101 protein-coding genes and 2 pseudogenes (1 of these 103 only partly in view) are annotated in these 112,855 nt (G+C 72.7%); 49 read left to right on the forward strand and 54 right to left on the reverse strand.

The genetic code is table 11. The features are described 5' to 3' along the window. Window positions 1-153: 153 nt before the first annotated feature. On the reverse strand, window positions 154-1,605 hold the full coding sequence (locus AB0I79_RS44980) for a Gfo/Idh/MocA family oxidoreductase (protein ID WP_357886911.1): 1,452 nt from the start codon (window positions 1,603-1,605) through the stop codon (window positions 154-156). A 235-nt stretch (window positions 1,606-1,840) separates the two neighbouring features. Here AB0I79_RS44980 and AB0I79_RS44985 point away from each other — a divergent pair, with 235 nt between their 5' ends. After that, window positions 1,841-2,857, forward strand: a complete 1,017-nt coding sequence (locus AB0I79_RS44985; RefSeq protein ID WP_357886913.1) for a LacI family DNA-binding transcriptional regulator — start codon at window positions 1,841-1,843, stop codon at window positions 2,855-2,857. A 15-nt stretch (window positions 2,858-2,872) separates the two neighbouring features. On the opposite strand, the gene AB0I79_RS44990 is transcribed toward AB0I79_RS44985, so the two are convergent. The 13 genes and pseudogenes from AB0I79_RS44990 to AB0I79_RS45050 form a co-directional block, all read right to left on the reverse strand. Next, window positions 2,873-3,934 carry a hypothetical protein gene (locus AB0I79_RS44990; protein WP_357886916.1) on the reverse strand — a complete coding sequence of 354 codons (1,062 nt, stop codon included), beginning with the start codon at window positions 3,932-3,934 and terminating at the stop codon, window positions 2,873-2,875. A gap of 142 nt (window positions 3,935-4,076) precedes the next feature. Beyond that, window positions 4,077-4,124, reverse strand: a pseudogene (locus AB0I79_RS44995) (carboxymuconolactone decarboxylase family protein); the annotation flags it as partial. Between the two features lie 275 nt (window positions 4,125-4,399). Continuing rightward, window positions 4,400-4,870 (reverse strand): DoxX family protein, encoded by a 471-nt coding sequence (locus AB0I79_RS45000; protein ID WP_357886919.1) that lies wholly within the window; start codon window positions 4,868-4,870, stop codon window positions 4,400-4,402. A gap of 208 nt (window positions 4,871-5,078) precedes the next feature. Continuing rightward, window positions 5,079-6,524: a glycoside hydrolase family 28 protein gene (locus AB0I79_RS45005; RefSeq protein WP_357886922.1), complete on the reverse strand. Its 1,446-nt coding sequence runs from the start codon at window positions 6,522-6,524 to the stop codon at window positions 5,079-5,081. 289 nt (window positions 6,525-6,813) lie between these two features. Next, the gene (locus AB0I79_RS45010; RefSeq protein ID WP_357886925.1) at window positions 6,814-7,380 is read right to left on the reverse strand and encodes an alkylhydroperoxidase domain protein; all 567 of its coding nucleotides are present in this window, start codon (window positions 7,378-7,380) and stop codon (window positions 6,814-6,816) included. A gap of 67 nt (window positions 7,381-7,447) precedes the next feature. Continuing rightward, on the reverse strand, window positions 7,448-8,035 hold the full coding sequence (locus AB0I79_RS45015) for a CMD domain protein (protein WP_357886928.1): 588 nt from the start codon (window positions 8,033-8,035) through the stop codon (window positions 7,448-7,450). Further along, window positions 8,032-9,036: a putative FMN-dependent luciferase-like monooxygenase gene (locus AB0I79_RS45020; RefSeq protein ID WP_357886931.1), complete on the reverse strand. Its 1,005-nt coding sequence runs from the start codon at window positions 9,034-9,036 to the stop codon at window positions 8,032-8,034. The genes AB0I79_RS45015 and AB0I79_RS45020 overlap by 4 nt, the downstream gene beginning before the upstream one ends. Further along, a complete protein-coding gene (locus AB0I79_RS45025; RefSeq protein ID WP_357886934.1) occupies window positions 9,033-10,580 on the reverse strand; it encodes an ABC transporter ATP-binding protein in 1,548 nt (515 codons plus the stop codon). The genes AB0I79_RS45020 and AB0I79_RS45025 overlap by 4 nt, the downstream gene beginning before the upstream one ends. Further along, window positions 10,577-11,470, reverse strand: a complete 894-nt coding sequence (locus AB0I79_RS45030) for an ABC transporter permease (RefSeq protein WP_357886937.1) — start codon at window positions 11,468-11,470, stop codon at window positions 10,577-10,579. The genes AB0I79_RS45025 and AB0I79_RS45030 overlap by 4 nt, the downstream gene beginning before the upstream one ends. Further along, the gene (locus AB0I79_RS45035) at window positions 11,467-12,399 is read right to left on the reverse strand and encodes an ABC transporter permease (RefSeq protein ID WP_357886940.1); all 933 of its coding nucleotides are present in this window, start codon (window positions 12,397-12,399) and stop codon (window positions 11,467-11,469) included. Before AB0I79_RS45035 ends, AB0I79_RS45030 begins: the two co-directional genes overlap by 4 nt. Then, window positions 12,396-14,015 carry a TIGR04028 family ABC transporter substrate-binding protein gene (locus tag AB0I79_RS45040; RefSeq protein WP_357886943.1) on the reverse strand — a complete coding sequence of 540 codons (1,620 nt, stop codon included), beginning with the start codon at window positions 14,013-14,015 and terminating at the stop codon, window positions 12,396-12,398. Before AB0I79_RS45040 ends, AB0I79_RS45035 begins: the two co-directional genes overlap by 4 nt. A 103-nt stretch (window positions 14,016-14,118) precedes the next feature. Continuing rightward, a complete protein-coding gene (locus AB0I79_RS45045) occupies window positions 14,119-14,949 on the reverse strand; it encodes an alpha/beta hydrolase (RefSeq protein WP_357886945.1) in 831 nt (276 codons plus the stop codon). Beyond that, entirely contained in the window at window positions 14,946-15,542 is a 597-nt protein-coding gene (locus AB0I79_RS45050) for a WHG domain-containing protein (RefSeq protein WP_357886948.1), read from the reverse strand. Before AB0I79_RS45050 ends, AB0I79_RS45045 begins: the two co-directional genes overlap by 4 nt. Before the next feature lie 299 nt (window positions 15,543-15,841). Between AB0I79_RS45050 and AB0I79_RS45055 the strand changes: the two genes are divergently transcribed. After that, a complete protein-coding gene (locus AB0I79_RS45055; RefSeq protein ID WP_357886950.1) occupies window positions 15,842-16,840 on the forward strand; it encodes a glycoside hydrolase family 11 protein in 999 nt (332 codons plus the stop codon). Between the two features lie 437 nt (window positions 16,841-17,277). Here the strand turns inward: AB0I79_RS45055 and AB0I79_RS45060 are convergent, their stop codons facing one another. Beyond that, a complete protein-coding gene (locus AB0I79_RS45060; protein ID WP_357886953.1) occupies window positions 17,278-18,075 on the reverse strand; it encodes a class I SAM-dependent methyltransferase in 798 nt (265 codons plus the stop codon). 149 nt (window positions 18,076-18,224) lie between these two features. Here AB0I79_RS45060 and AB0I79_RS45065 point away from each other — a divergent pair, with 149 nt between their 5' ends. Continuing rightward, window positions 18,225-19,421 carry a cytochrome P450 gene (locus tag AB0I79_RS45065; RefSeq protein WP_357886956.1) on the forward strand — a complete coding sequence of 399 codons (1,197 nt, stop codon included), beginning with the start codon at window positions 18,225-18,227 and terminating at the stop codon, window positions 19,419-19,421. Here AB0I79_RS45065 and AB0I79_RS45070 read toward each other — a convergent pair. Then, a complete protein-coding gene (locus tag AB0I79_RS45070; protein WP_357886959.1) occupies window positions 19,388-20,020 on the reverse strand; it encodes a TetR/AcrR family transcriptional regulator in 633 nt (210 codons plus the stop codon). The two genes, AB0I79_RS45065 and AB0I79_RS45070, sit on opposite strands and share 34 nt — an antisense overlap. Before the next feature lie 86 nt (window positions 20,021-20,106). Here AB0I79_RS45070 and AB0I79_RS45075 point away from each other — a divergent pair, with 86 nt between their 5' ends. The 3 genes from AB0I79_RS45075 to AB0I79_RS45085 all read left to right on the forward strand — a co-directional run bounded on the left by AB0I79_RS45075 (window position 20,107) and on the right by AB0I79_RS45085 (window position 22,154). Next, entirely contained in the window at window positions 20,107-21,204 is a 1,098-nt protein-coding gene (locus tag AB0I79_RS45075) for an aldo/keto reductase (protein ID WP_357886962.1), read from the forward strand. Window positions 21,205-21,413: 209 nt separating this feature from the next. Next, window positions 21,414-21,641, forward strand: a complete 228-nt coding sequence (locus AB0I79_RS45080; RefSeq protein ID WP_357886965.1) for a hypothetical protein — start codon at window positions 21,414-21,416, stop codon at window positions 21,639-21,641. A gap of 171 nt (window positions 21,642-21,812) precedes the next feature. Further along, a complete protein-coding gene (locus AB0I79_RS45085) occupies window positions 21,813-22,154 on the forward strand; it encodes a TraR/DksA C4-type zinc finger protein (protein WP_357886968.1) in 342 nt (113 codons plus the stop codon). A gap of 3 nt (window positions 22,155-22,157) precedes the next feature. Here AB0I79_RS45085 and AB0I79_RS45090 read toward each other — a convergent pair whose 3' ends face one another. After that, the gene (locus tag AB0I79_RS45090; protein WP_357886971.1) at window positions 22,158-22,586 is read right to left on the reverse strand and encodes a MerR family transcriptional regulator; all 429 of its coding nucleotides are present in this window, start codon (window positions 22,584-22,586) and stop codon (window positions 22,158-22,160) included. 57 nt (window positions 22,587-22,643) lie between these two features. Next, window positions 22,644-23,447, reverse strand: coding sequence for a class I SAM-dependent methyltransferase (locus AB0I79_RS45095; protein WP_357886974.1), 804 nt, complete (start codon window positions 23,445-23,447; stop codon window positions 22,644-22,646). A 293-nt stretch (window positions 23,448-23,740) separates the two neighbouring features. On the opposite strand from AB0I79_RS45095, the gene AB0I79_RS45100 reads away from it, so the two are divergent. From AB0I79_RS45100 to AB0I79_RS45110, 3 genes are read left to right on the forward strand one after another with little or no spacing between them, the layout of a single operon-like run. Further along, complete coding sequence (locus tag AB0I79_RS45100) at window positions 23,741-24,847, forward strand: beta-eliminating lyase-related protein (RefSeq protein ID WP_357886977.1); 1,107 nt, start codon at window positions 23,741-23,743, stop codon at window positions 24,845-24,847. 10 nt (window positions 24,848-24,857) lie between these two features. Then, window positions 24,858-25,733, forward strand: a complete 876-nt coding sequence (gene sigJ, locus AB0I79_RS45105) for an RNA polymerase sigma factor SigJ (protein ID WP_357886980.1) — start codon at window positions 24,858-24,860, stop codon at window positions 25,731-25,733. A gap of 57 nt (window positions 25,734-25,790) precedes the next feature. Beyond that, the gene (locus tag AB0I79_RS45110) at window positions 25,791-26,915 is read left to right on the forward strand and encodes an FAD-dependent oxidoreductase (protein WP_357886983.1); all 1,125 of its coding nucleotides are present in this window, start codon (window positions 25,791-25,793) and stop codon (window positions 26,913-26,915) included. 299 nt (window positions 26,916-27,214) lie between these two features. Here the strand turns inward: AB0I79_RS45110 and AB0I79_RS45115 are convergent, their stop codons facing one another. After that, window positions 27,215-27,721, reverse strand: coding sequence for an Lrp/AsnC family transcriptional regulator (locus AB0I79_RS45115; RefSeq protein ID WP_357886986.1), 507 nt, complete (start codon window positions 27,719-27,721; stop codon window positions 27,215-27,217). 116 nt (window positions 27,722-27,837) lie between these two features. On the opposite strand from AB0I79_RS45115, the gene AB0I79_RS45120 reads away from it, so the two are divergent. The 4 genes from AB0I79_RS45120 to AB0I79_RS45135 are packed head-to-tail and all read left to right on the forward strand — an operon-like array spanning window position 27,838 to window position 32,672. Next, window positions 27,838-28,896 (forward strand): histidinol-phosphate transaminase, encoded by a 1,059-nt coding sequence (locus AB0I79_RS45120; RefSeq protein ID WP_357886989.1) that lies wholly within the window; start codon window positions 27,838-27,840, stop codon window positions 28,894-28,896. 8 nt (window positions 28,897-28,904) lie between these two features. Further along, window positions 28,905-30,011 (forward strand): pyruvate dehydrogenase (acetyl-transferring) E1 component subunit alpha, encoded by a 1,107-nt coding sequence (gene pdhA / locus AB0I79_RS45125; RefSeq protein WP_357886992.1) that lies wholly within the window; start codon window positions 28,905-28,907, stop codon window positions 30,009-30,011. 1 nt (window position 30,012) lies between these two features. After that, window positions 30,013-31,029, forward strand: a complete 1,017-nt coding sequence (locus AB0I79_RS45130) for an alpha-ketoacid dehydrogenase subunit beta (RefSeq protein WP_357886995.1) — start codon at window positions 30,013-30,015, stop codon at window positions 31,027-31,029. Next, a complete protein-coding gene (locus tag AB0I79_RS45135; protein WP_357886998.1) occupies window positions 31,026-32,672 on the forward strand; it encodes a dihydrolipoamide acetyltransferase family protein in 1,647 nt (548 codons plus the stop codon). The genes AB0I79_RS45130 and AB0I79_RS45135 overlap by 4 nt, the downstream gene beginning before the upstream one ends. Window positions 32,673-32,683: 11 nt before the next feature. On the opposite strand, the gene AB0I79_RS45140 is transcribed toward AB0I79_RS45135, so the two are convergent. Beyond that, window positions 32,684-33,052, reverse strand: coding sequence for a VOC family protein (locus tag AB0I79_RS45140; RefSeq protein ID WP_357887001.1), 369 nt, complete (start codon window positions 33,050-33,052; stop codon window positions 32,684-32,686). Between the two features lie 212 nt (window positions 33,053-33,264). Here AB0I79_RS45140 and AB0I79_RS45145 point away from each other — a divergent pair, with 212 nt between their 5' ends. Together AB0I79_RS45145 and AB0I79_RS45150 are read left to right on the forward strand one after the other, a co-directional pair. Continuing rightward, window positions 33,265-34,887 (forward strand): ABC-F family ATP-binding cassette domain-containing protein, encoded by a 1,623-nt coding sequence (locus AB0I79_RS45145; protein ID WP_357887004.1) that lies wholly within the window; start codon window positions 33,265-33,267, stop codon window positions 34,885-34,887. Between the two features lie 153 nt (window positions 34,888-35,040). Next, window positions 35,041-36,000: a magnesium and cobalt transport protein CorA gene (locus tag AB0I79_RS45150; protein ID WP_357887007.1), complete on the forward strand. Its 960-nt coding sequence runs from the start codon at window positions 35,041-35,043 to the stop codon at window positions 35,998-36,000. A 10-nt stretch (window positions 36,001-36,010) separates the two neighbouring features. Here the strand turns inward: AB0I79_RS45150 and AB0I79_RS45155 are convergent, their stop codons facing one another. The 3 genes from AB0I79_RS45155 to AB0I79_RS45165 form a co-directional block, all read right to left on the reverse strand. Then, window positions 36,011-37,156, reverse strand: coding sequence for a histidine kinase (locus AB0I79_RS45155; RefSeq protein ID WP_357887010.1), 1,146 nt, complete (start codon window positions 37,154-37,156; stop codon window positions 36,011-36,013). A gap of 243 nt (window positions 37,157-37,399) precedes the next feature. Then, window positions 37,400-38,698 carry a hypothetical protein gene (locus AB0I79_RS45160; protein WP_357887013.1) on the reverse strand — a complete coding sequence of 433 codons (1,299 nt, stop codon included), beginning with the start codon at window positions 38,696-38,698 and terminating at the stop codon, window positions 37,400-37,402. Between the two features lie 152 nt (window positions 38,699-38,850). Then, the gene (locus AB0I79_RS45165) at window positions 38,851-40,713 is read right to left on the reverse strand and encodes a glycoside hydrolase family 35 protein (protein ID WP_357887016.1); all 1,863 of its coding nucleotides are present in this window, start codon (window positions 40,711-40,713) and stop codon (window positions 38,851-38,853) included. Window positions 40,714-40,787: 74 nt separating this feature from the next. Here AB0I79_RS45165 and AB0I79_RS45170 point away from each other — a divergent pair, with 74 nt between their 5' ends. The 8 genes from AB0I79_RS45170 to AB0I79_RS45205 all read left to right on the forward strand — a co-directional run bounded on the left by AB0I79_RS45170 (window position 40,788) and on the right by AB0I79_RS45205 (window position 50,099). Beyond that, on the forward strand, window positions 40,788-41,804 hold the full coding sequence (locus AB0I79_RS45170) for a LacI family DNA-binding transcriptional regulator (RefSeq protein WP_357887019.1): 1,017 nt from the start codon (window positions 40,788-40,790) through the stop codon (window positions 41,802-41,804). Between the two features lie 110 nt (window positions 41,805-41,914). Then, window positions 41,915-43,240: a carbohydrate ABC transporter substrate-binding protein gene (locus tag AB0I79_RS45175; RefSeq protein WP_357887022.1), complete on the forward strand. Its 1,326-nt coding sequence runs from the start codon at window positions 41,915-41,917 to the stop codon at window positions 43,238-43,240. Window positions 43,241-43,243: 3 nt separating this feature from the next. Beyond that, the gene (locus AB0I79_RS45180; protein WP_357887025.1) at window positions 43,244-44,149 is read left to right on the forward strand and encodes a sugar ABC transporter permease; all 906 of its coding nucleotides are present in this window, start codon (window positions 43,244-43,246) and stop codon (window positions 44,147-44,149) included. A 10-nt stretch (window positions 44,150-44,159) separates the two neighbouring features. After that, entirely contained in the window at window positions 44,160-45,026 is an 867-nt protein-coding gene (locus AB0I79_RS45185) for a carbohydrate ABC transporter permease (RefSeq protein WP_357887028.1), read from the forward strand. A gap of 6 nt (window positions 45,027-45,032) precedes the next feature. Beyond that, window positions 45,033-45,212: a hypothetical protein gene (locus AB0I79_RS45190; protein WP_357887031.1), complete on the forward strand. Its 180-nt coding sequence runs from the start codon at window positions 45,033-45,035 to the stop codon at window positions 45,210-45,212. Continuing rightward, window positions 45,209-46,627, forward strand: coding sequence for an alpha-L-fucosidase (locus AB0I79_RS45195; RefSeq protein WP_357887034.1), 1,419 nt, complete (start codon window positions 45,209-45,211; stop codon window positions 46,625-46,627). Before AB0I79_RS45190 ends, AB0I79_RS45195 begins: the two co-directional genes overlap by 4 nt. 182 nt (window positions 46,628-46,809) lie before the next feature. After that, window positions 46,810-47,796, forward strand: coding sequence for a hypothetical protein (locus AB0I79_RS45200; RefSeq protein ID WP_357887037.1), 987 nt, complete (start codon window positions 46,810-46,812; stop codon window positions 47,794-47,796). Beyond that, window positions 47,793-50,099 (forward strand): discoidin domain-containing protein, encoded by a 2,307-nt coding sequence (locus AB0I79_RS45205; protein ID WP_357887039.1) that lies wholly within the window; start codon window positions 47,793-47,795, stop codon window positions 50,097-50,099. Before AB0I79_RS45200 ends, AB0I79_RS45205 begins: the two co-directional genes overlap by 4 nt. A gap of 222 nt (window positions 50,100-50,321) precedes the next feature. On the opposite strand, the gene AB0I79_RS45210 is transcribed toward AB0I79_RS45205, so the two are convergent. Further along, the gene (locus AB0I79_RS45210) at window positions 50,322-50,936 is read right to left on the reverse strand and encodes a TetR/AcrR family transcriptional regulator (protein WP_357887042.1); all 615 of its coding nucleotides are present in this window, start codon (window positions 50,934-50,936) and stop codon (window positions 50,322-50,324) included. 89 nt (window positions 50,937-51,025) lie between these two features. Here AB0I79_RS45210 and AB0I79_RS45215 point away from each other — a divergent pair, with 89 nt between their 5' ends. The 3 genes from AB0I79_RS45215 (at window position 51,026) to AB0I79_RS45225 (ending at window position 53,989) form a co-directional block, all read left to right on the forward strand. After that, entirely contained in the window at window positions 51,026-52,231 is a 1,206-nt protein-coding gene (locus AB0I79_RS45215; protein ID WP_357887045.1) for a cytochrome P450, read from the forward strand. A 167-nt stretch (window positions 52,232-52,398) separates the two neighbouring features. Continuing rightward, a complete protein-coding gene (locus tag AB0I79_RS45220) occupies window positions 52,399-52,977 on the forward strand; it encodes an RNA polymerase sigma factor (RefSeq protein ID WP_357887048.1) in 579 nt (192 codons plus the stop codon). Then, window positions 52,970-53,989, forward strand: coding sequence for a CU044_5270 family protein (locus tag AB0I79_RS45225; RefSeq protein WP_357887051.1), 1,020 nt, complete (start codon window positions 52,970-52,972; stop codon window positions 53,987-53,989). Before AB0I79_RS45220 ends, AB0I79_RS45225 begins: the two co-directional genes overlap by 8 nt. 141 nt (window positions 53,990-54,130) lie before the next feature. On the opposite strand, the pseudogene AB0I79_RS45230 reads toward AB0I79_RS45225, so the two are convergent. Then, window positions 54,131-54,484, reverse strand: a pseudogene (locus AB0I79_RS45230) (pyridoxamine 5'-phosphate oxidase family protein); the annotation flags it as partial. 184 nt (window positions 54,485-54,668) lie between these two features. Here AB0I79_RS45230 and AB0I79_RS45235 point away from each other — a divergent pair. Beyond that, window positions 54,669-56,912, forward strand: coding sequence for an arylsulfatase (locus tag AB0I79_RS45235; protein ID WP_357887054.1), 2,244 nt, complete (start codon window positions 54,669-54,671; stop codon window positions 56,910-56,912). 80 nt (window positions 56,913-56,992) lie between these two features. Here the strand turns inward: AB0I79_RS45235 and AB0I79_RS45240 are convergent, their stop codons facing one another. From AB0I79_RS45240 to AB0I79_RS45255, 4 genes are all read right to left on the reverse strand, one after another. Continuing rightward, window positions 56,993-57,934: a ThuA domain-containing protein gene (locus AB0I79_RS45240; RefSeq protein WP_357887057.1), complete on the reverse strand. Its 942-nt coding sequence runs from the start codon at window positions 57,932-57,934 to the stop codon at window positions 56,993-56,995. 143 nt (window positions 57,935-58,077) lie between these two features. Continuing rightward, window positions 58,078-58,824 (reverse strand): citryl-CoA lyase, encoded by a 747-nt coding sequence (locus AB0I79_RS45245; RefSeq protein WP_357887060.1) that lies wholly within the window; start codon window positions 58,822-58,824, stop codon window positions 58,078-58,080. Continuing rightward, window positions 58,821-59,978 carry a CoA transferase gene (locus AB0I79_RS45250; RefSeq protein WP_357887063.1) on the reverse strand — a complete coding sequence of 386 codons (1,158 nt, stop codon included), beginning with the start codon at window positions 59,976-59,978 and terminating at the stop codon, window positions 58,821-58,823. The genes AB0I79_RS45245 and AB0I79_RS45250 overlap by 4 nt, the downstream gene beginning before the upstream one ends. Window positions 59,979-59,993: 15 nt before the next feature. Then, window positions 59,994-60,767: an IclR family transcriptional regulator gene (locus AB0I79_RS45255; protein WP_357887066.1), complete on the reverse strand. Its 774-nt coding sequence runs from the start codon at window positions 60,765-60,767 to the stop codon at window positions 59,994-59,996. A 154-nt stretch (window positions 60,768-60,921) separates the two neighbouring features. Between AB0I79_RS45255 and AB0I79_RS45260 the strand changes: the two genes are divergently transcribed. The 7 genes from AB0I79_RS45260 to AB0I79_RS45290 all read left to right on the forward strand — a co-directional run bounded on the left by AB0I79_RS45260 (window position 60,922) and on the right by AB0I79_RS45290 (window position 70,788). Continuing rightward, window positions 60,922-62,370 carry an aldehyde dehydrogenase family protein gene (locus tag AB0I79_RS45260; protein WP_357887069.1) on the forward strand — a complete coding sequence of 483 codons (1,449 nt, stop codon included), beginning with the start codon at window positions 60,922-60,924 and terminating at the stop codon, window positions 62,368-62,370. Continuing rightward, window positions 62,367-64,082 carry a thiamine pyrophosphate-binding protein gene (locus AB0I79_RS45265; protein ID WP_357887071.1) on the forward strand — a complete coding sequence of 572 codons (1,716 nt, stop codon included), beginning with the start codon at window positions 62,367-62,369 and terminating at the stop codon, window positions 64,080-64,082. The genes AB0I79_RS45260 and AB0I79_RS45265 overlap by 4 nt, the downstream gene beginning before the upstream one ends. 110 nt (window positions 64,083-64,192) lie before the next feature. Beyond that, on the forward strand, window positions 64,193-65,335 hold the full coding sequence (locus tag AB0I79_RS45270) for an ABC transporter substrate-binding protein (protein ID WP_357887074.1): 1,143 nt from the start codon (window positions 64,193-64,195) through the stop codon (window positions 65,333-65,335). A 1-nt stretch (window position 65,336) separates the two neighbouring features. Continuing rightward, complete coding sequence (locus tag AB0I79_RS45275; protein ID WP_253742260.1) at window positions 65,337-66,206, forward strand: branched-chain amino acid ABC transporter permease; 870 nt, start codon at window positions 65,337-65,339, stop codon at window positions 66,204-66,206. Further along, window positions 66,203-68,008, forward strand: coding sequence for a branched-chain amino acid ABC transporter ATP-binding protein/permease (locus tag AB0I79_RS45280; RefSeq protein ID WP_357887078.1), 1,806 nt, complete (start codon window positions 66,203-66,205; stop codon window positions 68,006-68,008). Before AB0I79_RS45275 ends, AB0I79_RS45280 begins: the two co-directional genes overlap by 4 nt. After that, on the forward strand, window positions 68,005-68,706 hold the full coding sequence (locus AB0I79_RS45285; protein WP_357887081.1) for an ABC transporter ATP-binding protein: 702 nt from the start codon (window positions 68,005-68,007) through the stop codon (window positions 68,704-68,706). The genes AB0I79_RS45280 and AB0I79_RS45285 overlap by 4 nt, the downstream gene beginning before the upstream one ends. Window positions 68,707-68,721: 15 nt before the next feature. Continuing rightward, window positions 68,722-70,788 (forward strand): PQQ-binding-like beta-propeller repeat protein, encoded by a 2,067-nt coding sequence (locus AB0I79_RS45290; protein WP_357887084.1) that lies wholly within the window; start codon window positions 68,722-68,724, stop codon window positions 70,786-70,788. Here AB0I79_RS45290 and AB0I79_RS45295 read toward each other — a convergent pair. The 4 genes from AB0I79_RS45295 to AB0I79_RS45310 form a co-directional block, all read right to left on the reverse strand. Beyond that, window positions 70,778-71,563, reverse strand: coding sequence for an N-acyl homoserine lactonase family protein (locus AB0I79_RS45295; protein WP_357887087.1), 786 nt, complete (start codon window positions 71,561-71,563; stop codon window positions 70,778-70,780). The two genes, AB0I79_RS45290 and AB0I79_RS45295, sit on opposite strands and share 11 nt — an antisense overlap. Further along, window positions 71,560-72,870 carry an MFS transporter gene (locus tag AB0I79_RS45300; RefSeq protein WP_357887090.1) on the reverse strand — a complete coding sequence of 437 codons (1,311 nt, stop codon included), beginning with the start codon at window positions 72,868-72,870 and terminating at the stop codon, window positions 71,560-71,562. Before AB0I79_RS45300 ends, AB0I79_RS45295 begins: the two co-directional genes overlap by 4 nt. Before the next feature lie 90 nt (window positions 72,871-72,960). Beyond that, complete coding sequence (locus AB0I79_RS45305) at window positions 72,961-74,691, reverse strand: TIM barrel protein (protein ID WP_357887093.1); 1,731 nt, start codon at window positions 74,689-74,691, stop codon at window positions 72,961-72,963. 10 nt (window positions 74,692-74,701) lie between these two features. Further along, complete coding sequence (locus tag AB0I79_RS45310; RefSeq protein WP_357887096.1) at window positions 74,702-75,547, reverse strand: shikimate dehydrogenase; 846 nt, start codon at window positions 75,545-75,547, stop codon at window positions 74,702-74,704. Between the two features lie 142 nt (window positions 75,548-75,689). Here AB0I79_RS45310 and AB0I79_RS45315 point away from each other — a divergent pair, with 142 nt between their 5' ends. Beyond that, window positions 75,690-77,765, forward strand: a complete 2,076-nt coding sequence (locus AB0I79_RS45315) for an FAD-dependent oxidoreductase (protein ID WP_357887099.1) — start codon at window positions 75,690-75,692, stop codon at window positions 77,763-77,765. A 23-nt stretch (window positions 77,766-77,788) separates the two neighbouring features. Here the strand turns inward: AB0I79_RS45315 and AB0I79_RS45320 are convergent, their stop codons facing one another. From AB0I79_RS45320 to AB0I79_RS45330, 3 genes are all read right to left on the reverse strand, one after another. Then, window positions 77,789-78,181: a hypothetical protein gene (locus tag AB0I79_RS45320; RefSeq protein WP_357887102.1), complete on the reverse strand. Its 393-nt coding sequence runs from the start codon at window positions 78,179-78,181 to the stop codon at window positions 77,789-77,791. After that, window positions 78,178-78,546 carry an SgcJ/EcaC family oxidoreductase gene (locus AB0I79_RS45325; protein WP_357887105.1) on the reverse strand — a complete coding sequence of 123 codons (369 nt, stop codon included), beginning with the start codon at window positions 78,544-78,546 and terminating at the stop codon, window positions 78,178-78,180. Before AB0I79_RS45325 ends, AB0I79_RS45320 begins: the two co-directional genes overlap by 4 nt. Before the next feature lie 121 nt (window positions 78,547-78,667). After that, a complete protein-coding gene (locus tag AB0I79_RS45330; RefSeq protein ID WP_357887108.1) occupies window positions 78,668-79,270 on the reverse strand; it encodes a PadR family transcriptional regulator in 603 nt (200 codons plus the stop codon). Between the two features lie 98 nt (window positions 79,271-79,368). Between AB0I79_RS45330 and AB0I79_RS45335 the strand changes: the two genes are divergently transcribed. After that, window positions 79,369-79,965 carry an NAD(P)H-binding protein gene (locus AB0I79_RS45335; protein WP_357887111.1) on the forward strand — a complete coding sequence of 199 codons (597 nt, stop codon included), beginning with the start codon at window positions 79,369-79,371 and terminating at the stop codon, window positions 79,963-79,965. A gap of 95 nt (window positions 79,966-80,060) precedes the next feature. On the opposite strand, the gene AB0I79_RS45340 is transcribed toward AB0I79_RS45335, so the two are convergent. Then, window positions 80,061-81,275: an MFS transporter gene (locus AB0I79_RS45340; protein WP_357887262.1), complete on the reverse strand. Its 1,215-nt coding sequence runs from the start codon at window positions 81,273-81,275 to the stop codon at window positions 80,061-80,063. Window positions 81,276-81,586: 311 nt separating this feature from the next. On the opposite strand from AB0I79_RS45340, the gene AB0I79_RS45345 reads away from it, so the two are divergent. Next, window positions 81,587-82,360, forward strand: a complete 774-nt coding sequence (locus AB0I79_RS45345) for an RNA polymerase sigma factor SigF (protein WP_357887114.1) — start codon at window positions 81,587-81,589, stop codon at window positions 82,358-82,360. 32 nt (window positions 82,361-82,392) lie between these two features. On the opposite strand, the gene AB0I79_RS45350 is transcribed toward AB0I79_RS45345, so the two are convergent. Beyond that, window positions 82,393-82,782, reverse strand: a complete 390-nt coding sequence (locus AB0I79_RS45350; RefSeq protein ID WP_357887117.1) for a hypothetical protein — start codon at window positions 82,780-82,782, stop codon at window positions 82,393-82,395. 102 nt (window positions 82,783-82,884) lie between these two features. Between AB0I79_RS45350 and AB0I79_RS45355 the strand changes: the two genes are divergently transcribed. Continuing rightward, on the forward strand, window positions 82,885-83,709 hold the full coding sequence (locus tag AB0I79_RS45355; protein ID WP_357887120.1) for a hypothetical protein: 825 nt from the start codon (window positions 82,885-82,887) through the stop codon (window positions 83,707-83,709). Window positions 83,710-83,713: 4 nt separating this feature from the next. Here AB0I79_RS45355 and AB0I79_RS45360 read toward each other — a convergent pair whose 3' ends face one another. From AB0I79_RS45360 to AB0I79_RS45375, 4 genes are all read right to left on the reverse strand, one after another. After that, the gene (locus AB0I79_RS45360) at window positions 83,714-85,447 is read right to left on the reverse strand and encodes an amidohydrolase family protein (RefSeq protein WP_357887123.1); all 1,734 of its coding nucleotides are present in this window, start codon (window positions 85,445-85,447) and stop codon (window positions 83,714-83,716) included. A 101-nt stretch (window positions 85,448-85,548) separates the two neighbouring features. Next, window positions 85,549-87,501 (reverse strand): ABC transporter ATP-binding protein, encoded by a 1,953-nt coding sequence (locus tag AB0I79_RS45365; RefSeq protein WP_357887126.1) that lies wholly within the window; start codon window positions 87,499-87,501, stop codon window positions 85,549-85,551. Beyond that, window positions 87,498-89,234, reverse strand: a complete 1,737-nt coding sequence (locus AB0I79_RS45370; RefSeq protein WP_357887129.1) for an ABC transporter ATP-binding protein — start codon at window positions 89,232-89,234, stop codon at window positions 87,498-87,500. The genes AB0I79_RS45365 and AB0I79_RS45370 overlap by 4 nt, the downstream gene beginning before the upstream one ends. Next, window positions 89,234-89,857, reverse strand: a complete 624-nt coding sequence (locus AB0I79_RS45375; protein WP_357887132.1) for a helix-turn-helix domain-containing protein — start codon at window positions 89,855-89,857, stop codon at window positions 89,234-89,236. The genes AB0I79_RS45370 and AB0I79_RS45375 overlap by 1 nt, the downstream gene beginning before the upstream one ends. Before the next feature lie 98 nt (window positions 89,858-89,955). On the opposite strand from AB0I79_RS45375, the gene AB0I79_RS45380 reads away from it, so the two are divergent. From AB0I79_RS45380 to AB0I79_RS45390, 3 genes are all read left to right on the forward strand, one after another. Next, window positions 89,956-92,925: a methyltransferase gene (locus tag AB0I79_RS45380; protein ID WP_357887135.1), complete on the forward strand. Its 2,970-nt coding sequence runs from the start codon at window positions 89,956-89,958 to the stop codon at window positions 92,923-92,925. Window positions 92,926-92,958: 33 nt separating this feature from the next. Next, window positions 92,959-93,684: a LuxR C-terminal-related transcriptional regulator gene (locus AB0I79_RS45385; RefSeq protein ID WP_357887138.1), complete on the forward strand. Its 726-nt coding sequence runs from the start codon at window positions 92,959-92,961 to the stop codon at window positions 93,682-93,684. Window positions 93,685-93,754: 70 nt separating this feature from the next. Beyond that, window positions 93,755-94,294, forward strand: coding sequence for a hypothetical protein (locus AB0I79_RS45390; protein WP_357887141.1), 540 nt, complete (start codon window positions 93,755-93,757; stop codon window positions 94,292-94,294). A gap of 192 nt (window positions 94,295-94,486) precedes the next feature. Here the strand turns inward: AB0I79_RS45390 and AB0I79_RS45395 are convergent, their stop codons facing one another. The 5 genes from AB0I79_RS45395 to AB0I79_RS45415 all read right to left on the reverse strand — a co-directional run bounded on the left by AB0I79_RS45395 (window position 94,487) and on the right by AB0I79_RS45415 (window position 101,904). Then, entirely contained in the window at window positions 94,487-94,930 is a 444-nt protein-coding gene (locus tag AB0I79_RS45395) for a thioesterase family protein (protein ID WP_357887144.1), read from the reverse strand. Window positions 94,931-94,932: 2 nt separating this feature from the next. After that, on the reverse strand, window positions 94,933-95,565 hold the full coding sequence (locus tag AB0I79_RS45400) for a helix-turn-helix domain-containing protein (RefSeq protein WP_357887147.1): 633 nt from the start codon (window positions 95,563-95,565) through the stop codon (window positions 94,933-94,935). A gap of 71 nt (window positions 95,566-95,636) precedes the next feature. Beyond that, window positions 95,637-98,210: a DUF4132 domain-containing protein gene (locus AB0I79_RS45405; protein WP_357887150.1), complete on the reverse strand. Its 2,574-nt coding sequence runs from the start codon at window positions 98,208-98,210 to the stop codon at window positions 95,637-95,639. Between the two features lie 245 nt (window positions 98,211-98,455). Continuing rightward, window positions 98,456-100,906, reverse strand: coding sequence for an alpha/beta fold hydrolase (locus tag AB0I79_RS45410; RefSeq protein ID WP_357887153.1), 2,451 nt, complete (start codon window positions 100,904-100,906; stop codon window positions 98,456-98,458). Beyond that, on the reverse strand, window positions 100,903-101,904 hold the full coding sequence (locus AB0I79_RS45415; protein ID WP_357887156.1) for an ATP-binding cassette domain-containing protein: 1,002 nt from the start codon (window positions 101,902-101,904) through the stop codon (window positions 100,903-100,905). Before AB0I79_RS45415 ends, AB0I79_RS45410 begins: the two co-directional genes overlap by 4 nt. A 179-nt stretch (window positions 101,905-102,083) precedes the next feature. On the opposite strand from AB0I79_RS45415, the gene AB0I79_RS45420 reads away from it, so the two are divergent. Continuing rightward, window positions 102,084-103,316: a histidine kinase gene (locus AB0I79_RS45420; protein WP_357887159.1), complete on the forward strand. Its 1,233-nt coding sequence runs from the start codon at window positions 102,084-102,086 to the stop codon at window positions 103,314-103,316. After that, a complete protein-coding gene (locus tag AB0I79_RS45425; RefSeq protein ID WP_357887162.1) occupies window positions 103,280-103,948 on the forward strand; it encodes a response regulator transcription factor in 669 nt (222 codons plus the stop codon). The genes AB0I79_RS45420 and AB0I79_RS45425 overlap by 37 nt, the downstream gene beginning before the upstream one ends. 10 nt (window positions 103,949-103,958) lie before the next feature. On the opposite strand, the gene AB0I79_RS45430 is transcribed toward AB0I79_RS45425, so the two are convergent. Then, entirely contained in the window at window positions 103,959-104,561 is a 603-nt protein-coding gene (locus tag AB0I79_RS45430; protein WP_357887165.1) for a peptide deformylase, read from the reverse strand. 172 nt (window positions 104,562-104,733) lie between these two features. Beyond that, the gene (locus AB0I79_RS45435; RefSeq protein ID WP_357887168.1) at window positions 104,734-105,222 is read right to left on the reverse strand and encodes a nuclear transport factor 2 family protein; all 489 of its coding nucleotides are present in this window, start codon (window positions 105,220-105,222) and stop codon (window positions 104,734-104,736) included. A 131-nt stretch (window positions 105,223-105,353) separates the two neighbouring features. Here AB0I79_RS45435 and AB0I79_RS45440 point away from each other — a divergent pair, with 131 nt between their 5' ends. Then, entirely contained in the window at window positions 105,354-106,199 is an 846-nt protein-coding gene (locus AB0I79_RS45440) for an aminoglycoside adenylyltransferase domain-containing protein (protein ID WP_357887171.1), read from the forward strand. Continuing rightward, complete coding sequence (locus tag AB0I79_RS45445; RefSeq protein ID WP_357887174.1) at window positions 106,196-106,450, forward strand: hypothetical protein; 255 nt, start codon at window positions 106,196-106,198, stop codon at window positions 106,448-106,450. Before AB0I79_RS45440 ends, AB0I79_RS45445 begins: the two co-directional genes overlap by 4 nt. Before the next feature lie 61 nt (window positions 106,451-106,511). Here AB0I79_RS45445 and AB0I79_RS45450 read toward each other — a convergent pair whose 3' ends face one another. Continuing rightward, window positions 106,512-106,865, reverse strand: coding sequence for an Lsr2 family protein (locus AB0I79_RS45450; protein WP_357887177.1), 354 nt, complete (start codon window positions 106,863-106,865; stop codon window positions 106,512-106,514). A gap of 325 nt (window positions 106,866-107,190) precedes the next feature. On the opposite strand from AB0I79_RS45450, the gene AB0I79_RS45455 reads away from it, so the two are divergent. Next, window positions 107,191-108,507 (forward strand): vanadium-dependent haloperoxidase, encoded by a 1,317-nt coding sequence (locus AB0I79_RS45455; protein ID WP_357887180.1) that lies wholly within the window; start codon window positions 107,191-107,193, stop codon window positions 108,505-108,507. An 87-nt stretch (window positions 108,508-108,594) separates the two neighbouring features. On the opposite strand, the gene AB0I79_RS45460 is transcribed toward AB0I79_RS45455, so the two are convergent. The 4 genes from AB0I79_RS45460 to AB0I79_RS45475 all read right to left on the reverse strand — a co-directional run bounded on the left by AB0I79_RS45460 (window position 108,595) and on the right by AB0I79_RS45475 (window position 111,056). Continuing rightward, complete coding sequence (locus AB0I79_RS45460; protein ID WP_357887183.1) at window positions 108,595-109,149, reverse strand: isochorismatase family protein; 555 nt, start codon at window positions 109,147-109,149, stop codon at window positions 108,595-108,597. Window positions 109,150-109,350: 201 nt separating this feature from the next. Next, entirely contained in the window at window positions 109,351-109,719 is a 369-nt protein-coding gene (locus AB0I79_RS45465) for a M15 family metallopeptidase (RefSeq protein ID WP_357887186.1), read from the reverse strand. Window positions 109,720-110,138: 419 nt separating this feature from the next. Continuing rightward, window positions 110,139-110,345 carry a cold-shock protein gene (locus AB0I79_RS45470; RefSeq protein ID WP_357887189.1) on the reverse strand — a complete coding sequence of 69 codons (207 nt, stop codon included), beginning with the start codon at window positions 110,343-110,345 and terminating at the stop codon, window positions 110,139-110,141. A gap of 291 nt (window positions 110,346-110,636) precedes the next feature. Next, window positions 110,637-111,056, reverse strand: coding sequence for a DoxX family protein (locus AB0I79_RS45475; RefSeq protein WP_357887192.1), 420 nt, complete (start codon window positions 111,054-111,056; stop codon window positions 110,637-110,639). A 563-nt stretch (window positions 111,057-111,619) separates the two neighbouring features. Between AB0I79_RS45475 and AB0I79_RS45480 the strand changes: the two genes are divergently transcribed. The 3 genes from AB0I79_RS45480 to AB0I79_RS45490 form a co-directional block, all read left to right on the forward strand. After that, entirely contained in the window at window positions 111,620-111,805 is a 186-nt protein-coding gene (locus AB0I79_RS45480) for a hypothetical protein (protein WP_357887195.1), read from the forward strand. A gap of 139 nt (window positions 111,806-111,944) precedes the next feature. After that, window positions 111,945-112,523, forward strand: coding sequence for a dihydrofolate reductase family protein (locus AB0I79_RS45485; RefSeq protein WP_357887198.1), 579 nt, complete (start codon window positions 111,945-111,947; stop codon window positions 112,521-112,523). 103 nt (window positions 112,524-112,626) lie between these two features. After that, a protein-coding gene (locus AB0I79_RS45490) for a serine hydrolase domain-containing protein (protein WP_357887201.1) crosses the window boundary here: on the forward strand, window positions 112,627-112,855 show its beginning. The gene runs 830 nt beyond the window's last position; the window shows 229 of its 1,059 coding nt (coding positions 1-229); the start codon lies at window positions 112,627-112,629; its stop codon lies beyond the right edge, outside the window.

Raw genomic sequence — 112,855 nt, forward strand, 5'->3', positions numbered from 1 at the left:
CGCGTGGCGCACGGCCCGCGTGGCGCACGGCCCGCGTGGCGCACGGCCCGCGTGGCGCACGGCCCGCGTGGCGCACGGCCCGCGTGGCGCACGGCCCGCGTGGCGCACGGCCGGCGCCTGACCGCGGGGGCCGCTGCCAGGCGCGGGCCGGCGTCAGAGGTCCGCGCCGAGACCGAGCTCGTCGACGGCGACGGGCCCGCCGGTGAGGAGCGACTGGTTGGCGGCGATGCCGACGGCGACCGCCCGCAGGCCGTCGCGGTAGTCAGCGGCCCGCGCGAGGGGGTCGGGGCCGATGCGCAGGTCGCGGCGGAAGACGTCCTTGAGGAGGATGGCGTCGCCGCCGCCGTGGCCGCCGATGCCGGCGGGGATCGGGACCTCCTCGGGCCGCTGCCAGTGCCGCTGGACGATGAGGCGCTCACCCTCGGGGCGCAGGGGGTCGTGCGCCCCGAGCGGGGTGGCCGACGGGTCGAGGACGGCGTTGCCGTCGGCGTCGAGCTCGATGAAGCCGCGCTCGACGACCTCCAGCTCGGCGCGGCCTGCGGTGCCGTTGACCGTGACGCGGTAGCCCTCCCACGGGCTGTGCGCGTTGAGCGAGTAGCTCAGCCGCGCGCCCCGGCGGTAGTCGACGAGGACCGCCATGTTGTCCTCGATCGTGATGCCCGGCGCGAACGGGTCCTGGTCGCGGCGGTAGCCGTCGTGCTGCTCGGCCTGCAGGTAGAGGGCGTCCAGGCGGGGGTCGGCGCGCAGGTCGAGGGAGAACGGGTCGCCGTGGGCGCCGGTGCCGCGTTCGGGCCGCTCGCCCATGCCGCGCTCGGCGGCGTTCTTGTCGCCGTAGAAGCGCAGCGCCCCGGAGGCGTAGACCCTGGCAGGGGTGTCGCCGAGCCACCAGTTGACCAGGTCGAAGTGGTGGCTGGCCTTGTGGATCAGGAGGCCGCCCGAGTTGGCCTTGTCGCGGTGCCAGCGGCGGAAGTAGTCGGCGCCGTGCACGGTGTCCAGCGCCCACTCGAAGTGCACGCTGGTCACCTCGCCGATCGTGCCGGAGGCGATGACCTGGCGCAGCGTGGAGTTGCGGGGCGCGTAGCGGTAGTTGAACGTCATCACGACGTCGCGGCCGGTGTCGGCGACGGCACTGGTGATGCGCCGGCAGCCGTCCGCGTCGATCGTCAGGGGCTTCTCCACCACGACGTCCGCGCCGGCCCGCAGCGCCCGGTCGACCAGCTCGGCGTGGGTGCGGTCCAGGCTGGTGACGATCACGACGTCCACGCGCTGCTCGGCGACCATCCGCTCCAGGCCGTCGGGGGCGTGACGGGGCAGGCCGGCGGGGCCGCCGAGGCCCAGCTCGGCGCCCACCTGGGCGTCGTAGTAGTCGATGCGGGCCGGGTTCGGGTCCAGCCAGGCGACGAGCTCGCCCACGTCGGCGTGCTCGCCGGTCAGCGCGGCGACGTACATGCCGGCCCGGTGCCCGGTGCCGGCCACCGCGTAACGGCGGCGGGCGCGCGACGGGGGCGGGGCGGCGAACTGCGGCACCACACCGGCGCCCGGCTCGGTGCTGATGTGGGACGCGGGGGCGGGGGCGGTGGGGTTCTGATCCACGGGGTGGGTCACGAAGGTCCTTCTCGCTGGGGACGGGCGTCGCTCGTCACGGGTGAGCGGGGTTAAAGTGAACGTTCATCCCAGCACGCTAGTGAACGAACACGCCGAGGGTCAAGAAGGGTGGCCTTTCCCCCCGGCCGAGAGCCGGGCAGTGAAAGTGAACGTTCATGACAGGTGCCGGGTGAACGAACACTTCCCGGACCGCCGGTACGCTGAACCCGCGTACCGGCCGAGCGAGGAGCACCACGTGAGCAAGGCAGCGGCGGCGAAGCGGCCGACCATCATGGAGGTCGCGAGGCTCGCCGGCGTCTCCCACCAGACGGTGTCGCGCTTCCTCAAGTTCAACGGCGACGGCATGAAGCCGGCGACCAGCGAGCGCATCCGGACGGCGATCGAGCAGCTCGACTACCGTCCCAACCTCGTCGCCCGCGCCATGCGCAACCGCCGCACCGGCCGGCTGGCGATGCTCCTGCCCGCGGGCACCGCCGTCAGCGCCCTGGAGCTGCTGGCCGGCGCCACCGCGGCGGCCCACGAGGCGGGCTACGTGGTCGAGGTCGTCACGCTCGGCGGAGCCCCGCAGACGTGGTCGCAGCGCGCCCTCGAACTGTCCGATTCCGGACTGTTCGAGGGCATCCTGTCGCTGACCCGGATGTCGCTCCCCACCCAGCGCCCGGGGAGCGTGCCGATCGTCGTCTCCCCCGACTACGACGACCGCATGCGCGGGGTCGGGGAGCTCGCGGACGCCTCGCACATGGCCGAGATCGTCGAGGGCCTGGCCGCGTACGGGCACCGGCGGTTCCTGCACGTGGCGGGCGACTACGCGCACGCTTCGGCGCGCCAGCGCAGGCAGGTCTATCTCGACACCCTCGGCCGGCTGGGGCTGGAGTCCCACGGGGTCGCCGACTGCGCCTGGTCGGCGGAGGCGGCACGGCAGGCGGTGCTGGGCCTGCCGCCCGGCAGCGGCGTCACCGCGGTCATCGGCGCCAACGACCTGGTGGCCGCGGGGGCGATGCGGGGGGCTTGGGAGCGCGGCTGGAAGGTGCCGGAGGACCTGAGCGTCACGGGGTGGGACAACAACCCCGTGACCGCGTTCCTCCCGCCGTCGCTCACGACCGTCGACGTCGATCACGAGAGGCTGGGGCGTCGCGTGCTGGCCCGGCTGCTGGCCGCGCTCCGCGGCGAGCCCGCGCCCGAGGAGGACGAGCCGATCACCCAGGTGATCTGGCGCGAGTCGACCGGGCCGGCTCCCGAGCGGGCGCGCTGAGCGAGGCCGCCGCGCTCAGACGGGCACAGTCGCGGCCAGCGGTGCGCCGATCTGGATGTCGAGGTACGCCACGAGATCGTCTCCGTCGGCGGCGCCCCGCCTCGCGTCGATGATCACGATCGTCCCGGCCACGATGCCGGCGAAGCTCGTTCCCGACCGGCGGGCCTGCTCGATGCGCTCGGTGACCGGACGGCGTACCGCCTCGGCCAGGAAGGTCAGCCCGTGCGGGAACTCCTCGGCCAGTGGATGCCGCTGCCGCCCCGACTCGATCAGGCTCCCGATGCCGAACCGCGCCGACACGATCTGGTCGTCGCGGAGCGTCACGTCGAAGTAGCCGTTCGACCGCACGCGGGTGCACGACTTCTGAGGCGGGTAGAAGCAGTCGTATCCGCCGGCCCGGAGGTCGTCCACGGCGGAGCTCATCGTGGTCGCGTAGTGCTCGGCGCCGAGCGGCCAGCGCCGCACGGAGACGTCCCTGGCGGTCACGAGCAGGCCGTGGAGGTCGGAGAAGCGGTAGTCCGCGTGCTCGTCACGCCACGCGGTCGCGGGGATCTCGTCGCTGCGTCTCACCATCGGGTCGCCGAGGTCGCGGGCGAAGTCGTCGATCTCCCGCCGTACGCGGTCACCGGCGCCGGGCCAGACGGCGGCGAGCGCGGGTGCCGCGGCGTCCGCGACCTGAGGGTCTTCCCCCTGCTGGTACGTGCCCTGCCCGGCGGGCGGGAACCACGCCCAGGCGAGCCGATCGTCGTGGTCCAGCAGGAACTGCGCGACCTGGGGGTGCACGGTGTCCGTGTCGTCGAGGTGAGCGATCCGGCACCACAGGACCCGGCCGTCCGCGTTGCTCCGGGCCTGCGCGCAGAACCATCCTGCGTCCGTCAACGGCCGGGTGAGGGCTGCGGCCGCGCCGCCGGCGGGGATGGGCACGGCCGCCGAGTTCTCGGCCGCTTCGGCGTGCTCGTACACCGTGGCCGGGGGCAGCGAGGCCGGCTCCGCGAACTGAGCGCAGCCGGTCAGCACCCACGAGCCGAGGATCGCGGCCAAGGAGGCGGTCCCGATCGCGCCTTTGATGTCGAGCACGGACGAGTAGTTTACGAGGAGCTACACGCGCCGCCGGCACGGCAGCGACGTCCGGGGCATGGCCTGGCAGGCCAGGCCCGGGCACGCTGTGCGGCCGCTCGTCGGTCTCCCCCTGCTTCTTCGCCGCGTGGATCCCGGCGTACACGCACGGGCTGCAGCCGTTGAGCTGGCTGACCCGCAGGTGGATCAGCCCGAGCAGGAGCGGATCCACACCACCCGCGTGGATCGCCCTGCGCGAGGACGGCACCCCGCAGTCGGTCCTGGCCTTCACCGTCGCCGGCGGCCGGATCGCCCGCATCATGGCCGTGGTCGATCCTGCCCCGCTCGCGTCGATGGACCTGGCGGACGCGGACCTGCCGGACGCGGACCTGCCGGACGCGGGGTGAGGCGCCGGCCGGGAGTGCCGCGGAAACGGCGGACGGCCGCCGGGGTCGGGCCCCGTCGGCCGTCCGCGTCCTGTCCCGTTCACGCCATCCGGTCCCGGGCCGGGACCAGGCGGGCGCCGAGGGCGCGGGCGCCGATCACCATGGCCGCCGCCGCCAGGACGATGTCCTTGAAGATGTACTGCGCCTCGAGCGTCGGCGCGCCCGGGAACAGGTTCGTGAAGAAGAACACGTACGGCGCGAAGAAGCCCGCCAGCGCGCCCGTCATCACCACCAGCCCGGTCTTCAGCAGCTTGCCGGTCACCAGGGTGAGGCCGATGAAGACCTCCATCGCGGCGATCACGGCCTGCGCCGCGTAACCCGACAGCAGGCCGAGGGACAGCTTCTCCAGCGTGGCCACCGACAGCGCCTCCGCCGGGCTCACCCCCGGGAAGAACTTGAGCGTGCCGAAGGCCACGAAGACCAGCCCGAGGCTGACCCGGAGGACGTCGATGCTGTGCCGGGCCAGCCAGCCGGACAGTCTGGAGATCATGGTCTCGATGGTGGCGGTCATGTCGTGCTCCCTCGTCGAGGATGTCGTTTCTGTCTGCGTTCAGACTCGCGAACTCGGCGGCCGGGAGCGTCGGGCCGGGGGAGACACCTGGGGTACGTCGTAGCACGTACACCGGGGTCCGCACGTACTGCCGGAGGCCTCAGGGGTTCGCCCTAGGGGGAGGCGATCTCCAGGTCGGTGCGTACGCCGGCGGTGGTATCACGGTCGTTCAGGGGATGATCAGCGGTTCGCCGTTCGCCAGGACGTTCTCGAGGACGAGGTTCTCGACGTGCTCGACGACGCTCGGCGTCGCGATGGCGCCGAAGTCCACGTCGGCCAGCCTGACGCCGCGGATCGGCGCGTCGGCGTATCCGCGCAGGTTGAGCGCCCGGTTTGCGGTCCGGACGGTCATGTCGCGCACGTCGATCCCGCCCACCACGGGGTTGAAGCCGTGCCCCGGCCCCTCCTCGTAGTTGAAGTTGATGTCGATGACCGAGCCGCCGACCTGGCCGATCTCCAGGTTCCTGGCGTGGAAGCCCTCGACGAAGCCGCCCCGCACGGAGTTGGTCTTGAAGCGCAGCGCGATGTCGAGGTTCGGGCTGGACATCGTGCAGTCCCTGATGAAGACCTCGCGCACGCCGCCCGACATCTCGCTGCCGACCGTCATGCCGCCGTGCCCCTCCCGGAACGTGCAGCCCTCGACCAGGATGTGCTCGCTCGGCACGTTGACGCGGCGGCCGTCGGCGTTGCGGCCCGACTTGATCGCGATGCAGTCGTCGCCGGTGTCGAAGGTGCAGTCCCGGATCACCACCATCCGGCTGGACTCGGGGTTGCAGCCGTCGTTGTTCGGGCCGTGGGTGCGGACGGTGACGCCGCGCACGAGCACGTTCTCCGACAGCGTGGGGTGGATCTCCCACATCGGCGAGTTGACGATGGTGACGCCCTCGATGAGCACGTTCCGGCAGCGGTAGGGCTGGACGAAGGACGGGCGCAGGTAGCCGCCCTCGCCGTACACCCGCCTCTCGACCGGCACGCCCCGCTCGGCCTGGGCGAACAGGGCCGCCCTGGCCTCGGCCTGGCGCGGCTCCCCCGGCTCCCAGCCGTGGTCTCCTGAGCCCTTCCACGGCCACCAGTGGTCGTCGCCGGCCTGCCCGTCGAGCACACCGGCCCCGGTCACCGCGATGTCGCGCTGCCCGTAGGCGTAGATCAGCGGCGAGTAGTTGAGCAGCTCGACGCCCTCGAACCTGGTCAGCACCAGCGGCAGGTACGCCTTGGGGTCGGTGCTGAACAGCAGCGTGGCGCCCTCGGCCACGTGCAGGTCCACGTTGCTCAGCAGGTGTACGGCACCGGTCAGGAACCGCCCTTCGGGCACGTCCACGTGCCCGCCGCCCGCCGCGTGACAGGCCCCGATCGCGGTACGGATGGCGGCCGTGCAGTCCGTCACCCCATCCCCTACGGCACCATATTTCCGGACATCGAAGCGCCGGTGCGGGAACCTCGGCCCGCGCACCTTCGCCGCGATGCGGTTGGCCCGCGCCCACGGGTCGGATAACGCCTGCGCGGCCGGCGCGTCGAGGCCCATCGGCACGGCGAAGGCCGACACGGCGGCGGACGCGGCCATGGCGCGCATGGCGTCACGGCGGCTCCAGGAATGATCTCGGGAACGCTTCGGCATGGACTGGCCCTCCCTCGCCGGTACCTGCGCCGGACACCCCGGATGCTATGTCAACCCCTTGCACTGATCCAGACGAAAGGAGCACATCACCCCAGGATCCGGGGTGCAACCGCTTGCAGGATCCGGTCAGCGCAGGATCACCTGCCCCCTCGGGGTGCCGATGACGGCGCGCAACGCCGGCTCCGGCCCCTCGGCGACGTCGAGCCGGACGCCGAGCGCGGCCAGGTCGCGCCGGAGCGCGGCGGGGCGGGGATGCGCGGCGGGGTGCGCCGCGAGGGCCGGGGGTGCTTCACCTCTCCTCCCGCGTGGGCTCGCCGAGCGAGAGCATCAGCCGGTTCGCCCAGCCGAAGAACGCGCCGGCGTGCACGGCGTCGCTGATCGCCAGGTCGTCGAGCCCGGCCGCACGCAGCGCCGCGATGTGCTCCGCGCCGAGCCGGGACGGGGTGTCGGCCAGCGCCACGGCGGCGTCGATGATCGCCCGCCAGCGGTCGTCCTGCCGCGCGCGCACCCCCTCGTCCAGCAGGCGGCGCACGTCGGCGGGCCGCTTGGAGTAGTGATCGGCGAAGCGCGCGTGCACCGAGGCGCAGAAGACGCAGCCGTTGTGGCGGGAGGTGGCGGTGGCGGCCAGCTCGCGTTCGGCGCGCGGCAGGCCGCCGTCGGGGTTGTAGAAGATGTCCTGGTCGGTCTTGGTGCGGGCGTGCAGGATGTCGGGGTCGCGCGCGAGCAGCAGGAAGTACGGGGAGGCGGCGCGGGCCCTGTCCACCAGCGCCTCGTGGTGCGCGTCGGTCAGCTCCTCCTCCGTCAGGGGCGCGAGCCACGGCCGCCAGCCGAGCCGCTCCGTGGTGAAGCCGGTCATGCCCCGATGCCCTTCCGCGTGGTGCAGCCGATCAAGCCCCGATGCCCCTTCCGCGTGGTGCGGCCGGTCATGCCGTGACCCCTTCCTGGTTGAGCAGCCGCAGGCCGGTGATCACCCGTACCTGGAAGCTGAGGAACGCGACGAGCTGCGACAGCGTGACGATCCCCGTCTCGCTCCAGCCCGCGCGGCCCAGCGCCGCCAGCGCGTCCCTGCCCGCCTCGCGCGGCCGGAACACGAGCAGGTGCGCGTGCTCGAACGCGGCGGCGAGCCGGACCCCGAGCGCGGCCGGGTCGCTCACCCGGTAACGCGGCCCCTCCTCGCTCTCCGCCGCCAGGGCGCCCGCGTACACGCCGTAGGGCCCGGTGGCGCGGCCGGCCTCGATCTCGGCCTCGACGGCCTTGAGCAGGCCGGGCGAGAGCTCGGCGAGGCGGCCGGCGTAGAAGCCGGCGACCGTGAGGTCCTGGTGCAGGCCGGTGACGAAGGCCGCGACCGCGTCGCGCTCGACGAGCGTGACCTCGCCCTCGTCGTCGGGGGTGAAGAGCGCGTCGTAGCTGCGCTGGGCGTGCTCGCGGGCGTCGGGGCGCCGGTCGCGCAGCCGGTCGAGGGAGGAGCCGGGGGCGATCCCGGCCAGGTGGTCGATGACGTCAGTGATCATTTCTTGCTCGATTCCGTGATGGGACGCCGGCCGAACGCGGGCGCGACCTCGGTCGCCAGCAACTCGATGGAGCGCAGGACCAGGGGGTGCGGCGGGTCGACCGAGTGGACCTGGAAGACCAGGTCGGTCGCCCACTGCAGGGTGGGGTCGGCACTCAGGCTCTCGATGACGTCCTGCGGCGTGCCCAGGTGCACGTCGTAGGCGGTGATCCGGCTGTCGAGGTCGCTTCCGGGCAGCTCGAAGGGCAGGGTGCGCCGGCCGAGGCCGATCTCGGCGTGCCGCAGCGCCTCGGCGCGGCTGTCGGCCACGAACGCGGTCCGCGACGCCATGATCCGCGGCGCGGCACCGGGCGGCAGGCTCTCGTGGTAGGCCTCGACGATGGGGAGCTGCAGGTCCGCCAGCGTGGCCTGCGGGTGCTCGGCGGGCCGCGGCTGGGTGCGCGACAGCATCAGCCCGTGGCCCGCCCGCCCGGCCCTGGCCCCGCCGGCGACCGAGAACGTGGCCTCCCACACGGCGTCGAGCAGCCGGGGCGCGGGCGGGTAGAGCCGGCTGCCGCCGCCGAGGTCCTCGCCCGCCCAGGCGCGCCGCAGCACCCACAGGTGCTCGGCGTACAGGGCCGCGCGGTCGGCGGGGTCGTGCCCGAAGGGCGCGAACGCCGACGGCGTGCCGCCGCCGCCCACGCCCACCTCCAGCCGGCCGCCGGTCAGCAGGTCGAGCACGGCGGTGTCCTCCGCCACCCGCAGCGGCTGCTCCAGCGGCAGCGTGATGATGCCGGTGCCGAGCCTGATGCGCTCGGTGCGGGCCGCGACGTGGGCGAGGAACACCAGGGGCGCGGGCAGCCCGCCCTCCTCGCCGTCGAAGTGGTGCTGCGCCACCCACGCGGTGTCGAACCCGTACGCCTCGGCGTGCCGGATCTGCTCGGCGGCCAGCCGGTAACGCTCGCCCGGAGGGACGTCGTCGAGCAGGCGGGTGAAGAAGCCCAGCCTGATGGGAGGCCTCATCGCACCCGCTCCGGGATCGCGGCCAGCAGCTCGCGGGTGTAGTCGTGCCGGGGGTCGCTGAAGACCTGGCGGGTGGTTCCGGTTTCCACGATGCGTCCTTTGCTCATGACGGAGACGGTGTGGGAGATCTGGCGCACCACGGCCAGATCGTGCGAGATGAACAGGTAGGTCAGGCCCAGCTCGCGCTGGAGCCGTTCGAGCAGGTCGAGGATCTGCGCCTGCACGGTGACGTCGAGTGCCGAGACCGCCTCGTCGAGCACGAGCACCTCGGGCTCGACGGCCAGCGCGCGGGCGATGGCCACCCGCTGCCGCTGCCCGCCGGACAGCTCGCGGGGGCGGCGGCCGCGTACCTCGCCCGGCAGCGCCACTCGCTCCAGCAGGTCGGCGACACGGGCCCGGCGCGCCTGGCGGTCACCGAGCCCGAAGTTGCGCAGCGGCTCCTCGATGATCTCTCCGATGGACTGGCGAGGGTCGAGCGACCCGTACGGGTTCTGGTAGACGAGCTGCACGTGACGGCGGAAGCGGCGGCCGTCCGGTGCCCCTGCGATGCTGACCGTTCCCGACGTGGGGGTGGCGAACCGCGCGACCATCCTGGCCGTGGTGGTCTTGCCCGAGCCGGACTCGCCGACGAGCGCGTGCGTGGTGCCGCGGGTCACCTCGAAGCGCACGCCGTCCACGGCGCGGAACGGGCGGCGCCGCACGCGGAACTCCTTGACCAGGTCGCGCACCACAATGGCGGGCTCGCCGGCGGGAGGGTCGCGGAAGGGCCGCTCCGACAGCGCGGGGGCGTCGCTCAGCAGCCGCTCGGTGTAGCCCTCCTGGGGCGCGGCCAGCACCGCGGGCGTCGGGCCCTGCTCCACGACGCGGCCGTCCCTCATCACGACCAGGCGGTCCGAGCGGCCGGCGGCGACGCCCAGGTCGTGGGTCACCAGCAGGACGGCGGTGCCGTACTCGGCCCGCAGGTCGTCGATGAGGTCGAGGACGCGCCGCTGCACGGTGACGTCCAGGGCACTGGTGGGCTCGTCGGCGATGATCAGGCGCGGTCGCAGGGCGATCGCGGCGGCGATGAGCACGCGCTGGCGCATGCCGCCCGACAGCTCGTGCGGGTACTGGCGGGCCCGCGTCTGCGGGTCGGGCAGGCCGACGCGGGCCAGCAGGTCGAGGACCCGGGCGCGGATCGTGCGGCGGTCGCGCTCGCCGTGGATCCGCAGCACCTCGCCGAGCTGGGCGCCGATGGTCTTGACCGGGTCCAGGGAGTTCGCCGGGTCCTGCGGGATCAGGCCGATCCGGCTGCCGCGTACGGAACGCAGGCGGCGCTGCGACCACCCGGCCAGGTCGGCCTCGCCGAACAGGATCCGGCCCGCGTCCAGGGTGGCGTTGCCCGGCAGCAGGCCGATGAGGGCGTGGGCCGTGGTGGACTTGCCCGACCCGGACTCGCCGACGACGGCCACGACCTCGCCCGGCTCGACCGAGAAGGACACGCCGTGCAGCGCGCGGCGGCCGTCGTACGAGACCGCGAGGTCGCGCACCTCCAGCAGGCTCATGCGCGTTCCCTTCCGATCGAGCGGCTGATGCGTCCGGCGGCCAGCACCACGGCGACCACGACGGCGCCGGGCAGCGTGGTCAGCCACCACGAGGTGGCCAGGTAGTTGCGTCCTTCGGCGATGAGCAGCCCCCACTCGGGGGTGGGCGGTTCGGCGCCGTAGCCGAGGAAGCCGAGCGTCGAGATGGCCAGGATGGCCGCGCCGAACTGCAGGGCGGCCAGCGCGATGACGGGGCCGAGGGAGTTGGGCAGCACGTGGCGCCACAACACGGCGGGGTACCGGCCGCCGCTGCCGAACGCGGCCTCCACGTAGTCGGTGCGGCGCACCCGTACGACCTCGGCGCGGGCCAGCCGGGCGAAGGCCGCCACCGAGCCGACGCCGACCGCGATCGCCACGTTCACCGTGCCGGGGCCGAGCAGGATGATCACGGTCAGGGCCAGCAGCAGGCCGGGCACCGACAGCAGCACGTCCACGACCCGCATGACCGCCGCGTCCGCCACCCCGCCCGCGGCGCCGGCCAGCAGGCCGAGCAGCGTGCCGAGCAGCAGGCCGACCCCGACGGCGACGAGCGCCCCGGACAGCGAGTGCACCGAGCCGTGCACCACCCGGGCGAAGACGTCCCGCCCGACCGCGTCGGTGCCGAACAGGTGCTCCGCCCCCGGCGGCCGGAGCTTATCGGCGGGCACGCCGGCGATCGGGTCGTAGGCGGTGAACGCGCCCGGCACGGCCGCCCAGAGCAGCACGAGCCCGACGACCGCCCAGGCCAGGACCAGCCCGATCGGCACGCGGCCGGGCACCACCCTGGCCAGGGCCGGCACCACCCTGGCCAGAGCCGGCCCGAGCCGCACCCGGGCCTGGCCTCCTCCGGCCGGAGCCGGGGCGCCGCTCATGCCGCCGCTCCCTTCAGCCGCGGGTCGAGGATCGGGAACAGCACGTCCACCACCAGGTTGACCAGCACGAACACGGCTGCAGCGAGCACCACGACGGCGAGCATGACCGGCGTGTCCTGTGCGTTGACGGCCTGCTCGGTGAGCCGGCCGATCCCGGCCCGGCCGAAGACGGTCTCGGTCACGACCGAGCCCGCGATCAGCTCGCCGAACGTCAGCCCGGCCACGGTGAGCGTCGGCAGCACGGCGTTGCGGGCCACGTGCCGCCACAGGATCCACCAGCGCGTGGCGCCCCTGGCCGCGATCACCGGCACGAACGGCTGCGCGTACACCTGGTCGATGGCGCGCGCGAGCACCTGCGCGATCGGCGCCGAGATCGGCACGGCCAGCGTCAGCACCGGCAGGACGAGCTGCTGCAGCTCGCTCCCGCCGATCACCGGCACCAGCCCCAGCCGGAACGAGAAGACCTGGATCAGCAGGATGCCCAGCCAGAACGCGGGCACCGAGACGAACAGCGACGGCACCGACAGCAGCGCCCCGCGCAGCCAGGAGGTCGTGCTGTAACTCGCCGCGAACGCGATCACCACGGCGATCAGCACCGCCAGCAGGAACGCGGCCGACGCCAGCCGGGCGGTCTCGGGCAGCGCCTCCGCCAGCCGTTCGACCACGGGGGCGCCGGTGTCGATGGAGTAGCCGAGGCTGCCGGTCAGGAAGCCGAGCAGGGTCTGGACGTAGTCGGCGACGGGCGAGCCGCCGGCGTAGTAGGCGCGGATCTCGGCGATCTGCTGGGGTGACAGGCCGAGCTCCGGGTTCTGGAACTTGATCAGGATCGAGTCGCCGGGCAGCAGTTGCAGGAGCACGTAGCTCGCCGTGAAGGCGGCCCAGAGCACGAGCGCCGCCTGCCCGGCCCGCGACAGCAGGTACCTGGTCACGGCTGCGACTTCCACACCGAGTAGAACCACGGCCGGGCGACCGCCTCGAAGGCCACGCCGTGCACGTGCGGCGCGGCGCCGTACACCTGGGGCTCCTCGAACAGCGGGATCGCGTAGCCCTGCTCGATCACGTACCGCTGGATCTCGGCGACCTTGGCGTTGCGCGCGGCCGTGTCGGGCTCGGCGGACTCCTCCTCCAGCAGCCGGTCCAGCTTCTCGTCGTCGGAGAGGATGACGTCGCGGTTCTCGCTGTGGAAGTGGCTCTTGATCACGTCCTGGTCGGCGCGGCCGACCATGCTGTGCTGGACGGCGGTCTTCTCGGCGTCCTTGATGTCCACGGCCTGGGTGCCGGCGTCGGCGGGGCGGATCTCCAGCTTGACGCCGATCTTCGTCCACTGCTGGGCGACGAGTTCGAGGGTCTGCTTCGACAGCGGCTGGGGGCCGGAGACGAACACGCCCAGTTCGAGCCGCCTGCCGTCCTTGGCGCGGATGCCGTCGGCGCCGCGTGTCCAGCCTGCCGCGTCGAGCAGCGCGTCGGCCCTGGCCGGGTCGTGGGCGAGCTCCTTGGACAGGTCTACGTACCCCTGGGCGAGGTGGCTGAGCACGGAGGTGGCGACCGGGTAGCTCTCGGTGAACAGGGTGTCGACGATCTCCCTGGCGTTCGTGCCGAGCCGCAGCGCGGTGCGTACGTCGGGGTCCTTGAGCAGGCTGTTGCCCGGCCGCAGGTACAGGCCGTTGTTCACGCCGCGGGTGGGCTCGGCGTGGATCCGGAAGCCGGCGTCCTTGACGGTCTGCTCGTCGTAGGCCTGCACGTAACGCACCATGTCGGCCTGGCCCGAGGTGAGCGCGCCGACGCGCACGTTGTCCTCCGGCGTGACGATGATCTTTATTTCGTCGAGGTACGCGCGGCCCTGGTGCTGCGACGACGGCGGCGCCCAGTCGTAGTCCTTGCGGGCGACGAGGTCGACCTCCTTGTCGAGGATCTGCTTCTTGAGCGTGAAGGGGCCGGAGCCGATGATGTTCTTCAGCTGGCACTGCTGCTCGTACGGCAGGGAGATCGTCTTCTTCGACACCAGGCCGGCGCCGATCACCGAGGTGCCCTGCAGGAAGCCGGGCGACGGCCGGTCGAAGTGGAAGCGCACGGTGAGCGGGTCGATCACCTCGCTGCGCTCGTAGTTGTTGACGAACTCGGCGACGGGCAGCTTGAGCTTCTCGTCGCCGAGGCCGTACACGTCGAAGTTGGCCGCGACGGCGTCGGCGTCCAGCGGGCTGCCGTCGCTGAACGTCACGCCGTCGCGCAGGTGGAAGGTGTACTCGGTGGCGTCCTCGTTGATCTCCCACTTGGTGGCGATCCACGGCTCGATCTCGAGCGTCTGCGGGTTCTGCCAGGTCAGCTTGTCGGTGATCTGGTTGAGGATGCCGCCGTTGGGATAGAAGCCGGCGGCGGGCAGGTAGAGGCAGGTCGGCGGCTGATGCTCCAGGTAGGTCAGCGTGCCGCCCAGCACGGGCTTGCCGTCGCCGGGCGCCGGCCCGGCAGCGCCCCCGCCGCCACAGGCGCCGAGGAGGCCCACGAGGGTGAGCGTGACGACGGTGCGCAGCGGTCTGGATGGAGACATGGGGGTACTGCCTTTCATGAACACGTGGAAGCTAAACCAGCATAACCTACCTAAATAGTAGAAAATCAAGCCGCAGGGGTGGAGTGGCGGCTGCAGCTGGGGACTAGGCGCTCAGCACCTTGCGGAGCAGCTCGCCGAACTCGGCGGGGTGCGTGGTCAGGCCCACGTGCCCGCCCGGGAAGTGCACGAGCTCCGTGCCGAACCGCTCGGCCAGGAACGCGGCGGAGCGGTAGGGCAGCTCGCCGCGCGACTCCTCGCCCGCCGCGAGCACGAGCCGGTCCGACAGGGCCCGCAGCCGATCCACGTCGGGGGTGTAGGCCATGAAGCTCGGGACGATCCGCCCGAGGAAGTACGGCATGTCCCCCATGGTGCGCTCGGCCCGGGCCGCTGCCTGCGGCGGCAGCTCGGTGGCGGCGGGGGCTTCGGCGCCGGGCCGCTTGAGGCCCGCCGCGAACACGGCCGCAGCGGGCATCAGCCCCTCCCTGCGGAAGGTGTCCTCGACGCGGGCGAGCAGCGCGCGGTGCTCGGCGGCGTCCGGCAGCACCTCGACCACCGGCGGCTCGTGCGCCACGACGCGCTCGACCCGCCCGGGGTGGGTGACGAGCAGGTGCAGCGCCACGATGGCGCCCGAGCTGCACCCGGCCACGCGGGCGGGCGCGCCCGGCGACAGCAGCTCCAGCAGCCGGAACGCGTCGTCGGCGTGCTGCTCGACCGACTGCCGGGCCTCGGGGTCGTCCAGCGGGCTGCGGGACAGGCCGCGCGGATCGTAGGAGACGACCGTGTACTCGTCTGCCAGGCCGGCCGCGACGCCGTCGAACGCGGCGGCGCCCCCCGCGCCGCCGGGGATCAGCAGCAGGAGCGGGCCGCTGCCGCGCACCTCGTAGCGCAGGTTCGCGCCGGGCGCGCGCAGGTGGCCGATGGTGGGGGTGGTCATGCCGGATCTCCTTCGTGTTCGTGTTCTGGCCAGTGCTCCAGGAGGGTGTGCAGGGCGTCGAGGCAGCGCAGCCAGGTGGCCTGCGCCGGGCGCGAGTGCGCGAAACCGCCCGCGGCCTCGAGGCTGACGAAGCCGTGCAGCGTGCTGCGCATCAGCCGGACCGCGTCGGTCAGGTCGGGCTCGTCCAGCCGGTAGGCGCGCAGCATGCTGTAGGTCAGCTCGATCGCGCGCCGCGGCCCCGCCGCCCGGGCCGCGAGCTCGGGATCGATCTCCATCGGGGTCTGCGTGGCGGTGTAGCGGCCCGGGTGGTCGTGGGCGTAGCCGCGCCACGCGTTCGCGTACGCCACCAGCGCCTCCCTGCCCGACCGGCCGGCGGTGGCCTCCGCGATGCGGATGGTCTTCTCGTCCGCCGCCAGCAGCGCGATCCGTCCTCGCAGGTCGTCGAGGTTGCGGACGTGCGCGTACAGGCTGGCGTCCTTCACCCCGAGCCGGCGGGCCACCGCCGACATGGTCACGTGCTCCAGCCCGACCTCGTCCGCCAGCTCAGCCCCGACGAGCGTCACCCGCTCCGCCGTGAGCCCCATCCGTGCCATGCACACCACCTTTCCTAGGTTGATTAGGATATACCTAATGCCCCTAGGTTTCACAATGAGCCAGTAAGGCCGTCTGCTGGGACGACAAGTTTCGGCATGTAGCTGAAATTTTCAAGGCATCGGTCAGGTGTTCCCGGGCGCATCGACCAGGCCAGTTCGCGCATCCCACCCCTTCCCGGCGGGGCGTACCCTCACAGTCTGACCGGAGTCATTGACAAGTCCGCACAACGCGGCCGATACTTTCGCCACCGTTCCGATAGTTTCGTTGATGCCCGCCTTCACGAGAAGGAAGCATGCAGATGAACGACGCACCCCACCCCCCGCACAGCCGCAGACGCGGCCGCATCCTGCGGTTCGCAGGCCGGGCCTGCGCCGTGGTCGCGGCGCTGGCCGTGGCGATGCTGCCCAGCGTCGCGCACGCCGCCATCACCACCAACCAGACCGGCACCAACAACGGCTACTTCTACTCGTTCTGGACCGACAGCCAGGGCACGGTCTCCATGGAGCTGGGATCCGGCGGCAACTACAGCACCTCGTGGCGCAACACCGGGAACTTCGTGGCCGGCAAGGGCTGGAACCCCGGCGGGCGCAGGACGGTGACCTACTCGGGCAGCTTCAACCCCTCGGGCAACGCCTACCTGACCCTGTACGGGTGGACCAGGAACCCGCTCGTCGAGTACTACATCGTCGACAACTGGGGCACCTACCGGCCGACCGGCACGTACAAGGGCACGGTGACCAGCGACGGCGGAACGTACGACATCTACCAGACGACGCGCTACAACGCCCCGTCCATCGAGGGCACCCGGACCTTCAACCAGTACTGGAGCGTGCGCCAGTCGAAGAAGACCGGCGGCACCATCACGGCCGGCAACCACTTCGACGCCTGGGCCCGCAACGGCATGAGCCTGGGCAGCCATGACTACCAGATCCTCGCCACCGAGGGTTACCAGAGCAGCGGCAGCTCCAACATCACGGTCGGCGGCTCCTCCGGCGGAGGCGGCGGGGGTGGCGGCGGCGGTGGCGGCGGCGGGGGTTGCACCGCCACGCTCTCCGCGGGCCAGCAGTGGAGCGACCGCTACAACCTCAACGTGTCGGTCAGCGGCTCCAGCAACTGGACCGTCACGATGAACGTGCCCTCCCCAGCACAGATCATCGCCACCTGGAACGTCACCGCCAGCTATCCCAGCGCCCAGGTGCTGACCGCCAGACCCAACGGCAACGGCAACAACTGGGGCGTGACAGTCCAGCACAACGGCAACTACACCTGGCCGACGGTCTCCTGCAGCGCTAGCTGACCTTCGGGCCCCCTGGCGCGGCGGCACCTCCCCTGCCGCCGCGCCACACCGCGTGAGCGATCAGAATGGCAGGCGCGGTCCGGCCGTGGCCGAGCGGGTGGTCGAAGGGTGATGAGCATGATCCGGTGGCGACGGTTACGGGCTCTGCCCGTGCTCCTCGGCCTGGCGATGCAGATCGCCGCGTGCGGCGGGCCGCTGGGCGATCGTGCCCCAGGCCGGTGGGGATCGCCGCGTGCGGCGTGCCGCTGGGCGATCGTGCCCCAGGCCGGTGGGGATCGGCCGGACGGCCGATGGGCAGGTCCGGTTCGCCGTCCCGCTCTGCGACGGGGAGTCCGTCTCCGCCTTCGAGGTTCTGGAGCATCAGACGCTGCGTCCCGTGTGGAGGGTGTCCCAGCCGACGCGGCCGGAGACGCGGCACCGGCGAACACTGCTGAACCTCAGGAGGCGGGCTTCCGCCAGACCGAGACGTGGCTCCTGCTCTCGCCGGTGAACGGCTCGCGCCCCCAGCCCGCCCAGCGCTCGTGCAACGCCATCCCGGCCAGGCGCGCCATGAGGTCCAGCTCGGCCGGCCACACGTAACGGTGGGTCGAGGAGTAGATCTCGACCTGCCCGCCCGCCGTCCAGTAGTGGTGGGAGACGGCGAGCTGCGCGGCGACGTCGTACTCCTCGAACCCCAGGTGCGCCGGTGTCACCGCGAACGGGTGGACGGTCTGGCCGGGCGGCAGCCGCCGCAGCTCCGGGACGTACACCTCGATGACGAAGCAGCCGCCCGGGCCGAGGTGCGCCGCCTCGTTGCGGAAGCACTCGACCTGCTCGTCCTGCGTGGTCAGGTTGGTGATCGTGTTGCGTACCAGGTAGGCGAGGGCGAACGTGCCGTCCACCCGCGTGGTGGCGAAGTCCCCGACGGTCACGCCGACGTGCTCCGCGCCGGGCTTGGCCCGGAGCTGCGCGATCATGGCGGTGGACAGGTCGATGCCGTGCACGCGGACGCCCCGCCGGCTGAGCGGCAGGGCGAGGCGGCCGGTGCCGACGCCGAACTCCAGCGCGGCGCCCGAGCCCGAAGGCGTTGCGCCCGGGCCCGCCGGCGCTGCGCCCGTGCCCGCCGGCCCGGCGTCCGCGCCCGCCAGCCCTGAGAGGAAGTCGACCGCCGGGTCGACGACCGCGGGCTCGAACAGCTCGGGCCATTTCTCCTCGTAGGTCTCGGCGATTCGCGCGTCGAAGGTGTTCTGCGGCATACCGCCACTGTGGGCACGCGCACGCCGGGACCGCCACCCCATTATCGGACTCCCGCGCGCACGCCGTCATAAGGTTGCGCACGCTCCTCCATTATGCGTACAGTGTTCTCGACCTCAGAACGCCGTGCACCTCATGGAGGCCACTCAACATGGTCGAAACCCACCGGCCGCTGGCAGAGCTCCCCCTCACCCGCACCCCCGGCTGCCCCTTCGACCCGCCGCCGGAGCTGGCCGGAGTGCGGGAGCAGGCGCCGATCAGGCGGCTGACCTTCCCCGACGGGCACGCGGGATGGCTGGTCACCGGTCACGCCCTGGCCCGCGCGGTGCTGGGAGACCCCCGCTTCAGCTCCCGGCCCGAGCTCATGCACTACCCGCTGCCGGGGGTGACCTTCGGCGAGACGCCTCCGGCCCCGATCGGCGACCTCACCGGGCTCGACGCTCCCGAGCACACCCGCTACCGCAAGCTGCTGATCGGCAAGTTCACCGTGCGCCGCATGAGCCTGCTCACCGAGCGCGTCCAGGAGATCACCGCCGCGCAGCTCGACGTCATGGCCGAGCACGGCCCGCCCGCGGACCTGGTGCGGCTCTTCGCCCAGCCGGTGCCCGCGCTGATGATCTGCGAGCTGCTCGGGGTCCCGTACGCCGACCGCGAGACGTTCCAGCGGCACGCCGCGGTGCTGGCCGGCGGCGACCACAGCCCGGAGGAGCAGTACGCGGCCTTCGGCGCGCTGGGCGAGTACCTGCACGGGCTGGTGCGGGCCAAGCGCGCGCACCCCACCGACGACCTGCTCAGCGACCTGACCGGCACCGACCTCGACGACGAGGAGCTGGCGGGCATCGGCGCCTTCCTGCTCGGCGCCGGGCTCGACACCACCGCGAACATGATCGCGCTGGGCACGTTCGCCCTGCTGAGCCACCCCGGCCAGCTCGCGGCCCTGCGCGACGAGCCGGAGCTCGCCGACCGGGCCGTCGAGGAGCTGCTGCGTTACCTGAGCATCGCCCACACCGGCCAGCGGGCCGCGCTGGAGGACGTCGAGCTGGGCGGCCGGCTCGTCAGGGCCGGGGAGACGGTCGTCGTCTCGGTCCAGGCGGCCAACCGCGACCCGGCCAGGTTCGCCGACCCGGACAGGCTCGACCTGCGCCGGGAGGCCGTGGGGCACCTGGCCTTCGGCCACGGCGCGCACCAGTGCCTGGGCCAGCAGCTCGCCCGGGTCGAGCTGCGCGTCGCGCTGCCCGCGCTGATCGGCCGCTTCCCGGCGCTGCGCCTGGCCGTGCCCGCCGGGGAGGTGCCGCTGCGCGGCGGCCTGGACATCTACGGCGCGCTGCGGCTCCCGGTCACCTGGTGAGCCTGGTCCCGGCTCGACCTGAGATAGGCGATGCCCAGGTCGAGGGCGGACTCCAGGTGGGTGGTCTGCCCGGTGGACATCTGGATCAGCACGCCGCCCTGGATTCCGGCGAGGATCGCGGCGGCCGCCCGTTCCGGGTCGAGGCCGGGGTCGATCTCGCCGGCGGCCTGCATGTGCCGCACGCCGGCGGCGATCTCGGCCTGCCAGCGCCCCATCAGCTCGGTGACCACCGCCTGGGCCCCTGGCGTGCGGTCGCCCAGGTGCGAGGTGACGGCGTTGAGCGGGCACAGGCGGCCCTGCCGCCGGTAGCGGTCGACGACCTTGTCGCGCCAGGCTTCCCAGGCGGGCCAGGAGGTGAGCTCGTCGAGCTGCGGCCGCTGGTCCTCCAGCACCCTGCCGGCCTCGAACCGCGCCACGGCCAGCAGCAGTTCCTCCCGCCCGCCGGGGAAGTAGTGGAAGAGCTGGCTCTTGCTGGTCGAGGTCGCCGACAGCACGTCGTCGAGGGTCGTGGCGGCCACGCCGTGCTCGCGGATGAGCTCGGCCGCGCCTTCGAGGATGCGCTGCCGCGTGGCGGCTCCCTTGCGGGTCAGCGTCTGCATGATCGACCTCCACCCGATCGGACTACGTGATCCACCCTACCAATTTTGGACTTGCGGGTCCATTTTCTGCGGCGCAAGCTGGCCGCATGTCCATGGATCAGTACTTCCTGCTCGGCCGCTCCGGCCTGCGCGTCAGCCGCCTCGCCCTCGGCACGATGAACTTCGGCACCGGCGGCTTCCACGCCGCGTACGGCAAGACCGAGGACGAGGCCCGCCCCATCTTCCGCCGCTACCTCGAAGCCGGCGGCAACTTCATCGACACCGCCGACTTCTACACCGCCGGGGAGAGCGAGACCATCCTCGGCAACCTCGTCGCCGAGGCCGGGGTGCGCGACCGGGTGGTGCTCACCACCAAGTTCACCAACAGCGTGGACCCCGGCGACCCGAACGCCGGCGGCAACGGCCGCAAGCACATGATCAGGGCGCTCGAGGCGTCCCTCCGCCGCCTGCGCACCGACCACGTCGACCTGTTCCTGCTGCACACCTGGGACCGGATCACCCCGGTCGAGGAGGTCATGCGCACGTTCGACGACCTCACCAGGGCCGGCAAGATCCGGTACGCGGGCCTGTCGGACGTGCCGAGCTGGTACGCGGCCCGCGCCCAGACGCTGGCCGAGGCGCACGCGCTCGCCCCGCTGGTCAGCCTGCAACTCCCCTACTCCCTGGTGGACCGGGCGATCGAGCGCGAGCACGTCCCCATGGGGCAGACCCTGGGCCTCGGCATCACCGCGTGGAGCCCGCTCGGCAGCGGCTTCCTCACCGGCAAGTACCGCCAGGCCGACCAGGGCCTGACCGGCGAGGGCCGGCTGAGCGGCGCGGGCGGCGCGGGACGCACGTGGACGGACAGGGAATGGCGGCTCCTGGCGGCTCTGGAGAACGTCGCCGCCGAGGTCGGCAGGCCGATGGCCCAGGTCGCGCTCAACTGGGTCGCCACCCGGCCCGGCGTGGCCTCGGCGATCATCGGGGCGAGCAGCGTCGGGCAGCTCGACGCCAACCTGTCCGCCCTCGACTTCGAGCTGCCCGCCGAGCTGCGCGCCCGGCTCGACGAGGCGAGCGACGTGCCCGCGGAGTCGGTGTACCGGATGTTCACCCCGGGCTACCAGGGCTGGCTGGTCAATCCGGGAGCCAAGGTCGCCGACAAGCCCGCCGGGTACGTCCCCGCCGTGCGGAACTGGGCGGCCTGACCCGCGCCCTGCGTCATTACTGGAGTGCTCTTTGTGACGTTCTGAGCTATGGTCGCCCGTATGACGGGGCCGTGGAGAACACCACGAGGGTCCATCGCGTTCACCGGCGTGATGGGCCTGGTCCTGCTGTCCCTGCTGCTCGTCGGCGCCTCATCGGGCTCCGGCAGCGGGGGCTCCGGCCTGCGGGCCGGCGTGCCGTACGGGCCGGCGTGGATCCTGGGCGACCCGGCGCCGAGCTCTCCAGCCTGCCGCCACAGGCCACCAGTGTGCGCGAGCACCACGTGCTGTCGCTGTGGCCGCCGCTGCGGGGCGAGCGGCAGGCCGAAGCCGGCCATCTGGCGCTGCTGCCGTCGCCCGGCCACGACGAGGCCGCGATCCGCGATCCGCAGCAGTTCGCCCACCTCGCCACGGGGCCACGCAGCCCGCCGCTGATCTAGCCGCCGCCTTTCACCACCTCCGGAGCTCTACGGCCGTTCGTGTGCCGTAGGGCCTCGCCGCGCGTGTCCGCCTCCTCGGCGAGGCGGCCGCGCGCGCTCCCGGGCGGCCAGCCATGACGACCGGCCGGTCGTCCCGTCAGCGTGCGCATCCCGAAAAGGATCTTTATCATCATGACCGACACCCACGGAGCCTCACACCTCAGCACCGTCCAGCTCCAGACCCTCCGCCAGGACCTGCAGGAGCAGCTCGAACGGCGCAGCCGCCACCTGCTCGGCCTGCAGGACGAGGCGCGGCAGAGCACCGGCGCGGACGACACGTGGCAGGAGCTGCTCGTCTCCCTGTCCACCGCCGACCGCGCGATCGCCGAGCTCACCCAGGCCCTCGACCGGCTGGCCACCGGCGCCTACGGCCGCTGCGGGCACTGCGAGGCGGGCATCCCGTTCGAACGGCTCAAGATCCGCCCGCTGGCCCGCTACTGCATCGGCTGCCAGCGCCGGTTCGAGGCGGCCTAGCCGTCAGATCACGCATCCGTCCTCGCGCAGGTCCCGCAGGGCGGCGGCGCCCTCGATGATGCGCCGGTAGGACGGGCACTGCGTGAAGTCCTCGGCGGTGCACTCCATGAGGTGCTCGATCAGCCGCTTGGACGCCGCGATCTCCCCGAGCCGCCGCTCGAGGTCCGCGTGATGCTGTTCGAGGAGTGCTCGGCGCTCGGCCCGGCCGGCCGCGCCGAGCACCTCCCTGATCTGGTCGAGGCTCATCCCGCCGCCCTTGGCCCGGATGATCGTCATGACCCGTACGACGTGGTCGCGGGTGTAGCGGCGGCGGCCGTTCACCCGGGTGGCGGGGGTCAGCAGGCCCATGGCCTCCCAGTGGCGCAGCACGTGCGGCGCCAGGTCGAACCGTTCGGCCAGCTCGCCGATGCGCATCGAGTCGGTTGACTTCATGTTGACATTAACTTGCAGCCGCGCCCCGGCCGTCAAGGCGGCGCGACCGGACAGCGGCTACGTCGTCACCGCGTACACGCGCGTGGTGCCGAACACGCCGGTGTCCCTGCGCCGCCAGGGCGTCACCGTGCGCAGGTGGCGGAAGCGGCCGGTGCGCAGCAGGTGCGCCTCCTCGACGGGGTTGAAGTAGATCAGGGTGATGGGGCGCGGGTTCCTGTCGGCCGAGCCGAGCAGCCGGTCCATGGCGGCGGCGAACGTCCGGCCCCTGAACGGGTTGTTGAGGAACACCACGCTGACGTCGTCGGGGATGTCGTAGTCGAGCACGTCCGACTGCACGAACTCCACCGCACGCGCGCGCAGCCGCAGCCTCGTGGCGGCCAGGTTGGCCCTGGCCACCTCGGTCAGCTCGGGAGACAGCTCGACGCCGATCGCCTGCTTGAACGGGTACCGGCCCGCCGCCTCCAGCACCATTCTGCCCTTGCCCGCGCCCAGGTCGAGGAAGACGTCCTGGTGTCCGACGTCCCTGACGGGCAGGGCCCGGCGCAGCGTGCCCCAGTGGGCGGGCGAGTAGTAGACGCGTTCGGGGTGGTCGAGGCCGAACTCCGCGAGGTCGGCGAAGTCCGCGGTGCTCACGCCGTACCGCTGGTCGTAGAGCAGCCTGGCCAGCCGGCGGCGCACGGAGCGCAGCCGTACGGGCAGGCCGCCCATCATGAGGACCTCTTCCGCCTGCAGCACCGCCTCGCAGCCCAGGGCGATCGGCGTGCCCGTCAGGAGGGCGCCGAGCAGCAGCGGCATCCTCTCCCGTACGGCCGTGAGCGGGCTGCCGGGCGGCGGGGCGGCCAGGTCGTCGATGACAGTCACAGGCGTCTCCTCGAAGGTGGCCGGCGCTGACGGTGGCCGGCTACGGCCCGAGTGTGACAAGTCACGGCAGGGCAGGACAGCCCTTGACAAGCCGCCCTGCTGTCAAAGATGGGCGGTGGGCCGGGCGGTCACGGCCCGCGTGCCCATCGGTGACGTGCCGCGCGGCTCGTCCAGCATGGCAGCACGGCAGCACGGCAGCACGGCACCGCCGGGCCGGCTCCGGCCGGATGGCAGGGGATACATTCGTCAGGGCAACCCCCGCGGAGCGCACGACACACGCGTTGGAGCCGAGCATGGCCGATGGCAACCCGCCCGTACGACGGGCCCTGTTCCTGCACGCGCCGCTCCGGCGCAGGCCGCGGGCGGTGCTGGAGCGGATGCTGGAGCTGGTGGACGACGACACCCCGCCGGACGGCCCGGACGGCCCCGTCGCCGTGCTGGAGCGGCGCCTGGCCGGGCTGCTCGGCAAGGAGCGCGCGCTGTTCTTCCCGAGCGGGACGATGGCGCAGCAGGCCGTGCTGCGCGTGTACGCCGACCGCAGCGGGCGCCGCACCTTCGCCGGGCACCCGTTCACGCATCTGGACGTGTGGGAGGAGCAGGGGTACAACGCCGTCCACGGGCTGACCTTCCGCCGCACCGGTGACATGCACGAGCTGATGACGGCGCGGGACCTGACCGCGATCGGCGAGCCGCTCGCGGCGGTGGTGTGGGAGCTGCCGCAGCGCGACCTCGGCGGCCTGCTCCCGGAATGGGACGAGCTGGGCGAGCAGGTCGGCCTCATGCGGGCCACCGGCGCCGCCGCGCACCTCGACGGGGCGCGGTTGTGGGAGGCCCAGACGTACTACCGGCGGCCGCTCGACGAGCTCGCCGGGCTGTTCGACTCCGTGTACGTCTCGCTCTACAAGAGCCTGCAGGGCGTACGGGGCGCCGTGCTCGCCGCCGACGCGGGCACGGTGGCCGCGGCGGAGGTGTGGCGGCAGCGGCTCGGCGGCGGCATCGCCGACGCGTGGCCGCTCGCCCTGGCCGCCATGACCGGCCTCGACACCGTCGCCGAGCGCATGCCCGCCTACCGCGAGCACGCGATCGCCATCGCGGCCGCCATCAACGCCGACGGCGCCGCCCGCACCCGCCCGGACCCGCCGCAGACGCCGCTGTTCCACGTGCACCTGCCCGCTCCCAGGCGGGCCGTCGAGCAGGCAGGCCGGGCGCTCCTGGAGGAGCAGGGCGTGCAGCTGTGGAGCCGGGTGCGCAGCGGGCCGGACCCGTCACGCTGCAGCTTCGAGGTCACCGTAGGCGAGAACGCGATGGACTTCACCCCCGAGGAGGTGGCCGCCTTCATCCGCGACGTGCTGACCCGCGCCGCGGAGCCCCGTGCCGCCGCCCGGGCGCACGGTGCCTAGGATGCCCGGAATGGAGCTGAGTTCTCGCCTGGAGCAGGAGTGGGAGCTGCATCGGCCGGCCGTGTTCGGCGCGGCCTACCGGCTGCTCGGCAGCGTGGCCGAGGCCGAGGACGTGGTGCAGGAGGTCTGGCTGCGGGCGGCGGGCGCCGAGGACCTGTCGCAGGTGGTGGACCTGCGGGCGTGGCTGATCACGGTGGCGGCGCGCACGTCGTACAACGTGCTGAAGTCGGCCAGGGTGCGGCGCGAGGACTATGTCGGGCCGTGGCTGCCCGAGCCGCTGCTGACCGGGCCCGACGCGGCCGGGCCCGTCCTGGTGGACGAGTCGGTGGGCACGGCGATGATGGTGGTGATGCGGGAGCTGGCGCCGCCCGAGCGGGTGGCGTTCGTGCTGCACGACGTGTTCGGGCTGCCGTTCGAGCGGATCGCCGAGGTGCTCGGCAGGTCCGTGCCGGCCGCGCGCAAGCTGGCCTCCCGGGCGCGCGGGCGGGTGGCGGCCGCCCGCGACAGGGAGCCGGATGCCGCGCGGGGCGAGCGCGAGCGGGTGGTGGCCGCCTTCCGCGCCGCCTCGCAGGCGGGCGACCTGGCCCGGCTGGTGGAGGTGCTGGATCCGGACGTGGTGTACGTCGCCGACGGCGGCGGCAGGGCCAAGGCCGCCCGCGTGCCGGTCCGCGGTCGCGACCGGCTGGCGCCGATGCTGGCGTGGATCGAGGGGCGGCACCCGGCCGAGCGGATCGAGCACCTCGAGGTGGCCGGCCGACCGGCGCTGATCACCTACCGGGACGGCGTGCCGGCGTGGGTGGACACGTTCGAGATCCGCGAGGGCCGGATCGTCACCATCTGGCGGGTGGTGAATCCGGAAAAGCTCCGGCATCTCGGTCACCTTTGAGCGGGCTGTGTTGTCTGCCTGGCGTACGGGAGCACGTCACAGACTGAGGAGACACACATGCCGCACATCGTGATCATCGGTGGGGGTTTCGCCGGGGTGTGGGCGGCGGCCGCGGCCGCGCGCGTGCGCGACGGCGCCGACCTGGACATCACGCTGATCGCGCCGGACGAGAACCTCGTGCTGCGCCCGCGGATGTACGAGGCCGAGCCGGAACGCGCGACCGTCCCGCTGCCAGGCCTGCTCGGGCCCATCGGCGTCCGCCACCGTCGCGCCTGGGCGGAGCACATCGACGTGGCCGCCCGCCGGGTGCACGCCGGCGGGGACGTGATCGGCTACGACCGGCTGGTGCTGGCGACGGGCAGCCGGCTGGTGCGGCCCGACCTGCCGGGTGCCGGCCTGCTGTTCGACGTGGACACCCTGGCGGGCGCGCGGCGGCTGGCCGACCACCTGCGGGGCAGGGAGGGTTTCACGGCCGTGGTGGTCGGGGCCGGGTTCACCGGCCTGGAGGTGGCCACCGAGCTGGCCGGGCGCGGGCGGGTGGTGCTCGTGGACCAGGCGGACGTCGTGGGGCCGGACCTCGGGCCCGCGCCGCGGCCGTACATCGAGGACGCCCTCGACCGGCTGGGCGTCGAGCTGCGCCTGGGCGCCGGCCTGCGTGCCGTCGAGCCCGGCGGGGCGGTGCTGTCCGGCGGGGAGCGTGTCGCCGCCGACGCGGTCGTCTGGACGGCCGGGGTCCGGGCCGACGCGCTCACCGAGCAGATCCCCGCGCGCCGCGACCGGCTCGGCCGGCTGGCCGTCGACCGGTGGATGCGGGTCGAGGAGCCGTCCGGAGCCGTGTTCGCCGCCGGGGACGTGGCGGCGGCCCGCTTCGACGACGACCACGACGTCATGCAGGCCTGCCAGCACGCGACCCCGATGGGCAAGACGGCCGGGCACAACGCCGCCGCCGACCTGCTCGGGCTGCCGCCGCTCGACTTCACGCCCGCGCCGTACGTGACCTGCCTGGACCTGGGGGCCGCCGGCGGGCTCTACACGAAGGGCTGGGAGCGGGAGGTCGCGCTCAGCGGGGAGCAGGGCAAGGAGGTCAAGCAGTGGATCATGCGGCGGATCCAGCCGCCGGTCGACGACGCCGAGCAGCTCCTCACCCTGGCGGGGATGGTGCGCCTGCCGCTCCCCTTCTGAGCTGACCGCGGGCAGGCAGTCCAGCCCGGGCTCGGGTCCTGGTGGCGCCGGGGATCACGTTCGGCGCGTCGCCGCCGCCGGTGGGGATGCGGCGCGCCGCGGCGACGTGGTCAGGGTCGGTGGTGTGGACGGTGGCGGCCAGGCCGTACCGGGAGGCGCTCGCCCGTTCCAGGCCCTCCTCGGAGGAGGAGACGACGGCGACGGGGGGCGACCGGCCCGTACGTCTCCTCCGTCATGATCAGCATGGGCTTGGTCCGGCACATCGAGGCGATCTTCGAGGAGTACAGCACCCTCAAGTCCTAGCCCGGCGCCCCCCACTGCGCGCCGCTGCCGCGCGCCTCGTCGAACACCAGCCACGTGCGCGTGGACAGCACGCCCGGCACGTCCTGGATGCGCTCCAGCACCACGTGCCGCAGCGTCTCGTTGTCCGGCGTCCTGACCAGGACCAGGATGTCGTAGTCGCCGCCGACCATGGCGAAGTGGTCGACGAACGGGATCTCCTTGAGCTGGGCCAGCACCGCGCGCCAGGAGTTCTGCTCGATGGTCACCGACACGTACGCGCTGGTGCCCAGGCCGGCCTTGTGCGGCGCGAGCTCGACCGTGAAGCCCGTGATCACGCCGTCGTCCACCAGCCGGGTCAGGCGGGCGTAGGCGTTGGCGCGCGAGATGTGCACCCGCTCGGCGAGCGTGCGCACCGACATCCGGCCGTCACGCAGGAGCTCGGCGATGATCGCCCGGTCCACCGCGTCCAGCCCGGTGGCCGAACGTCCCGGCCAGCCGTTCCCCTGGGTCACTTCAGACGACATTTGGCCCCCCAAGAGCCGGTTCCGAACCATTTGTCGCTCATTATCCGTCGTCTCTTGAACGGATGGCCAGCTGGACGGACGCTTTCTGTGACAAATGTCCGCAGGGAGGATCGCCGATGGTGCACGTCCGTTCGTCGCTGGCCGGGCTCCGGTCGTATGTGCCGGGCAGGAAGGTGCCCGGGGCCGCGGTCCTGGCCAGCAACGAGTCCCCGTACGGGCTCCTGCCCGGCGTGGCCGCCCGGCTGGCCGAGCTCGCCGGCGGTCTGGCCCGCTACCCGGACATGGGCGCCGGCCGGCTCGTGGACGCGCTCGCCGCCCACCACGGCGTGGCCGCCGAACGGATCGCGGTGGGCGCGGGCTCCTCGGAAGTCTGCGCGCAGCTCCTGCACACGGTGGTCGATCCGGGGTCGGAGGTGGTCTTCGGGTGGCGCTCGTTCGAGGCGTACCCGATCCTCACCACCGTCGCGGGCGGCGTCGCCGTACGGGTGCCGCTGCGCGACCACGCGCAGGACCTGCCCGCGATGGCGGCGGCGGTCACCGGCAGGACCCGCCTGATCTTCGTCTGCAACCCCAGCAACCCGACCTCGACGGCCGTCGGGACGCGCGCCCTGCGCGACTTCGTCGACCGGGTGCCCGAGAACGTGCTGATCGTCATCGACGAGGCCTACCGCGAGTACGCCGACCCGGCCGCGGACGCGCTGGACCTGTTCGGCGACCGGCCCAACGTGGCCGTCGTGCGGACGTTCTCCAAGGCGTACGCGCTGGCCGGGCTGCGCGTCGGCTACTGCGTCGGCCCCGCGGACGTCATCGCGCAGGCCCGCAAGACGCAGATCCCGTTCAGCGTCACCGCCCTCGCCCAGGAGGCCGCCGTCGCCGCGCTCCTGGACCAGCCCGAGGTGGCCAGGCGCTGCGCCCTCACCGTCGCCGAGCGCGAGCGGGTGACCCGCGAGCTGCGCACGCTCGGCTACGGCCTGCCCGACTCCCAGGCCAACTTCGTCTGGCTCCCCCTCGGCCAGGACAGCACCGCCTTCGCCGCCCACTGCCTCGACAAGGGCGTGGTGGTGCGCGCGTTCCCCGGCGAGGGCGTGCGCGTGACCATCGGCCTGCCGGAGGAGAACTCCGCCTTCCTCGCCCTGGCCGAAGCCTGGGCGAGCGCTCCGACCAGCAGAAAGTGAGTGTCTTCATGTCCACGAAGACGTCGGCGAGAGCCGTGCGGGAGCTGCTGCCCTCGCAGGCGCCCATCCGGTTCGTCGATGAGAGCGGCTCCGCCGTGAAGGCGCCCGCGGGGTACCACGTGCCGCCGGACGACCTGCTGCGCGCGGCGTACCGGTGGATGGTCGTGGGACGGCGCTTCGACACCCAGGCGACGGCGCTGACCAAGCAGGGCCGGCTCGCCGTCTACCCGTCCAGCCGCGGCCAGGAGGCCTGCCAGGTCGCGGGCGTGCTGGCGCTGCGCGAGCGGGACTGGCTGTTCCCCACCTACCGCGACTCGGTGGCGCTCGTGGCGCGCGGCCTCGACCCGGTCGAGGTGCTGACGCTGCTGCGCGGCGACTGGCACTGCGGCTACGACCCCGTCGCGACCCGGGTGGCGCCCCAGTGCACGCCGCTGGCCACGCAGGTGCTGCACGCCACCGGCATGGCGGAGGCGCTGCGCCGCAAGGGCGAGGACGGCGTGGTGATGGCCTTCATCGGGGACGGCGGGACGAGCGAGGGCGACTTCCACGAGGCGCTCAACTTCGCCGCCGTGCTCAAGGCGCCGGTCGTCTTCTTCGTGCAGAACAACAAGTACGCCATCTCCGTGCCGCTGGCCAAGCAGAGCGCGGCGCCGGCGCTGGCGTACAAGGGCGTCGGGTACGGCGTGCCCGCCGAGCAGGTGGACGGCAACGACCTCGTGGCGGTGCTGTCCGTGCTGAGCGCGGCCGTCGAGCACGCGCGCTCCGGGCGGGGCCCCTTCCTCGTCGAGGCGCACACGTACCGGATGGACGCGCACACCAACGCCGACGACGCCACCCGGTACCGGGACGACGACGAGGTGCGGCGCTGGCGCGCGGCCGACCCGCTGCCGCGGCTGGAGACGTACCTGCGCGGGCGCGGCCTGCTCACCGACGAGGACGCCGAGTCCGCCCGTACGCAGGGCGAGTCGTTCGCCGCGGACCTGCGGGCGCGGATGAACGCCGACACCGAGCCCGACCTCCTCGAGATCTTCGACCACGTCTACGCCGAGCCCACCCCCCAGCTCCTCGAACAGCGCGAGCAGCTGCGGGCCGAGCTGAACGCACAGGAGAGCTGACATGCCCACCGTCTCGATGGCGCAGGCCCTCAACACGGCCCTGCGCGACGCGCTGCGCGACGACGAGCGCGTGCTGGTCTTCGGCGAGGACGTCGGGCCGCTCGGCGGCGTCTTCCGCATCACCGACGGGCTGACCAGGGACTTCGGCGAGGAACGGTGCTTCGACACGCCGCTGGCCGAGTCGGGCATCGTCGGCCTCGCGGTCGGCATGGCGATGGGCGGCTTCCGGCCGGTGGTGGAGATGCAGTTCGACGCCTTCGCCTACCCGGCGTTCGAGCAGATCGCCTCGCACGTCGCCAAGCTGCGCAACCGCACCCGGGGACGGCTGTCGCTGCCGATGGTGATCCGGGTCCCGTACGCGGGCGGCATCGGCGGCGTCGAGCACCACTGCGACTCCAGCGAGGCGTACTACGCCCACACGCCCGGGCTGAAGGTCGTCACCCCGGCCACCGTCGAGGACGCCTACTGGCTGCTGCGGGACGCCATCGCCGACCCCGATCCGGTGGTGTTCCTGGAGCCGAAGAAGCTGTACTGGGCCAAGGCGGAGGCCGCGCTGGAGCGGCGCGCGGCGGCACCGTTCGGGCGGGCGGCGATCCGGCGGCCCGGGCGTGACGCCACCCTGGTCGCCTACGGGCCCTCGGTGCCGGTCGCGCTGGAGGCCGCCTCCGCCGCCGCCGAGGAGGGGCTGGACCTGGAGGTCGTGGACCTGCGGACGATCGTGCCGTTCGACGACGAGACCGTGGTCGAGTCGGTGCGGCGTACCGGGCGGTGCGTGGTCGTGCAGGAGGCGCAGGGGTTCGCGGGGGTGGGGGCCGAGATCGCGGCGCGGGTGCAGGAGCGGTGCTTCCACTCGCTGGCCGCGCCCGTGCTGCGGGTGGCCGGGTTCGACATCCCCTACCCGCCGCCGATGCTGGAGCACGCGCATCTGCCCGGGGTGGACCGGGTGCTGGACGCCGTGGACCGGCTGCAGTTCGACGACCGGCCCGACGTGCGGCATCTGACCAGGGGGGCGGCGTGAACACTCTTGAGGCACAGCTCTTCCGGCTGCCCGACCTCGGCGAGGGGCTGACCGAGGCGGAGGTGGTGGTCTGGAAGGTCGCCGTCGGGGACACCGTGGAGATCGACCAGATCGTGGTGGAGGTGGAGACGGCCAAGGCGGCCGTGGAGGTGCCCGTCCCCTACGCGGGCACCGTGCTGGAGCTGCACGCGGAGGCGGGGAGGACCCTCTCGGTGGGCGATCCGCTCATCTCGGTCGGCGCGCCCGCCCCCGCTCCCGGTACGGGTGTCGGCACGGAAGCAGGGGTTGGCGCGGCGGCGGAGCGCTACCGGGAGGAGGAGCGGGCCGGATCCGGCAACGTGCTGATCGGCTACGGCACCGGCCACCTTCCGGGGCAGCGACGCCGGCGCAGAGGCCGTACCGGCGCGGCCCCGTCGCCCGCCGCCACCCGCGCAGAGGCGGCCCCAGCCGCGAGCCGGCCCGCCGGGACCGCCCACCTCGGCGTGGCCGTTCCGCCCACCGCCACGTCGGCCGCGGCCGTTCCGCCCGGCGCCGTGCCACCCGCCGCCGTATCGCCCGGCGCCGTTTCGCGCACCGCCACTCCGGCCGCGGCCCCATCTGCCGGGACAGGCCGCGGGGAGGCGCCTCGCGTGATCTCTCCGCTGGTCCGCAGGCTGGCGCAGGAGAACGGCATCGACCTGGCCGGGATCACACCCAGCGGCCCCAACCGGGTCATCCTGCGCCGGGACGTCGAGCGTGCCATCGCGCAGGCCCGCGAGCCGGCCGCGGTGTCGCGCCACGGCCTGCCCGCCGCCGTCGCCCTCTCCGCGCCGCAGCAGGCCGCGCGGCCGGGCACCACCGCCGCCCACGCGCCGCAGCACGGCACGCCCGCCACACCGCGGCACGACGCGCCCGCCACCCTCTCCGCCCCGCGGCCCGACACGCTCGCCGCCGCCTCCTCCTCGGCTCAGGAACCGGAGCGGATCCCGCTGCGCGGCCTGCGCCGGGCGGTGGCCGAGAAGCTGTCCCGGAGCAGGAGCGAGATCCCCGACGCCACGACCTGGGTGGACGTGGACGCCACCGGCCTGCTGGAGACCAAGGACGCGCTGCGCGCCGCCGTCCCCGACCGGCGCATCGGCCTGCTGGCGCTGCTGGCCCGCATCTGCGTCGCCGGCCTGCGCCGCTACCCGGAGCTGAACTCCACGGTCGACCTCGAACGGGCCGAGATCGTCCGCTACCCGCAGATCCACCTGGGCTTCGCCGCCCAGACGGAGCGCGGCCTGGTCGTCCCGGTCGTCCGCGACGCCCACCGCATGACGCTGACGGAGCTGGCGGCCGAGCTGGCCCGCCTGACCACCCTGGCCCGCGAGGGCACCCTGCCCCCGCAGGCGCTGACAGGAGGCACGTTCACGCTCAACAACTACGGCGTGTTCGGCGTGGACGGCTCCACCCCGATCATCAACCACCCCGAGGCCGCCCTCCTGGGCATCGGCCGCATCATCGACAGGCCATGGGCGGTGGACGGCACCCTCGCCGTCCGCAAGGTCACCCAGCTCTCCTTCACGTTCGACCACCGCGTCTGCGACGGCGGCGTCGCCGGAGGCTTCCTCCGTTACGTCGCCGACTGCGTGGAACGCCCGGCGACCCTGCTGGCCGACCTCTGAGAGACGGCCGGTCAGCCGAGTGGCGACCCGACGCGGTGCAGGGTCCCGTCGGGGTCGACGTAGGCGAACTCGCGCAGCCCGTACTCGGTGTCCTGGGGTCGCCCGAGCCGCCCCGGGACGCCGGCGGCCGCCCACTCGGCGTGCACCGCGCCCGCGTCGGAGACGTACAGGTAGACGACCGCGCCGGTGCGGCCGGGATCGTGCTCGGCCCACTCGTTCAGGTGCAGCGACACGCCGCCGCGCTCGACGAAGGCGTAACGCGCGCCGCCTTCGTAGGCGCGGACGTCGAAGCCGAGCCGGCGATACCGCTCCATCGCCGCATCCAGGTCCAGCACCGGCACCACCGGCGCCACGCTCTCGAACACCACTCCGTCCGCCACCGCGAACCTCCTCCTCCGGCCCTGCCTCCATCATGCCCCCGGCAGGCCCGGTTTCCGGATAAACTGGGCCCGTGCATCTGTACTTCCTGTGAGGACGACCGCCTCGCCCGCCCGTCAGGGGCGCGGCCGGGCACGTTCGCCGTCGTCTCTCACCCTCAGGTTCCCCGCCCCCATGCCCGGGCGCGCGCGAGCCTGTCTTCGACAGGAAGTACATGTCTGCCATCGCCATGCCATCCGCTCGCTCGCGAGCCCATCTCAACGCCACCGACCTGCGCCTGTCGCGCGGTGGCCGGCCGGTCCTGACCGGCGTGGACCTCACCGTCTCCCCCGGCGACCGCCTCGGGGTGGTCGGCGAGAACGGCCGCGGGAAGACCACCCTGCTGCAGGTGCTCGCCGGCACGCTGACCCCCGACTCGGGAACCGTGCACCGGGCCGGCACGCTGGGCGTCGCCGACCAGGAGATGCCGGTCGCCGGTGACGGCACGGTCGGCGATCTCATCGACGTCGAGCTGGCCCGGGTGCGCGCGGTGCTGCGCGCGTTCGAGTCGGCCGCCCTCGACCTGGTCGAGGAGCGTCCCGGCGCCGAGGAGGCGTACGCCGAGGCGCTCGCGGCCGCCGACTCCATCGGCGCCTGGGAAGCCGACCACCGGGTCGACGTCTCGCTCGCCGCGCTCAGCGCGATCAGCGACCGTTCCGTGCCGCTGGCGGAGCTGTCCGTCGGGCAGCGGTACCGGATCCGGCTGGCCTGCCTGCTGGGCGCCGGGCACGACCTGCTGCTGCTCGACGAGCCGACCAACCACCTCGACTCCGGCGGCCTGGACCACCTGACCGCCGCGCTGCGCGCGCATCCCGGCGGCGTGGTGCTGGTCAGCCACGACCGGGCGCTGCTGTCGGACGTGGTCACCGCGGTGCTGGACCTCGACCCGACCAGCGACGGGCGTCCCCGCACGTACGGGGGCGGGTACGCGGGCTACCACGAGGGCCGGCGGGCCGAGCGCGAGCGCTGGGAGACCGCCTACCGGGACCAGCAGCTCGAACACCGGCGCCTCGCCCAGGACCTCTCCGCGGCCCAGAACCGGCTGTCCACCGGCTGGCGGCCGGACAAGGGCACCGGCAAGCACACCCGCGCCACCCGCGCGCCGGCCCTGGTGCGGGCGGTGCACCGGCGGCAGGAGGCGCTGGAGGCGCACCTCGTGAACGTGCCGGAGCCGCCGCTGCGGTTCCAGCTGCCGCACCTGGACGCGCCCGCCGGGGTCACGCTGCTGCGCGCCGACGGCGTGACGGTCCGGGGCCGCTTCGACGCGCCGCAGTCGGTGCTGCTGCGCGCGGGCGACCGCCTGGTGGTGACCGGCCCGAACGGCTCGGGCAAGTCGAGCCTCCTGCACGTGCTCGCGGGCCGGCTCGCCCCGGACTCGGGCGCCGTGCAGGGCAGGCGGGGCACGCGCGTCGGCCTGCTCGCCCAGGAGTCGCCGCCGCCGTCGCGGCGCCGGGCCTTCGAGGTGTACGAGGCCGCCGTGGGCAGGCTCGTCGGCTCGGGCGCGCTCGACGAGGGGGCCACGATCGGGCTCGGCCGGCTCGGCCTGCTCCCGTCGGAGTCCCTGCACCGGCCTGTCGCCGAGCTGTCGGTGGGGCAGCGGCGCCGGCTCGACCTGGCGCTCCTGCTGGCCTCCCGGCCGCAGGTGGTGCTGCTCGACGAGCCGACCAACCACCTGTCCATGGTGCTGATGGAGGAGCTGACCGAGGCGCTGGCCACGATGGGCGCCGCGGTGGTGCTGGCCACCCACGACCGCCGGCTCCTGCGCGACACGGAGTCGTGGCCCCGGCTTCGGCTCTGAGACCGGACGGCCGCACCGCCCGCACGGTGCGGCCCTGAGGCCGGACGGCCGCACCGCCCCGCACGGTGCGGCTCCGCGGGCGGGACGGGCGGCTTGTCCGAGTACGCGACAATACCGGGTGTGATTGTGGATCAGGCGATTTACTGCGGCGGCGTGCGTGAGACCATCACCGGAGACATCAGCGACGCGTTCAACGCGGCGCGGGCCAGGGGCGACTGTTTCCTGTGGATCGGCTTGCACGACCCCTCGCAGGAGGAGTTCGACCTGATCACTCGCGAGGTGGAGCTGCATCCGCTGGCGGTCGAGGACGCCATCCACGCCCACCAGCGGGCCAAGCTCGAACGTTACGACGACACCCTGTTCGTGGTGCTCAAGCCGCTGCTGTACGCGGAGGAGACCTCCGACATCGAGGTCGGCGAGATCAACCTGTTCCTCAGCCCGGACTTCGTCATCAGCGTCCGGCACGGCCAGGCGGCGCCGCTCGGCGCGGTGCGCCGCCGCCTCGAGTCCGATCCCGGGCTGCTCGCCGCAGGGCCGTCGGGGGTGCTGTACGCGATCTGCGACCAGGTCGTGGACGACTACGGCCGCATCACGCACGAGATCGAGAGCGACCTCATCGCGCTGGAACGCCGGGTGTTCAGCGGCGAGTACGCCGACGCCACCGAGGACATCTACTCGCTCAAGCGCGAGGTCCTGGAGTTCCGCACCGCCCAGGACCCGCTGATCCCGGTGCTGGAGGAGATCGTGAAGGGCCGGGTGGAGCTGTGCTCGGCCACCCGGGAGCAGTTCCGCGACGTGCTCGACCACCTGCTGCGCGTGGACGCGGCGGTCGACGAGCACAACGAGCTGCTCACCAGCGCCCTGACCGCCCACCTGGCGCTGACGGGGCGGGAGCAGAACAAGGCGGCCATGCAGCAGAACGCCGACATGCGCAAGATCTCGTCGTGGGCGGCGCTCATCGCCGTCCCGACCATGATCGCCGGCATCTACGGCATGAACTTCGACTACATGCCCGAGCTGCACTGGGCGTTCGGCTATCCCCTCACCCTGGGCGTCATGGTCGTCGCCGTGATCATCGTCTTCCGGCTGCTGCGCAGGAGCGGATGGCTCTGACCGGCCGCGCTCACCAGGTGCGCGGCAGCGGGAAACGGGCGCGCACCGCGAAGCCGCCGTCCGGCTCCGGGCCGGTCTGCAGGCTGCCCTGCACCATCGCCAGCCGCTCGCGCATGCCGACCAGCCCGTGGCCGGGCCGCCTGCTCGCCTTGGCCGCGCCCGCCACGGCCGCGCCGGCTGTGGCGGCCGGCCTGCCGGCCGTCGCGGGCGCGTTGCGCACCTCCAGCGTGAGCGCCTGCTCGGTGTAGCCGATGGCGACCGCCGTCGGGGCGGCGCCGGCGTGCCGCAGCACGTTCGTCAGGGCCTCCTGCAACACCCGGTACGCGGTGACGTCCAGCACGGGCGGCAGCGGGGGCAGGTCGGCGGGGGCGTCCAGCGTCACGGCCAGGCCGGCCGCGCGCACGTCCGCGATCAGCTCGTCCAGCCGCACCAGCGACGACATCGGCGCCACCTGCTCGCCCTCGACGGGCTCGCGCAGGAGGCTGACCAGGCCGCGCATCTCCTCCACGGTCTGCCGCCCCAGCCGCTCCAGCCCGGCCACGACCTCCCGCTCGGCCGGACGGTCACCGAGCATCCGGCGCAGCGCGCCCAGTTGCAGCGTCATCACGCTGACCGAGTGCGCCACCGCGTCGTGCACCTCCCTGGCGATGCGCGTGCGCTCCTGCGCGACCGCCGCCTGGGCGCCGGCCTCACGCTCGGCGTCGAGGGCGGCGGCCAGCTCCGCGTACTGTGTCGCCCGCTCCTCGCTGCGCCGCGCCAGCAGGCCCATGGACCAGCACGGCAACAGGACCGCCGGGACGAACAGCAGCTCCCACGCCGACGCCCCGGACGGCGCCGTGGCGGCGAACGACACGGCGGCCAGGCCCAGCGCCAGGGCGGAGCGGCGGGGTGGCTCGCGCCAGCCGGCCCAGCTGACCGCACCGATCATGCCGATCACCGCCGCGCCGGAGATCCCGGGCGCGCCGGAGAGCAGCATGCCCGCGGGCAGGCAGAGCGCCGCGATCAGGGTGCCGGCGAGCGGGTGCCGGGCCGCCAGCATCAGGCCGGCGCCCATCACGACCCCCGACACCCAGGTGACCGTGGCGGCGGCGCCGAAGAAGTCGTCGAGCCGCGTCTCGACCACGGCCAGCACGGCGACCAGAGGTCCGAACACCATGGGTATGAGGCGTACGTCCCTCAGCCGCGTCCACGTCATGGCCACCGATCGTAGGCGTGGCCCCCGCTCGCGCGACTCCGCCCGACGGGGGATCCTGACAGCTCACCGTCTCCCCCTGACAGCGGACCCGGGGCGCGCGCCCAGGGCGGTGAACCGTTCGGCGGCCAGGACGCGGGCAAGCTCGGCCTGCTCCGCGTCACGGGCGGCCGGACCGCCGCCGTGCCGGGCTGACCCCGGGGCGGGTCAGCTCGTGACGGTCACGTCCCGCAGCAGGAAGTAGCTCATGGCGTCGGCCTGCAGGTACAGGTGGAACTTGTCCGCCCTGGGCCTGGCCGTCTTGTCGGCGGTGACGATCGTGGCGATCACGTAGTTCTTGGCGACGTTGGCGCGGATCTGCCCGTACGCGAACGTGTCCAGGGTCATGTCGCTGCGGATGTTCACGGCGTTCGAGCCGAGCTTGGCCAGGCGCGTGGCGGCGGCCTTGGCCGCCTTGTCCGTCGGGAACGCCATCGTCACCTGCACCGCTCTGAGGTGACCCCGGTACGCCGAGTAGGCGACCTGGATGGCGCGTTCGCACTTGTTCGTGGCCAGCACGCCCTCGCCGTCCACCGGGGCGCACGTGTCGTACGACCAGCCGCCGACCTTGTTCGCCGAGAACTTGACCGCCTCGAAGCGGAAGTTCCAGTCGCCGAACTCGCTGTGCGTGATCGGCGAGCCCGGGGCGGCCCGTGACGAGCCGGGGGTGGTGTCCGAGGGCTCGCCGGCCGATCCCGTCGGCTCCTCCGCCGGCTCTTCCGCCGGTTCCTGCGATGGCTCGTCCGACGGGGAGTCGGATTCCAAGGGTGCCGTGGTGGGGCCGGACGTGCCGGTGCCGGACAGGCCGGCGGCGGGCTCGGTGCGGGAGGCGTTGAAGTAGGCGACCGTGCCGGCCGTGCCGCCCAGGAGGAGGATGACGCCCAGGCCGGCGGACAGGCCGATGATCAGGGTGTTGTGGCGTTTGGGGGGCAGGCCGCCGTAGTCGTACTGGTTCTGGGGGAGGGCGTAGGGGTCGCCCTGGTTCGCGTAGGTGGTCTGGAGCTCCGGGCGGGACGCGTAGGGGCCGGAGGACAGGCCGTAGTCGGGCCGGCGTCCCTGGTCGGGTGCCAGGTCGTGCTCGGGCCAGCGCTCCTGGTCGGGAGGCGGGCCGTACTCGGGACGGCGGTCATGACCGGGGGGCGGGCCCTGCTCGGGCCAGCGTCCCTGATCTGGTGGGGGGCCGTACTCGGGACGGCGGTCATGATCGGGGGCCGGACCGTGATCGGGCCAGCGCCCCTGGTCGGGGGGCGGGCCGTACTCGGGGTGGCGGCCGTGATCGGGGGGCGGGCCTCCCTGGCGGGGCTGCGGGCCGGGATCCGGGCGGCCGGAGCCCTGGTCGTGGCCGGCGCCGCCCCACGCGCCGTACCCAGGAGGCGGGGTGGCCGGGCCGTAGCCGGGCCGGCCGTTGGCGTGCGGTGCCTGCCGGCCCCATGGATCATCGGGGTGGGGCTGGGAAGGGTAGGTCATTGGCCCATTGTGGGGCGGCTCGTGCCGCTCGCCCGGGGCACACCGCCAAGGGGCATGAGAGTGAACCGGGGCCGCGCGCCCGTACGTACAAGACGAAGGCCGCCGGTTAGATCGGGATCATCAAGGGCGTCGAGCCGCGCGGCACAGGGTCCTCAGGCGAACTCTTCGACGTACTCCTCCGCCGGTCCGAGCTCCGGCCGGTCGCGCAGCTCCAGGACGTCGCCGAGCCGTTCCAGCTCCAGGACGGTGATGGTGTTCCCGCCCGCGCGCAGCAGCGGCGCCGGGCAGTACAGCGTGACCTGGGGGCCGATCTCCCAGTGGCGGCCGAGCAGGAACCCGTTGACCCAGACGAGGCCGCGGCCGGATCCGGGCAGGGCGAGGAAGGTGTCCGCGGGCGTCTCGACATGCAGGGTCGCGACAGCGAAACCAGCAGGTGAGGGAGCCGACGCGGAACCGGGGGCCGACGCGGAACCGGGGGCTGGGGCGGGGGCGGTGGCGGTGGCGAGGGTCAGTTCGGTCTCCGTCCACTCCTGCAGCGCGATCGGCGTGCTGTCCCAGCCCTGCACCATGCGCCGATCGACCAGGACGGGACCGAGCAGGCCCTTGTGCCCGCCCACACCGGGCCCGTAGTTGACCCGGCCCAGGCTCTCGACCAGGACCTCCAGGCGGACGACCGCGCCGGTCCCGCGCACCGTGAGCTCCGGGTGGCCGGGGCCGGCGACGCCGAGGAACGTGCCGTCGGCGAAAACGAGCGCCCGGTCGCGTACGTCGGCGAGGACGAGCCGGTGCTCGCCCGCCGGGACGCGCGGGTGCGCGGTGTGCAGCACCATGCCCGCGTCGAGCCCGAGCCGCTCGAACGAGGCCGGGCGCGGCCCCGTCGAGGTGGGCGCGGGCACGGCGCGGAGGCCGGCGAGCAGGTCGGCGCGGGGCACGAGCGGCACGCGCGCGGGCGGCAGCACCGGCGGACGTTCCGGCACCCGTACGGGCCCGCGCGCCCCGAGCACCTTGCGCATGGCGTGGAACTTGGCGGTCAGCGTGCCGTCCTCGGCGACGGGCGCGTCGGAGTCGTAGCTGGTCACGGTGGGCTGCAGGCGCCCGTCCGCCTCGTTGGCGCCCGCCCAGAGGCCGAAGTTGGTGCCGCCGTGCGCCATGTAGAGGCTGACGCTGCCGCCGTCGGCGATGATCCCCTCCAGGGTGCGCACCGCGCTGTCCACCCCGCGGACGTGGTGTCGCTCACCCCAGTGGTCGAACCAGCCGTTCCAGAACTCGGCGACCACGAACGGCTCGTCCGGCCGGCGCGAGGCGAGCAGCCGCCGGGCGGCGCCGGGCTTGGAGCCGAGGGTGACGGCCGTCAGGGTGCCGGGCACGGTGCCGCCGTCCAGCATCAGCTCGGTGGGGCCGTCGGCGGTGAACAGCAGCTCGGTGATGCCGCGGGCGGTCAGCGCGTCGCGGTTCCAGCGCAGGTAGGCGTGGTCGTCGCCGAAGCTGCCGAACTCGTTCTCCACCTGCACCGCGACGATCGGCCCGCCGCGGGCGGCCTGAAGCTCGGCCAGGCGGGGGACGAGCTCGTCGAACCAGCGGCCGACCGGGCCGGTGAAGGCGGGGTCGGAGCTGCGGACGGCGACGTCGCGGCCGGTGAGCCAGCTCGGCAGGCCGCCGTTCGACCATTCGGCGCAGATGTACGGCCCCGGCCTGACGATGACGTCGAGGCCCTCCTCGCCCACCATGCGGATGAACCGCTCGACGTCACGCCAGCCGTCGAAGCGGGGCGCCTCGTCCTCACGGGGCTGGTGGAAGTTCCAGGCGATGTAGGTGTCGATCGTGTTGAGCCCGAGGTCGGCGAGCCTGCGGATCCGGTCCCGCCACAGGTCGGGGTGGACGCGGAAGTAGTGCAGCGCGCCGGACAGGATCTGGTGGGGGGCGCCGCGCCGGTACAGGCGGCGGCCACCCCACGTGAGCGCGGGGGACTCGCTGGGCTGTGCCGGGGACGCGTCCGGCGCGGGGAGCTCGATCACGGGGCGAGAGCCTATGTTATCGATGCCATATGTAACAAGCGCGCTATGATCCAGCTCAGAACGAGAGGAGCGCCATGACCAAAGCCACCGAGCGGCCCGCGAGGCAGCCCAGCATGGCTGACGTGGCCAGGACCGCCGGGGTCTCGGCGCAGACCGTCTCGCGCGCGCTGCGCGACTCGCCCAACGTCAACCCTGAGACGAAAAAGCGCGTGCTCGCCGCGGTGGAGCAGCTCGGCTACCGCTTCAACGCCGCCGCCAAGATGCTCTCCTCGGGCCGCAGCCACACCATCGGCCTCGTGCTGCTGCAGTCGGGCGGCTACTACTCGCGCTCGGCGGTGACCGCCGGCGTCGAGGCGGCCGCCGGCGAGGCCGGGTACGCGGTGAGCATCGCGACCATCGCCGGGCTCGACACGGGCCTGATGGAGCGGTCCCTGTCCAAGCTCGCCGACCAGGGCGTGGACGGCATCGTCATCGCGGTGCCGCTGATCTCCGTCACCCAGAAGATGGAGGACATCACCAGGGACATCCCCACCGTCACGCTCGACGGCTCGCGCACCGCCAGCGCCCGCGTGCTGGGGATCGACCAGAAGGAGGCCGGCCGGATCGCCACGCAGCACCTGCTCGACCTCGGTCACCGCCAGGTGTGGCACGTCTCGGGCCCCGACGAGTGGATCGAGGCCCGCCAGCGCCGCCAGGGCTGGCAGGAGTGCCTGGCCGCGGCCGGCGTCCAGGCGCCGCCGCCGCTGGAGGGCGACTGGTCGCCCGACTCCGGCTACCGGCAGGGGCAGGTCCTCGCGATGATCCCCGACGTCACCGCGGTCTTCGCCGCCAGCGACGAGATGGCCTTCGGGGTGATCCGGGCGCTGCGCGAGCGCGGCAGGTCGGTGCCCGACGACGTGTCCATCGTGAGCGTCGACGACATCGCGCTGGCCGCCTACTGCAGCCCGCCGCTGACCACCGTCCGCCAGGACTTCTACCGCTCCGGCGCGGCGGCGGTCGCGCTGCTGCTCGACGGGGCCGGCGACGGGGAGTCCCTGGTCACCGCGTCGCTGTCGGTGCGCGCCTCCACCGCGCCGCCGCGCGCCTCCTGAGACCTCAGGAGACGGCCGTTCGTGAAGTGCCACTTGCGCCGCTCATGTTATCGATGCCATCGTAACAACGCCCGCATCCAGGTGGGCAGTCGTCGGAAGGACCCATAACCATGAGGAGATCGCTCATCCTCGCGAGCGCCGTCACGGCGCTCGGACTGCTCACCGCCTGTGGGGCCGACGGGGGCGGCTCGGACGCCGGCTCCGGCAAGACGACCCTGAGCGTCGCCGCCCTCGAAGGCGGCTACGGCCGGGACATGTACACGCAGGTCATCCAGGCGTACGAGGCCAAGCACCCGGACGTCGACGTGCAGCTGCAGATCTCCAAGAGCATCGAGGACGAGATCACGCCGAACATGAAGGCCGGGCGCTTCCCGGACGTCGTGGTGCTCGGCCAGGGCCGCAAGGCCGCGCTCACCGAGACGCTGATCAAGGACAAGGCCCTCGAGGACCTCACGCCGGTGCTGCAGGCGAAGGTGCCGGGCGAGGACAAGACCGTGGGCGACAAGCTCATCGACGGCATCGTGGGCAACCTCAACACCAACCCGTACGGCGACGGCAAGACGTACACGATGCCGATGTACTACGCGCCGACCGGGCTGTTCTACAACAAGGGCCTGTTCGACCAGAAGGGCTGGAAGGTCCCGGCGACCTGGGACGAGCTGTTCGAGCTGGGCGAGACGGCCAAGAAGGACGGGATCTCGCTGTTCACGTACCCGACGGCCGGTTACCTCGACTCGTACTTCTTCGCGCTGCTGGCCGACGTCGGCGGCGAGCAGTTCTACACCGACGTCATGACGTACAAGCAGGGCGTGTGGCAGACGCCGCAGGCGCGGCAGGCGCTCGACCTCACCACCAAACTGCTCAAGTACGCCGCGCCGACCACGGTCGGCTACGCCAACGAGCAGGACTTCACCAAGAACCAGCAGTCGATCCTCGACAACAAGACGCTGTTCATGCCGAACGGCACCTGGATCGTCGGCGAGATGAAGGACGCCCCGCGCGCCGACGGCTTCAAGTGGGGCCTGACGCCGCTGCCGGCGGTCACGGCGGGCGGCAAGCGTTACATCGCGACGTCGGTGGAGTCGGTCTGGGTGCCGAGCGGCGCCAAGAACAAGGACGCCGCCAAGGAGTTCGTCGCCTACCTGTACTCCGACGAGGCGGCGAAGATCTTCGCCAAGGCCAACGCGATCCAGCCGATCCAGGGCATCGCGAGCAGCCTGACCGAGGAGAACGCCGAGTTCTACCAGGTCTACGAGGACCCGTCGGTGACCGCGCTGGTCGGCGGGTTCGCCAGCACCGCGCCGGTCGAGGGCGTGGACATCAAGGCCGCGCTCTTCGACACCGCCAACAGCATCATCAGCGGCGACAAGACCGAGGACCAGTGGCAGGCCGCGCTCAACGACGCCAGCGAGAAGCTGCGCCAGGCGGGGAGCTGAGCCGTGGCAAGACCCGCGGAGCGGGGCAGGCGCGGCAACGGCCTGTTCGTGCTCGCCTGCCTCCTGCCCGCGCTCGTGCTGTTCGTCGTGTTCATGATCGTCCCGACCGTGAACGTGTTCCGGATGTCGTTCTACACCTGGAGCGGGTTCTCCCCGGACATGCGGTTCGTGGGGCTGGACAACTTCACCCGGCTCCTCGACGACGAGCAGTTCGTGCGCGCGTTCCAGAACACGGTGGCGCTCCTCGTCGTCGTGACGGTCGTGACGATGGGCATGGCCCTGTTCCTGGCCGCGATCATGACGCGGCAGAGGCTGCGGGGCCGGCCGCTGTACCGGTTCATCCTGTACGTGCCGAGCGTGCTGTCCGTGGTCGTGATCGCGGCGGTCTTCTCCGCCCTCTACGACCAGGAGAACGGCCTGATCAACGGCACGCTGCAGGCGCTGTCGCTGGACGGCCTGCGGCAGGTCTGGCTGGGCGACCAGCAGCTCGTGCTCTGGTCCGTCGCGATCGCCATGGTCTGGCAGTCGCTCGGCTACTACATGGTCCTCTACATGTCCGGCATGTCGAGCATCCCGGAGTCGCTCTACGAGGCCTCCGCGCTCGACGGCGCCTCCGCCGGGCGGCAGTTCTTCGCCATCACGCTGCCGCTCATCTGGCAGAACCTGCGCACGACGCTGACGTTCTTCGTGATGAGCGCGGTCAACCTCAGTTTCGTCCTCGTCCGCGCGATGACCGGCGGCGGTCCCGACGGCTCCTCCGAGGTGCTGCTGAGCTACATGTACAAGCAGGCGTACACGAACTCGTCGTACGGCTACGGCATGGCCATCGGCGTCGTCATCTTCGCGTTCTCGTTCCTCGTGTCGCTGCTGGTCAGCCGCGCGACGCGGCGCGAGCCACTCCAGTTCTGAAGGCACTGCCATGACCAAGACACTGCGCGCCGGCCGGGCGCTGACCTACGTCCTCGTCACCGTGATCGCGCTGGCCATCGCGGTGCCGGTCGGCTGGGTGCTGCTGGCCTCGCTGAAGCAGAAGGGCGAGTTCTACGGCAGCCCGTGGACGCTGCCCGAGGGCCTGCACCTGCAGAACTACGTGGACGCCTTCGTCACCGCGCGCATGGGGCAGTACTTCTTCACCTCGGTGCTGGTGACCGTGCTCGGGCTGGTGTTCGTCATCGCGGTGTCCGTGCCCGCGGCGTACGTCATCGCCCGGTACGAGTTCCGCGGGCGCGGCCTGGTGGAGGTCGCGCTGCTGGCGGGGCTGTTCGTCAACGTCAACTACATCGTCGTGCCGATCTTCCTGATGCTGGTGGACTGGGACCGCGCGCTCGTGGACGTCTTCCCCGGCGGGTTCTTCATCGACAACCCCGGCGTGCTGTCGCTGGTGTACGCGGCCACGTCGATCCCGTTCACGATCTACCTGCTGGCCGCGTACTTCCGGTCGATCCCCGCCGACTACGAGGAGGCGGCGGCGCTGGACGGCGCGTCCCGCTTCCAGGTGATGACCAGGGTCATGCTGCCGATGGCGCGGCCCGCGCTGACCACCGTGATCCTGTTCAACTTCCTGGCCTACTGGAACGACTTCATCATCGCGCTCACCCTGCTCCCCGGGGAGGGCAAGACGCTGCAGGTGGGCCTGCTCAACCTGATGACCGCGCAGAAGGCGGCGGCCGACTACGGGCGGCTGTACGCAGGCATGGTCATCGTCATCGTTCCCGTCCTCATCTTCTACGCGTTCATCCAGCGCCGGCTCATCGAAGGCATGGCGTCCGGCGGCGTGAAGGGCTGATGCACAGTGAAGGATTCGACACGCGGTGCGCTGGTCGTCACCGCCCGGACGCTGGTCGCGGCCGGCTGCGTGGCCGTCGTCGTGGCCGCCCGCACCCCGGTCGGGTGGGGCGACCTCGCGCTCATGCTCGCCGGCCTGGCCGGGCTGCTGGCCGTGCTGGCCTCCTACAACCGGAGGTGGCGATGAACGGGAAGGCTCTGGCGAGGGTCCGGCCGAGCGGGCGGCAGCTCGCGTGGCAGGCGATGGAGTTCTACGGGTTCATCCACTTCGGCATGAACACGATGACCGACAGGGAGTGGGGCGAGGGGCACGACGACCCCGCCCTGTTCGATCCGGCCGCGCTGGACGCCGACCAGTGGGTGCGGGCGCTGAAGTCGGCCGGGATGACCGGGGTCATCCTCACCTGCAAGCATCACGACGGGTTCTGCCTGTGGCCGAGCGGGGTGACCTCGTACACGGTGGCGGCCTCGCCTTGGCGCGGCGGCCGGGGTGACGTGGTGGGGGAGGTCGCGCAGGCGGCGCGGCGGCACGGGCTGAAGTTCGGCGTCTACCTGTCGCCGTGGGACCGCACCGAGGCGTCGTACGGCGGCGGCGCCACGTACGACGACTTCTACGTCGCGCAGCTCACCGAGCTGCTCACCAGGTACGGGCCGGTGTTCTCCGTCTGGCTGGACGGCGCGAACGGCGAGGGCCCGAACGGCAGGCGGCAGACCTACGACTGGGAGCGGTACTACGCGGTGGTCCGCGAGCTGCAGCCGGACGCGGTCATCAGCGTGTGCGGGCCCGACGTTCGGTGGTGCGGCAACGAGGCCGGCGACACGCGGCCCGACGAGTGGAGCGTGGTGCCGCGGGCGCTGCAGGACGCCGAGCGGATCGCGGACCGGTCGCAGCAGGCGGACGACGGCGCCTTCGCGCGGCAGGCGATCCGCAGCGACGAGCGCGACCTCGGCAGCCGGGCTGCGCTGGCCGGGCACGAGGACGACCTGGTCTGGTATCCGGCCGAGGTGAACACCTCGATCCGGCCCGGCTGGTTCCACCATCCCGCCGAGGACGGGGCGGTGCGGCCGGTGGAGGAGCTGTTCACCATCTACCTGCGTTCCGTCGGCGGCAACTCGTGTTTCCTGCTCAACGTGCCGCCGGCCCGTGACGGGCGGCTGCGGGAGGCGGACGTGGCGGTGCTGGAGGGGCTGGGGCGGCGGATCGCGGACTTCCGGGCGCGGCGGGTGAAGGCGGCCGTGACGGTGTCGTCGGGGTTCGCCGGCGACGTCGCCACCGCCTGGCCGAGTGTGGCCCGGCGGCCGTGGCGGCCGGACGCGGCAGACCCCCTGCCCCGGGCGACGCTCGAGTTCGACCGGCCGCGCCGGATCGAGGCGGTCTGCGTCGGCGAGGACATCACGCAGGGGCAGCGCATCGAGCACGTCGTCGTGCGCGGGCGCCTCGGGGACGGCCGGTGGACGGCGCTCGGCGAGGCGAACGCGGTGGGTTACCAGCGCATCCTGACGTTCGCGCCGGTGGAGGTGGACGCCGTGCGGGTCGAGGTGCCCGGGACCCGGGACACGCCGGTCATCGCCCGCGTGGCGGCGGTCGAGGCGGCCTCGTGAAGGGCACCGCGGGCACCACGCCGAAGAGCCCCGCGCGCAAGCGCGTTGAGCGAAGCGACGCCAGGCGCGGCGACGCTCGACGTGACGACGCTCGACACAATGGCGCTCGGCGAAACGGAGCGGGACGGAACGGAGCGGGACGCAGGCCGGCGCGGCGGGCCGTCGTCCTGATCGCCGGCGTCGTGACCGCCCTGGCCGCCGTCCTGGTGGGCACCGGTGTGGTGCTCAGCCGGCCCCCCGACCGGGTCGCCGCCATCGACGGCCACCCCGTCACCCGCGACGAGCTGCTCTTCCACCTGCACCGGCTCGCCCCCGCCGTCCAGAACGAGTTACGCAACCGGTACCACCTCCAGGGCGCGATCGACTGGACCGCGAAGGCCGGCGACCGGACCGCGTTCCAGCGGCTCACCCGGCGCGCCCTCGACGAGATCCACCGGGACAAGGCCACCCTGCTCCTCGCCCAGGAGCACGGCCTGATCGGCTCCCCCGACCATGAGGACTTCCTCGCGGACCTGGACGCCGAGAACGCCCGCCGCGCCGACGCCATCGCCAGGGGCGAGGTCGTCTACGGCCTGGCCGAGTTCTCCCCCGAGGAGTACTACTCGCACCGCCTCACCGAGATCACCACGGCGCTGAAGCAACGCCTCGAACCCGAGCTCGACGTCACCGGCGCCGAGGTTCGCCAGGCGTTCGACGCCGACCGGGAGGCGTGGAGCGCGAACGCCACCACGTACACGTACTCGAAGCTCGTCGTGCCGGTCCCCGACGGCGCGCCGGCCGCCTACGCCGAGGGCCTGCAACGGCGGGTGGCCGAGGCGGACGGGCTGGCGGAGGTCGCCGAGCGCGAGCCGGGCGCCACGCTCACGACCGCCACCTACCAGGGCGGCGGCCCGGCCGCCCACGACCGGGACCTCGCGGCGGTGCTCGGCGGGCTCGGCCAGGGCCAGATCTCCGCCCCGGTGCCGGGCACAGGACAGATCACCTACTACGAGCTCGACGGCAAGACCGTCGACGAGGAGGCCGCGTTCGCCGGGTACGCGCGGCGGATCCGGCAGTCGCTCATCGAGGAGAAGTTCACCCAGTTCCTCCAGCGCCGCGTGGACAGCAGCCACATCGAGGTCGACGCGGCGGCGGTGGAGACCATCAACGCAGAGGATGCACGACTTTGACACGTTCCGCACCCCCCGTCGCGCGGGCGCTGCGGCTGGGCCTGACGGCCCTGCTCGCCGCGCTGCTCGCGGGGTCGCTCGCGCCGGCCGCCACGGCCGAAGCGCACTCCCCCGCCGTCGTGAAGAAGGACCTGCCGGGCAACTCGCCGAACAGGACGGGCGGCAAGGACTACTACATCGACGCCACGAACGGCCGCGACGACGCGGCGGGCACCTCGCCGAGGACGGCCTGGCGCACCCTGGCCAAGGCGAACGCGACCACGTTCGCGCCGGGCGACCGCATCCTGCTCAAGGCCGGCGAGCAGTGGCACGACGAGCAGCTCTGGCCGAAGGGCTCGGGCAGCGCGGGCCGGCCGATCACGATCTCGGCGTACGGCGACGCGCACGCCCGCCGCCCGTACATCGCGACGAACGGCAAGGTGCCGAGCCCGTTCAAGGCGGACGGCACGAAGAACCCCGACACGGTCGGCCTGACCGGTGCGATCGTGCTGCGCAACCAGCAGTACTTCGAGATCGACAACGTCGAGCTGTCCAACGACGACGACTTCGCCACGGACATCACCACGGGCTCGTACGTCCGCGACGGCATCGCGGTCTCGATCAACGCCGACCTGCTGGAGCCCGGCGCGGACAGCGTCATGGACCACTTCCGCATCACCGACGTGCACGTGCACGACCTCGACGGCCCCAGCAGCTGGCAGAAGATCCACTACGGCGGCGTCAACTTCCAGGTCTTCGGTAGCAAGAGCTACAAGGAGTACGGCACCGGCGGCCACCACTTCCAGGACGTCAGGATCGAGGACAACACGTTCGTGAACGTCGAGCTGCACGCCGTGCAGTTCGCGTTCAACTGGTTCGCCGCCGACGGCCGGGACGCCGGCGAGTACGACGAGAGCGGCAAGTTCCACGAGGGCTGGGAGCAGCTCTGGGTGCGCACCCGCGACCTTTACAGCCGGGACGTCTACATCGGCCACAACTACGCCGAGAGCATCGGCCAGGGCGCGTTCCAGTTCGCCAACAGCAGGCACATGACGGCCGAGTACAACGAGGTCAACGGCTTCCTGGAGCGGTACGACGCGGTGTCGTGCGGGCTCTACCTGTGGGCCGGCGCCGACTCGGTCATGCAGTACAACGAGGTGTACGGCGGCCCTGACAACGAGTACGACGGCACCCCGTGGGACCTGGAGTACACCAACTTCAACGTCACCTACCAGTTCAACTACTCGCACGACAACGCGGCGGGCTGGATGGCCTACATGGGCAACAGCTCCAACTCGGTCGCCCGCTACCACCTGAGCGTCAACGACAACGGCGTGCTGGTGAAGAACATGTTGTCGACGAACTACTCGCCGACGTACTTCGTGAACAACACGTTCGTCTACGACGGCGCGGACCTCGACTACGTGCACGACGAGACGTTCCTGAGCCGGGTCTACTTCCTGAACAACATCTTCTACAACACCTCGAAGACCGAACCGACGCCGTGGTACCGCCGGACCGGGGCGCTGCGGCAGGCGGTCTTCTCCAACAACGACTACTTCGAGGCGGGCGGCACCCACTCGGGCCAGGAGCCGGCCGACAAGGCGGGGCTGCGTGTGGACCCGAGGTTCGCCGGCGACCCGGCGAAGTACGTCACCGGCGCGGGCGTGGACCGGATCAGGAAGTCGGCGGCGCACTTCGCCCTGCGCGAGGACTCGCCGCTGATCGACGCCGGCCGCTACAACCCGCACCTGGGCACCGAGGACTTCCTCGGCACCCACATCTACTACGGCAAGGCGCCGGACATCGGCATGGCGGAGAGCCGGGCCGGCAAGAAGGTCAGGAACCCGGTGGACACCGACCCCATCGAGGAGGAGGGCGAGGGGCGGGTCAACCTGGCCCTCGGCAAGCCGGCCACGGCGAGCTCGACCCACCCGGGCGCGAACGGCACGCTCGGCGCGGTGAACCTGACCGACGGCGACCCGGCGACCCGCTGGGCGGCGGCGGACGACGCGGCGTACCCGATCACGCTGGACGTCGACTTCGGCGCGGACACCACGTTCGACGAGGTGTACCTGGACGAGTACACGGACTCGGGCACCAACCCCCGGGTGAGGACGTTCGAGCTGCAGCGGTGGGACGCCGGGACTGGGGCGTGGGTGACGTTCGCCGGCGGCGCCGACGGCATCGGGCACGACCTGTCGGTGACCGGCTTCGGCACCGTGACGACCACCAAGCTCCGGGTGGCGCTCACGAGCCAGCAGCCGGCGGAGGTGTACACGCCGACGCTGACCGAGGTCGCCGTCTACCGCGGCGACGCCTGACGACCGGCTGCGCGTACGACTGACGCTGTGCCGAGCGACGACGCGTGACGACCGGCTGCGCGCGACGACCGGCTGCGCGTGACGACCGGCTGCGCGTACGCCTCGCTGAGGGGCGGGTGGGCGCCTGGGCGCCCGCCCGCCCTTCCGGCTTCCCCGCACGCGGTTCAGCAGGACGGTGGGCCAGGACGTGCCGGCGGACCGGTTCACCCCCGCAGGCCGAGGTCAGGCGGACAAGCCGGTGTCCTCGCGGTAGAGGGCCACGAGCAGCGGGCGGGTCAGGGCGGCCATCTCGGCGGGCGGGCAGGGGCAGCCGCGCCGGAGCCAGTCGGTGGCGACGCTGAGCAGGGCGCCCGCCGTGAAGGCGGCCGGGACGTCGTGCGGGGTGTCCGCGGCGCGGTCGAGGAGGCCGGCGCCGGTGCGGTTGGCGTACACGGTCACGGTGGCGCGGTGGCGGAGGTGGTCCATGACGCGGGCGCTGCCCTGCGGGCCCAGCACGCTGCGGTAGAGGCCGGCGTGCTCGGCGAGGTGCGCGAAGAAGGTCAGCAGCGTGTCGGGCCGCGCCTCGGCCGAGCCCGTCCCGTCATGGCCGGGGATGGCGTCGATGAGCTCGTCGATCATGGCCGTGCAGGCAGCCGCGGCCAGCTCGTGCACGTCGCGGTAGTGGTCGTAGAACGTGGAGCGGCTCACCCCGGCCCGCTCGGCGACGTCGGCCACGCTGATCCTCGACAGGTCCCGGTGCTGGACGAGCTCGATCAGGGTGGCCCGCAGCGCCGCCTTGGTGCGACGCACCCTCGGATCGGCGTGATCCTCGCCGCGGTCTCTGGTGCTCGTCGTCACGCACGTCAGTGTAGTCTCCCGGACAATTGAAGGTTAGGCTACAGGTGTAGGGAAGTTGTGCTGTAGGACACCATGGTGATGGGAGAGCCTTGACCACCGACTCCACCACGACGCTCCAGACCGCCCGCAGTTGCCCGTTCGCGCCGCCGGAGCAGCACCTGCGGTTCCTGCGCGAGCAGCCCGTCGCCAAGGTCGCGCTGGCCACGGGGCAGGAGGCCTGGGCGGCCACGCGCTACGAGGACATCAGGAAGATCCTGAGCGACCCGCGTTTCAGCGCCGACCGCCGCCACCCCAACGCGCCGCGGCTGAGCAGCGCCGACGGGCAGATGGCAGAATCGCCGCTGCCGAAGATGTTGCTGGAGATGGACCCGCCCGAGCACACCCAGGCCCGCCGCATGGTGATCGGCGAGTTCACCGTCCGCCGCATGGCCGCGCTGCGGCCACGCATCCAGCAGATCGTGGACGAGCACCTCGACGCCATGCTCGACGGCCCGCGCCCCGCCGACCTGGTGACGGCGCTGGCGCTGCCGGTGCCGTCGCTGGTGATCTGCGAGCTGCTCGGCGTGCCGTACGCCGACCATGACTTCTTCCAGGTCCACTCGGCACAGCTGCTCAACCGCGCGGCCACCGAGCAGGAGCGGCAGCACGCCGTGCTGGAGCTGGTCGTCTACCTCGACAAGCTGATCACGGCCAAGGAGCAGGAGCCCACCGACGATCTGCTCGGGCGCCAGATCGTCAAGCAGCGCGAGAACGGCCAGGCCGACCACCTGGCGCTGCTCAGCCTGGCGTTCCTGCTGCTGATCGCCGGGCACGAGACCACGGCGAACATGATCTCGCTGGGCACGTACATGCTGCTGCAGCACCCCGAGTCGCTCGACGCGCTGCGCGCCGACCCCGGCAAGGTCGGGAACGCGGTGGAGGAGCTGCTGCGGTACTTCACCATCGCCGAGCTGGCGATGGCGCGGGTGGCGCTGGAGGACGTCGAGCTCGGCGGCACCGTGATCCCCGCCGGGTCCGGCGTGCTCATGCTGGCCAACGCCGGCGACCGCGACCCCGAGGCGTTCGAGGACCCCGAGCGGTTCGACATCGACCGTGACGCCCGCAGCCACCTCGCCTTCGGCTTCGGCCCGCACCAGTGCCTGGGGCAGAGCCTGGCCCGGGTGGAGCTGGAGATCGTCTTCACCACGCTGTTCCGGCGCGTGCCCGGGCTGCGGCTGGCGGTGCCCGCCGAGGAGCTCTCGTTCAAGGACGACTCCACCGTGTACGGCATGCACGAGCTGCCCGTCACCTGGTAGCGGCCGTCTCCCCCGAGCCCGCCCGCCGCGCCTGACGGCGGGCGGGCTCCGGCCTGCCCGGGGCCGGTGGGCGAAGCGGCGTGAAGAAGGATGCGGGGGTCGGGCAATCAGTGCCGATGACCCCCATGGAAAGGCTGCCGGTGCATGCCCCTGATCCCTGTCCCTCCGTGCGTACGGCGGAGGAGACGACCGACGCGTCGATCATCGAGCGGTCCCGCCACGAGCCCGAGTGGTTCTCGGTGATCTTCGACCGATACTTCACGGCGATCCACCGGTACGTGGCCGCCCGGCTGGGCGCGGGCGCCGCCGACGACATCGCCTCCGAGACGTTCCTGGCCGCGTTCGACCAGCGGAACCACTACGACCTGGCGTATCCGAGCGCGCGGGCCTGGCTCTACGGCATCGCGACGAACCTGATCGGCCGGCACCGCCGCGCCGAGATCCGCCTCTACCGCGCCCTCGGCCGGGCCGCCGGACCCGGCGACGTGGAGAACCACGCCGACCGGGTGGCCGACCGGGTGAGCGCGCAACAGCTCAACCCGGCGCTGGCCAAGGGCCTGGCCGGGCTGTCCGAGGGAGACCGCGACGCGCTGCTGCTCGTCGCCTGCGCCGAGCTCAGCTACACGGAGGTGGCGCGGGCCCTGGCCATCCCGACCGGCACCGTCGGCTCCCGCGTCACCCGGGCCCGGCGCAGGCTCCGCTCGGCACTCGGCCTGCCGTCACAGGAGGTGGACGACCGTGGATGAACTGCGGCAGCTCAAGGACCGCCATGACGCGCTGCCCGGCGCGGACGATCAGGTCGTCGCGCAGGCGCGGGCCCGCCTGCTCGCCCACATGAGCACGCCCCGGCACCGCCCTCGGTTCGCGTGGGCGCTGGGGCTGGGCGCGGCGGCGGTCGCGGCGGTGCTGGTCGCGGTGATCGTGATCGCGACCCCGGCCCACGAGGGCTCCGGGCCCGTCCAGGCGCACCCGCCGTCCGGCTCCCGCCCGCCGGCCACCCCGCTGCGGCTGGGCCCGGTGGCCAGCGCCGAGGACCTGGCAGGCAACGCGGCAGCGCTGGCCGCCGCCGCCCCGGACCCCGTGCCCGAGCCCGGCCAGTGGGCGTACGTCAAGAGCCGGAACCTCCTCCAGCAGCCCAAGAACGGGACGAAGAACCGGACGAGGACGCACGAGCTGTGGCGGCGGGCGGACGAGAAGCAGTTCGCCTACCTGGAGGACGGCGAGCTGAAGGTGGTGGACGGCTCCGAGTTCGAGGTGACCTACCCGTACCTGCTCTCGCTGCCGACCGACCCGGCCGCCCTGCTCGCCCGCACGTACGCGGAGGTGGACGCCGAGCACGCCAGGCACCAGGCGGCACGGCGCGGCGGCCGCGCCACGGTGCCGCCGCTGACGCAGGAACAGCGTCACACGTACGCCTTCCAGCACATCGTGCAGGGCATGCGGGACGCCGTGCTGCCGCGCGCGCTCCGGGCGGCCATGTACGGGGCCCTGGCCGGGATCCCCGGCGTCCGGTACGAGGCCCGGGCCACGGACCTGGCCGGGCGGCCGGGGGTGACGCTGTATCGGGTGCACGAGGGCTACCTGCGCGACGAGATCTTCGTGGATCCGGAGACGTACGAGTACCTGGGATACCGCACGATCGCGGTCCGGGACTTCGAGCAGCCCCGCGCGTACTACTCGGTCGAGAAGGGACAGCTCCTCGGCTGGGGCAGCGTCATCGCGAGCGGCGTCGTGGACCGTCCGGGCCTGCGCCCGTGACAACCTCGCCACCGTGACCACCTCGCCACCGTGGCGGCCGCCACGGTGGCGAGGCCGGCCGGCAGGACGGCGGCGCGCAGGGTCAGCAGGTCAGGGCCGGTGAGGGGCTGGGCGCGGCCGGCCTGCCAGGTGACCGGGTGGTCACACGTTGCCCAGGACGCGGGTCACCTGGATCTCGATGACCACGCGGGCGGGGTTCGCGCGGGGCGGCTTGTACCGGGCCGTGTAGCGGCGCTCGGCGTCGGCCACCTCGTCCGGCGAGGCGCGCACGACGGCCCGCCCCTCCAGCGTGGACCAGCGCCGGCCGTCCACCTGGCAGAGCGCGACGAGGGCGCCGCCGGACGCGGCGATGAGCCTGGCCTTCGCCGAGGTCCCGGACGTGATCACCCGGGCGATGCCGGTCTCCAGGTCCAGCGTCGCGCCCACCGGCACCACGTGCGGCGGGCCGCCGGGGCGCGCGGTGGACAGCGTGCACAGGTGCCGCTCCTGCCAGAAGGCGGCGAGGCGCTGCCCTGCTCGACCAGGTTCACGATCCTCCTCGGGTGATTCGCCAGGTCATCGTATATCGCGCCCCTTTCCTGCGGCGCGGCGGCCGTTCTCCCGGTGAGCAGGTGACCCGCCGCACGCCCCGCCGGGTGGTTGCGCCGCCGGCCGCGAGCTGATCTCCTGGAGTGACGCCATGACCGCCGAACCGATCTTCCGAAGCGCCGCTCGCCCGCCCGACGCGGCTCCGAACGTCCTGGCCATCGTCCTGGACGACACCGGCTTCGCCCAGCTCGGCTGCTTCGGCTCCGACATCGCCACGCCCGGCATCGACCGGCTGGCCGCCGGCGGGCTGCGTTACAACCGCTTCCACGTCACCGCCCTGTGCTCCCCGTCGCGGGCGTCGTTCCTCACCGGCCGCAACCACCACGCCGTCGGCATGGGCTTCCTCGCCGACATCCCGCTCGACCACCACGGCTACACCGCCCGCATCCCGCGCTCGGCCGCCACCCTGCCGCGGATCCTGCGCGACCACGGCTACTCCACCCTGGCCGTGGGCAAGTGGCACCTCACGCCGCGCTTCGAACGCTCGGCGGCGGGCCCGTTCAGCCACTGGCCACTCGGCCTCGGCTTCGAGCGCTTCTACGGCTTCCTCCAGGGCGACGCCAACCACTACGCGCCCAACCTCGTCGAGGACAACCACCACGTCGACCCGCCCGCCACCCCGGAGGAGGGCTACCACCTCACCGAGGACCTGATCGACCGCGCCATCCGCTACCTGGACGACCAGCGTCACGCCGCTCCGGGCAAGCCCTTCTTCCTGTACGTCGGCCTCGGCGCCACGCACTCGCCGCACCACGTGACACCCGAGTGGGCCGAGCCCTACCGCGGCCGCTTCGACCACGGCTGGGACGCCTGGCGGGAGGAGATCTTCCAGCGCCAGCTCGACGCCGGCGTCGTCCCGCCCGGCACCACCCTCACGCCGCGCCCCGGCTGGGTGCGCGCCTGGGACGGCCTCACCGCCGGCGAGCGCCGCCTGTACGCCCGCCAGCAGGAGGTCTTCGCCGGCTTCCTCACCCACGCCGACGCCCAGATCGGCCGCCTGCTCGACCACCTGGAGGAGACGGGCCGGCTCGACGACACGATCGTCGTGCTGTTCTCCGACAACGGGGCCAGCGCCGAGGGCGGCGTGCACGGCAGCGTCAACGAGCACCGCTTCTCCTCGGCCATCCCCGAGTCCCTGGAGGACAACCTCGCCCGCTACGACGACTGGGGCGGCCCCGCCACCTACAACCACTACGCGTGGGGCTGGGCGTGGGCCGGCAACACGCCGTTCCGCCTGTGGAAGCGCTACACGTGGCTCGGCGGCACGCGTACCCCGCTGATCGTGCACTGGCCCGCCGGGATCCGCGCGCGCGGCGCGGTCCGCGACCCCGTCCTGCACGTCAACGACCTGTTCCCCACGCTGCTGGACACGATCGGCATCGACGCGCCGGACGTCGTGGACGGGATCCAGCAGCAGCGGATCGACGGGGCCAGCTTCCGCGCCACCTTCGACGACGCCGGGGCGCCCGCACCGCGCGAGACCCAGTACTTCGAGATGCTGGGCTCCCGCTCCCTCATCCACGGGCGCTGGAAGACCACCACCGATCACGTCTCCACCGGCATCCTCGACGAGCAGGAGCTCCTCACCGGGAGCCGCGGCTTCGACGACGACCACTGGGCGCTGTTCGACCTGTCCGCCGACTTCTCCGAGGCCACCGACGTGGCGGCCGAGCATCCGGAGGTCGTCGCGGAGCTGCGGCGGCTGTGGGACGGTGAGGCCGAGCGCAACCACGTCCTGCCGCTCTACGACAACCTGGTGGACCGCATCGGCGCCCTCATCGGGCCGGCCTGGCCGCCGGGCGACGACCGCACCTACCGGCCCGGAGCCTCGCCGATCTGCGACGAGTCCCTGCCCATGCTCTTCGGCGGTTTCCGGATCACGGCCGAGGTGGAGGCCGGCGACGCGCCGGACGGGGTGCTGCTCGCCCTGGGCGACCTGCACGGCGGCCTGGCGCTCCACGTCTCGGCGGGTCGGCTGGTCTTCACCTTCTCGCGTGCCGGGGAGATCTTGGAGGTGGTGGCGGACCGCCCCGTCCCGCCCGGCCGCCAGGCCCTGGGTGTCGCCCACCTCACCGGGCCGGACGGCTCCGCCTTCCATCTCCTGCACGGCGGCACCGTGGTGGGCTCCCTGATCTTCGACGGCATCCTGCCCGTCGCCCTCCAGCACGGCGGCGCCGGCCTGCGGCTGGGTCACGACGCCGGGCTGCCCGTGTCGGACCGCTACCGAGTCCCTGCCGCCTGGAACGGCCGGCTGATCTCCGTCCGCGTCCGGACGCCAGGCTCGGCCAGGCCCGACCCGCTCGCCGACCTCAGGATCGCCCTGCACGCCGACTGACCGGCCGGCCGTCAGCGGCCTGGCCACGCAGCCGTCAGCGGCCAGACCGCGCAGCCGTCGGCGGCCTGGCCGCGCGGCCGTCAGCGGCAGAAGGGGGCCATGCCGAGCACGGACTTGACGCCTCCCAGCAGGTGCTGGACGAAGTACTGGTCGCCTTCCATGGGCTCGTCGGTCCAGGCCCTGACGTCGTGGCCGAGAGTGGTCAGCCAGGCCTTGCCGCCGTCGTAGTACTGGCACCAGCTCACCGGGTGGTGCTCGCCGTGGCCGGGGTGACCGAGGCTGCCGCGTACGCCCTGGGGCAGGGTGCTCTCGTCCACCTCGGCCAGCACGCGGACGCGGGTGGGCGCGGGGATGAGGTTGTACCACTCGTCGGAGAAGGCCCAGGTCCTGGGCAGGCCCTGGGTGGAGGCGTCGCGGCGGTTGACGGTGACGACGGTGCCGGGCTGGTTGGCGCCGTGGTCGTAGAAGTTGGCGTTGCCGAGCAGTCCTTCGTACCAGGGCCAGTTGTACTCGGTGCCGAAGGCGTTGTGCACGCCGATGAAGCCGCCGCCGGCGCGGACGTACTGGCGCAGCGCGGTCTGCGCGGCGTCGTCGAGGGTGTCGCGGGTGGTGCTGAGGAACATCACGGCGTTGTAGTCCAGGAGCCGGCCCGCCGAGGAGAGCTGGGTGACGTCCTCGGTGTAGTCGACCGTGAAGCCGTTCTCCTGGCCCAGCTTGAGCACCGCCTTGACGGCGACGTTGTTGTCGTTGAGCGGCGGGTTGAGCCCGGGGCCGAGCGGGGTGCCGAGGTGGGCGTGGCGGGGGCCGGCGGTGCGGCTGTAGACGAGCAGCTTGTAGCCCTCGGCGGGGTCGAAGTTGCCCCAGTCGTGGTAGCAGCGGGGGTCGGTGCCCCGGCAGACGCCGTAGTCGGGATCGCCGAGGTTCCTGGCCGGTTCCGGGGAGGCGGCCGAGCCGGGTGCGGTGGCGGTGAGCAACAGGAGGGCTGCTCCGGTGGCGGCGGCGATGGAGAGTTTGCTGCGCATGGGCACCTCGCAAGCGGATCCACTAGGTGGATCAATCGGTCCACTCGGAGGCTTGAGCGTAACTGCGGATCTTGGCGGCGACAAGCTCCTGCCTTCACGTGCCGTCCGCTGGGAGCCGAGCCCCGCCGTCCGGCGGGGCCTGCTCACAGCCAGGTCGGCAGGATGGACGGCGGGATCGGGCCCTTGTTGCGCCGGCCCTGCCCGCTCTCCTCCCAGGCGTGGGCCAGGATGCCGACGGACCGGCTGAGCACGAACAGCCCGCGCGCGAGCGGCGCGGGGAAGCCCAGCTCGGCGTAGACCACGGCGGTCGCCCCGTCGATGTTCATGGGCACCGGGGCGATCAGCCGCTCGACCTCGAGCGCGGCCCGCAGGTGCGCGCCCGCCACCACCCCCTCGCCTGCCGCCCGCGCCACGAGGGCGAGCAGCGGGTCGCGGCGCGGATCGCGGGTGTGGAAGCGGTGCCCGAAGCCGGGCAGGTACTTGTCGCGGGCGCGCCAGCGGGCCACCACGGCCGGGGCGTCCCCGTCGCCGGCCACCTCCTCCAGCAGCCTGACGCACTGCTCGCCCGCGCCCCCGTGCACGTCGCCGAGCAGGTTGACCCCGGTGGCCACGGCGTTGTTGAGGCCGACGCCGCAGGTGACGGCCATGCGGGCGACGGCGATGGACGGCGCGTGCGGCCCGTGATCGACGGAGGAGACCAGCGCCGCCTCCAGCAGCGCGGCCCGGCGCGGGTCGGGGCGCTCGCCGCGGAGCATCAGCCAGATCATCTCGGCGAAGCCGATCCGCCCGATGAGCTCCTGGACCGGCTGCCCGCGCAGCTCGATGACGTCGGGCTCGATCTTCGAGACGGCCGTGGCCCACCAGTCGGCCGCGGTCTCGCGCTCGCTCATGACGCCGCCTCGAACTCGGTGTTGTGCTCCCCGAGCAGCGGCGCGGGCCCGCGCGGGCGCAGCGCGACGCCGTCCACCAGCACGCCGTTCCCTGTCACGGCGATCTGCCGCTCCCCCGCTCCCGGGAGCGGCACCTCGGTCAGGAAGCCGCGATGGCGTACCTGGTCGAGGGCGAGCGCCTGCGGGACGGTGAGGATGCGGGCGGCGGGCACGCCTCCGGCGGAGAGGATCTCCTCCCACTCCAGCGCGGTCTTGGCCCGCAGCGCCTGGTTGAGCTCCTGGTTGAGCTGCCGCCGGTGGGCCTTGCGCGACTCGCGCTCGGCGAAGCGCGGGTCGGCGGGCAGGTCGGGCCGCCCGACGAGCCGGCACAGCGTCTCGAACTGGGCCTGCTGGTTGGCGGCGATGTTGAGCGGTCCATCGGCGGTCTCGAAGGTGCCAGACGGGGCGGCGGTGGCGTTCTGGTCCCCCATCGGCTCCGGCTCGACCCCGCTGACCAGGTAGTTGGAGACGGTCCAGCCCATCGCGGAGATCGACGCCTCCAGCATGGACAGGTCCAGGAAGCAGCCGCGGCCGGTGCGGTGCCGTCCGGCCAGCGCGGCGGCGATCGCCAGGGCGGCCATCAGCCCGCCGACGGTGTCGCAGATGGGGAAGCCCACCCGCAGCGGGGCGGTGTCGGGGGTGCCGGTGACGCTCATCATGCCGGACAGCCCCTGGATGATCTGGTCGTAGGCGGGCGCGCCGCTCATCGGGCCGCTCTGCCCGAAGCCGGAGATGGCGCAGTAGACGAGGCCGGGGTTGAGCTCGCGCAGGCGGTCCCCGCCGTAGCCGAGCCTGGCCAGCACCCCGGCCCTGAAGTTCTCCAGCAGGACGTCGGCGCCGGCGAGCATCGACTCGAACGCGGCCCGCCCTTCCGGGCTCTTCAGGTCGAGCTCGACCGACTTCTTGCCGGCGTTCTGGGCCAGGAAGGAGGCGCCCATCCGGGCCCGGTTGAGCTCGGGGTCGGGGCCGAGCCGCCGGGCGAGATCCCCGGTGCCGGGCAGCTCCACCTTGACCACCTCCGCGCCGAACAACATCAGCTGATAACTGCAGTACGGCCCGGCCAGCACGTTGGTCAGGTCCACGACCTTGACGCCGTCCAGTGGCAACTGCTGCATGCACGCTCCATTGAGTCAAGTCAGAGGATGGTCGAACCCGCGCTCCGACATCCGCTCGGCCGCCTCGCGCAGATCCGCGGCGAACTTCCGGACCCGGTCCTCGGTGAACCGGACGGTGGGGCCGCTCAGCGTCAGCGCCGCCGCGCTCGCCCGCGTGCCGCCGTTGACGGGGACGGCCACGGCGGACAGGCCGGGCTCGCGCTCGCCGTGGCTGGCCGCGTAACCGTCGCGCGCCGCCTGGCCGATCCAGGCCCGCAGCGTCGCCACGTGGGCCTCGCCGTACGGGGAGGAGCGGGCCACCCTGACGAGCAGCCGCTCCGGCGCCTGGGTCAGCAGGACCTTCGAGGAGGCGCCGGCCCACAGGGGCAGCTCGTCACCGACGCGCACCACGTGGCGCAGCGGCTGCGGGCTCTCCTGCTGGGCGATGCAGATGCGGCGCACGTCGCGCGGCACGTAGAGGTTGACGGTCTCCCGGTGCCGCGCCCCCAGCTCGCGCATGAGCTGGACGGTCTCCGGCGGCAGCTCCCACGCCGAGCGGGCCAGGTGCGCCCAGCGCCACAGCGCCGGACCGGCCGTGAACCCCCTGGGCGTGGCCCACAGCAGCCCCATGTGCTCCAGGGTCTGCAGCAGGCGCAGCGCCGTGGTCTTGGCCAGGCCGGTCTCGTCGACGACCTCGCGGATCGTCAGCGTCCGCCGGTCCTCGGTGAGCAGCGAGAGGATGCCGAACGCGCGCTGGACGCTGCGTACGCCCCCGCCCTCCCCCGACGCCGCGGGAATGTTCGAAGGCATGGCCGTACGCTAACACCGAGTCCGCTTAGCGGTCCATACGCTCCACCAAGCGGATTAGCTGGCACTCTTGCCATAACCTTCGCCGGGCTCATACCGTGAGGCAATCCACACTGCGGATTATCAGAACCGCTGAGCGGATCCAGTGGGAGTCATCATGAACACCATCCACGAAGCCGGATGCCTGGTCGCCGGGCAGTGGCTGACCGGAGGCCCGCATGCCGACCGCATCGGCCCCTACCTGCGCGAGCCCGTCAGCCGGGCCCGCACCGCCCAGGACGAGGACGTCACCGCCGCGCTGGCCTACGCCCGGCGGTCCGCCAGGCGGATCGCCCGCCTGGCGCCTGCCACCAGGGCCGACGTCCTGGAGCGGGCCGCCGCCGCGGTGACCGCGCAGGGCGAGCGGCTGGCCCGGCTGCTGGCGCTGGAGCTGGGCAAGCCGCTCAAGGACGGGCGCGGTGAGGTGTTACGGGTCGCCGACACCCTGGCCGTCGCCGCCGCCGAGGCGCGGATGATCGGCGGCGAGGTGCTGCCGGTGGCGGGCTGGGGCCGCGGGGTCGGCAACACCGCGATCACGCAGCGGGCCCCGGCCGGTCCGGTGCTGGCGATCACGCCGTTCAACGCCCCGGCGAACCTGCTCGCCCACAAGCTCGCCGCCTCCTTCGCGGCCGGCAACACCACGATCGTCAAGCCGCCGCCGCAGGCGCCCGCGGTCTCCACCGCGCTGGTGGAGCTGCTGCTGGAGGCCGGGATGCCCGTGGAGGCGGTGCAGGTCCTGCACGGGGGCGGCGACGTGGGCGCGCGGCTGTGCGCCGCGCCGGAGATCGCCGTCGTCAGCTTCACCGGCGGCGTCCCGGCCGGACGCGCCGTCGCCCACGCCGCCGGGCCGAAGCGGGTCATGCTGGAGCTCGGCGGCAACGCCGCGACCATCGTCTGCGAGGACGCCGACATCGCGCAGGCGGCACTGGCGTGCGCCCGCACCGGCTACAGCAACTCCGGGCAGAGCTGCATCTCCGTCCAGCGGGTCTACGTGCACCGCAGCCGCTTCGAGGAGTTCGCGCAGGAGCTGACCGCGCAGGTGAAGGGCCTGATCGTGGGCGACCCCCTGGATCCGGCGACGGACGTGGGCTCCATGGTGGACGACGACGCGGCCGAGCGGGTGGTCCGCTGGACGGCCGAGGCCGCCGGCCAGGGCGCCCGGGTGACGGCGGGCGGCACCCGGCAGGGCGCGGTGATGGCGCCGACCGTGGTCGTCGCGCCGCCGGCCGAGGCCAGGGTCGTGCGCGAGGAGGTGTTCGGCGCGCTGGTGGCCGTGCTGCCCTTCGACGGCTTCGACGAGGTGCTGGAGGAGTGCAACCGCAGCTCGTACGGCCTGCAGGCCGGGCTGTTCACCCACGACGTGCGCCGCGTCGTCACCGCCTGGCGCGAGCTGGAGGTCGGTGGCCTGATCGTGAACGGCTCGTCCAACTTCCGCCTCGACCACGTGCCGTTCGGCGGCGTGAAGGACTCCGGCATCGGCCGCGAGTCGCCGCGCTGGATGATCGAGGACTTCACCGTGACCAAGACCCTCATGCTCAAGGGCCTGACCATCTGGGGAGACGAGTGACCAGGACAGCCGCCCACGCCCTTGTCGAGCAGCTCGAGCAGCTCGGCGTCGAGTACGTCTTCGGCACCTGCGGCCACACCAACATCGCCGTCCTGGACGCGCTGGCCGACAGCCGCATCCGCTTCGTCATCGCCCGTCACGAGCAGGCCGCCGCGCACGCCGCCGACGGCTACGCCCGCGCCTCCGGCAAGCCGGGCGTGCTGCTCGTGCACGTGGGCCCCGGCCTGACCAACGCCGCGACCGGCGTCATGACGGCCGCGCTGGACTCGGTGCCGCTGGTGGTGATCTCCGGCGACATCCCGTCCTACTACCACGGGCGGCACCCGCACCAGGAGATCAACCTGCACGCCGACGCCGACCAGGCGAGCGTGTTCCGGCCGTTCGTCAAGCGGGCCTGGAACGTGCACCGGGCCCAGGATCTGGGCCGCTTCGTCGAGCGCGCGTTCTGGACCGCGACCTCGGGCCGTCCCGGCGCGGTGCTGGTCAACGTGCCGATGGACGTCTTCTCGCGGCCGGCCGCGCCGTTCCCGCCGGTCAGCCACGCGGCCCCGCCGGGGCTGCCGCGGTCCACCGCCGAGCTGATCGCCGCCCGGCTGGCCGGCGCCGAGCGCCCGCTGATCTACGTGGGCGGCGGCCTGCGCGAGGACGCCGGGCCGCTGATCCGCCTGGCCGAGCACCTCGACATCCCGATCGCGCACTCGCTGATGGCCAAGGGCACCGTTCCCGACGCGCACCCGCTGGTCATCGGGATGCCGGGCTTTTGGGGGCTGGAGCTCACCAACGCCTGCGCCCGCGAGGCGGACGTGGTGCTGGCGCTGGCCACCCGGTTCGCCGAGACCGACGCCAGCTCCTGGGACCCCCGCTTCACCTGGGACTTCTCCGGCAGCACGCTGATCCAGATCGACATCGACCCGGCCGAGCTCGGCCGCAACTACCCGGCGGAGGTCGGCGCCGTCGCCGACGTGCGGCTCGCGGTCGAGGCGATCGCCGACGCGGCCGCGGCCCACCCCGCCCGCGACAGGACCGAGCTGCGCAAGCAGATCCTGGAGGCGCGGACGGAGCTGTTCGCGGCCAGCCGGGAGCGCGGCCGGAGCGAGGACTTCCCGCTGCGTCCCGAGCGCATACTGAAGGACCTGCGCGACGCGCTGCCGCCTGACACGATCCTGGTGACCGACGTGGGCTGGAACAAGAACGGCGTCGCCCAGTGCTACGAGCTGCCCGCCGGGGGCCGCTTCATCACTCCGGGCGGGGCCTCCACCATGGGGTTCGGGCCGGCCGCCGCCGTCGGCGTGCAGCTCGCGCAGCCCGGCAGGACCGTGGTGGCGCTGATCGGCGACGGCGGGATGAGCGCGCAGTTGCCCGCCGTGCCGCTCGCTGTCGAGCAGGGCGCCGCGGTGATCTTCGTGGTGATGAACAACCGTGCCCACGGCACGATCTCCGACCTGCAGTCGGCGCACTTCGGCCGCAGCCACGGCTGCGACTTCACCGACCCCGCGGGGCGGCCCTACAGCCCCGACTTCGCCGCGCTCGCCAGGGCGTGCGGCGCCGACGGCCACACCGTCGCCGCGCCCTCGGAGCTCGGCACGGCGCTGCGCGAGGCCGTCGCGAACCGGCGCCCCGCCGTGATCGACGTGCCGATGGTCAACGAGCCGGTGCCGACACCCGGTCACTGGAACATCAAGGACATCTACCAGGGTCTGTTCACCGACTGATCCCGGGCGGAAACCGTTGCACGTTCGAGATTCCCTCAGCCTGTCCCGTCGCTTATAACGAACGTACTAGTCCGTGAATTAACCTCACCCACCCCCCCAGAGGTGAACCCGTGCACTTCACGAGATTCTCCATCGCGGCCGCCGCCCTGATAGCGCTCACCGCCTGCGCCCCTCCCGGCCAGCAGGCCGAGTCCGGCGCCACCGCCACCGGCCCCATCAAGATCGCGAACGTCAACGCGCAGAGCGGCCAGCTCAGCTCGCTCGGCCAGTGGGAGCACAAGGGCGTCAAGCTCGCCATCGAGGAGGCCAACAAGGCCGGCGGCGTCAACGGCCGGCAGATCCAGCTCGACCTCTTCGACAGCCAGGGCGACCCGACCGTCGGCACCAACGTGGCCAGGAAGATCGCCGCCGAAGGCTACATCGCGATGCTGGGCACCGCCGAGAGCGCGGTCACCCTCGCCATGGCGCCCATCCTGAAGGACGCCAAGATCCCGAACATCACCTCCGGCCAGTCGCCCAAGCTCGCCGAGCTGAAGAGCCCGTTCCTCTTCCTGAACGCGCCGACCAGCGTCACCTTCGACGAGACGCTCGCCAAGTACCTCGTCGACGACAAGGGCATGAAGAAGATCGCGCTGATCAGCAACAACGGCGCGTACGGGTCCGGCGAGCACGACGCGTTCCTCAACTCCCTCAAGACCAGGAACGTCACCCCCTCCGCCGACGAGATCGTCACCCCCGACCAGAAGGACTTCAACTCCAACCTCGCCAAGATCCGCGAGCAGGACCCGGAGGTGCTGTTCATCGGCGCCGAGGAGGTCCAGTCCGGGCTGATCGCCAAGCAGGCGCGCGAGCTCGGCATCAAGGCCGTCTTCGCCGGCGGCGCCCCCGTCGGCACCGACGTGTACGCCACCACCGCCGGCCTGAAGAACGCCGAGGGCACCATCGTCAGCTCCCCCTACCTGAGCAACGAGGCCACCCCGGAGATCAAGGAGTTCGCCGCCAAGTACAAGGCCGCCTACAACGAGGAGGCCCGCATGCACGTGGCCAAGGCCTACGACGGGGCGTCGATCCTCATCGAGGCGCTCAAGCAGACCAAGGGCGAGGGCGGCCAGAAGCTGGCCGACGCCATCCGCGGGGTCAAGCGCGCCGGCCTGCTCGGCACCTACACCTACGACGCCAACGGCGTCGGCATCCACGAGACCAAGATCGGCCTGGTCAAGGACGGCAAGGTCGTGCCCGAGGCCGCGAGCTGACGTGCAGGTCTTCCTTCAGACCCTGATCGGCGGGGTCACGTTCGGAGCGGTGTACGCGCTGGTGGCGATGGGCTTCTCGATCGTCTACCGCACCATGGGCCTGGTCAACTTCGCCCACGGCAGCGTCGTGATGATCGGCGCGTACGCCGCGTCCACCTTCTACATGGCCAGCAAGCTGCCCTTCGCGGTGGCCGTCGTGGTCGCGATCGCGGTCACCGCGCTGATCGGCCTGGTCATCGAGCGGTTCCTGCGCCCGCTGGAGAACAAGGACTTCACGCTGATGCTGATCGGCACCATCGGCTTCGGCGCGGTGCTGGAGGCGGGCGCGGTCCTGGTCTGGGGCGCGACCGGGCACGCCGTGCCGTCCCCGGTCGCGACGGGGCCGATCGACGTGGCCGGGATCCGCATCCCCACCTACAGCCTGCTGGTGATCGCCGTGGCCGCCGCCGCGACCGGGCTGCTGGCGCTGTTCCTGCAGCGCACGAAGCGGGGCGCGGCCATGCAGGCGGTCGCCATGGACCACCAGGCCGCCACCGCGGTCGGCATCCACGTCGGCCGCAGCAACGCCATGGCCTTCGCCATCGGCGCCGGCCTGGCCGCGCTGGCGGGCAGCCTCATCGGCCCCATGCTGTACGTGAACCCGACCATGGGCGGCACCCTGGGCATCAAGGGCTTCGCCGCGGCCATGCTCGGCGGCTTCGGCAGCATGCCCGGCGCGATCGTCGGCGGCCTGGCCTTCGGCCTGCTCGACTCCTTCGCCGCGGGCAACTTCCAGGAGTACTCCGAGCTGGTCACGTTCCTGGTCTTCGCCGTCATCGTCATGATCCGCCCCACCGGCATCTTCGGAGAGGCAACGGTGAACCGCGCATGAAACGACTGGCGCTCATCGCCATCGCCGCGATCGCGGCCTGGCTGCTGCCCTACGGCCTGGGCGGGTACGCCATCCATGTCGCCGACGTCGCGATCATCTTCGCGATCCTGGCCATCGGGCTCGGCCTGACCATGGGTGTGGCCGGGCAGATCAACCTGGCCCAGGTCGCCTTCTTCGGCGTCGGCGCGTACACGGTGGCCATCCTCACCACGGAGGCGGGCTTCGGCTTCTGGACCGCCTCCGTGCTGGCCGTCCTCACCGCCGTGGTGTTCGGCGTGCTGGTCGGCATCCCGGCGCTGCGCATGCAGTCGCACTATCTCGGCATCGTCACGCTCGGGCTGGCGCTGGCGTTCACGAACTGGGTGACCAACGCGCACATCGCCGGGCGCGCCGAGGGCATCAGCGACATCCCGGTGCCGCCGATGTTCGGCATCGTCCTGTCCAGCGGTTACCTGTTCTACTACGTCGAGCTGATCGTCTTCGCGATCGCGCTGGCGTTCGCGCTGCTGGTCACCCGCTCGCCGCTGGGCCGCCGCCTGCGCGCGATGCGGGACGACGACCTGGCGGCCGGGGCGCTGGGAGCGGAGATCCCGCTGCTGCGGATGACCGCGTTCGTGCTGTCCGGCCTGTACGGCGGCCTGGCCGGCGTCCTGTACGCGGGGCTGATCCGCTTCGTCGCCCCGGAGTCCTTCAACATCGCCAACATGTTCCTGCTGCTCGCCATGGTGATCATCGGCGGGCGGAGCAGCATCCTGGGCTGCGTCGTCGGCGCCGTCGGGCTCTCCCTGGTCAGGGAGGCGCTGCTGGACGCGTCCGGCTACGCCCAGCTCGGCTACGGGCTCGTGGTGGTGCTCGTGGTGGTGTTCGCGCCCAAGGGGCTGGCGGGCCTGCCCGGCCAGGTCCGGGCGCTGCTGCGCAAGCGGACCGGCGGCTCGCGGGCCCAGCTGGGCGCCTTCCGGCCCTACGACCCCGTACCCGCCTCCGCCGAGGACGTCGCGCTGGACGTCCGGGAGGTGACCAAGCGGTTCAAGGGCCTGGTGGCGCTGGACAAGGTGTCGCTCACCGTGCCCACCGGCCAGATCCGCGGCATCGTCGGCCCGAACGGCTCCGGCAAGACGACGCTGTTCAACGTGATCAGCGGCTTCTACGACCCCACCGAGGGATCGGTGGTCCTGGGCGGGCGGGAGGCGACCGGGATGGCGCCGTACCGGCTCTCGCTGCTCGGCGTGGCCCGCACGTTCCAGAACCTGCGCCTGTTCGAGGATCTCAGCGTGCGCGAGAACCTGCTGCTCGCGCTGGACCGCACCCGCACCACCTGGATCTGGCGCTATCCGATCCTGCCGTGGAAGGTGCTGGGCTACGAGCGGAAGCTGCACCGGCGCACCGCGGAGCTGCTCGAACGCTTCGGGCTCACCGAGGTCGCCGACGCCGAGCCGCGCTCGCTGCCCTACGGCATCCAGCGCCGCATCGAGCTGGCCCGCGCCATGGCCATGTCCCCGGCCCTGCTGCTGCTCGACGAGCCCGCCGCCGGGCTCAACGGGGAAGAGGTGCGCCAGCTCGCCGACATCGTCCGCTCGATCAGGGACTCGGGCGTCACCGTGATCATCATCGAGCACAACATGGGCCTGGTCATGTCCCTGTGCGACCGGATCACCGTGCTGTCCAGCGGCAAGGTGATCGCCGACGGCCCGCCGGCCGAGGTCGCGGTGCACCCGGACGTCGTCGCCGCCTACCTCGGCGACTCGATGGCCGCACCCACCGAGGAGACCGCCGAGGCCGCTGTCGAGGAGGCGACCCGATGACCACCCTGACCGTCGAGGGGCTGTCGGTGCACTACGGCGGCGTCCGCGCCGCCCACGACGTGTCCTTCACCGTCGAGCCGGGCCAGTCGCTGGGCATCATCGGCGCGAACGGGGCCGGCAAGTCCTCCACCCTCAAGGCGATCATGGGGCTGGCGCCCCGGCAGGCCAGGACGATCCGGTTCGGCGAGCACGACCTGCTGCGCGCGCCCGCGCACACGCTGGTCCGGCACGGCATCGGCTATGTGCCCGAGGGCAGGCACGTCTTCCCCGGGCTCACGGTGGAGAAGAACCTGCTGCTCGGCGCGTACACCAGCAGCTGGAAGCGCACGCCGATCGACGAGGTGTTCGAGCTGTTCCCGGTGCTGGGCGAGATGCGCGGCCGGCTGGCCGGCGCGCTGTCCGGCGGGCAGCAGCAGATGCTGGCCGTCGGCCGCGCCATGATGTGCCGGCCCAAGGTCATGCTGCTGGACGAGCCGTCGATGGGGCTGTCGCCGAAGCTGGTGAACGACATCGCCGGCGTGCTGAAGGAGCTCAACGCGGGCGGACTGGCCATCCTGCTCGTCGAGCAGAACGCCAAGCTCACCTTCGACGTCACCACCACCTGCCTGGTCATGGAGAACGGCGAGATCGCCGCCAGCGGCGCCTCGGCGGAGCTGAGCGACGACCCGCAGGTCCGGCGCATCTATCTCGGCCTTTAACAGAAAGGATGGTCCATGGTCCGTCGCAGAGAGTTACTCGCGGGCGCCGTCGCGGCAGTCGCGCTCGCCGGAGCAGGTCAGAGCCCCGCCGCCGCGGTCACCCGGCGTGCCGATCGCGACTTCCCCAAGGTGGGTGGAAACCTGGCGAACCAGAACTACACGGCGCTGCGCGGCCTGCACCGCGGCAACGTCAGGCGGCTGCGGGCGGCGTGGGTGAACCACATCGAGGGCGGGCTGATGGCGGGCAACAGCCAGAGCACCGCCGTGGCCGTGGACGGCGTCCTGTTCATCGAGTCGGCCCTGGGCAACGTGGTCGCGGTGGACGGCCGTACCGGGGCGACGATCTGGAAGTACGAGCAGACGCGCGGCGCGGTCACGCGCCGCGGCGTCGGGGTCGGCGGCGGCCGGGTCTACACCTGCGCCAACGACAACTGGCTGATCGCCCTGGACCAGCGCACGGGGCAGGTGGTCTGGGAGCGGCAGCACAACGGGTACAGCAACCTGGAGAAGGTCGCGGTCACCTACCACGACGGCATGCTCTACTGCGGCACCAACGACGGCCCGCGCGGCGCCGCGCTCGCCTTCGACGCCGCGACGGGCGACCTGGCGTGGCACTTCTGGGGCACGGCCGCCCCCGGCGAGATCGGCGGCGGCACGTGGGAGGGCGACTCCTGGCAGGTCGGCGGGGCCACGCCGTGGATGCACTGCGCGATCGACGCGGAGCTGGGGCTGGTCTACTGGACGTTCGGCAACGCCAGGGGCAGCAAGTCCTCGCAGGACGGTTCCGAGCGCGGCGGCCAGAACCTGTTCGCCAACTCGATCGTGGCCATGGACCTGAAGACCGGCGCCTACCGGTGGCACTTCCAGTCCATCCACCACGACATCTGGGACATGGACAACGTCATGGCGCCCGTGCTGGTGGACGCCCGCGTGCGCGGCCGGCTGCGCAAGCTGGTCGTGTACGGCAGCAAGACCGGCATGTACTACATCCTCGACCGCGCCGACGGCTCGGCCCCGCTGGGCATCGACGAGCTGCCCGTGCCGCAGGAGCCCCGGCAGAAGACGTGGCCGACGCAGCCGTTCCCGCGCCAGGGCGGCTGGACCGAGCAGCGGCCGGTGGCGCAGCCGCTGGGCACCGAGGTGCCCGGCCTGCCGCACCGGGCCGTGCCGAACTACACGATCGGCTCGCTCTACACGCCGCACTGGGACGAGCCGATCCTCACCATCCCTGGCCACGGCGGCGGCGCCGACTGGAACCACCAGTCCTACAGCCACAGCACCCGCCTGGTCTACACGGGCTTCGGCTACGTGGCCGCCGCCCACTCCCTGACCGAGTCGTCGAACGGGCTGCGCCCGCCCGGCGAGTACATGACCGGCGGCGTGGTGGCCGTGGACCCCTCGACGAACCGGGTGCGGTGGAAGCGGAACCTGCCGTACTCGCTGGCCCACGGCAACGGCATCCTGACCACCGCCTCCGACCTGCTGTTCATCGGCCAGCCCGACGGCAACCTGCTCTGCCTGGACGCGCGCGACGGGCGCGAGCTGTGGCGCTGGCAGACGGGAGCCGGCGTCAGCAGCAGCCCCATCGCCTACGAGATCGACGGCGAGCAGTACGTCGCGGTCTACGCGGGCGGCACCGGCATCCCGTACGGCAACTCGGCGCCGCGCGGCGACCACCTGTGGGCCTTCAAGCTCGGCGGCACCGTGTCCCCCGCGCCCACCCCGCCCCCGCCGGTGGTCCGCCGCCCGGTCTCCGGCCAGCCGGTGGACGGCGCCACGGTGAACAACACGGTCGTGCTCGCCCGCGTGTACGACAACGGGCAGGTCGGCACGGTGGAGTCCACGGCGGTCAACGCCATGGCCCCCACCCACCTGCGGGTGCCGGTGGGCACCACGGTCACCTTCGTCAACCCGCCCGGCAACGTGCACGTGCACGGCGCCACCCAGTTCTTCGAGGGCCTGTTCGACGTCAGGCTGAAGCCGGGCGAGTCCTTCCAGTACACGTTCACGAAGCCGGGCGAGTACTTCTTCAACGACTCCTACAGCCCGCGGCCCACGGGCAAGATCGAGGTCACGGGCTGATCACCGCGACGTCGGGGGTGCGGAGCGGGAAACGTTCGAGCACCAGCGGGTCATGGCCGGCGACCACGAGCCCGGGGCCGCCGGCCAGCTCCTTGATGCGGTCGAAGGCGCCGTACATGCCGGTCATGCTGTGCAGGATCGGGAAGGGGCGGTCGCTCTCGATGTTCTCGTAGAAGTGGCTGGCGTCGGAGGCGAGCACCACGGGCCCCCGGGCCGTCTCGACGCGCACCACCTGCATGCCGGCCGTGTGCCCGCCGACCAGGTGCACGCTCAGGCCGGGCAGCAGGGACGCGTCGCCGTCCAGCACGAGCGCCCGCCCGTCCTTCCTGGCGGCGGTCAGGTGGGCGAGGTCGCCGTCGTCGAGCAGCCAGCGCTCGCGGGAGATCCGCTCCGCCCAGGGGCCGGTCCAGTAGTCCAGCTCGGCCTGCTGCACCACGTAGCGGGCGCGGGGGAAGTCGCGGGCGGTGCCGGTGTGGTCGTAGTGCAGGTGGGTCAGCACCACGTGGCCGACCGACTCGGCGGCGATGCCCAGCTCGGCCAGGGCCTCGACGGGTGAGCAGCGGTAGTCGAGGCCCTGGACACGGGCCGCCCGCTCGGGCGCGATGCCGGTGTCGACGACGACCGTGTGCTCGCCGGAGACGGCCGCCCAGACGTAGTAGGAGGTGGGGTGGGAGCTCTCCCCGCCGGGCTCGTAGCCGTGGAAGTGCTCGCCGCGCCGGGCGTCGCGCTGCGCGTAGCGCACGGCGTAGACGGTGTAACGGGGGTACGTGCTCACACCCGCACCCCGCCGGGAAGCGGCTTGAGCCCGAGCTGGTCGGTCGGCACCCGGTACGTCTCCCTGGCGGTCGCGACGGCGGCCACGTTGATCAGGCAGACCACCGCGGTGATGACCGAGACGCCGAGCCAGCTCTCGGGGCCGGTGCCGGCCACGGCGGTGGCCACGGTGGGCGCGAACCCGGCGATGGCGAAGCCGATCTGGGTGCCGATCGCCATGCCGGACAGGCGGACCCGGGTGGTGAACATCTCGCCGTAGAAGGAGGGCCACACGGCGCTGGTGGCGCTGTGCACGACGCCGAACATCAGGATGCCGGCCAGGAAGATGAGGAAGTAGTCGCCGGCGGAGATCGACCACAGGTAGGCGAACATCAGGACCGCGCAGCCGAGCGAGCCGCCGATGAAGACGGGCTTGCGGCCGATCCGGTCCGACAGCTTGCCCCACAGCGGGATCGTGATCACGGCGGCGACGTTGGCCAGCACGCCGACCCACAACATCGGGCTGCGCTCCAGGCCCATCGTGTTGACCGCGTACGACAGGGCGTGCACGGTGAAGATCGTGCTGACCGAGGCGATGATCGCGGCGACGACGACGCGCAGCACGTCCCGCCACTGCTCGCGGAAGAGCACGGCGAGCGGCATCTTCGCCACGGTGTTGGTGGCGACCTCCTGCTCGAACGCGGGGGTCTCCTCCAGCGTGCGGCGGATGACGACGCCGACCACGGCCACGAAGACGCTCAGCCAGAACGGCACCCGCCAGCCCCAGCTCAGCAGCTGCTCCTCGGGCAGGGCCGCGATCGGCAGGAAGATCGCGGTGGCGATGATCTGGCCGGCCTGGGTGCCGTTGAGGGTGAAGCTGGTGTAGTAGGCGCGCCGGCCCTCGGGGGCGTGCTCCAGCGTCATGGAGTTGGCGCCGGCCTGCTCGCCCGAGACGGAGAAGCCCTGCATCAGGCGGAGCACCACGAGCAGGATCGGCGCCAGCAGGCCGACCTGATCGTAGGTGGGCAGGCAGCCGACCAGGAACGTGGAGCCGCCCATCATCAGCAGCGTGGTGACCAGGACCCGCTTGCGGCCGAACTTGTCACCGATGTGCCCGAGGACGAACGCGCCCACGGGCCTGGCGAGGTAGCCGACGCCGAACGTGGCCAGCGCGAGCAGCGTGCCCGTGGCGGGCGAGGAGGACGGGAAGAAAATCTTGTTGAACACCAGCGCGGCGGCCGTGCCGTAGATGAAGAAGTCGTAATACTCCAAGGCACTGCCGATCCAGGCAGCAACGGCCGCTTTACGCGGTTTGCCCTGCACCGTCACAATTTGCTCCTCACGGTGACGTCGGGGGGTAGTGCGGTGACAGGAAAACTAACTCACCGGTTCGTACATTACAAGGGTGTTGCCGCAGGATCAGGCACCCGCGTGCTGCACGGCGAGCCGGATGGGGGCGTTGCCCGCCCCGTAACCCTGGTACCCGCCGATCCGCTGGACGAGCTCGAAGAACACCCGGCCCGCGGTGCCCGTGTAGAGGTGCAGGAACTCGCCGCCGTGCCCGTCGCGGTCGTAGAGCACGCCGAGGTGGCGCAGCTCGGGATCGACCTCGTAGCGGGCCTCCAGGTCGTCGTAGTAGTTGTCCGGGATGGGCAGCAGCAGGTCGGGGTGCTCGGCCCGGAGCCTGCGCGCCACCGCCACGACGTCGTCGCAGGCCAGCGCGAGGTGCTGCCAGGGGTGCTGGCCGGCGCCGACCTGCGCGATGTTCACCACCATGCGGACCGCGCCGTCGGGGGCCGACATGGCCTTGCTGCGCAGCAGGCCGTACGGGTCCGGCAGCTCCAGGCTCTCCTGCGGGCGCAGGCCGAGCACGCTGCGGTAGAACAGGGCGGCCTCGTCGAAGTAGTGCAGCGGCTGGGTGAGCGCCACGTGGTCGATGTGGGTGATGCTGCCTTCGGCGGGCGCGCCGGGGCCGAAGTCGGCGAGCCAGGCGGTGTCGCAGAAGAAGATCTCGGTGCCGTCGGGGGCGGCGATCGCGTCCAGCGGGGCGTCCTCGGGGGCGCGCTCGCGGGGCAGGACGGGGGACAGCAGCGAGCCGGCGTGCTTGACGGCGCCGCCGGGGTCGGGGCTGTCCAGGCCGATCGCGACCAGGGCCGGGTCCGTCACCTGATCGCGGGCGTTGAGCAGGAGCCTGGCCTGCCCCTGCGACCACAGCTCGACCGGCTTGCTCGCGTGCACGCCCGTCCGGGTGAAGCCGAGCGCGGTCAGCAGCCCGCCGAGGGTGCCGGTGTCGGCCAGCTCGGCGAAGGCGAAGCCGGCGGGCACGGCCGGATGGCTCACACCGTCCAGGCTCTGCTCCAGCGCGATGAGCGAGCGCATGCCATCCAGCGCGGTGCGCTCCGCGGACGCCTGGCGGAAGACGTCGTTGAACACCTCCAGCGACAGCGGCCCCGCGTACCCCGCGCGCAGCACGCTGGCGGTCAGCCCGGCCAGGTCGAAGTTGCCCTGCCCGGGGAAGCAGCGGTAGTGGCGGCTCCACTGCAGCACGTCCATGGCCAGCAGCGGCGCGTCGGCGAGCTGCAGGAAGAAGATCTTCTCGCCCGGGATGGCCTCGATGCCGATCGGGTCGGAGCCGCGCGACAGGATGTGGAAGCTGTCCAGGCAGGTGCCCAGGTTCGGGTGGTCGGCCATGCGCACGATGCGCCAGGCGTGCAGGTACTCGTTGACGTGCCGGCCCCAGGCCAGCGCCTCGTAGGCGATGCGGACGCCGTGCTCGGCGGCCCGCTCGGCCAGCAGCCGGAGCTGCTCGGCGGCCAGCTCGTCGTCGCCGATCGCGCCCGGCGAGACGTTCGAGCAGACCAGCAGCAGGTCCGCGCCGAGCCGCTCCATCACCCGGAACTTGCGCTCGGCCCGGCGCAGGTTGCCCGCGAGCACGTCGGCCGGCACCGCCTCGAAGTCGCGGAAGGGCTGGTAGAGGTCGATGCCCAGGCCGAGGTCGGCGGCCCTGGCCCGGACCTCCTCGGGCGACAGCGGGCAGGCCAGCAGGTCGTTCTCGAAGATCTCCACCCCGTCGAACCCGGCGGCGGCGATCGCCTCCAGCTTCTCCGTGAGAGTGCCGCTCACCGACACGGTGGCGATGGACTTGCGCACGGTTCCTCCTTCAGACGGCGATGAGATCGGTCAGGTGGGCGAACATCCGCTCGGCGTCCGGCTCGCGGCCGGTGAACAGCCTGAACGCGTGCACGGCCTGGAAGACGACCATGCCGCCGCCGTCCAGCGTCCGGCAGCCGATCGCCCGCGCCTGCTTGAGCAGCTCGGTCTCCAGCGGCCGGTAGACGATGTCGGCCACCCACAGGCCGGGGTGGAGCAGCTCGGCGGGCAGCGGCAGGCCCGGATGGTGGGCCATGCCGGTCGGGGTCGCGTGCACCAGCCCCTCGGCCCCGGCCAGCAGCTCGGGCAGCTCGGCCGCGCTCGCGGGGCGGGCCCGTCCCGCGCCGAAGCGGGCGGCCAGCTCGCCGGCGAGCGCGGCGGCCCGCGCCGGGTCGGCGTCGACCAGGGTGATCCGGTCGGCGCCCATCGTGAGCAGCGCGTGCGCGACCGCGGCTCCCGCGCCTCCGGCGCCGAGCTGCACGATCCTGCGGGTGGGCACGTCCGGCAGGCCCCGCGCGAACGACTCGGCGAAGCCCGTCCAGTCCGTGTTGTGGCCGATGGCCCGCTCGCCGTCGAACACCACGGTGTTGACCGCGCCGAGCATGCGGGCGTCCGGTGACAGCTCGTCCAGGTGCGGGATGACGGCCTGCTTGCAGGGGTGGGTGATGTTGAGCCCGTCGTAGCCGAACCTGCGCGCCGTGCGGACCAGCTCGCCCACCTCGCCGCCCACCCGGTCGGTGTCCAGCAGCCGGTAGACGTAGTGCAGTCCGTGGTGCACGGCCTCCTGCTCGTGCAACGGCGGGCTCCAGGAGGGCCCGATGCCCGAGCCGATCAGCCCGACCAGGAATGAGTCCATCACATCGTCCTTTCAAGCAGGTGCCGCGGTTTTCTTAATGTACGTACTAGTGAGTTAGCTGGCTAGACATGACTCTTGACTTCACGACGCCGCCCGTGGAGCCTTGTGGACTATCTAGTCCGTACTCTAGGACGGAGCACGGTTGTCACTGCTGCGTGAGGGCGGGCCGGCCGTCGGCCGTCCCCTGGCCCTGGGTCCCGTACGGCTGCGCAACCGGTTCGTCGCGGCCCCCATGGAGCGCAACTACTGCGAGCCCGACGGGACCGTCACCGACCGCTACACCGCGTACCTGGCCCGGCGGGCTGCGGGCGGCGCGGCACTGGTGTTCGCCGAGGCCGCCTACGTCCGCGCGGACGGCAAGGGACGGCTGCGGCAGCTCGGCGTGGACACGGACGCGCGCGTCCCCGGACTCGCCCGGCTGGCGGCGGCCGTGCACGACGGCGGCGCCCTGCTCGGCGTCGAGCTCAACCACGGCGGCCGCACCGCACAGAGCGCGGTCAGCGGCTGCCGGCCGGTCGCCCCCTCCCCCGTCCCCTGCCTGCCTGCCGGTGGCGAGGTGCCGCGGGAGGCGTCGACCGCGGAGGTGTACGAGCTGGCCGACGCCTACGGGCAGGGCGCACGCCGCTGCCGCGAGGCGGGTGTGGACGTGATCTCGATCCACGGGGCGCACGGGTACCTCGTGCACCAGTTCCTCTCCCCCGCGTTCAACCTGCGTACGGACGAGTTCGCCGACCCCCTCCGCTTCCTCGGCCTGGTCGTCGAGGCGGTCCGCGAGCGGGCCGGTCCCGACGTGGCCGTCGGCCTGCGGCTCTCCGCGCACGAGGGGTTCGAGGGCGGGCTGACCGCGCGGCGCACGTTCGAGCTGATCTCGCGCGCCCGCCTGGACCTGCTGGACTTCCTCGACGTCTCGGCCGGCTCGTACGAGGCGGGGCAGTGGAGCATCCAGCCCGCCGAGTGGGAGCCCGGCCTGCTCGCCCCGTACGCCGCGCGTTACCGGGCACTCGGGCTGCCGGTGGGCGTCGCCGGCCGGATCAACACGCCCGAGAGCGCCGAGGCCGTCGTGGCGGGCGGGCAGGCCGACTTCGTCTCCCTGGCCCGCGCCCTCCACGCCGACCCCGACTTCCCCCGCCACGCCCTGACCGGCGGGCCCTACCGGCCGTGCATCGCCTGCAACCACTGCATCGACCGGCTCGGCACCGGGGAGCCGATCCCGTGCACGGTCAACCCGCGGGCGGGCCGCGAGCACCTGAGCCCACCGGCCGCACCCACGACGCCGGGCACGATGCCGGTCGCACCCGCGACGCCGGGCACGGTGCCGGTCGCACCCGCGAGGCCGGGCGCGGTGCTGGTGATCGGGGCGGGCCCGGCCGGTCTCGAAGCGGCGCGGCTGCTGGCCGAGCAGGGGCGGCGCGTTCAGGTGCTGGAGCGCGAGGAGCACGTCGGCGGGCGGGTCGCGCTCGCCGGGCGGCTGCGCGCGTACCCGGAACATCACCGCCTGCTGCGGTGGTGGGCCGCCGAGCTGGACCGGCTCGGGGTGGCGGTGCGCACCGGCACCCCGGCCACCCGCGAGGAGCCGGCGCTGCACGAGGCGGACGCCATCGTGCTGGCCACCGGCGGCACCGGCCGCCTGCCCGACGTCCCCGGCGCGCGCCTGCCGCACGTCCTCGACGTGCGCGACTGGCTCGCCCTCGGCCAGGACGTCCCGCGCTCCTGCGTCGTGTGGGGCGCCGACCGCGAGGGCGTCGCCGTGGCCGACCACCTGGCCGCCGGAGGGGCGGAGGTGCTGCTCATCGGCTCGCAGCCGAGCCTCGCCCCGGAAGTCGGCCGCCGCGCGAAGATCCTCATGGTGCCGCGGCTCACGGAGAACCCGAAGGTCCGCGTCCTGCTGGAGTCCACGGTCTCGGCCATCGAGCCCGATCGCCTGCTCGTACGCTCCGGAGGCCGCTCGGAATGGCTGCCCGTGTCGGGCCCGCTGCTGGTCTCCCACGGCGTCGTCCCGCGTACCGGCCAGTCCGCCGGCCAGTCCGCCGGGCAGTCCGCCGGGCAGTTCGACGGGCAGTTCGAGGGCCTGCTCGCGGCCTGCGAGGACCGGCGGCCCCGCCTAGGGGTGCACGTGATCGGGGACGCGGGAGACAGCGGCGGCTCACTCCATCGGTGCTTCGTCGCGGCGGAGGAGGTGGCCGAGGCCATCGCGCGGGCAGGCGATCAGCACCGGTGACCTCTGTTCGCTGCGTCGCGGCCTCAGGCCGGGCGGGTCGCGGCCCGCGCGCGATGGCCCACGTTGGCGAGCAGCTGCGCGAACCCCTCCCGCGTGGTCTCCGCGAACCCTGCGAACAGCCGGTTGGCCAGCGGCACCGCCCACCGCATCCACTGCGCCACGTTGAACACCCGGTGCACGAGCAGCGCTCCCTGGGGGTGCGGCTCGACGCTCCACTCGCCGCGGTACCACCATCCGCCCTGGATGGAGATGGTGTGACCGGCCACCTCCACGGTGGAGGTGTGCCCGGGGGCGTCCTCGACGGTGAAGCGGCCGGAGCGGCGCCCTCCGGGCAGCAGTTCCTCGGCCAGGGCGTCCCACACCCGGGAGGCGGGCGCCTCGACGATCCCGGCCACCTCGGTGATCAGCTTCCTCATGACGCCACCCGGGTGTTCTGGAAGGAGGCGAAGCGCCAGCCCTCGGGTGTGCGGACGGCGGTGAAGGAGACGGTGGAGGCGCGGTGCCGGCCGTCCGCCGTGGTGCCGCCGGCGGCGATGATCAGGACCGCGCCGTCGGCCAGCGGTTTGACCGTGTGGGCGCCGCCCGTGGACATGGTGGAGCCCTTCAGCGGGCCCTCGAAGAGCCACCGGTGCGTGGACTCGATGGCCTCCCGTCCCCGGGTGTGGGTGCCGTCGAAGGTGATGTAGTCGGCGTCCTCGGTGAAGACGGCGGCGTAGGCGGTGGCGTCGCCGCGGTTCCAGGCCTCGGCGAGGCCGGCCATCAGCTCGGCGATCTCGGACATGGCGCAACTCCTCGTGGTCGGGGCGCCTATCCTGAGGTGTGCGACTCCAGGCAGGGCAGGCGCCTTGTTCTCGGATGTCCGGCTGCCAGGGTGTTGGCGCACCCTGGCAGCCGCTTTCACGTCACGGCTCGCCGAGCACCTCGTCCAGGAGTTCCCGTCTGACGGTGCTCGGCCAGTCGAGCTCGCCCGACTCCAGCCGGGCGATGAGTTTCCCGAGCCAGGCCAGCTCGCTCTCGCTCAGGGCCCGCTCGTAGTCGAGCTCGATCATCAGGACGTCGGGCAGGCCGCTGTCCTTCAGCGCCTTCAGGTGGGCGTTCATCGAAACCAGTGATCCTTCGATGGACGCCGCCCTGCTGCGCAGCGCCCGCAGCGCGTCAGGCACCGGCAGGACGCCCATCAGCGAGACGGCGGCGGTGAACGTGCGGCGCTCGGCCCCGGGGTTCTCCAGCAGCGCGCGGAGCCTGGTCGCCAGCTCCCGGCGGCCCTCGTCGGTGATCTCGTAGACCGTGCGCTCCGGGCGGCGGCCCTCCCTGCTGGTCTCGACCGGCACGATCAGCTCCTCGCCCGCCAGCCTCTCGACCGCGTGGTAGAGGCTTCTGGGCAGCCCCGTCACGTAGTCCTTGTGCGTGTCGACGATGAAGCGGTGCAGCTCGTACGGGTGGCTGGCACGTACCGACAGCATGGCCAGCACGGTCAGGCCGACCAGGTCTGGACGCCGCGCCATGATTCTCCCTCCCATAGTGCAATTCGCACTATAGCCGAGAACAGCGCGCCGAAGCAGCCCGCTATAGTGCAGACTGCAATATAGAAGGAGGCATCATCATGAAAATCTTGGTCATCGGCTCGACCGGCCGCACCGGCCGGCACGTGCTCGCGCAGGGCGTCGAGCGCGGGCACGAGATCACCGCGTTCGCCCGCCGTCCCGAGCTTCTCGCCGGCAGCACCGGCCTGGCCGCCGTGCACCAGGGCGACGCCTGCGACCCGGCCGCCGTCCGCGCGGCGGTGCGCGGCCAGGACGCCGTCATCGCCGCGGTCGGCGGCAGCCAGATCGCCCGCACCCTCATCGACGCGATGCGCGAGAGCGGCGTGCGGCGGCTGGTGATGACGAGCAGCCGCTCGGTCCCCGCCACCCGCCCGCGCCTGCCGGTCACCCTGGCCTGGCTGTTCTTCCGCGCGGCCTACGCCGACCTGGCCAGGGCCGAGGGCATGCTGCAGGTCAGCGGTCTCGACTGGAGCATCGCCCGCGGCACGATGCTGACCGGCAAGCCGGGGGCGGGGCGGGTGCACATCGACTTCGAGGCCAACGCGACGGGCGGGGCCATGCAGCTGTCACGCGCCGACTACGCGATGGCCCTGCTCGACACCGCCGAGGACCCGTCGCTGATCGGCAAGGCCCTGGGCATCTGCGGCCCGAAGTGACGCTTGCGCCTTCCGGCCCGCGCCGCGCCGGGTGCCCGCCTACCGAGGGCCGGTACCGAAGGCGAGGTCCCGCAGCGTCCGGAACGGTGCAGGTTTCACCGTTCGGCGCGCGCGAGATCGCGGATGGCCGGGACGGCGAGCAGCAGCCCGGCGACGACCAGGACCATGCCCGAGGCCGCGAACAGCAGCGGCACCGTGCCCAGCACCACGGCCAGGGGGCCCGCCAGCGCCTGGCCGACGGGTTTCATGACGAGCGAGCCGGCGGCGTCGTAGGCGTGCACCCGGCCGAGGACCTCCTGGGGTACGTGGGTCTGCACGCTCGTGTGGAACATGACCACCCAGAAGGTCATGCCCATGCCGCCGATCGCGTAGCAGACGGCCAGCGCGGCGGGGGGCCAGCCGAGCGCCACGCCGAGGGGCATGAGGGTGCAGCACGTCAGGGCGACGGCGCCGGCCCGGAGCGGGCGCCCCGGCGTGATCCGCATCGCGGCGAGCCCGCCGAGCAGGTTCCCCACGCCCAGGGCGGACATGATGAGGCCGAGCGCGGAGGCGCCGTGCTGGGTGATGATCGTGCTGTGGCCCAGGGTCAGCGTCGGGCCCGACGAGGTGACCTGCCAGACGAACCAGATCACGATCACGCCCCACAGCCACGTCCTCGACCTGAACTCCCGCCACCCCACCACCAGGTCCAGCCGGAAGGTCGAGCCCTGCGCCCGCGCCCCGCCCGCCGCCGGGAGGCGGAGGAGGAACAGGCAGGCGCCGCTGACCGCGAACGTCGCCGCGTCGATCGCGAAGACCGTCCACGGCGCGGAGACGGCCAGGAGCACCCCCGCCAGGGAGGGCGCGACCACACTCATGATCGACTCGGAGACGCGCAGCGTGGCGTTGGCCCGCTGCACGTCCCGGGCGATCTGCGGGGTGATGCTGGCGACCCCGGGCTGGAAGGTGGCGCCGCCGGCGCCGACCAGCGCCAGGAGCACGAGCACCTGCCACAGCTCGGGCGTGCCCAGGGCGAAGAGCAGGGCGAGCAGCGACTGGAAGACCAGGCGCACGACGTCGGAGAAGATCATCATGCGCCGTGCGCCGAACCGGTCCGACAGGACGCCGCCGAAGACCATGAGGACGGCGAAGGGCGCCACGTGGGCGGCCAGCGCGTAGCCGACCCCGCTGAGGCCGTACCCACCGTGGATCATCGCTGCCGAGATGACGACGGGCAGCATGTGATCACCTAGCAGGGACGTGCTGCGAGCCGCGAAGAACAGGCTGAATCCGCGGGTCCAGAGCCGCTCCTGGCCGTGCGCCTCTAACACGGCGAGCCGCCCGGCGGGCGCTCGCGCGACCGGCGGGCCACCGTCGTCCCCGTCTCCCCCATCCGTCCAAATGATCACAGCGGCCGGACGGTGTCAAACCCCGCCCGCCGGGCCGATGTGGCACAGGCCTCGCGCGCAGCCCTGGCGGTTGTAACCTTTTCGTGACCAAGAACAGGTGAATACCCGAAATTTACGGGCATTTTTGATCTCGAAGTCCAGCAGAGGGCTTCGTCTCACGCGAACCACCTGAGCGTGCCTCTGCCTGGGCTTTCTGTCATGGGCAGGGCCGCTGGCACCTTTGGAGCAGCAACATGCCTGTCCTGAACCTCGCATTCGAGCAGCGCACCGCCGAGGAACTGCTGGCCGAGCTCGCCGACCCGCAGATCTCGCAGATGCATGCCGTCCGCATTCGCGAGCGCCTGGTGGAGATGCACGAAGGGCTGGTGACCGAGGTCACCCGCCGCTACCGGTACCGAGGCGAACCCATGGAGGACCTGCGCCAGGCCGCGTACGTCGGCTTGATGAAGGCCGTCAACGGCTACGACCCCGAGCTCGGGCACGAGTTCAGGGGATACGCCATGATCACCATGATGGGCGAGGTCAAGCGGCACTTCCGCGACCGCACCTGGGCCATCCGGGTGCCGCGCGTCTACCAGGAGCGGCGCATCGAGCTCAACAAGGCCACCGCCGAGCTCACCCAGAAGCTGGGGCACTCCCCGACCGTGGCCGAGCTGGCCGAGAAGATGGGCATCTCCGAGGAGGATGTCCTGCTCGCCCTGGAAGCCTCCACCGCCTACAGCACGCTGTCGCTGGACGCCCCCGTCAGCAGCGGCGACGACGACGCCGCCGAGCTGAGCGACTTCGTGGCCGACCAGGACGCCTCGCTCGACACGCTGGTCGACAGGCACGCGGTCAAGCCCCTCATCGACGCCCTGCCGCCGCGCGAGAAGAACATCCTGCTGATGCGGTTCTACGGGAACATGACCCAGTCGGAGATCGCCCAGGAGTTCGGCATCTCGCAGATGCACGTCTCCCGCATCCTGCGCGCGGTCCTCACCAAGCTGCGCACCGCCCTGTCGGAGTGACCTCGCCGCCGGCGCCCCGCACCGGCACACGTTCACAAGTGAAACACCTGGCTCCCCGCCGGCATCGGCGCCGATGGCCCTGACCGCCTCCGCGCCGCCGGCGGGCGGGCGCGTCGCTGGCCCTGGGCGCGGAGGGCGGCGAGCCTCGCCTGCCACTTCTCCAGCAGGACCGGGATCTCCTCGCGCATGAGCTGCAGGAACTCCCACGTCTCCCGCAGCCGGGCCGCGGCCTGGCTGTCCTCGCCGACGGCTTCGAGCCCCTCGCGCGGGGTCCGCTCCCACTGCGTGATCAGCGCGTCCTGCTGGAGGATCGCCTGGTACCACTGGTCCGGCCGCTTCAGCAAGCGGCCGGCGCGGATCGGGCTGCGGCCGGGGGCGCGCACCTGCCAGGCGGGGGGGACTCCGGGCGGTTGCCGCGGCACCGGTGCCGGGCCGCCACCCTGGGAAGCCTTGGCACCGGACGGGTGACAGGCTTCGCTAGGGTGAGGCGTTCGTATCCGATCTTGCCCCCCAGGAAGTGTCCCGTGCCCCGTCATCACCGATTAGGCGTCCCCGCCCTGATCGTCACGGCCCTGTACGCCGCCGCGCTCCTGATCACCGCCACCATCGCCCTGACCACCGGCGACGTCGCCCCGCTGTGGCGGCTCACGGCGTTCGCGGAGGTGGAGGAGACCATCGAGGCGACCCCGCCCAACGTGGCCACCCTGATCCTGATCGGCCTGCCCTGGGCCTGCGCGCTGTGGGAGTGCCTGCGCGGGCCGCGCGCCGGGCAGGCACCCGAGCTGACCACGCACGAGCGGCGGCTGCGCGTGGCGCTGCACGCGGCCGCGGCCTCCTGGCTGCTCTACCCCCTCGTGCCGGACTGGCCGTGGTGGGCGATCGTGCTCGACTCCCTGCTGATGCTCGCGGTCGTGGTGCTGTTCCAGCCCGTGCTGGGAGAGAGCCTGGAGTACGCGGGCCCGGCACGGGCCGCCGGGGTGCTCGCGTTCGGAGGCGGCGCGGCCGTCGCGGTGTCCGACGAGTTCGAGCTGGGCATACCCGGCATGCTCTCCCTGCTCTGCGCGGTGGGCCAGCTGGTGTGGACGGTGCTGGTCCTGCGCGCGCAGCGGTGGGACGACCGCTGGCCGTTCGTCACCTACCTGTACGGCATCACGTCCCTGGTGCTGCCGATGCTGGTCATGGCGCTGGCCTGGATGCTCGTCGACACCGGGAGCCTGTTCTACAGCCTCTCGGCGGCCGCCGGCGTGCTGACGGCCGTCTGGCTGTGCCGCTCCGCCCACGACCTCGCCGGCCCGCGCACCCAGCCGGTCGCGCCCGTGCCGCTGCCCACGGAGCCGGGAACGCCGTGACGCGTCACGCGCACCGCCGGTCCGCCCCCAGGAACGTGCCGGTGCGCCGCGCGCTGCCGTAACCGGCGGCGAAGGCGCCCCGCTCGAAGACCGGCTCGCCCGCCACGCACACCGCCCTGACGGCGGCGTCGCTGCGGTTCACCATGCGCCGCACGCCGCCGAAGCCCGGCATGGGCGCCTCGTGGTAGCCGGCCAGCCGGTCGTCGAGCCCCGCCGGGTCCACCACGACCACGTCCGCCCGGTCACCCGCGCGCAGCGTGCCCGCCCGCAGCCCGAACCAGCCGGCCAGCTCGCCGGTCAGCCGGTGCACCGCCTGCTCCGCCGTCATGAACGGCCGGCCGGCCGCCTGCGCGGCCACCACCCGCTGCAACAGCCGCAACGGCACGTTGTAGTGGGCCATGTTGCGCAGGTGCGCCCCCGACTCGGCGAACCCCAGGTGCACCGCCGGATCGCCGGCCAGCCGGTCCAGCACGTGCGGCCGGTGGTTGGCGATCGTCGTGCGCCAGCGCAGCCGCGACCCGTGCGCGACCACGAGGTCGAGGAACGTCTCGGCCGGGTGCCGCCCCCGCGCGTGCGCCACCTCGCCGAACGACCGGCCCGCCATCCCCTCGTCCGGGCAGGAGACGATCTCGGCGTCGTACAGGTGCCGGAACCGGCTGTCGTAGTCGCGGCGGAACCACCGCCGGTACGCCCGCCGCGACAGCAGCCGCGCCCGCTCGGCCTCCTGCCGCAGGTGCAGCGCGGCCGCCGTCGCGCCGAACTCCTCGAAGATCGCCAGATCGATGCCGTCGGCGTACAACTCGTACGGCACCGGCAGGTGCTGCCAGCGCACCTCCGCCCCCAGCAGCCGGTTGGCCGGCGCGGTCGCGCGCGCCAGCGCGGCCGGCAGCGCGGGCGCGGTCTTGGGGTCCAGCGCCGCCAGCAGCGACGTCTTCAGCCGCGGGCGCACCCGCAGCCCGGCGCTGGCCAGGAAGAACAGCAGGCTGTCCCACGGCCCGGCGGTGCCGGGGGCGCTCTGCAGGACCCGGCCGCGGGCGCGCAGCACCCGGTGCAGCGCGCGGTACTCGCGCCAGCCCGCGAACGTGGACGGCAGCCGCGCCGACCGGAACCGCTCGCCGCCGAGACGGCAGTGCGTGCTGGTCACCGTGGACAGGCCGAGGAAGCCGGCGTCCAGGGCGCGGTCGAGCAGCGCCGTCATCCGGTCGAGGTCCTGCCCCGACGCCGGGCCGGCGCCGACCGCGCGGCCCAGCCCCATGACGTACGCCCGCAGGTCGGAATGGCCGAGGAAGGCGGCCACGTTCGGGCCGAGCGGCCGGGCCAGCAGCGCCCGCACGTACTCGTCGGCGCCCGACCAGCTCCGGTGCCGCTTCAGGGCGTCGAGCACGGCGGCGTGCGGCAGCGCCTCGACCCGGCTGAACAGGTCGGCCGCGTCGTCGGCGGCGCAGTAGACGGCCGACAGCGAGCAGTTGCCGAGCACGACCGTGGTGACGCCGTGCCGTACGGACTCCGGCAGCCCCGGGGACAGCAGCACCTCGATGTCGTAGTGGGTGTGCACGTCCAGGAAGCCAGGCAGCACCCAGCAGCCGCCCGCGTCGAGCACCCGCCGGCACCCCGCCTGCGGCAGCGGCTCGGCCGAGACGGCCGCCACCCGCCCGGCCCGCACCCCCAGGTCGCGCAGCGCGGACGGGCTTCCCGCGCCGTCGAACCAGCGGCCCCCCTTGATGATCAAGTCGAACATCGCGTCCTTCGGCTGTCGCGTACGGTGAGCGATCGTTCGAACACCCTACGACATGCGAGGCGGCCGGAACGCGTCCCCCGCGCGTGTCCGGCCGCCCCCTCTCAGTCGACTTCCGCGGCCGCCTGGGCGAACTGGGCCGAGTACAGCCGGGCGTAGGCGCCGCCCGCGGCCAGCAGCGACTCGTGCGTGCCCTGCTCGACGATCCGCCCGTCCTCCATCACCAGGATCAGGCCGGCGTCGCGGATCGTGGACAGCCGGTGGGCGATCACGAAGCTCGTCCGCCCCTCGCGCAGCGAGCTCATCGCCCGCTGGATGAGCACCTCGGTCCGGGTGTCGACCGAGCTGGTCGCCTCGTCCAGGATCAGGATCGCCGGCTCCGACAGGAACGCCCGCGCGATCGTGATGAGCTGCTTCTCCCCCGCGCTGACCGCCGCGCCCTCCTCGTCGATCACCGTGTCGTAACCGTCGGGCAGCGTGTGCGCGATGCGGTCCACGTGGGCGGCCCGCGCGGCCGCCTCGATCCGCTCGCGCGTGGCACCTTCCGCGCCGTAGCCGATGTTCTCCGCGATCGTGCCGCCGAACAGCCAGGTGTCCTGCAGCACCATGCCGATGTCGGCGCGCAGCTCCTCGCGCGACATCCGCGCGATGTCGACCCCGTCGAGCGTGATACGGCCGCCCGTCACCTCGTAGAACCGCATGATGAGGTTGACCAGCGTCGTCTTGCCGGCTCCCGTGGGGCCCACGATGGCCACCGTCTGGCCGGGTTCCACGGTCAGCGACAGGTTCTCGATCAGCGGCCGGTCCTCGGCGTACCTGAAGGACACGTTCTCGAACGCCACCCGCCCCCTGACCTCCGCCGGCCGTGCGGGCTCGGCCGGCTCGGCCGACTGCTCGGGCGCCTCCAGCAGCTCGAAGACCCGCTCGGCCGAGGCGGCGCCCGACTGCACGAGGCCCGCCATGCCGGCCAGCTGGGTCAGCGGCTGGCTGAACTGCCGCGAGTACTGCACGAACGCCTGCACGTCGCCCAGCGAGATCGAGCCCGAGGCCACCTTGAGGCCGCCCACCACGGCGACCAGCACGTAGTTGAGGTTGCCGATGAACATCATGGCCGGCTGGATGACGCCGGAGATGAACTGGGCGCGGAAGCCGGAGGCGAACAGGGCCTCGTTGTGCTCCTCGAAGGTCCCGGCCGCCTCCTTCTGCCTGCCGAACACCCTGACCAGCGTGTGCCCGCCGTACATCTCCTCGATGTGGCCGTTGAGCTTGCCCGTCGAGGACCACTGCTCGATGAACTGCGGCTGCGCCCGCTTGCCGACGACCGCGGTCACCCACACCGACACCGGCACCGTCACCAGCGCGATCAGCGCCAGCACCGGCGAGATCCAGAACATCACCACCAGCACCCCCACGACCGTCAGCACCGACGAGATGAGCTGGCTCATCGTCTGCTGCAACGTCTGCGCGATGTTGTCGGTGTCGTTCGTGGCGCGGCTGAGGATCTCACCGCGCGGCTGGCCGTCGAAGTAGCTCAGCGGCAGCCGCGCCAGCTTGCCCTCGATCCGCTCGCGCAGCCGCGCCGCCGCCCGCTGCACCACCACGGTCGTCAGCCGGAACTGCACGATCCCCAGCAGCGCCGCCACCAGGTACAGCGCCAGCACCCAGCCCAGCACGTGCGCCAGGGCGGTGAAGTCGATGCCGCGGCCCGGCACGACGCTCATCGACGCCACCATGTCGGCGAACGTGTCCTGCCCGCCGGCCCGCAGCCCCGCCACGGCCTGCTCCTTGCTGACCCCGGCGGGCAGCTGCGCCCCGATGATGCCCGTGAAGATCACGTCCGTGGCCTGGCCGAGGATCTTGGGGCCCGCCACGGTCAGCGCCACGCCGGCCGCGCCGACCACCAGGACGACGACCAGCATCGCCCGCTCGGGACGCAGCAGCCGCATCAGCTTGCGCAGCGTGCCGCCGAAGTCGAGCGCCTTCTCGGCCGGGCCCGCCATCATCCGCCCGGGGCCGAAGCCGGGCTGCGGGCGCCGCGCCGGCGCCTGTGTCGTCACGCTGCCGCCTCCTGTTCCGTGAGCTGCGACAGCACGATCTCCCGGTACGTCGGGCAGCCGTCCATCAGCTCGGCATGGGTGCCGCTGCCGGCCACGCGCCCGTCCTCCAGGACGATGATGCGGTCGGCGTCGCGGATCGTGCTCACCCGCTGGGCCACGATCACGATCGTGGCCTCGGCGATCTCCGCGGCCAGCGCGGCACGCAGCCGCGCGTCGGTGGCGTAGTCGAGCGCCGAGAACGAGTCGTCGAACAGGTAGATCTCCGGCCGGTGCACCAGCGTCCGCGCGATGGCCAGGCGCTGGCGCTGGCCGCCCGACACGTTCGTGCCGCCCTGGGAGATCGGCTCGTCCAGCCCGCCCGGCATCGCCTCCACGAACTCGCGCGCCTGCGCCACCTCCAGCGCCCGCCACAGCTCCTCGTCGGTCGCGTCCGGCCTGCCGTAGCGCAGGTTGGAGGCGACCGTGCCGGTGAACAGGTACGGCGACTGCGGCACCAGGCCGACCGCCCGCGACAGCGCGTCCTGGTCGAGGTCGCGCACGTCCACGCCGTCCACCAGCACCTGGCCCGCGGTCGCGTCGAACAGCCGCGGGATCAGGTTGAGCAGCGTGGTCTTGCCGCTGCCGGTGCTCCCGATGATCGCGGTGGTACGGCCGGGCCGCGCCGCGAAGCTCACGCCGCAGAGCACCGGCTCCTCCGCGCCCGGGTAGCGGAAGTCCACCGACCGCAGTTCCAGCTCGCCGTCCTGGCGCTCCGGCACGACGGGGACCGCCGGCGGGTGCACGGTCGGCTCGGTCGCCAGCACCTCCTCGATGCGCTCGGCGCACACCTCGGCCCGCGGGATCATCATGAACATGAACATCGCCATCATCACCGACATGAGGATCTGCATGAGGTAGGAGATGACAGCGGTGAGCGCGCCCACCTCCATGGCCCCGTCGGCGATGCGGTGGCCGCCGAACCACACCACGGCGACGCTGGAGACGTTCACCACCATCATCACCATGGGGAACATCAGCGCCATCAGCCGCCCCACCTGCAGCGACACCTCGGTCAGCCGGTCGTTGTCCACGGCGAACCGCTCACGCTCGTACCGGTCGCGGACGAACGCCCTGATGACCCGGATGCCGGTGATCTGCTCGCGCAGCACCTGGTTGATCCGGTCGATGCGCTCCTGCATCGTGCGGAAGAGCGGGCGCATCCGCACCACGATCAGCGCGACCACGACGATCATCACCGGCAGCGCGACGAGCAGCAGCGACGACAGCGTCACGTCCTGCCGCAGCGCCAGCACGATGCCGCCGACGCACATGATCGGCGCGGCCACCATCATGGTGAACGCCATCAGCACCAGCAACTGGATCTGCTGCACGTCGTTCGTGGTCCGGGTGATCAGCGACGGCGCGCCGAACCTGCCGACCTCCTGCGCGGAGAAGTCCTGCACCCGGTGGAAGATCGCGGCCCGCAGGTCCCTGCCCAGGGCCATCGAGGTACGGGCGCCGTAGTAGACCGCCACGGTCGCGCAGACGATCTGGATGAGCGTCACGCCGAGCATCACCAGCCCGACGCGCATGATGTAACCGGTGTCGCCCTTGACGACGCCGTCGTCGATGATGTCGGCGTTGAGCGTGGGGAGATAGAGCGTGGCCAGCGTCTGCACGAACTGGAAGAGCACGACGAGCGCGATCTCTTTCCGGTACGGCCTGAGCTGGGCCCGCAACAGACGGAACAACATCAGCAGGGGCTCTCTCGGTCGGGGTCGGGTAAGGGCCTGACGAGCAGCCCGTCGAGCAGCACGGAGACGATCTCCTCGTCCTCCATGTCCGCGAAGCCGCCGGCGTGGTCGAAGCCGCGGTGCACGGACACCGCGGTCAGCATGAGCAGCAGCTGCGCCGCGGCCTCGGGCGAGCGCCGCAACCGGTCGCGATCGGGCTCCATCAGGGCGGCCAGCGCGGCCTCGATCCGGCGCCGGCCCTCCATCATGCGCTGCCCGAAGCCGGCGTCCTCGGCCATCAGCTCACGGGGCACGGACAGGAGGTTGGCGTTGGCCTTCATCCCCGCCCTGATCGTCGCGACCGCCTCGCGCAGCCGCTCGCGCAGCCCGTCCCGCGTGCCGATGGCCTGCAGCGCGTCCACGGCATGCCGCGGGTCGAAGGCGCTCATCAGCGCCGCCCGCAGCAGCGTCGCCTTGTCGGGGAAGACGCCGAAGATGGTGCCCTCGGCCACGCCCGCGGCCTCGGCGATCTGGCGGGTGCTCACCGCGGCGCCGTACTCCCGCAGCAGCGGGATGGTGGCGGCGATGAGCGCGGCCCGGCGGTCCTCCGGCGCCATCGCCGGCACCCTCCGCCTCTTGTTCATGCCCGGGAGCGTAATGAGCGAGTACTCACTCATTCAAGTGGTTTTATGGCGAGGACAGCGGGCGGGAATGTGGCCCTTTAGGCACGCACAGTAGTCATATGCGTTGCGAACTCGAGGTCGAGCAGCCGCCGACGATCACCTGGGGCCGCGCCGCCCCGTACTCGCCGGGCGGGGACGAGACGTGCGTGCTGCCCATGCCCGGCGTGATCCTCGCCCGGGCCGGCGAGCAGATCGAGCGGGTCCGCACGGCCTGGCGCGCCACCCGCTACGAACGCTTCCTCCCGGAGGCGAACCACGCCCTCCTGCACCGCTTCGCCGGCGCCCTCGCCCGCGTGCTCCCCACCGCGACCACCACCCCGTTCACCGTGGACGACCTCATCGCCGCCGGCCTCCTCCCCCGCCACCGCCGCCTCGTCACGACCCTCCTCCGCCTGCTGCGCGAACACGACCTGGCACACCCGTGGCCCGAGGACGGGTGCTCGTGGCCGGAGGGCAGGTGGCTTCTCACCAGCCCGGCCGACCCCGACGAGCTCACCCGCGAACTCCTCCAGCGGCACCCCGCCTTCCTCGCCGAAGTGGCGCTCAGCACCCGCGTGGGACGCCACCTCCCCGCCGTGCTGCGCGGCGAGCGCAACCCCCTCGACCTGCTCGATGACGGCCTCCTCCGGCACCTGTACGACGTCGCGCCGGTGTGCCGCTTCACCAACCGGGTGGCACGGGCCCTGCTCGGCCAGATCATCGCCGCCTGGCCGGGCGAGCGCACGTTGCGGGTGCTGGAAGTGGGCGCGGGCACCGGCGGAACCACCGCCGCCCTGCTCCCGCTCCTGCCGCCCCACCTCACCCGCTACACCCTCACCGACCCCAGCCCGCTCGCCTGCGCCGCCGCCCGGCACCGCTTCTCCGGCCACGGCTTCCTCGACCACCACCGGCTCGACCTCAACACCGACCCCACCTCCCAGGGCTTCACCTCCGGCGGCCACGACGTCGTGATCGCGGCCAACGCCCTGCACACCGCCCGGGACCTGCCCGCCGCGCTGGACCGCGTACGCAGCCTGCTCGCCCCCGGCGGGCACCTGCTGGCCATCGAGACCCACGACCCCGGCCCGCTGCTCGGCGCCTTCGGCACGCTGGAGCACGCCTGGCCCGCCGAGGACGACCCCCTGCGGCCGCGCACCGTGCTGCTGCGCCGCGAGCAGTGGCCGCCGCTGCTGCGCGAATGCGGCTTCACCCACATCGCCCGGGCCGGCGACGACACCCGCTCCGGCCGGGACGCCTTCTCCATCCTCCTGGCCGCCCGCCCCCGCGCCCGCACCCGCCCCCGCCCGCTCCCGCCCGCCGCCACGAAGACCCGCTGGATCATCGCCGCGGAATCCGAGAACGAGCTCCCCCTGGCCGACGCGGTCGCCCGCCTCCTGACCACACCGGACGGGAACACCACCCCGTCCGGACCCGCTCGAAACACCACAGCCGGCACCCCCGAAAGCGGCACCGCCGAAGACGGCACCACCAGAGGCAACGCGACCGGACGCGACGCGGGCACGGCGACGCGAGGCGGCGGGGGCGGCGCGGGCACGGCAACGCGAGGCGGCACGAGCGGCGTGACCGGAGACGGCGCGGGCTACGCGACCGGAGGCGCCGCGGGCGGCGTGGGGCGGGCGGTTGCGGTGCTCGCCGGGCAGGAACCCGAGCGGTGGCGGGACCTGGTGTCCGGCCGACCGGCCGACGAGAGAGTGGCCGTCACGTTCGTGCCCGCCGAACGCGCCCCCCACCCCGACAACGAGCCGCCACACGCGGGCACAGGCTCTGACGCAAGCGCGGGCGCGGGGGCGGGGGTGCTGCGAGCCATCGCACGGGCCTTCGACGCGCTCCCCGCATCCGTCAGGCGATCACTGTACGTCGTGACCCGCCCCTCCACCCCAGGACGACCACCCGCCCCCGCCGACGCGGCCATCCGGGAGGCCGCCAGGTCCATCGCCCGCGAGCACCCCGCCCTGCACCTTCCCCACATCACCCTGCACCCCGGCGAGACCCTGGCCGCCGACGCCCGCAGGCTGGCCCGCGAACTGCTGTCCACCCCGGGCGAGCACGAGATCGTCCTGACACCGAGAGGCCGCTTCGTCATCCGCGAGCTGCCCCACACCCCTCCCACCCCCTACGTCCTCGACCTCGAAGATTCCGACGACCCAGAACCCGCATGGATCCGCACCACCCCACCCCCACCCCCCGGCCCCGGCATGGTCACCGTCGAAGTACGCGCCGCCACCTTGCCCCCAGCCCCGGCAAGGAGGCCGGGCACCCGGCAGACCGGATGGTGGTCCTGCGCCGGCCTGGTCACCGCCGTGGGCGACGGCGTTTCCGGCATCAGACCGGGCGACCGCGCGGCCGGGCTCGCCCCCGGCGCGCCCGCCTCCCACGTCCTCACCTCGGCCCGCCTCCTCACCACCACCCCCGCGGGCACGACCGACGCCGAGGCCGCCACCGCGCCGCTGCCGAACCTGCACGCCCACCTCGCCCTGACCGTCCAGGCCAAGCTGTCACCGGACGAAACCCTGCTCCTGCACGACGACGCCACCGGCTTCGGCCTGGCCGCGCTGCGGCACGCCCGCCACTGCGGCGCCCGCGTCGTCGCCGCCGCCCGGACCCCGGCCCAGCGCGACCTCCTGCTCACCTTCGGCGCCTGGCGGGTGCTGGACGCCCTCGCCCCGGACGCGCCCCGCCGGGTGCTGGAGCTGACGGACGGCCGGGGCGCCGAGGTGATGGCGGGGCCCGCCCCGTCCGGCTGGGACCGGGCGCTGGCCACCGACGGGCGGTACGTGGAGCTCGGCGCCGCGGACCCGTCGGATCCGGACGTGTTCGCCGAGGTCATGGCCGGAGCGGCGCAGGACTGGTGCCTGCCGCTGCCGTACGGCGCCTATCCCGCGGCCCGCGTACGGGATGCCCTGGCGTCGATGCGGGAGGGCGCGACCCTCGGTGAGATCGTGCTCTGCTTCGACCCGGCAGACGGCCCGGCCCTTTACGAAGTAGATCACGAAGCATCACCGCCTGATCAAGGGCCCGGCTTTGTCTAGCATGGGACAGGGTTCGTGCGTGGAGGGAGGCCTGTGGAAGAGAGCGCGGCGCTGGCCCAGCTCGCCCGGCGGCTCGAAGAGGTGGTGAACGATCTGCGGGGACTCCCCGTGGACGTCGAACGACTGGAGGACAGCCCGCTCGTCCGGCAGCGGATCTCCGAGGCCGCGCTCTCCGCCGACGAGTTACGCGCCATGCAGCCGGTGGGGCTGCCCGACACGGCACGGGACGAGCGCACGACCCGGCGCGAGAACCTCGACGCCCTGGAACGCGGCATGCGGATGCGGACGATCGTGCACGCCGGCGTGCTGGACAAACCGCTCCACGCGGCGCGGATCAGGCAGTTGCACGCCGCCGGCGATCTGCATCGGGTGGTCGACGAGCCGATCCAGCAGTTGGTCATCTTCGACCGCACGGTGGCCTTCCTCCGGCCCACCCCCGTCGCCTACGCTCCCGGCGCGCTGGTGATCAGGCAGCAGAGCTTGATCACCGCCCTGATCGACCTGTTCGAGCGGACGTGGGCCAGGGCCAGGGACGTCACCGAGCCGACACACCGGCTGACCGCGAGGGAGCGCGAGGTGCTCGCGCTGATCGCCGAAGGGCGCTCCAACAGCGCCGTCGCCCGGGCGCTGTCGATCACGGAGGCGGCCGTGGGGAAGCACGTGGCCAGCCTGTTCGCCAAGCTGGAGATCCCGGCCACGGCCGACGACAACCGGCGGGTGCTGGCGGTGCTGGCCTACCTGCGGGGCACGGCCAGGTAGGGCCAGGCCGACCTCGCACTCGCCCCAGGGCCCGTGCGGGCGCGGCCCGGGGTGCCGTTCAATGATCGTCATGCAACGCATGACCGGACTGCTCATCGGCGCGATGTTCGGCGCCGTCTTCGTCTTCGTGAACACGCACGACCCGCTCAGCGGCACCGCCGTGCTCCTCCTCCGGGTGGCCGCCGGCCTGGCCGCGGCGGGCGTGCTCGCCCTGTGGTTCACCGCCGCCCGCGGGCAGCGCGACACCGGCGGCGCCCCGCGGGGAGCCATGTTCGGCCGGGGGTACCTCGCCGTCGTGGCCGCCGAGGCGGTCCTGCTGTTCGGCGGCCTGCGGGTGCTCGCCGCGCTGGGAGCTCCCGGGCAGGCCAACGTGGCGTGGGTCGCGCTGGTGGTCGGGGTGCACTTCGTCGCGCTGGCGCCGATCTGGAAGAGTTGGGACATCGCCGTCCCCGGCGCGGTTCTCACGCTGCTCGGCGTCGCGGGGCTCGTCCTCGCGCCGACGTCCGGGGCGGCCTGGGTGCCGTTCCTCAGCGGCGTGCTGTCGGGGATCGTGCTGCTGGCGGGCACCGTGACCGTGAGCTGGCGTACCGTGGCGGCCGGCACGCGCTGAAGCCCTGGCACCCGTCCGGCCGCGGCCCACAGCCGGACGCCGGTGGCCAGCCGGGCAGGGGCCAGCCAGGCAGGTGGCCAGCCGGGCAGGTGGCCAGCCGGGCAGGTGGCCAGCCGGGCTGGGCGGCCAGGCAGCCGGGCGGGCGGGCTGGGGGCGGGCGGCCGGGCGGCCGCTCGGCCCGTGATCCGGACGTCAGCAGGCCGCTGCCGCGTGGCGCATCAGGGGCTCGGCGGCGGTGCGCAGCTCGTCGCTGAACGGTGTGGGCCGCAGCGTGGCCGGGTCGAGGTTGACGTTCACCCGATAGCCGTCGGCGTGCACCACCTCCCGGTCGGGCGACAGCACGCGGAACCCGTACACACCGCTGGTGCGGCCCAGCCGTTCGATCCAGAAGTGCACCACGGGCTCGCCCGCGCCCACGATCGGCGCGTGGTAGGTCACCTTGAACTCCCGCACCGCCAGGAACACGTCCTTGAACACCGATCGCGCCGCATCGGGCGACCAGCCGAGACGCTGCCAGTACGCCCCGATGGCCCGCTCGACCAGCAACGCGTACCGGGAGTTGTGCAACAGGCCCATGGCGTCGAGATCGTCGAAATGCACCTGGACAGGCTCGTGCACGCCGTCTGCCATCATCATGATCAATCCTCCGGGAGAAGTGCGGGCTCGGGGCAGAGCGCGCGCAGCCGCTGCAGGACGGCGCGGCGGGCGTGGGCGAGGGCGGCGGGCCCGTCGTGCAGGCGGGAGTGGATGATCACCATTTCCCCGAGCGCGTCGATCTCGTACGCGAGCTGCGCCGGGTCCGCGCCCTCCACCAGCTCGCCCAGCTCCTTGGCCTGCGCCACCAGCCGCTGGATGAACTCCTGCCACTCGCCCATGGCGCGCGCGACGCGGTCGTGCACGGCTCCTGGCCGGTCGTCGAACTCGGCCTGCACGGTGAAGAAGAAGCATCCGCCCGGCAACACGCCGTCGCCGTAGAACCGCAGCCGCGCCTCGTGCAGCGCGAACAGCCGCCGCACCCCGGCCGGAGCGCTCATGGCGGGCGCCACGACGTGCTCCTTCCACTGGCGGGCGGCCCATTCGACGGCGTCGAGCTGCAGCTGCTCCTTGTCACGCCAATGAGCGAAAAATCCGGATTTGCTGGTGCCGGTGGCCGCCGCCAGCCGGCCCAGCGAGAGCCCGTCCAGCCCCTCGACGGAGGCCAGGCCCACCGCCTGCTCGAGAATCACCTCCCGGCTGCGCAACCCGCGCAGCCGCCGGCCGTCCTGCGTCATGCCGCCAAACTATACGAACGATCGGTCGTTTGTATAGTTGGGCGCCTGACCACGGGCCGGCGGCGCGCGCGTCACCCCCCGCCCTTGATCTGCCTGAGGATGCTCTCGTCCGTGATCTCCGTGTCCCTGGCCAGGAGAAGGGCCTTGCTGAGGATGAGCGCCAGCCGGTCGTCCTCCTCGAACGGGAGGAACAGCCGCTCGTCGCGGCGCTGCTCGGGCACGATGCACAGGTAGACGTCGCCCGGGTCCATGAGGATGTTGCCGCTGCCCACGTGGATCTTGTAGGTGCGCAGGTCGCCGCGGACGACCAGGAACCGGTCCGTGAGGGTGCAGCGCCCGCCGATGGCCGTGCGCGGCAGGATGCGGGCCAGGGCGTCGCGGCGGACCTCGCCCGAGGGCTGCAGCGGGCCGGTGGAGGTGTCGCGCCAGTAGGTCAGGTGGCGGTCGTGCCCGCGGTCGGCCCAGCGGGGGTCGGCCGCGATCGAGGTCACCGCCACGAACAGGTCGACGTCGCGCATGGCCTCGCTGAACACCAGCGGCGGCACCTCGGCCAGCGGCGCCTCCCGCCAGGCGCCCTCGTCGCCGCGCCGGTGGAAGCGGACCTGGTCGGTGGTGGCGTACTCGCCAGGCTCGTCGTAGAGGTAGTCGTGGTGGAACGACACCCGCCAGCGGCCCTCCGCCAGCACCCGGGTGGCCGCGTCCGTGTCACCGCCGTCCCACGGGCCGAGCATCCTGGACTCCCAGTTCCTGGCCCGGAACATCGCGTACAGCCGCCGGTAGTCGACCACGTGCGCGGCGAACCGGTTGGAGTAGGCGGCCGTCTCCTCCTCGGCCGGCGTCAGCGGGTAGACCTCGCGGAAGGCCTGCTTGAACGGCTGCCTGACCCGCCCCTCCGTCACGGCCTCCCGCCACCGGGCCACCTCCTCGGCGCCCGCCCGCGCCGGATGCCACAACCGCACCCGCCGCCCGTCCACCCCGCCGTGCACCGTGCCGCCAATCGCGCCACCAATCGCGCCGTCCACCGCGCCGACCACCGCGCCAGCCGCCTCCGGCCCGCCCGCGGCACCCAGCCCACCCTCCGCGCCCAGCCCGCCCGCCGCGCCGTCCTCCGCACCAGCCACCGCGCCGACCGCCTCCAACCGGCTCGCGGCACCCAGCCCACCCTCTGCGCCCAGCCCGCCCGCCGCGTCCGGTCCGTCCTCCGCGGCGAGCCCGGGTCCCGGCGCGAACGCGGGCGGCAGGGCCCGCCACTCGCCGGGAGCGGCCTCCACCTCCCAGATCAGCCGGGCCGCCACCGTGCCCGCGATCGGGTGCCCGGCGACCCGCTCGCGCCACGTCCCGTACGGCCACGACATCTCCCCCGCGAACCCGGCCTCCAGCGCCCGGCACAGCGTCGTCACCTGCCGCCGCACCTGCTTGACCAGCTCGCGCAGCCGCTTGACCTCCTCGGGATGTTCCCTGCGCACCGCCGCCGGCACGCTCTTGAGCGCCTTGCCGCCCTGCCACCAGCCCAGCTCGAACTCCCCGCCCGCGCCGGGCGAGACCACCGCCGTGTGCTCCCCCAGCGGCACCTCCAGCCGCCCTCCGGGGCCGAACCCCAGGTCCGGCATGCGGAAGGCCACCTCGACCCGATCGGCCAGCCCCGGCTCGGCCTTCTTGATCATGCGGTCGAGCTGCTTGACCACACCGGCGTGCCGGGTCGCCGCGCGGGCCGCGCGCAGCGCCGTGACGGCCTCGGGCGTCGGGAACCGCCCGACCGCCCTGCCGATCTCGAACAGCAGCGCCTGCGACGGCAGCGTCTTGGCCTTCGTGGGCGCGACGGCCACCCGGGTCAGCAGGCTGCCGAGCAGCTCGGGCAGCCACGGCGCGTCGCAGTGGAGCGCCAGCCTCGCTGCCCGGCCGAGCGCCGGCACCTCGGCCGCGCTGAACGCCTTGTCTGCACGGTACGGCAGCTCGCCCGCGTGGATCGCGGCCAGCCGCGCCTCGGCCGCCTCCAGCGCGGAACGGGCGAAGTCCGCGTACGGCGTCAGCGCCGCCAGCCGCTCCCAGACGCCGGGCAGCTCGGGCGGCGACCCGTACGAGCGGGGCCCCACCTCGGCCACCAGCGCCCTGCCCGCGGGATCGAGCCCCAGCACCACATCACGCTCGGCCACCGCCAGCGACCCCTGCGGCTCGTCCATCGGTCTCCCTTCCACGTCCATCCCGGCGACCCCGGCCACGGCCAGCAGCGCGTACGGCTCCTCGAACCGCGAGTGCGCCACCATGAACTCCGTCAGCACCCGCGCGATCCCGGCCAGCCCGGCCCGCGGCGCCCCGCCGGGGCACCGCAGCAGCGCGCCCGCCGCCAGGCACACGTCGGCCCACTGGCGCCTGTCCAGCCCGTCGGCCAGCGCCTCGTAGAGCGCGAGGCAGGACTCGGGGGTGAACTCCGGCTGCCGCCGCCTGACCTCGTCCTCGACGACACAGCGCATCGAGAAGGCGGGGCCCGTGCCCCGGGTCCGGTAGGCGAGCGGCAGCAGGTGGCCCAGATCGGCCGCCGTCAGCCGGGACGCGTCGGGCCACGGGTGGGGGTAGCCGAGGCCGGGCTCGGTCAGGTGACGGTGGAGGTACTGGGCTTCCGGGGAGAGCAGGTGGATCACGTTCACGGGTCAGCAGGTTGCCGCACCCGACCGACAAAAGCACGCCGCCGCAGGCCGAGCACGGTCTCGCGCTCCGCGCGACCCCTCGTCCGCCATGACCCGGGCCGCCGATCCGGCCCCCCGCCGTGATCCGACCCCCCGTGATCCGGCCATGATCCGGCCCCCGCCGTGATCCGGCCCCGCCATGCCCCAGCCCTCGCCATGCCCCTGGCCCCGTCATGGCCCGGGCCCCCGTCATGACCCGGGCCCTGTCAGGACGCGGGCCGGCAGGCGGTGCCCGGCGGCGGGAGCCTGAGGGTCGTCAGGTACCGGTTGACGTGGGCGGTGACGCAGCCGCTCAGGCCCTGGAGGTAGAGGGTGTGGCCGTGCCCCTCGTACCGGAGGGTCGCCGAGCCGGGCAGGTGACGGACGATGCTCTCGACCTCGGTGTGGTCGATCCAGCTCCCGACCCCCAGGAACGGCGGCAGCCCGGCGGCGGGCAGCGGGGCCGGCGGGTTCGTGACGGGCGCGGGCCAGCCGGCGCAGGCCAGCGGCCACCAGGAGCGCTGCCCCGCGAAGTTCGGCGAGAGCTCGCGCGCCCTCCGCAGTGCCTTCCGGTACACCTCGTAGCCGCCGTACCCCTTGCCGTCGAGGCAGTGCGTCATGTTCTGGCCGACGAGCGAGGGCACCTTGGGGCTGCCCGACGCCTGCCGCACGTAGTCGGCGAACCCGGCGGCGTCACCGGCCGCGGCCTGCTCGATCGCGTCGGCGAGCTGGACCCAGCGCGGGACGTCCGGCTCGGTGCCCGGCGCGGTGAAGCTGGGGGCGGCGGCCACCTTCAGGTCGAACCCGCTGTACGCGGCCCTGGCCGGATCGTTCTTCACCGGCACCGGCGACCGGTCCGCGGCGGCCACCAGCCGGCGCCACACCTCCCCTGCGTCCCGGCCGTGCAGCGCGCAGGCCGTGGCCGACCGGCACCAGGCGGCGAACCGCTCCATCTGCTGCTCCGCGACCGCGTAACGGCGGGGCTCGCCGGCCGCGGCGTCCTCGGCGTGGGCGACGGTGCCGTCCAGGACCATGGCGCGGACCCGGGAGGGGAACAGGCGGGCGTACGCGGTCGCGGGCGTCCCGCCGTAGGAGTTGGCCAGGAAGCTCAGCCGCTCCTCGCCCAGCGCGGCGCGGACGGCCTCGATGTCCCGGGCGACGGAGGCCGAGTCCATGTGGTCGAAGAGCTCGGGGTCGGCGGCGCGGCAGCGTTGCGCGTACTCGCGGTTGACCCGCTCCAGCGCCGCGTACTGGGCGCGATCCTGCGGCAGGGTGATCCAGGGTCCGGTGGCGAGGCACTCGTACGGCAGCGCCCCGCCGGGCTTGACGGTGTTGCGCGGCGCGAAGCTCACCACGTCGAACCGGTCGCGCACCTCCGCGAACCGCCCGTGGAACTGCTTCAGGTCGTCGATCCCCGACGCCCCGGGGCCGCCCGGGATCGAGAAGAGTGTGCCGATGCGGCGTTCCGCGCCTGAGGTCGGGAGCAGGCCGACCGGAATGTTGAGCTTCCGTCCTTCCGGGCGCTTCCAGTCCACCGGCACCTGTACGGTGGCGCAGCGCATGTCCCTGGGCGCGTCCTTGTCCGCGCACGGCCGCCAGGCGGGCGCGTCACCCGCGCCACGCGCCGCTGCCCCGCTCCCGGCGGACGGCTCCGGCCCCGATGACCCGCTCACGGTGGACGGCTCCGACCCTGACGAGCCGCTCACGGTGGACGGTTCCGAGCCCGGCGAGCCGCTCACGGTGGGCAGAGCCACCAGTCCTGGCGAGTCGCCCGGAGCCATCAGCCCGTTCGCGGGCCGCTCGGCCAGCGCCGGCGAGCCGGCGGCGGCGGGCACCGCCACCAGCCCCGTCACCAGCGTCGCGACCACCCCCACGGCCAGGGCCCGCACCTTGCGCCCCCTGGACGCGATCCCCGCCGCCCCCGCCGCCAGTGCCGCGGCGACGTGGGCGGCCAGCAGCCCGGCCGCCGCCTGCGGGGCGAGCACGCCGCCGCCCACCCCGGCGATCTGCTGCGGCAGGCTCTCGAACAGGTACGACCCGGCCTGCGCCCGCACCGGCGACGGCAGGACCCGGACGGCGAACGGCACCACCAGGAAGATCATGACGAGCGCGACCACGGCGCCTGGGGTGGAGTGGATGGCCGCTCCCACGCCCAGCCCGATCAGCGCCGCCGCCGTCATGGACAGCCCGGAGACGACGACCGAGGTGAGCACGCCCGGCTCGGACAGCCCGGTGCCCAGGGTCCGGCCGTCGAGCAGGATCTGACCGGCGCGGTCGCCGAGGACGGCCTGCGCGGACAGGTGCATGGCGAACGCCAGGACCTGCCCGCCGGCCAGGGTGACGGCGGCCAGCCCCGGCGCCTTGGCGAACAGGAGGAGCTGCCGCCGCGGCACCGCCACCAGGCTCGTGCGGATCATGCCGGTGGCGTACTCGGAGGTGACGGTGAGCGCGCCCAGCGTGCCGAACACGAAGTACGCGACCGGCAGCCCGGTGCCCAGGCCGTCGCCGTTGCTGGTGAAACGCAGCCGCTCCGCCGGCGTCTGGGCGTCGTACCCGCGGATCATCAGGTACGCCACCCCCGCGCAGACCAGCACCGCGAGGAGGGAGGCGGCCAGCAGGTAGCCGTTCGAGCGGAGCGAGCGGAGCTTGTGCCATTCGGAGGCGATCACGTCGATCATCGGGCCGCCTCCGTGACCGGACGGCGGGCGCCGTACTCGACGCTGTCCTCGGTGAGCTCCATGAACGCCTCCTCCAGGGAGGCGCTGCGCGGCGTGAGCTCCCGGAGCGCGATCCCCGCCCGCAGCGCGAGGTCACCGATGGCGGCCGCGTCCGCACCCCGCACGAGCAGAACCCCTCCCGCGCCGGCATCCGCCCGCCTCGGCTCCTCCGTGGTCACCGGCCGGCCCGGGTCCTCGGTGGTCACCGGCCGGGCCGGCTCCTCGGTGGTCACCGTGGCGCCGCGGGCGCGCAGGAGCTGCGCGAGCCGGTCCGGGTCCGCGGCGCGTACCAGCACGTCGCGGCGGAAGCGGCCGGCGAGCGCGTCCGTGGTCGTGTCGGCGATCAGCCGGCCGCGGCCGATGACGACGACGTGGTCGGCGGTCAGCGCCAGCTCGTTCATCAGGTGGCTGGACAGCAGGACGGTGCGGCCCTCGGCCGCGAGTGAGCGCAGCAGGTCGCGGATCCAGCGGATGCCCTCCGGGTCCAGCCCGTTCAGCGGCTCGTCGAACATCAGCACCGCCGGATCCCCGAGCAGCGCCGCCGCGATGCCCAGCCGCTGCTTCATCCCCAGGGAGAACCCGCCGATGCGCCTGTCCGCGACCTCCGCCAGCCCGGCCTGGCCGAGCACGGCGGCGACCCGGCGGGGGCCGATGCCGTTGCTGCGCGCCAGGCAGCCGAGGTGGGCGCGGGCGGTCCGGCCGCCGTGCACCGCCCCGGCGTCGAGCAGCGCGCCCATCGTGAGCATGGGGCGGCGCAGCGACGCGTACGGGCGGCCGTCCACCAGCGTCTCGCCGGCGTCGGGGATCTCCAGCCCGAGCACGGCCCGCATGGTCGTGGACTTGCCCGCCCCGTTCGGGCCCAGGAAACCGGTCACCAAGCCCGGTTTCACGGTGAAGGTCAGGTCGTCCACGGCGACCGTGCCGCCGTACCGCATGGTCAGGCCCCTCACTTCGATCACGTCTCTCCCTCGTCGTCCGCGTCGGCCCGCCCGGTGTCGGGCGGGCGGCGTGACCAGAGTGGCGGCCGGGAAGCCCTGCCTCCATGGGCGTCCGCCTACCGGCCCGGGTGGAAAATCGCCACCTCTGGGGTGGGGCCAGCCCCACCGCCTTCCGCTCGCGGGCAGGGCAGACTGCATGGGTGATCCGGACACGACCCGCGACCGGCGGCGACACGACGCCGAGTACTGCCAAGGCGCCGTCGACTCATGCACGCAGGCTGGTGAGGGGCCTGGCCGGGCGGGTGGCCGGAGCCGTCGCCGGCCTGGCGGAGCTGGTGCTGAACGCCGTCACCGGGCTGGTCGCGCTCGCGTTGCTGGTGCTGCTGGGGTTGAGCGCCGCCCTGGCGCCGGTGGCCGGTGCCGTGCCGCTCTCCCGTACGCTCGCCCTGGCCCGCCGCCTGGCCACGTCCCACCGCCGCCGGGCGGACCGGCCCCCGCGCGAGCCGTCACCACCGGCTCCCACCACCCGCCGCACCCTGCTCTGGCTGGCCGTGCACGGCGTGGCGGGCCCCGCTCCCCTGGCGGCGACGTGGGCGATGCTCACCGCCCTGGACTACGTCTTCTTCAGGCTGCACCCGCTGGAGCAGAGCTCGCTGAACACGTTCGCGCTGAGCCTGTCCATCGCGGCCATCGCCGTGGTCATCCTCATGTCCGTGTCCCTGTTCCGCACCGGCCAGGCCCGGCTGGCCCGGCTCCTGCTCGACCCGCCGCAGACCCCGGACGCCCGCATCCGGGAGCTGACCGAGTCGCGGGCCGCGGTGGTGGACGCGCGCGCCGCCGAGCTGCGCCGCATCGAGCGGGACCTGCACGACGGCGCCCAGGCCAAGCTGATCGCCATCCGCATGCACCTGGGCCTGGCGCGCGGCTGCCGCGACCCCGACGAGCTGCGGCGGGTGATCGACGAGGCGCGGCAGGTCGCCGGCGAGGCCCTGACGGACCTGCGCGACCTGGTACGCGGCATCCATCCCCCGGTGCTGGCCGATCGCGGCCTGGCGGGCGCCATCGAGGCGTCCGCGCTGCTCTGCCCCGTGCCGGTCACGCTCGACCTCGACCTGCGCGACCGGCTGCAGCCGCCCGTCGAGTCCGCCGTGTACTTCGCCGCCGCCGAGGCCCTGACGAACGTGACCAAGCACAGCGGCGCCTCCCACGCCTGGGTACGCCTGCGGCACAACGCCGGTGTGCTCCGCCTGACCGTGGGCGACGACGGCCACGGCGGCGCCCGCCGCGACGCCGGCACCGGCCTGCTCGGCATCGAGAACCGCCTGTCCGCCTTCGACGGCTCGCTCACCGTGAGCAGCCCACCCGGCGGCCCCACCGAACTGATCATGGAGCTTCCGTGCGCGTTGTCATCGCCGAAGACCTCGCACTCCTGAGGGACGGCCTGGTCCGCCTGCTGTCGGCGAACGGCTTCGAGGTGGTGCAGGCCGTCGACAACGCCCCCATGCTGCTGCGGGCCCTGGTCGAGCACCGCCCGGACGTGGCCGTGATCGACGTGCGGCTGCCGCCCGGCTTCACCGACGAGGGGCTGCGCACCGCGCTGGAGGCCCGCCGCCGCGTCCCGGGGCTGCCCGTGCTGATCCTGTCGCAGTACGTGGAGCAGCTCTACGCCAGGGAGCTGCTGTCCGACCGCTCCGGCGGCGTCGGCTACCTGCTGAAGGACCGGATCGGGGACGTCGACCGGTTCGTGGACGCCGTCCGCCAGGTCGCCGCCGGCGGCACCGCGATGGACCCGGAGGTCGTCACCCAGCTCCTGACCCGCCGGGGCCGGGACGAGCCGCTGGCCACGCTCACCCCGCGCGAGCGCGAGGTGCTGGAGCTGATGGCCGAGGGCCTGTCCAACCTGGCCATCGCCGCCCGCTTCCAGGTCACCGACAAGGCGATCGCCAAGCACACGAACAACATCTTCACCAAGCTCGGCCTGCCCCCGTCCGACGACCACCACCGGCGCGTCATGGCGGTCCTGGCCTACCTGCAGTCCACCCCGTCCGCGAGCCGTCGCACGTAGCGGGTGCCGTTCACCCGGCGTCGGCGCGCGGGGCCTGGAAACGCTCGTAGTTGGCGACGGTCGACAACGAGCGCGGCTCGGCCCGGTCGAGGTACAGGACGCCGTTCAGGTGGTCGGTCTCGTGCTGGGCGATGCGCGCCGGCCAGCCGGACAGCTCCATCTCGTACGGGCGCCCGCTGCCGTCGGCGGCCGACAGCCGGACCAGTGCATGCCGCGGGACGACGGCGGTCAGTCCCTCGACGCTCAGGCAACCCTCGTAGAAGGCGTGGTAGCGGGACCCGAGAGGGGTCACGACGGGGTTGACGAGCTCCAGCGGCGGCTGCGGCGCGCGCTCCCGCTCGGCGGCGACCCCCGCCGGCACCTCGGCGGGATCCTCGATGACCGCCAGCGCCAGGGGGATGCCGACCTGCGGAGCGGCCAGCCCCACGCCCACGCCCGGCAGGTGCCGGAACATCGCGTCGAGCAACTCGCGCAGCAGGGTGTCGGGGAGCTGGCCGTCGTACGGCTCGGCCCGGCGGCGCAGCACCGGGTCGCCGACCTGCGTGACGGACCAGGGCCTGGGCGCCGCCAGCAGGGCCTGCACCTGCTCGACCAGCTTCGCACCGCCGCTCATCGCACGCCTCCCGCCGCACCCGGGCGCCGCCCGCCGCCGGAGGTGTAATCGTGTTCCATGCGAGGGGTCCTTCCGTGCGGTGGCCGTTCATGGTCGCTGAGCAGACGGTAGAGCATGGGTGCGCCGCGGCGCACCACCCCCCGGCCCCTTCGCCCCCGCTGAAGGGGCCGGCTCAGCGGCTTGGCAGCTCCGCCGGAGCCTCGTTCTCCGGAGGCGTCGCCGCGGCCTCGGGCGGCGCGCCCGTCAGCGGCGTGGTGTCGTGGTACCTGACCTCGTACACCCGCTCCGTGAACCGCCACCCGTCGCCGGTCCGCCGGTACCGGTCGTGGTAGATCGCGAAGTTGGACTCCGCCCGCCCATCACGCAACCGCCCGAGCTCCTGCATGTACGCGCGGCCGGTCGCGGTGTCCCCCTCGATCCGGATCACGCCCGGATGCGTCGTCTGCACCAGGAACTCCACGAAGCCCGGCACCCGCCGCCCCCACGTGCGGATCTCCTCGGGGCCGGCGAGCTCGGCCGGGATGTTGGGCATCCGCAGCACGCCGTCCGGCGTGAACAGTGACGCCAGGCGGTCGTAGTCACGCATCATCGCCGCGTCGGTGAACTCGCCGCGCAGCGCCTCGATCTCGACGCGGTCGGCGATGGCCTGAAAATCGTTCATCGGTTTTCCTGCTCGCTGGATGGTGTGTCCTTCTCAGCAGTACGACGCCGCGACGCCGCGGAATGTGAGGTGGCCGCCGGCCGGCGCGCGATCGGCTGACGGCGTGGCGCCGGTTGTGCAAGCCTTTGCCCATGCTGCCGAACGAGGTGGAACGTGCGGTCTCCCGCTACCTGTCCGTGGCCGACCGGCTGGTTCCGGGGCGGGTCCGCGGGTTCTACGTCGTCGGCTCGGTCGCGCTGGGCGCCTGGCAGGCGGGCCGCAGCGACATCGACTTCGTCGCCGCGCTGGACGGTGACCTCGGCGAGCGCGACCTGCGCTGGCTGTCCCTGCTGCACAAGGCCGGCAACGTGCCGGCGGCCTGGCAGGCGCTCGTCCGGGCCCGCCCGGCCATCCCGGGCACGCTGAACGGCGTCTTCGTCGCGGCGGGCGACCTGGGCGAGCCGGTCACGCGCATCCGCCCCGTCGCCTCGCACAGCGGGTCGTCCTTCAAGCGGGGGCGAGGGTTCGAGGCGAACCCGGTGGTGTGGAAGGTGCTCCTGGAGAAGGGCGTCACGGTACGTGGCCCCGCCCCGGGCGAGCTGGGCCTCGACCCCGAGCCGGGCAAGCTTCGCGAGTGGAATCTGCGGCAGCTGCACGGCCACTTCACCACCTGGGCCGACAGGGCGCTGTCGAGCAGGCCCCCGCGCAAGCCGCTGCAGCCTGCCCATCGGGTGGCGCTGGCCACGGTGCTGTCGCCTCCCCGGCTGCACCACACGATCGTGACGGGGGAGGTGATCTCGAAGGAGGCCGCGGCGGAGTACGCGCTGGACACCTTCGAGGCGCGCTGGCACCCGCTGATCCGTCTCGCGCTGGCCCGGCGGCTCGGGCTGCCGGCGCCCGCCGGCGGCGACGCGTCCCTGGCCGATCGGCGCGCGCTGCCCCGGCTGGTAGGCGAGTTCATGCGCGAGGTGATCGCGAGCGCGGGATCCAGAGTGTGATCGTCTTCGCCGGGCCCGGCTCACGGCTCCTGGCCGCGTTCGGTTTGAGCAGGTCGATCCCGCAGCCGGCCGCGGCGGCGGAGAGCCCGGTTCAGGAGCGGGCGGCGGCTGCGCTCCGCTCCGGGGGTTCGAGCGGCGTGTCCGCGCATGTCGTCAATGTCGCGGGCCAGGGCGAGGAACGGCTGAAGGGCTCCTTTGAAATGGCCTGCCCGGCGGCTTCGCGCTTTATCCCGGCGTATGCGGCCCCCTAAAGTCCCCCTGGCGCGGGCATGAGGAAAGGCCCCCTATTGAAGGGGCCTTTCCCGGGCCAATCTAGTGCGCGGCCTCGTACTTCTGGATCACAGAAGAGGCGATGCGGCCGCGCTCGCTGACCGGCAGGCCGTGCGCCTTCGCCCACTGCCGGATCTCCTGGCTCTTCTCCTTGCTCATGGCCCGCGTCGCGCCGCCGGTGGTGCGGCGGACGCGAGGCCGCGACGTGTGGGTCGTCTCGTCGCGGCGCGCCTTGGCGATGAAGGGCGCCAGGGCCGCGCGTAGCCTGTCCTCGTTCTCGGGCTTCAGATCCATGACGAACCGGTCACCCTTGATGCTGAAGGAGACGGGGTTCTCGTCCTCCATGGGGGAGCCGTCGAAGTCGTCCGTGATCGTTTCAATCAACCTCTTGGCCATGCTGGCACTCCAATTCAGCCCCAGGTTGTGCGGTACTGTAGCGCTCTGCGCGATGCCGTCAAGCCGTATCGAGATTTACCGGAAATTTTCTGTGCGCGGACGGGCGGACCAGCATGAGTTCGCCTTGGTCATTCTACCTAAATAAATCTCCGTACCGGAAGATTCAGTCTTCAACCGTGCCGCTTTGAGCAGCCGGTCGTTTCATTGGAACCCGGCTGCCCGCACCCCGGCAGGCCTCCCTGCACCGCTTTTCGGGTATGTCGTTTTGGACTTTTCGACCGCTCGCCCGCTGTGATGAATGCGGCAGGCGAAGTAATTTGCAGCCATGCACAGGTCATGGGGCGCAAGTGCCCTGCCGCGCAAGACCGCTCGCTCATCCGTTGCCGCCGCCGTCCTCACCGCCGTCCTGGCTGCCGTGCCTGCCGCCGGCTGGGCCGGCTCGCCTGCCGCGCACGCGTCCGACGGCGCGTCCCCGGCTCCCGACCCGGTCGTCGTCTGGGACAGGAACGCCCAGACGGCCATCTACGAGGTCGCCGGCCAGCCGCCGCAGGTCACCGCGCGCAGCTTCGCGATGGTGCACGGGGCCGTCTACGACGCGGTGAACGCGATCGCGGGCAGCCCGTACCAGCCTTACCTGGTCGCGCCGCGCGCCACCGGGCGCGAGTCGACGAGCGCGGCCGTCGCCACCGCGAGTCACCTCGTGCTGGACGCCCTCTTCCCCGCCCAGCACGACCGGCTGCGGGCCCAGTACGACGAGGCCCTGGCGGAGATCCCCGACGGCAGCGCCAAGCAGCAGGGCGTGGCCATCGGCACCCGCACGGCCACCGCGATGATCGCCACGCGGAAGGACGACGGGGCGTTCGGCGATCAGACCTGGCCCGTGGGCACCCGGCCGGGCCAGTGGCGGCCCGCGCCTCCCGCCTTCGCCTCGGACGGCGCCTGGTTCGGGCACGTCAAACCGTTCGTCATCCCCAGCGCGTCCATGTTCCGCACCTCGGGCCCGCCCGCGCTCACCGGCCGCCGCTACGCCCGCGACCTGAACGAGGTCAAGTCGATCGGCTCGGCCACCAGCACCGTCCGCACGGCCGACCAGACGCAGGCCGCCGTCTGGTGGCACGACCGGCGGCTGACCGAATGGGAGATCAAGCGGCAGCTCGCGACGTCCCAGCGGCTGGACACGCTGCGGACGGCGCGCATGTTCGCGATGACGAACCTGGCCGAGGCCGACGCCACCATCGCGTGCTTCAACGAGAAGGCGGCGTGGAACTCCTGGCGGCCCGTCACCGCGATCCGGCTGGCCGGCGACGACGGCAACCCGGTGACGTCCCCCGATCCCGGGTGGACGCCGCTGCTCGGCACGCCGCCGCACCCGGACTACACCTCCGGGCACACCTGCTACACGGCGGCGAGCATGTCGGCGCTGACCCACTTCTTCGGGCGCGACGACCTGCCGTTCAGCGGCTACAGCGCCGACTCGGGGACCACGCGGCACTTCCGGAGCTTCTCGCAGGCGCTGGCCGAGGTGATCGAGGCCCGGGTGTGGGGCGGCGTCCACACGCGGTCGGCGGACGTGGCGGGGGCGAGGATCGGGAAGAACGTCACGGCCTACGTGGTCGCCCACGAGTTCCGGCCGAGGCCCTGACGCCGCCGCGCCGCGCACCGGCACCGGTGCGCGGCACCGCAGGCCGCCTTCCGGCCGAGACCCTGATGCCGCCGCGCCCGCGCCCGGTCATCCGGCGAAGTCGACGTCCTTCGTCTCGACCGTCCCGCCCGTGCGCCCCGGCGCCGTCTGGTACCTCCAGTAGAGGTTGGTGTGCGCGATCACCTTGTCGGGCGTGGGCGCGCCCCACTTCGACATGTCCTCGGTCGTGTGAGCGTCGCTGACGAGGATCGCGTCGTATCCCCTGACGAGCGCGCCGTGCAGCGTCGAGCGGATGCAGACGTCGGTCTGCGCGCCGGCGACCACCAGCCGCCCGGCCCCGAGCCCCTCCAGCACGCTCTCCAGCGTGGTGTCCTCGAAGGCGTCGGGGTAGCTCTTCTCGACCAGCGGCTCGTCGTCGCCCCTGCTCAGCTCGGGCACGATCCGCCACTCCTCGCTCTGCCTCGGGAGCTCCTCGTCGTTGTGCTGCACCCAGACGACGGGGACCTGCTCGACCCGCGCCCTGCCGACCAGGCTCGCCACGTTGGCCACCACCGCGTCGCGCTCGTGGGCCGCCGCCACGACGCCGTTCTGCACGTCGATGACGAGGAGCGCGGTCTTCGGCCGGTTCTCCAGTGTGGTCATGTTGCCCCCTTGGACGGTGTTTGTCGTGCATGACCGTACAACTACGGCTCCGCGTACGGAAGTTGACGGCTCCGGCTCGCCCAGGTGGAGGAAGAACCCGCTCGACATACCTGCGACATACCGGAAGGTCGTAGCGTGGCGTACCGCACACCCACCGGCTGCGGGCGTGGGTGCACGACGGGGGCCCCGGCGTACCGGCTCCTACGATCCGTTACAGTCGAGCGGCCCGTAGACGGCCGCTGGGGCACCCGTCGTGAGCGCCCAGTACCTGTCGCCGTAAGACCAGTGCCACCACTCGGTCGGGTAGTTGGTGAAACCTGCCGCGCTCATGGCCTGAGCGAGCAGGCGCCTGTTGGCTCGCGGCCGGGAGGGGAGCGCCGGATGGTGCGTGCAGCAGGCGCCACCGCTCTCCTCCGGTCCGGCGTTCACGGGGGTGATCGTCCGGCTGTGCGGCCTGCTGCCCCTCGCGGTGCGGACCGTGGGCGCGCGGCTGGCCACGCGGCGGCACTGGCCCCTGGCCACCATGGCCGCCAGGCTCACCGACGAGCGCCGCAGGCTGGACGAGCTCACCGCCGGGGACGTGGAGGTCCGGGCCAGTGTCAGCCTGAGCTACCGGCTGCTGGACGAGCAGGGCAGGACGGCCTTTGGCCGCCTCGGTCTCCTGAGGGTGCCCGACTTCGCGCCGTGGATCGTCGCCCCGCTCGACGTGCCGGTGAAGGACGCCGAGGCGCCCTGTCTCATCGTGGCCGTGTCCCGCGCCGCGGCGCTGAACCTGGACGTCGCCGCCTGCGACCTGGCCGCGGCGCTGTCCTTCTCGCACGTCTTCAACGCCAACCGGCTGAGCGAGTGGCACAGCCACGAGGCCGCGCTGGCAGCCGCCCGGCGCGCCGTGCGGGCCGGGTGGAGGTCCACCCGGCCCGCACAGGGCTGGACATGGTTCGGGCCCGCACCCGGTAGCGGGTGCGGGCCCGAACTGAGGCCGCGTCAGGTCAGGCGGCCACGATGTTCTCGGCCTGCGGGCCCTTCTGGCCCTGGACGATGTCGAAGGACACCTTCTGGCCCTCGTGCAGCTCACGGTAGCCGCCGTTGGCGACGATGTTGGAGTAGTGCGCGAAGACGTCGGCGCCGCCGCCGTCCTGCTCGATGAAGCCGAAGCCCTTTTCCGAGTTGAACCACTTGACGGTTCCGGATGCCATGGCGATCTCCTTAAAGAGATACGGAGTGACGCGATCCGCACCGTGCGGATCGCGGTGTCGCCGTGATGAAAGCCCATCCGGAGATGACCGGAAACACAAAACGCACCTGGAAACACTTCTGCCAGGTGCGTACGAAGTCTTTTATGGGTACAACAACTGCAACACTCATCAGTCTAGCACAGGTTTCCCGAGCACTGGACCACCCCTCGCACAGGGCGAGATTCGGCCGCCGGCGGGCGCCTTCGAGGCCACCCGCCGGGGGGTTCCGCACGAGCACGAGCCCCGCTGTTGTCAGGCTTTCTCGTGTGCGAGGGCCCGTGCGGGCGTCAGCCGCGTGGACAGGGCCCAGCGGCCGGGGCCGAAGACGGCGATGAGCAGGAAGCCCCAGCAGAAGAGGGCGGCCTTCTCGCCGCCGTTCTCGATCGGGAACAGCGCTTGGGGCTGGTGAACGACGAAGTAGGCGTAGGCCATGGTGCCCGAGCAGATGACGGCGGCGGCGCGGGTGGCCACCCCGAGGACGACGAGGGTACCGGCGACCAGCTCGATGACCGCGGCCCACCACCCGGGCCACTGCCCGAAGCTCGGCGCCGGGCCCTGGGGGCCGCCCAATACGTTGAAAAGGGTCGCCGCGCCGTGACAGGCGAACAATAATCCGGTCACGAAACGGTAGCAGGCGAGGAAAAGCCCCTGCTGTTTGAGCAGCGTATCCACGACGACGTCCTTTCCATCGAGGCGAATCCGGGAGCAACGTTTGGGAGCGCTCCCACAAGCTTCGAGAGATGGGGCGTCCGGTGTCAAACATGAGCCATCCGCGAAACACCGCTCATAAACGCGTCGGACGTGCCCTACATGGTCGGACGCCCGCTTCCTAAAACTTTCTTGACCATGAAATTTTCACCCCGTGGACGAGATCCGCCCGAGCAGCGGGCGCGGTACCGGCGTCAACCGGATCACGGTGGAGAAGTCGGCAAGGCGCCGGCACCTGCCTCGCCGTCGAGGTTGGGAAGCATCCGCGCGCCTTCGTATGATCGCCGCCACCGGCGTTCCGGGTTTCGGGAGGAGTCGCCGAAGGCCGGAAACAGCCGTGGAGCCCCGGCAGAAGAGCTCTCACCACAAAACTCAGCGGGCTGGTCGTCCAGATAGTTGCGCTCGATCGACCATTCCCGCGCCAGGTGTCTCCTTCTTCTCTTTCTTCGATGACAAGTTCGTCGCTACTGCTGATGCCGGTTCTGCGGTAGAAACTGCATCACCCTTTCCGGAGTGGGAGGCGTGGGATGCGGTTGTGGCCGATCAGTGAGAAGCGCGCGGCGCGGGTGGTGGCGGCGACGTACGGGACCGGACTGCGCGCCGAGTTCCTCCTTGTGCACCGGTTGTTCGAGAGCTACCGCGACTCGGACCCGGACGGCTCACTGCTCGCCCGCGCCTATCAGGACGGGGTCGATGGGGCTCGGGATGAGTAGCGGTGCGGCGCGCGCCACAAGGTCAGCCGGCGAGTGACCGCGCTCCTTCCCCGCTCGCTCCACGTCGAGCACGATGAGTTTCGCCGAAGTTTCCGGTCTGTACCGGCAGACCCGATCGACCGAACCCAAGGAGGGCCTCATGGCCGCCACCTACACCTTCGACGTCTTCTCCAGCCTCGACGGCTTCGGCGCCGCCGGCGGCAACTGGACCGGCTACTGGGGCAAGCAGGGCCCCGAGCTGCTCGACCACCGCCTCGCCGTGTACGAGCAGGAGCAGCGCATGGTCTTCGGGGCCAACACGTACCGGGCCTTCGCGCGGATGCTGGCCTCGAGCACCGAGGAGTCCGAGGTGCGTGACCCCTGGGTGACCCGGATGCGGAACCTGCCGGCGACGGTGGTGTCGAACACGCTGGAAGGATCCCTCGACTGGCCGGGCGCGACCATCGCGCGCGGCGACGCCGTCGACGTCGTCGCCCGGCTCAAGGAGGAGTCCGACGTGCCGTTGCGCTCGCACGGCAGCCTGTCGCTGAACCGGGCGCTGATGGCCGCCGGTCTGGTGGACCGCGTCCAGGTGACGCTCTTCCCCGTGATCACCGGTCAGACCGGGCTGGACCCGATCTTCCAGGGCGGGGCCGACTTCGACCTCGAGCTGATCGAGTGCCGGACGCTCGACGGCCGCGTCCAGGAGCTCGTCTACCGGCCCAGCCTGCATGTCTGAGCCGCCCTGTGGCGTCCGGCCCTGAACAGCTGAGGTTTTCCGCAGGACGGCCGGGCGGAGCACCGCATTCCGCCGGGAAGCCGATCTCCCTAGCGTTGATCACATGATGCAGACACTGATGAACGTGCTGGTGGCGGCGACCGTGGCGGCCGGCGGGCAGGACCTCGGGGTGGGCCAGGAGCTGGAGCGGATCGTGGCGGGCAAGGGCGCGACGGCCGCGCTGGCGCGCGTCTCCGACGGCAACCGGACCTGGACGGGCGCCGCCGGCGTGCGGGACGTCGAGCGCGGCGGGCGGCCCTCCCCCAACGGCTACTTCCGGATCGGCAGCGTGA

This window comes from Nonomuraea sp. NPDC050202 (genome assembly GCF_040656115.1).
Taxonomy (GTDB): domain Bacteria; phylum Actinomycetota; class Actinomycetes; order Streptosporangiales; family Streptosporangiaceae; genus Nonomuraea.

What these genes read in the sequence shown, in the direction of transcription:
- AB0I79_RS45480 (WP_357887195.1), top strand. Translation starts at nt 111,620, where the DNA reads ATGCGGTTGTGGCCGATCAGTGAGAAGCGCGCGGCGCGGGTGGTGGCG.
- AB0I79_RS45075 (WP_357886962.1), top strand. Translation starts at nt 20,107, where the DNA reads ATGTCCATGGATCAGTACTTCCTGCTCGGCCGCTCCGGCCTGCGCGTC.
- AB0I79_RS45010 (WP_357886925.1), bottom strand. Translation starts at nt 7,380, where the DNA reads ATGACCGGCTTCACCACGGAGCGGCTCGGCTGGCGGCCGTGGCTCGCG.
- AB0I79_RS45395 (WP_357887144.1), bottom strand. Translation starts at nt 94,930, where the DNA reads ATGATGATGGCAGACGGCGTGCACGAGCCTGTCCAGGTGCATTTCGAC.
- AB0I79_RS45335 (WP_357887111.1), top strand. Translation starts at nt 79,369, where the DNA reads ATGAAAATCTTGGTCATCGGCTCGACCGGCCGCACCGGCCGGCACGTG.
- AB0I79_RS45390 (WP_357887141.1), top strand. Translation starts at nt 93,755, where the DNA reads ATGCAACGCATGACCGGACTGCTCATCGGCGCGATGTTCGGCGCCGTC.
- AB0I79_RS45015 (WP_357886928.1), bottom strand. Translation starts at nt 8,035, where the DNA reads ATGATCACTGACGTCATCGACCACCTGGCCGGGATCGCCCCCGGCTCC.
- AB0I79_RS45175 (WP_357887022.1), top strand. Translation starts at nt 41,915, where the DNA reads ATGAGGAGATCGCTCATCCTCGCGAGCGCCGTCACGGCGCTCGGACTG.
- AB0I79_RS45360 (WP_357887123.1), bottom strand. Translation starts at nt 85,447, where the DNA reads ATGTTCGACTTGATCATCAAGGGGGGCCGCTGGTTCGACGGCGCGGGA.
- pdhA (WP_357886992.1), top strand. Translation starts at nt 28,905, where the DNA reads ATGTCCACGAAGACGTCGGCGAGAGCCGTGCGGGAGCTGCTGCCCTCG.
- AB0I79_RS45285 (WP_357887081.1), top strand. Translation starts at nt 68,005, where the DNA reads ATGACCACCCTGACCGTCGAGGGGCTGTCGGTGCACTACGGCGGCGTC.
- AB0I79_RS45030 (WP_357886937.1), bottom strand. Translation starts at nt 11,470, where the DNA reads ATGAGCGGCGCCCCGGCTCCGGCCGGAGGAGGCCAGGCCCGGGTGCGG.
- AB0I79_RS45110 (WP_357886983.1), top strand. Translation starts at nt 25,791, where the DNA reads ATGCCGCACATCGTGATCATCGGTGGGGGTTTCGCCGGGGTGTGGGCG.
- AB0I79_RS45345 (WP_357887114.1), top strand. Translation starts at nt 81,587, where the DNA reads ATGCCTGTCCTGAACCTCGCATTCGAGCAGCGCACCGCCGAGGAACTG.
- AB0I79_RS45100 (WP_357886977.1), top strand. Translation starts at nt 23,741, where the DNA reads ATGGCCGATGGCAACCCGCCCGTACGACGGGCCCTGTTCCTGCACGCG.
- AB0I79_RS45070 (WP_357886959.1), bottom strand. Translation starts at nt 20,020, where the DNA reads ATGCAGACGCTGACCCGCAAGGGAGCCGCCACGCGGCAGCGCATCCTC.
- AB0I79_RS45085 (WP_357886968.1), top strand. Translation starts at nt 21,813, where the DNA reads ATGACCGACACCCACGGAGCCTCACACCTCAGCACCGTCCAGCTCCAG.
- AB0I79_RS45325 (WP_357887105.1), bottom strand. Translation starts at nt 78,546, where the DNA reads ATGTCCGAGATCGCCGAGCTGATGGCCGGCCTCGCCGAGGCCTGGAAC.
- AB0I79_RS45120 (WP_357886989.1), top strand. Translation starts at nt 27,838, where the DNA reads ATGGTGCACGTCCGTTCGTCGCTGGCCGGGCTCCGGTCGTATGTGCCG.
- AB0I79_RS45430 (WP_357887165.1), bottom strand. Translation starts at nt 104,561, where the DNA reads ATGAGCGGCGGTGCGAAGCTGGTCGAGCAGGTGCAGGCCCTGCTGGCG.
- AB0I79_RS45115 (WP_357886986.1), bottom strand. Translation starts at nt 27,721, where the DNA reads ATGTCGTCTGAAGTGACCCAGGGGAACGGCTGGCCGGGACGTTCGGCC.
- AB0I79_RS45290 (WP_357887084.1), top strand. Translation starts at nt 68,722, where the DNA reads ATGGTCCGTCGCAGAGAGTTACTCGCGGGCGCCGTCGCGGCAGTCGCG.
- AB0I79_RS45025 (WP_357886934.1), bottom strand. Translation starts at nt 10,580, where the DNA reads ATGAGCCTGCTGGAGGTGCGCGACCTCGCGGTCTCGTACGACGGCCGC.
- AB0I79_RS45435 (WP_357887168.1), bottom strand. Translation starts at nt 105,222, where the DNA reads ATGAACGATTTTCAGGCCATCGCCGACCGCGTCGAGATCGAGGCGCTG.
- AB0I79_RS45470 (WP_357887189.1), bottom strand. Translation starts at nt 110,345, where the DNA reads ATGGCATCCGGAACCGTCAAGTGGTTCAACTCGGAAAAGGGCTTCGGC.
- AB0I79_RS45090 (WP_357886971.1), bottom strand. Translation starts at nt 22,586, where the DNA reads ATGAAGTCAACCGACTCGATGCGCATCGGCGAGCTGGCCGAACGGTTC.
- AB0I79_RS45450 (WP_357887177.1), bottom strand. Translation starts at nt 106,865, where the DNA reads ATGGCCAAGAGGTTGATTGAAACGATCACGGACGACTTCGACGGCTCC.
- AB0I79_RS45145 (WP_357887004.1), top strand. Translation starts at nt 33,265, where the DNA reads ATGTCTGCCATCGCCATGCCATCCGCTCGCTCGCGAGCCCATCTCAAC.
- AB0I79_RS45460 (WP_357887183.1), bottom strand. Translation starts at nt 109,149, where the DNA reads ATGACCACACTGGAGAACCGGCCGAAGACCGCGCTCCTCGTCATCGAC.
- AB0I79_RS45375 (WP_357887132.1), bottom strand. Translation starts at nt 89,857, where the DNA reads ATGAACAAGAGGCGGAGGGTGCCGGCGATGGCGCCGGAGGACCGCCGG.
- AB0I79_RS45370 (WP_357887129.1), bottom strand. Translation starts at nt 89,234, where the DNA reads ATGTTGTTCCGTCTGTTGCGGGCCCAGCTCAGGCCGTACCGGAAAGAG.
- AB0I79_RS45250 (WP_357887063.1), bottom strand. Translation starts at nt 59,978, where the DNA reads ATGCAGCAGTTGCCACTGGACGGCGTCAAGGTCGTGGACCTGACCAAC.
- AB0I79_RS45170 (WP_357887019.1), top strand. Translation starts at nt 40,788, where the DNA reads ATGACCAAAGCCACCGAGCGGCCCGCGAGGCAGCCCAGCATGGCTGAC.
- AB0I79_RS45310 (WP_357887096.1), bottom strand. Translation starts at nt 75,547, where the DNA reads ATGGACTCATTCCTGGTCGGGCTGATCGGCTCGGGCATCGGGCCCTCC.
- AB0I79_RS45155 (WP_357887010.1), bottom strand. Translation starts at nt 37,156, where the DNA reads ATGGTGTTCGGACCTCTGGTCGCCGTGCTGGCCGTGGTCGAGACGCGG.
- AB0I79_RS45380 (WP_357887135.1), top strand. Translation starts at nt 89,956, where the DNA reads ATGCGTTGCGAACTCGAGGTCGAGCAGCCGCCGACGATCACCTGGGGC.
- AB0I79_RS45235 (WP_357887054.1), top strand. Translation starts at nt 54,669, where the DNA reads ATGACCGCCGAACCGATCTTCCGAAGCGCCGCTCGCCCGCCCGACGCG.
- AB0I79_RS45440 (WP_357887171.1), top strand. Translation starts at nt 105,354, where the DNA reads ATGCTGCCGAACGAGGTGGAACGTGCGGTCTCCCGCTACCTGTCCGTG.
- AB0I79_RS45240 (WP_357887057.1), bottom strand. Translation starts at nt 57,934, where the DNA reads ATGCGCAGCAAACTCTCCATCGCCGCCGCCACCGGAGCAGCCCTCCTG.
- AB0I79_RS45320 (WP_357887102.1), bottom strand. Translation starts at nt 78,181, where the DNA reads ATGAGGAAGCTGATCACCGAGGTGGCCGGGATCGTCGAGGCGCCCGCC.
- AB0I79_RS45455 (WP_357887180.1), top strand. Translation starts at nt 107,191, where the DNA reads ATGCACAGGTCATGGGGCGCAAGTGCCCTGCCGCGCAAGACCGCTCGC.
- AB0I79_RS45195 (WP_357887034.1), top strand. Translation starts at nt 45,209, where the DNA reads ATGAACGGGAAGGCTCTGGCGAGGGTCCGGCCGAGCGGGCGGCAGCTC.
- AB0I79_RS45130 (WP_357886995.1), top strand. Translation starts at nt 30,013, where the DNA reads ATGCCCACCGTCTCGATGGCGCAGGCCCTCAACACGGCCCTGCGCGAC.
- AB0I79_RS45260 (WP_357887069.1), top strand. Translation starts at nt 60,922, where the DNA reads ATGAACACCATCCACGAAGCCGGATGCCTGGTCGCCGGGCAGTGGCTG.
- AB0I79_RS45400 (WP_357887147.1), bottom strand. Translation starts at nt 95,565, where the DNA reads ATGACGCAGGACGGCCGGCGGCTGCGCGGGTTGCGCAGCCGGGAGGTG.
- AB0I79_RS45160 (WP_357887013.1), bottom strand. Translation starts at nt 38,698, where the DNA reads ATGACCTACCCTTCCCAGCCCCACCCCGATGATCCATGGGGCCGGCAG.
- AB0I79_RS45055 (WP_357886950.1), top strand. Translation starts at nt 15,842, where the DNA reads ATGAACGACGCACCCCACCCCCCGCACAGCCGCAGACGCGGCCGCATC.
- AB0I79_RS45410 (WP_357887153.1), bottom strand. Translation starts at nt 100,906, where the DNA reads ATGATCGACGTGATCGCCTCCGAATGGCACAAGCTCCGCTCGCTCCGC.
- AB0I79_RS45185 (WP_357887028.1), top strand. Translation starts at nt 44,160, where the DNA reads ATGACCAAGACACTGCGCGCCGGCCGGGCGCTGACCTACGTCCTCGTC.
- AB0I79_RS45065 (WP_357886956.1), top strand. Translation starts at nt 18,225, where the DNA reads ATGGTCGAAACCCACCGGCCGCTGGCAGAGCTCCCCCTCACCCGCACC.
- AB0I79_RS45280 (WP_357887078.1), top strand. Translation starts at nt 66,203, where the DNA reads ATGAAACGACTGGCGCTCATCGCCATCGCCGCGATCGCGGCCTGGCTG.
- AB0I79_RS45020 (WP_357886931.1), bottom strand. Translation starts at nt 9,036, where the DNA reads ATGAGGCCTCCCATCAGGCTGGGCTTCTTCACCCGCCTGCTCGACGAC.
- sigJ (WP_357886980.1), top strand. Translation starts at nt 24,858, where the DNA reads ATGGAGCTGAGTTCTCGCCTGGAGCAGGAGTGGGAGCTGCATCGGCCG.
- AB0I79_RS45330 (WP_357887108.1), bottom strand. Translation starts at nt 79,270, where the DNA reads ATGGCGCGGCGTCCAGACCTGGTCGGCCTGACCGTGCTGGCCATGCTG.
- AB0I79_RS45045 (WP_357886945.1), bottom strand. Translation starts at nt 14,949, where the DNA reads ATGACCACCCCCACCATCGGCCACCTGCGCGCGCCCGGCGCGAACCTG.
- AB0I79_RS45050 (WP_357886948.1), bottom strand. Translation starts at nt 15,542, where the DNA reads ATGGCACGGATGGGGCTCACGGCGGAGCGGGTGACGCTCGTCGGGGCT.
- AB0I79_RS45000 (WP_357886919.1), bottom strand. Translation starts at nt 4,870, where the DNA reads ATGACCGCCACCATCGAGACCATGATCTCCAGACTGTCCGGCTGGCTG.
- AB0I79_RS45245 (WP_357887060.1), bottom strand. Translation starts at nt 58,824, where the DNA reads ATGAGCGAGCGCGAGACCGCGGCCGACTGGTGGGCCACGGCCGTCTCG.
- AB0I79_RS45485 (WP_357887198.1), top strand. Translation starts at nt 111,945, where the DNA reads ATGGCCGCCACCTACACCTTCGACGTCTTCTCCAGCCTCGACGGCTTC.
- AB0I79_RS45005 (WP_357886922.1), bottom strand. Translation starts at nt 6,524, where the DNA reads ATGCCGAAGCGTTCCCGAGATCATTCCTGGAGCCGCCGTGACGCCATG.
- AB0I79_RS45060 (WP_357886953.1), bottom strand. Translation starts at nt 18,075, where the DNA reads ATGCCGCAGAACACCTTCGACGCGCGAATCGCCGAGACCTACGAGGAG.
- AB0I79_RS45255 (WP_357887066.1), bottom strand. Translation starts at nt 60,767, where the DNA reads ATGCCTTCGAACATTCCCGCGGCGTCGGGGGAGGGCGGGGGCGTACGC.
- AB0I79_RS45040 (WP_357886943.1), bottom strand. Translation starts at nt 14,015, where the DNA reads ATGTCTCCATCCAGACCGCTGCGCACCGTCGTCACGCTCACCCTCGTG.